The organism is Clostridium sp. E02, assembly GCF_003833015.1.
Lineage (GTDB): Bacteria > Bacillota > Clostridia > Lachnospirales > Lachnospiraceae > Lacrimispora.
The window spans coordinates 57,672-155,677 of record NZ_RJLQ01000010.1 but is presented as its reverse complement, the minus strand read 5'-3'; the positions used below and the strand labels follow the sequence as shown (position 1 = coordinate 155,677).

Genomic DNA, 98,006 nt, shown 5'->3' with positions numbered 1-98,006 from the left:
GTTAGTAATACCTTTCTGATTGTGTCCACCTCATTTCTAAGTCATGAGGTTCTATTATAATATATGAACTACTAATTGGGACATAATCATTTGTGATACACTAGGACATTATCATAAATGAATCATACAATTGGTTTAAATTAGAGATTGATTGTTGACATTTTCAGTTACTTATGATATGATTTCGTAAATAGTGAAAAGGCGATGAAGAGAAGTAGTACTTATACAGATAATTTCAGAGAGAAGATGGTTGGTGTGAATCTTTATTTATGTATAGGGAAGCAGTCTCGGAGCTTTGAACCGAACGGATGTCCTAGTAGGCTTCAACGTAAATCCCTCGTTAACGGGAGACGGTATGTTTGTATCGTATGAGTGCAGAGGATTCTCTGAATTTAGGTGGTAACACGGATTGTATATCCGCCCTAAGCGTTTTAACGCTTAGGGCTTTTTTATATGAAAAAAAGGAGAAAGAATATGATGAGAAAATTTGAAAAGTCAAAGAAACTGGATTATGTATGTTACGATATCAGAGGACCAGTCATGGATGAAGCCAATCAGATGATTAAACAGGGGACTGATATTTTAAAACTTAATATTGGCAATCCTGCTCCGTTTGGATTTAGAGCTCCTCAGGCACTACTTGATCAGATAAATGAAAATTTATACCATACCGAGGGCTATTCTGACTCCAAAGGGCTTTTATCTGCAAGAGAAGCGATCGTGACCTATTGTAGAAAAAAAGGGATAGAAAAAGTAACCGCAGATGACGTGTATACTGGAAATGGAGTGAGTGAGCTGATCACATTGTCCATGCAGGGGTTACTAGATTATGGAGATGAGATTTTAGTGCCATCTCCTGATTATCCTTTATGGACCGCTTCTGTGACGTTGGCGGGAGGAACTGCCGTTCATTACAGATGTGATGAGAAGTCTGATTGGTATCCGGATTTAAACGATATAAAAAGTAAAATAACAGAACGAACCAAAGGAATTGTTATCATTAATCCCAACAATCCCACAGGTGCCTTATACTCACAAGAGTTGCTAGAGGAGATTGTAACCATTTGCCGAGAGAACAAACTAATTATCTTTGCAGATGAAATTTACGACAGGCTGGTCTTAGATGGACTGAAACATGTTTCCATAGCCGCTCTTGCCCCCGATCTTTTTACTATCACTTTTAATGGATTGTCAAAATCCCATTTAATTGCAGGTTACCGATGTGGGTGGATGGCACTTTGTGGTGACAAGTCTTTTGCAAAGGGATATGTGGAAGGGATTAATCTCTTGTCATCCATGAGACTTTGTTCCAATGTTCCAGCTCAGTCAGTGATAGGAAGTGCACTCCAGATGGAAGAGGAGACAGAAAAACTAATCTGTAAAGGGGGAAGAATCTACGAACAGCGGGAATATATCTATGAGGCGCTGTGTCAGATTCCTGGAATTTCTGTGGTGAAACCAAAAGCTGCATTCTACATGTTCCCGAAGTTGGACATCAAACGGTTCGGCATTGAGAATGACGAAAAATTTGTTTTGGATTTTTTAAGAGATAAAAAAATATTGCTGACCCATGGCGGCGGATTTCACTGGGAAGAGCCAGATCATTTCCGCTTGGTATACTTACCGGAAAAGAATCAGTTAAAGATGGCATGTGAAAAACTGGAAGATTTTTTGTCCTATTATAAACAAAAATAAACATTGTTTACTTTTTTGTAATTGACCTATAGTGGTCTAATTCTACATTCCAGTTATGATATTGTGCATCCTCACGCCGGTCGGGTAACGTTGTGTGTTCTTTTAGATAGCTGCCTAAGAAATTCGTTACTTTTTTAGCTCCATAAAAGTTTAAATGGTCGCCTTCGTCTCTGGAATCCGTTGTCCAGTCAATGCCGATTTCTTTCAAGGATAAATTATCATCGATATAGGGCAGATGATTGGATTCGGCATATTCTTTAATTGAATTGTGTTTGGCATAAGCCCAGCATTTGGGAGAGGGTGCACTGTATAAGATCAATGTAATACCCTTATTCTTGCATAAGCTTGTGATTTTATTTAGATAATACATGGGCTGATCCGGGATAGGTACGACTTGGTCGGTTTTTACTACATAAGAACCATTCCGATAGGGTTTGCTGGTCGTGTTGTAGGTGAAGCCCTTAAATGTACCAGTGGTTACGTGGCTTTTTTTCTGGCTTCGTTTTTCCAATAGATACGTGTGGAAATATTTCCAGTTGTTATGATACTTGTAGAGAGGAAATAATTTTTTTGCTTTTTCGTCAATGGCATGATCCAATGTTTGAATGGGTGCAAAGTCACGAAAGAATGCATTGGTTTCTAAAACCACAACGGTGGGTGATTGTTTTGTTAAAACCTGTGTCAGCAAATAATAAGTATCCTGTAGCTTTTGAGCAGGAACCCCACAGTTATAACTGGCAATGCCGTATGTCTGATAAAGCTCCATAGGGGAGATACTGGTGCTGCTTAAGCTGTCGCCAAGAAACACGCAGTCTATGGTGCGGTCTGGCTCTGTTCGTATACTATTGGCTTTCTTATAGAGTCCATCTGCCATACTGTTAACTGGAATAAAGAGTAAAGATAGGATATATAAAAGCAAAAAAAATCCTCCCAGAAACAGCACAGCTTTCCATTTGTTTGTAATTTTCATACCATTTCCTCTCAAAATCCGGCATAGATAAGTTTTGCCGGTAAATAACCATTCCCATAAGCTCCCAAAATAATAACAAGAAAGAGGGAGGCGTATAGAAGACTCCATCGAATCGGGAGGTTTAACTTGGAGATGGAATCTCGTATGGAACCACCTCGCTCGTGAATCAAATCAACCACAAGGACTGCAAGTAAACCAAGTAATACGGCTCCATAGTCCTGTATGGAGAGCCCCAGTTTCATAAGGGAGCCATCCGTAAAAGCACTTAATTGAAACCGGTTAAAGATAGAAAGAAACATGTGAAATCCATCTGTTAACGTATTGGCACGGAAAAACAGCTCCCCGGTAAATACAATGAGAAGAAGTTTGACTGATTGGAATCCCAGATAGACAGGATGGTTTTTTTGAATCTTCCATTTGTTTCTTAATTTCTCTGCGGTTGGCTCCATAAAATTATCTATAAGGATAAGAACAAAATAATACATACCGTAAAATAAGTAGTTCCATCCGCTCCCGTGCCAGAACCCATTGCAGATCCAAACTCCGAATAATGCAGGGGTAGAAGCAAGCACCTGTCCTGTATGCTTTTTAAACTTTGCTCGGGTGTATTTTCCCAGTTTTTTTCCCATTTTCGTTAATGAGATGGGATAGAAGATATAATCTTTCAGCCAAGTCCCTAAAGTTATATGCCATCGGCGCCAGAATTCGGAAGGTGTTTTAGAGAAAAATGGCTGGCGAAAATTTTCTGGGATAGCAATCCCAAAGATTTCACCAGTACCAATGGTGATGTCGATACAGCCAGAAAAATCAGCATAAAGCTGAAAGGTATAAAGGACAGCGCCAGCAATGACAACAATTCCTCCATATTGGTTTGGGGAGCCAAAGATGGTCTCAACCAACAAGTTTAGACGGTCAGCGATCACTAGCTTTTTAAATAATCCCCAAATGATCCGCTGGGCTCCATACGTGGTCTGTCTATAGGTTAATGGTTTCCCTTCTGTAAGTGCATAAGCTGTCTGCGAATACCGGCAGATGGGACCTTCCATAATGGTTGGGAAAAAAGTTAGATAAAGTGCAAGCCTGCCCAAATGCCCATCCGCTTTGATCTTTCCATAATAGACATCAATCAGATAGGAAATCGCTTGTAAGGTATAAAAAGAGATTCCAATGGGCAATGCAAATTTTAAGGTAGGCAAAAGGTATGGGAAGGAAACTGCCTTTAATAGGACATTTAGGTTATCGCTAAAAAATCCAGAATATTTTAATGCAATCAGCATAGTAAGCTGAATGGCGATTCCAAACCATAAGATTCTACGACGGATACTCTGGAGGGCCTTTTGTGTCTCTTTCTTCGTTTGATGATCAATTCCATCCGGCATTTGTTTCAGGGAGTCCATCCATAATCCTGTATGATGGTTGGATAAAGTAGAAACAAGAAGAAACAAAACCAGCTTCCCACTAACAGAGAGAAAAAATAAGTAACTCGCAGTTAATAGGATCTTGTACCGGTGCCGCTCAGGGGTCACCTGATAAATTAACATAACGGCAGGAAGAAAGAGAAAAAGATACAGGATAGATTGGTACGTCATAATTAATCCTCTTTCAGACTTACGATCATATTCCAGATGGCGGTGGCAGAATTAAAGTTGGCAGGAATCATTTCCGCTGGGGTGATTTCTACCTGAAATGCATCTTCTAGTTCTGGGATCAGAGAGAGAAGAGAAAAAGAATCAAGAAGACTCTCATCAATCAAACCTGTCTCCGTTTCATAATCAATTCCTGGGTTAATCTCATTTAAAATTTCTAATAATTGTTTCATCTTGTTTTTCTCCTTTATGGGTTAAAATAATTGATTGGATCGGTATCTGTAATGGGTCTGGCAATGGTAAAACCAGATGCAGAAGAATAGAGGGTTATCTGAGGAAGCTGACGACTTAAAAATAAAGAAATTCCTTCCGTGACAGAATAGGCACCTGTTTTTTCGAATATCAAGTGATCCCCTGATTTCAAACCGTAAAATGGGTACTGACGGATTAAAACATCACTTGCAGTACAGAGAGACCCGCATACCGTCCATTCTTTTTTATTGCCTATTTCCTCTTCCGGGTGGACAATTGGCGGCTTTTTCATAGCAAGCATCTGACCATAATAATTCAAATGGTGGATTCCGCCATCTACAATGCAGTAATTCTGGTTTTTATTCATCTTTGTATCCACCACAGTGGTTACATAATAACCGCAGCAAGCCACCAGAAAACGGCCCATTTCCAATGTGACTCTGCCACCGAAGGTAAGATGTTTTAGTGCCAGAGAAAGAGCTTTAAGCATGTCGTTTTCTTCTATGGAATCTTCTTTAAAATAATTTACAAAAAGCCCTGGTCCATATTCTAATCTCTGGACAGTAAACCCATAATCTTGTTTTAAATCTTCACAGAACTGATTGAGCATGATTAGCTCTTGTTCCAGTTTTTTCGCAGATTTTTTTTGAGTACCAGAGAAATATTGAATGCCTTCTATGGTGATATAATCGTAAGGATTTTCGAATATAAGCTTCCGGATGAGACTCTCATCCATGCCAAACTGGTTCCCGGATGTCAAACGCAAAAGAACCCGTATTGAGATTTTGTGTTTCTTTGTATAAGCAGAAAGAGACTGCCAGTGAGCGAGAGATTCAACGGTATAGATGATTCTGTTTTCATACGTAGTTATGGCGTATTCCAAATCTTCCGGTTTTTTATATACACCAGAGAGGACGACTTGATTCATGTTAATTCCAGATCGTTCACAGATGTTAAACTCACCTGGGGAGCAGACTTCAAAATAATTCACGCTGTCTTCCAGACTTTTAATTAGAAATGGATTGGCTTTCATTGCGTAGCAGATCTCAGGTTCTGGTCCCAGGATTGATTTTATGGTTTGGATCTTTTTTGTTAGACGATCCGTATCAAAAAGATAAAAAGGGGTTTCATACTTGCGTATTGATTCCTCAAGGATTGATTTGTTGTTTGTTTCATTCATGAGAACATCTCCAATAATTTTTTTCGATCCATTTTCCCATTGGGGGTAACTGGTAATTGAGCAAGCGGAAAGCATACGTTAGGAATCATATAGGAAGGAAGATGGTTACGCATTCGCTTTAAAATTTCTTTTCCCTCTAAGCTTCCGCTATAAAAAGCAGCAATCCGTTTATTCACTGGATGAAAGACACAGCAGGCGCGTTCCACCTCAGGATAGCTGTTTAAAATCCGTTCAATTTCCTCTAGTTCGATCCGGTGTCCCATGTGTTTGATCTGAAAATCTTTGCGTCCTGAAAAACATAGATCCCCATCGTGATTATAATAAGCAAGATCGCCCGTCCGGTATATAAGTTCTATATAATTGGGATTGAGAGGATTTTGTACAAAGGAACGGCTGGTTTGTTCGGGGGCATGATAATATCCCAGTGCAAGAGCTGTCCCAGATACGCAGATTTCCCCAATTTCCTCTTCTTTTGTCACTTCTTTGTTTTCTTTGTTCAGAAGAAATACATGTTCGTTCGGAAATGCCTTGCCGATAGGAATCATTTCATCCGGTTCAAATTTTCTTAAGATGGCATAGTAAGTACAGTTACATGTAATCTCGGTGGGACCGTATAGATTTACGAAGGAAGCCTCCGGAAGATGGTCCTGCCAGATACGCAGTTGGGAGGTAGGCATCGCTTCTCCACTAAATAACACTTTATTTACACTATTTGGTACTTTGTAGGTAAACCCTTTTAACTGGCTGACCATACAAAGGGCAGAAACGGCCCAAATTAAGGTAGTCACCTGAAAATCGCACAAACAGTCCAAAAGACGGGCGGGTATAGAGAAAAATTTCTTCGGTAGAATAATCATGGAAGCCCCTGTTTTAAGGGTGGAATAAATGTCTTTTACCGAAACATCAAAGTCAAAGGGGGCCTGGTTTCCAATCCGGTCTTTTTCTGTGATCTGGAACATATCTGGAAAATATTCCATGAAATCAATGACAGACCGGTGACTGACCAATACGCCCTTTGGAACTCCAGTTGAACCAGAAGTAAAGTTGCAGTATAAGGGGTGGATATCCTGGGATAAATCTCGAATTTTTTGCAACGGTTCATCGAGTCGATCAAACTGTACCGTTGTTTCATAGTCAAAGAGTTTCCCGTTGTAAGATAGTTCAGCAAATGTGGTTTCTAACCCCTTTCGGGTTATGATACATTCCGGATTTAGTACATCTAAAATCTGCTGGATTCGAAAAATAGGCTGTTCGATTGAGATCAAGGTATAAAAACATCCAGCAGATACGATTCCCAAAAAAGCAGTTAAGGCTTCTACACTTTTATCCATATAGACGGCAACTGGTCGGCATGGGTGTGTATATTGAGAAAGAAAACTGCCTATTCTTTTGGAATTATCGTAAAGTTCTTCATACGTGCAACGATTCGTAAGATCATCAAACGCTATTTTATGTGGATATCGGTTCTTTGATTGTTCTAAATATTCCAATACATTGTTCATTGCGTTTACTCCTTTGTTGATTCAATGGGAACGGTTGTACATACATGAAACTTGTTTTTGATTTTAGAGATTTCAAACGTTCCCATCATTTGCTCTACGATTTTTTTACAGGTTTTTAAACCAATATTTGTACTTTCTTTAAACATACCGTCCGTTCGGATGGAATTAGTAATAAAGATCTTTAAATTATCCTTTTCTCTTCTTACGAGAATCTCAACTGGATCATCGGGATCTGCATACTTTTGGACATTGGAAAACAGATTATCAAATAACCGCTTTAAATAGGACACATCCACCCGAATGATACAGGGTACATCTGAAAACTCCGTTCTCAATTCATATTTCTGCGTGTTGCTGTCATATATTTGTTCGCTTAGGAGCTGTGGGAGCAGGATTTTAGCATCGAACAGCTCCAGCTCCATTAAAATTGTATCCTTTCCAAAGACAAGAAAATATTGAAACAGTTGATCGGAAAGGTTTTTTAGCTGGAGTGCTTTATTCCAGCAGCTACGAATATATTTATGAAATTGTGCATCCGAGTGATAGCCTTTGGTATCAAGGATTTCCAGATAACCGATTAAAGATGTCAGGGGAGTTCGGATGTCATGGGACATAGAGGTAATGAGTTCACGATTGGAATCCCATGCTTCTTTTTCGCTGACATATCGGGTTAGTATGGAATGCCGCATATTATCTGCATTTTTTGCAAGCAGGGAAATTTCATCGTTCCCTTTATGATGAATTGGTTGCTCTAAATCCCCTTGCTCAATGAGTGAGACTTCTCTTGATAAGGAAACAATCCGATCAATGATTCTTCGATTATATAGGATCTGAATCATAAACAGGAAAAAAAAGAAAAATCCCCATGAAATATAAAACACAACATTGTACCATTTGATTTCTGATGAATCAAGGATAGATACAGAGTAGGTACCATCTGTAAAATCAATATTTCTCTCCGTTTGGGGAGTACTTTCCATAATGGATCCGGTTGTTTCATAGGAAGAATAGGAATCGTTCCAGAAACCGGATTCATAGATGATTTCTTCACCGCTATAGATGGTCACGTACACATATTTGTGAGATTTCACCCACTTGGAGATGGCACGTATATTTTTCACTGACAGATGATTGTCATGAATGTATTGTTCAAAGGAGTCTTGGTATTTCGTTAAGCGGTTGACTGCAGAATCCTGACTCTTATGCCTCTTGGAAATCACATAATCACCAAGAGATTGTGAAATAAAGAACATGAAAAGGCTGATAACAGCCCCCAAAATAAGAACCACAATCTGTTTATAATGCAGGGAAGAAAGTCGTTTATATTTCATCAATTTGATATCCCTTTCCCCAAACAGTACGGATAATGGTGGGATCATTGGAATCTAGTTCCAGTTTTTTTCTCAGCTTTAAAATATGCACCATAATGGTATTGGTGGAGGATGGAAGGTATTGATCTTCCCAGACCCCTTCGTATATGGACTGAGCATCTTTTGGAGTGCCTTTGTGATTCACAAGATACATAAGAATCATAAATTCAGTATCCGTAAGTTCAATTTTCTGGTTTTCCCGGTAGGCACAATGACCAGTTGTGTCAATGACAAGATCTTGAATGTGAACTTCTGATACGTTGATTGCAGATTCTGACTTTCCTTTGTATATAACATATCTTCTTAACAGAGAATGAACCTTCATCAATAGTTCCGCTTGGGAAAAAGGTTTGACCAGATAATCATCCCCTCCGTTTTCATAAGCCGACTTTTTATCACTTTCCTTGGATTTTGCTGTTAAAAATAGTACGGGAGCAGAAGAGAGCGATCTGATTTTTTTGCAGGCATCAATACCTGAGAGACCAGGCATCATAATATCCAGAATAATAAGATCAATCTCCGGATTGTTTGCAACAGCAGATATGGCTTCCTCGCCATTTGTGGATTCTGTAACTAGATATCCTTTATTCTCCAAGTGAATGCGAAGCACTTCACGAATGTCGGCATCGTCGTCGACAACTAAAATCTGCTGGGTAAAATTCATGAATCAAATCCCTCCTTGCACGATACTGGAAACATGAAAAATTATAGCACTTATTGACAGAATAACAATAAAAATAAGTTGATTTAAGAATTGTTAAGAAATCATGAGGATTAATTTCGTGGAGATATAAGAAAAAATTCAGAAATAAACCCCGTCTGCCACAAACGGACAGACGGGGCGTAAAGTTAGAGATTTTTAACCGACTGGTGCCATTAACACTTTTCCGGAGCCTCTATATACATTCACAAGCCCCTCTCCCGATACGGCAGAACCAATCAGGGACTTAGAAGATCGTTCCACCGTAAATTTCAGTGAGTTTGACCATGCAATTGCCATGTTGCCGTCAATTTTTATCTCATCATCTCTTAAATCAAATTCAATTAGTTCTTCTCTGGGGACAGGACTTTCTAAAACAGCGATACCATCTCCAGTTAGACAAAGATTAAAAAGCCCTTCTCTTCCGGCTGCAGCAGAAGAAAATGTGGTTCTTGCTACTATGTTCTGTTTGATGGAGGAATCACAGGCGAGAAATAGTCCGTCTTCTAGGACCATACTTCCCCACTGGGAGATATCTTCTAACAGGATATGTTTATAGGTAGGTTCTAGCATAACAAGACCATTTCCTTTGTATTCTGGTTTCGCTGTTGCTTCTTTTGTAACTTTAGATGCCAGGGCCTTACCAAGAAAATCCCCGACGCCCTTAATTCCAGAAGTCATGGAAACATGTCCGGAAATCCATTGCATGGCACCTGCCTGAATGGTAAACGCGTTACCATCTAGTTCAATCAAAACCTGTCTTTTTCGAACGTTCATCTCGGAAGCATAATACGCCCCAATGGCAGAGGAAGCGTTTACACTTAAATCCTTTTGATGTTCAAAAACCTTTATGCAGCCTTTTTCTGCTATTTTCTGCATATTGTTGTTATCATATAAATTACTGTATGTGATCATATGTAGTCTCCTTTTTTAGGTTCTATCTTAAGTATCGTCAAACGAAAGCGAATTATTAATACTGAAAGCTTGCAATGAAAAAAAAGACTGTGGTATGATACCTTAAAAAAAGTGGAAGGTGATATAGATGGAGATTGCAAAAAAAGGCATAGACTTAATCAATGAGATCGATGGGGCGGACTTAAAAAAGGCAGAAGCAGCCTTTTGGTGGATGGGCCAGATGGGATTTATTATTAAACTGGGAACCAAGGTCCTGTATCTTGATGTGTTTTTATCAGAACACCCAGAACGAAGAATTCCCCCTTTGCTCAAACCGGAAGAGGTGGTAAATGCGGACTATATACTGGGAACACACGATCATCTGGATCATATCGACAGGAAAGCCTGGCATCAGATGTCAAAAAGTTCACCAAATGCTACCTTTCTAGTACCGGCAAAACTAATTTCCTCCCTAAGTGAAGAGCTGAAGATAGAGAAGTGTCGTTTTCAGGGGGTAAATGAGAATCTGACCGTAAGTCTGAATGAGGGGATAAAAGTCACGGGGATTGCCTCCGCTCATGAATTTTTGGACCAGGATCCGGTTACCGGAGAATTTCCTTACCTGGGATTTATAATAGAGGGGAATGGCTGCCGGATGTACCATTCCGGGGATACCTGCATTTACGATGGACTTTATGAAAAACTAAAAAGATTCGTCCCGATACATGTAATGTTTCTTCCCATCAATGGAAGAGATGCCACTCGGTATCAATCCAATATAATTGGAAATATGACCTATCAGGAAGCAGTGGATCTGGCAGGAACGATAAAACCTTTGCTAGTGGTACCAGCACATTATGAGATGTTTTTAAATAACAAGGAGAACCCAGAGAATTTTACAGATTATCTAAAGGCAAAATACAAAGAACAGAACTACTGGATTGGGAACCATGGAGAAATGGTTCATTTTATTAAAAATTGATACAAAATAGCCATTTCATGGTAGCATAAGCCAGAATACGGAATATATTTATTATAGTGAAGTAGGAAAGGAAATGCGGAAATGGCGATTAAAATATATATTGATCAGGGGCATAACCCCAGTGGTAACCATAACACAGGTGCTGTATTCAATGATTTATATGAGTCGGAAATTAATTTTCAAGTTGGAATTTATCTGGAAAATCTTCTAAATGGCGATCCAAGGTTTGATGCCAGATTGTCACGTCCGGATCCGGATACCGTACTTGGAACCAATAATACCACCAGTCTTGCGGCAAGAGTTGCTATGGCAAATAGTTGGCCAGCTGATTATTTCATTAGCATTCATTGTAATGTTAATCCCAACCCTGCCATTAATGGCACAGAAGTATATATTTATCAGTACTATACACAGGCGCAGTGGTTGGCAGAACAAATTATGAGTGGTATCACCGATATGATGGGGACGAAAAATAACGGAATCAGGGAAAATCCCTCCCTATATGTACTTCGAAATGCGGATATGCCAGCAAATCTTGTGGAACTGGGTTATTTAAGTAATCCATTGGATGCAGAGAAACTTCGCACCAACCCTTATGGTTTTTCTTATGGAATTTATTTGGGGATTTTAAGGTATTTTGGATTTGCATAGGGAGACTTGACGGATAAAAAAAACAGTGTTATACTCAAGTTTACAGACAGTTTATTGGTACCATCCTGTCTATAAAAAAAACTAGGGCTGATTTTAATATTGTTTGAGCAGGTAGAGAAGAGCAGATGAACGTTCTCTCTCCCTTTCGTGCATAAAAAAACAGGCATAGTGATATGCCTGTTTTTATTTTGCATATTATGGTATGAGATTGGCTCCTTGAAACGAAAGGAACAGAGAGAGATGTATTATTTACAAACCGAGCAAAGCTTTGATTCTGCTCATTTTTTAGCGGGTTACGATGGCCAGTGCAAGAATATTCATGGCCATAGGTGGCGGATTGTCCTAATGATCGGGAGTGAGAGACTGCGTGAGGATCAACAGATGGAAGGTATGGTTGTTGATTTTAGTAAATTAAAAAAGGACTTAAAAGAAGAAACAGATTGCTTTGATCATGGACTGATTATGAAAACAGATTCTTTAAAGCCAGCAACGCAACAAGCATTAGTAGAGGAAGGATTTCGCTTAATCACAGTGGATTTTCGTCCGACGGCAGAACATTTTGCAAAATATTTTTATGAGAAAATGGAAGAAAAAGGCTACAACGTGAAGTCTTCAAAGGTCTATGAAACGCCAGGAAACTGTGCCTGTTATGAGGCGGAGAATCATGGCAGAATATAAGATTGCAGAAACGTTTGTCAGTTTAAACGGGGAGGGGAAATTAGCAGGTCAGCTTGCAGTTTTTATCCGTTTTGCAGGGTGTAATTTATCTTGTAGCTATTGTGATACGGCTTGGGCCAATCAGGAGCGATTTGAGAGTAGAACCATGTCAGATCATGAAATTTATCATTACATAAAAGAAACCGGAATCAAAAATGTGACATTGACCGGAGGGGAACCTATGATACAGCCGGAGATTGGAACATTATTGTCGTTGCTAACAAAGGACGTAGAATTAAAAGTAGAAGTGGAAACCAATGGGAGTGTGGATTTGTCAGAATTTCTATATTTAAGGAATCCCCCTTCATTTACCATGGATTATAAACTTCCTGGTAGTTGTATGGAATCCGCCATGCAGGTAACTAATTTTAGTTGTCTGACTTCTAAGGATATGGTGAAATTTGTGGTTGGAAGTCTAAAAGATTTAGACCGGACAAATGAAATGATAATTTATTATAATTTAACACAACGTTGTTCCGTTTCAATCAGTGCGGTATTTGGTCAGATCGGATTCCCTATGGTGGTGGAGTATATGAAGCGGCACCGGATGAATGGGGTGAACTTCCAACTGCAACTGCATAAGTTTATCTGGGAACCCGATACCAGAGGTGTTTGAAATAGGACAAGAAAGCAGGTGATTAAAATGAAAATTGATACAAGGGCGATTGAAGAACATGTGAGCGGAATCCTAGCAGCCCTTTTGGATAACCCGGACCGGGAGGGATTAAAAGACACGCCAAAGCGGGTTGCTAAAATGTATGAAGAATTATTTGAAGGTATGAAATATACCAATCATGAGATCGCTCTTATGTTTGATAAAACGTTTGAGGAAGATCTGTTTCCGAAAGACAGCAATAAGGATATGGTGATTGTAAAAGATATAGAAGTATTTAGTTTCTGTGAGCATCATATGGCTTTGATGTATGATATGAAAGTTACGGTGGCTTACTTACCCAGGAAAAAGTGGATCGGTTTGAGTAAGATCGCAAGAATTGCTGACATGGTATGCAAAAGACTTCAACTTCAGGAACGAATCGGTTCTGATATCGCAGAAATCCTTATGGAGGTCACGGAAACTGAGGATGTGGCAGTGATAATTGAAGGCACCCATAGTTGTGTAAGCAGCAGGGGAGTGAAAAACACTTCTTCGAGAACCAGGACGTTGACGTTACGAGGACGTTTTCAATCGGAACCAAGTCTCATGTTGCAGATCGGATAAGAAAGAATTAGGAGGAACAGAATGAAAGCACTTGTATTATTAAGCGGTGGCGTTGACAGTACCACCTGCTTGGGAATGGCTGTGGATGAATTTGGACGTAAAAATGTCTGTACACTGTCTGTTTCATACGGTCAAAAGCACACGAAAGAATTAAAGGCAGCCAAGCAGGTTGCTGCTTATTATGAGGTGGAACACATAAATTTGGATCTGGAACCGATATTTTCTTACAGCAATTGTTCCTTGCTGACCCATTCTTCTTTGGACATACCAAAAGAAGCCTATGCGAAGCAGCTGGATCAATGCGGAGGCAAGCCGGTGTCAACCTATGTTCCGTTTCGCAATGGACTTTTTCTTTCTTCCGCAGCCAGCATTGCCTTATCAAAAGGCTGCAGTTTGATTTATTATGGGGCACACAGCGACGATGCAGCTGGAAACGCCTATCCAGATTGCAGCAGTGGGTTTCATGAGGCAATGAGTCAGGCAATTAGGATAGGAAGTGGAGATCAGCTTACATTAAAAGCACCGTTTGTTTCCTGGACCAAGGCAGAAGTCGTGAAAAAGGGGTTGGAACTTTCGGTTCCTTATGACTTGACTTGGAGCTGTTATGAAGGAAAAGAAACACCGTGCGGAATGTGTGGAACGTGTTTGGACCGTGCGGCGGCCTTTGAAAAAAATAACACCCCAGATCCAGCTTTAAAAAAAGGAGAGAAACAATGAGTGAGAGAGTAAAAAGAGAAACAGATACACTAACATTACTGGGGAATCAGGGGACGGATTATCCAACGGATTATAATAGAGGGGTACTGGAAACGTTTGAAAACAAACATCCAGATCATGACTATTTTGTTAAATTCAACTGTCCAGAGTTTACCAGTCTTTGCCCTATAACGGGACAACCAGATTTTGCAACGATCACCATTTCCTATGTACCAAAAGTAAAAATGGTGGAAAGCAAATCTTTAAAGCTATATTTGTTCGGATTTCGAAATCATGGAGATTTCCATGAGGACTGTATTAATATTATAATGGAAGACCTAATTCACCTGATGGATCCGAAATACATCGAAGTATGGGGAAAATTCACTCCTAGGGGAGGGGTATCCATAGATCCATACTGCAATTACGGAGAGCCGGCGACCAGGTGGGAAGGGGTAGCAAGGACCCGGCTGGAATCCCATGATCTGTATCCGGAAAAAGTAGATAACCGGTAGGATTATTTTTTGTTGCTCAACATAAACTCACGTTTGATCATAAGCAGTCGTTTTAGTTGCTTCAAAATATAAAAAAGAATGGCTCTTGCTTCAAATTCTTCCCGGTTAGCAGGGAGTTCGTGTTGCTTTAAATCCATAAGCAGTCGGTCTAGTTCTTTTAAAAGATCTTCTACTGTGTTATTTCTGTGATAGTCCATCTGGATTCGTTCTAAAAGAGCGGCTACTTCTTTTGCCTGACTGGGAAGACAGGAGATACTTTTAATATTGTCATATAATTCAAAAAGCACTTCACTTTGTTGTTGCCGCATCTGAATATAATCCACCTCATACGGGTCTTTTTTAAACAGAGCATTGTTATAATTGGTCAGAGCACAAGCTTGTGCTTTTTTTAAGCTGGTTTGCAGCAAATCAAAACAGTCGGGTTCGTACCCGGCCTTGTCTTGAAACAAAAGCCAGTGGGACATTCGGTTTAGGATGCGTTTAATCTGCTGATCCACATGGTCAGAAAGCTTTTTGAACGCATTCGTTCTTCGCCTAAGATGCATATTGATGAGCACACCTACCGTGGTTCCAATGAAAAACAGAGCAATCTCATTGCCGACTAAGGATAGGGAGAACGATTGTTCTGTTAAAAAATGAGTAATCAAAACGGAATCCATGGCAATCGCTTCCCCCCAGTCAGCGTAGAGACAAAGGAGGGAAAATAAAAGCAGGTAACAAGCAAATGAAAAAAGTGTATAGCCAAGAAGATGAAACAGAGTTGCCGATAGAATGAGTGCGCATAAAAAAGCCAGTGTCCGGTTGCGGGCACTGTTTAACGTTTCTTTTTTCGTATTCTGAATGCTTAAGACAGTGATAATTCCGGCAGTTGCGGAATACTTTAATCCCAGTTCCCCGGCAATTGCGATGGAGAGTACGGCGGCAATTGCTATCTTTATGCTTTTTATTACCGTATCTTTGTTCATATCTCTTCCTTTCTTTCCAAACGGAATATCAATTTATTTAGTAGTAGTATACTATGAATCATAAATAAAATCTATCGAAAGCGAGTGATACAAATGGAGCGGTTGCACTAATTTCTTAGAACAACCGCTCCAGACTTAATCTGTTTGCTTTATTATTTACTTGTTTTTGCCTCTGGGTGAAGCACGGACTTTTTAAGGGCTACTGTTTTGTCTCTTCCAAGGTACATTTTATAATAGGGAGGATAAGAATTTAGCATACTCACCGCCATATGTTTCATCTGTTTCTCGTTTAGCGATTTAATCGCCGGGATATCATCTTCAGTAAGTTCTTCTTCAGTGGTTTTTCCGGCAAATTTTTTCAGACGCTCAACCGTATATCGGATGTCGTATTTAGATGGATATACTTCCAATATATCTTTTTCTATTCCGGTTAGTTTATAAATGGCTTCTAAAGCGGTACGAACGGACATCTCTACGGTAAACACCACATCCTCTGGGATCTCAACATACTGTCCAAGGAAGCCAATGTTCGTGCAGCCGTCAGGGACATTCTTTGGACGATCCGTCTCTTTACGGGGCATAAACTGACTGGTTATATAAGGCATCATACAAGTCGAAATATAGGAATGAGCAAGTACTTCATCTTTGATATCAAGCATATTCAAATGATACAAAAGTTCTGTCATAATCTCATCTCCAGTGCATTCATGCATTGGTTTTTTGATATAATTACCAATATTCTCGCCGTAACAACCGTATCCCCACATCACTTGTTCATCCTCTTTTTGGTCAAGGAAGAACGGATTGTGATGGAGTTCAAAGGACATATCCCAGTTCGAGTCTAAGATGGTAACAGCGCCACCGGTTCCAGCCTTGCTTCCACTCATCTTTTCAATTCGGCTTACCAGTTCTGGATAACCTTTAATGGTCGGCATGAAAGAGACCCATTTTGTTTTGTCAATATGACCGATAAATTTTTCGGGATGACCAAACTTTTCATGTTTCTTTGCTAGATTCTGCCAAAGAGTAAAGGCTCCAAGATCTTTCGTATCACGGTTTAAGGGAGCAACTGTCTTATTATCACCGAATGCACTGTTGGTCGTCATAGAACCGTTTGTAACTAAAATAAGGTCTTTTTGATCCATGGAAATCACAGAATCTTTGCCGCCTTGTTTTAGATGAATGGATTTTGCTGTATTGCAGGCATCGTCCATCTCTAGATCATGCACCCAACAGCCATAACTTGTTTTTACACCCTTATCGGTAAGCCATTTCATAAGAGGGTGGATCATGGAATCATACTCACAATATTTTGTATGTATGATACCCTCAAGATACTCATGACGAACTTCAAGAGCGAAACGTTGGAAATAACGCTGGCACTCCAATGCACTGTGATAAGTTTTAAATGCAAGACAACTGTGGAAGTTTATCCAGCAGCTGCTCATAAAGAAAGATTCATCAAAAAAATCTGAGATTGTTTTATCTTCTAATGCAGATTCTGGAAGACTTAAAAAACGTTGCATGTCAGCCATATCTTTTGGAGAAAAACGATAATCATGTACCCTGTTGTATATCTCACCTTGATTTACAATTACCCGATACTCGGAATGGATGGGTTCTTCCCGATTGAAATCTACAATGTCATCAAGTACCGTCCGTCCTTCATTCTCGAGTGACGGGATCTTACTGTACAGATACCAAAGACATTCCATGTACGGCTCCATCTCTCGTTCCCCACGGCACAGGTATCCGAATTCATTTCGCATACCATCCATACTGCCACCGACATCATTATGTTTTTCTAGTATCGTAATGTTTTCACCAGGCATACCAGCGTCATCCACTAGAAAAGCTGCTGCTGCCAAACCAGCAAGTCCACCACCTACGATATATGCGTTTCTACTTGCCATTCCCTCAGGTTTATGAGGGTGATACATTGTTGAATAAATATTCATAATGTTATCTCCTTATAAGATTAATTTATAGTTACATGTCTTATTAATAGTTCAATTATAAGACTGATTATTTTTATTTGAAATAGACAGAAACGGTAACCTGTCAAAATAATTCACAATTTATTAGAACTGTATAGTAAAAATCCCTAAGTTAGAGACTAATTGCTACCACTAATTTGCAATTACGAACCGCTTGTGCTTATGTAATTGCAAAATTCTTTCTGTAGCAATTGGACCTTTACTCGAAGAAGTATTCGCTTTACGACCAGGAAAAAATAGAATGGGAACGAAAGTAAGTGGCCCCGTTTGTGGGATAAATGATTGACAAGCCAACAAAAGCAGTGTATCTTATCCGTAATACAGTGATTCCAAAAAGGACAAAGGAGAATGAAACGATGGAAATGAGAATTTCAGGAAAGACAGGTTTAATGGGACTGATCGGATCTCCAGTTGGACATTCGGGATCTCCGGCTATGTATAATTACAGTTTCAAGAAGCTGGGATTGGATTATGCATACCTTGCTTTTGATATAGGGGTAGATGAGGTGAAACAGGCCATAGATGCCATGAAAACATTGCGCATGAGAGGGTGCAATGTAACGATGCCATGTAAAAATGAAGTGGCAAACTATATGGACGAATTGTCTCCGGCTGCCCGTATCATTGGTGCTGTTAATACCATTGTAAATGAAGATGGAAAGCTTGTTGGTCACATTACAGATGGACAAGGATTTGTAGATAATCTCTGGGATTATGGAGTCGAGATCGCTGGTAAAAAAATCACAATTTGTGGCGGAGGTGGTGCTGCAACAGCCATACAGGTCCAATGTGCATTGGAAGGGGTCGGTGAAATCTCTATCTTTAATATAAAGGATGCATTTTTTGAACGAACACAATTGACGGCTGAAAAGATCAGACAGGAACGACCTGACTGTATTGTTCATGTCTTTGACATTGCTGATATGGAAAAGATGAAAGAAGAGATGGCTTCGAGTGATATATTTGCAAACGCCACTATCGTAGGGATGAAGCCTATGGATCAGGAAAGCGTTGTAAAAGATCCTTCCATGTTCCGTAAAGATCTCGTGGTGGTGGATGCGGTATATAATCCCAAGGAGACGAAGCTGTTAAAGGAAGCAAAGGAAGCGGGATGCACCTGTATCAGTGGTCAGGGAATGTTAGTTTGGCAGGGGGCAGCAGCATTTCAATTGTATACGGGACAAAAAATGCCAGTGGAAGATGTAAAGAAATTATTCTTTCAATAATCCACTCCTTTTGGCTGATCGTTTCAATTCTAAAGGGTATAACTTGGGCATAGAATCATAAAGTACCATATGAATTTTAACGAAATAGGCGGAAGGAGAGTAATATGAAAAACACTTTGGTTTTATATGAAACAAAGTATGGATTTACTGAGATGGTATCCAAGGATGCTGCGATGGTATTGGGGCCTGCAACTTGTATGAAAATGACAAATCTGCCCCGATTTGATCAGTATTTTAACTTTGTTTTGCTCTGTTTTCCCATCTATACGGAACAACCGGACCCTAGTGTAATCCAATGGGTAAATAATCATAGGGAATGGCTGAAACAAAGTAAGGTGGCACTTTTGTGCACTTGCTTAGAGACTAAATTATTTAAAACTTACTTAAATTCGGTTAGTCATATACTTGGAGATTGTGTGGTTTATCAAAATGGAATCGCTTCTAAAGATTGCTATAAAAAAGAAGAAGCAATAAACACACTCTTTCAAATAAAAAGGATAAAGGATCAGCCGGATCAGAACTTAGAACGAAAGAAATTACTTCCATTATGTGAAGATTTTCTAATGAATCATAACACTTGTGTACTATCAACGGGAATCGGCATGAGAGTTCGTTCCACACCAGTGGAATATCGGTATCAAAATGGATTTATCTATATTTATAGTGAAGGCGGAGAAAAATTTGCCAATTTACTCCTGAATTCAAGTAGTTCCATTGGGATCTTTAATGAATTCCAGGGAATGAACCAACTCCGAGGGATGCAAATAACAGGAAATGCAAAGATTATGGAATACGGTAGTGCTGCATACCGATCTTCTTTAAAACTTAGGGATCTTGATTTTGATAAGGTGGAGAAAATGCCCTTTCCCCTTCATATCATACAAATCAAAATCATTCAAATAGAGTTTTTATGGTCTGGTTTTTCACAAATGGGCGTAGATATCAAACAGATACTTCGTTTTGACTCATTGCCAGTTTAATATTTGATCAAAAGCGCATACTAAAGGAAAATGGTTTAAGGAGGCTGAAAATGAAATCAATGATTGAGTGTGCGGATCAGTATATTAGGCAATGCAGAGGAAAGGATTTTGTGCTGTTAAAAATATGTCTGTGTGCAATTGGAATTATAATTGGACTTATGATTCCTGAAAAAAAGAGGAAGTGGCCTCTTGCGGCGGCAGGATGCGTCTTTGTTTTTAGCTACATCCTACTTATGACGGAATTTGTTAAGATCTATATGGAAGGAAAATACAGTAAATTGATTTAGTTCAAAAAGAGAACGCTTTCTGGCGTTTTCTTTTTTTGAAGAATAAAAAGTTGGAAAAATGGTAGAAAACAAACAGGACAATAAGTATATTTGAACTGATTACACACTTCGTTAAAATCTTGACATTTGCGATGAAAAAGAGTATATTTGACAGTATTGGAAAAAAATCTACATCAAAGAGGAGATTATTATGCTTAAATTAATGAGATCACCATCAAAATATGTTCAAGGACAAGGTGCACTTTTTCAGGTCTATGAGGAAACGAAAAGTCTTGGGAAATCGTTTTTATTTATCTGTAGTAACAGTGGATATAAAAACTGCCATGAAAAAATAGAGAAAAGCTTTGAGGGAAAAGATGCAAAACTGAAATTTGAAGTGTTCGGAGGAATTAGTTCGGTTGGTGAAGTGGAAAAGATGCAGAAGATTGTACATGAAAACGACATTGAATGTGTAGTTGCCGTAGGAGGGGGATCTGCCATTGATACAGCAAAAGCCACCGCTTATTATGAAAATCTGCCTGTAGTCATCATTCCTTCTGTTGTGGCTACCGATGCTCCTTGTACTGGGTTATCGGTAATCTATAATAACGATGGAAGTTTTTCAAACTATATTTTCTATCCTAAGAATCCAGATGCAGTTATCGTAGATTCGGACGTGATCGCTCACGCACCAGTCAAGTTCTTGATTGCCGGAATGGGGGACGCACTTGGAACTTACTTTGAAGCAAGGGCCTGTGAAAAAGCAAAGGCTCCAAGCCTTGAGAATGGTGGAATTACTAAAAGTGCCATGGCGCTGTGCAAACTTTGTTATGATACGCTTTTAAAAGACGGTTATCAGGCATTAAAAGCCTGCGAGAATAAGGTTGTTACTCCAGCTTTGGAAGCGATTATAGAAGCCAATACCTATCTAAGCGGTGTTGGAGCAGATAATGGAGGATTGGCTGTTTCTCATTCCGTCTATAATGGATTTACAGCATTGGAGGAATGTGAAAAAACCATGCATGGTTCCATTGTCGCATTTGGTACCATCGCACAGCTAATCCTAGAGGATGCGAAAGAAGAGGAACTGAATGCAGTTCTTGATTTTTGTATCCGTGTAGGACTTCCAGTAACCTTAAAGGAAATTGGTGTAACGGAAAAAGAAAGAGTTCATATTGCAGCAGAACAGGCTTGTGCAGACGGAGAAAGCATACACAATATGATTGGAGATGTCACCAAAGATCAATTATATGATGCGTTGATCGTTGCCGATGTACTTGGGCAGGAATTATTAAGCAGAAGATAAAAATACATAAGAAAGTAATAGCCGGAATTCCGATACGATGAAAAGGGATTCCGGCTTTTTTTCGTCTTGTTATTGGAAAATCAATATTAAACCTGTAGGATTAAAAGAATTTTTATAAAATGGATAAAATGGAAGAATATTACCAATACTAAACATGCCGATTGGGTCAAAAAATGGGTTGAAAACAGAAAGGAGTTATAAAATGAAAGCAACAGTTGACAAAGATGGTTGTATTGAGTGTGGATTATGTGCTTCTACATGTCCAGAGGTATTTAAAATGGGAGAAGACGGTCCTGCAGAAGTGATTGTAGATAAAGTACCAGAATCTGCCGAAGAATCTGCAGTGGAAAGCCAAGAAGGCTGCCCCGTATCTGTTATTACAGTAGAATAATTATATAACGCACCTCTTTCTGATCAAAACAATCAGTGAGAGGTGCATTTTTTCGAAAATATAAACATGCAAAAATAGAATTATAATGCTGTTATCTGATTATGTAGTCGATGAATTGAAGTTGAAAAATAAAAAAGAGTAAATTTTACATATGGTGTTACATGCAATTGAATGGTTGAAAAGTGAGTGAATAAGTCGCGGTATATTTAATACTGCGGTTACAATTTTCTTTATATTTCGACAATATTAATTATACATCCCCCATCTATTAATTGTCAATTATGAAGTAAATGAAATAATATCTATATTAAATAGAAGATTTAAATAAATTGATTAGTATATTTGTGGATCAAAATCTTGTATACTCTAAAATCGCCGTCTAAATTATGGTCATATAATAAAGGAAAGCTTAGATTTTTTGCCCGTAAATTCAAAATTATATTGAATAAAAGCAAAATAGATAATAATATTTTAGCCGTCAATATTTTCGTCAAACACATATTTTGTCTCTAAAATATAAGGATTTAAACAAAAACCGCAGTATTAAATATACTGCGTAATAACGGAATTATAATTGCCGGGAAGATTAGGAGGTATGAACGAAATTATTGTTTCATTTTAAGAGTACAAAAGATTAAAGGGAGGAAATAATGAAGAATTTTAAGGATTTCAGTATTGAAAAGAAATTAATGGCCGCATTTTTAAGTCTGACTCTAGTCATGATTCTGATTGGAGGGGCTGGGATTGGAGGATTAATAAGAATCGATCGTCTGGACACCTATCTATTTGAAAAGCAGACAAAACCGTTTGAAGATATGATCGAGGCCATCGAAAGTCTTTACCAATTCCGTGTTGATTCGCGAGGTATGGTTATCTATTCAGGAGATAAAGAAAAATTAGATAATTTGGAAAAAAGCTTCGAATTACAGAAAGAAAAATTTTTAACGAGTACGACAAAATACCGCGAGTCCATGAATAACGACCAATCTAAGGCATTACTTGATGAAACGATAGATTTGTTTAATCAGTCCTTTGTACCGGCGATAGAAAGATGTCTAGATGAAGCCAAGAAAGGAAATCAAGATAAAGCATTTGCAGAGCTGATCGTGGAAACAGATAATATTCAGAAAATGTTTGATAATTTTGATGTTTTAATCGATAATCGTATCATTTCTGCAAATAGTACAATACATATCAATACCGTCACTTCCATAGTTTTAATTAGTCTATTGGTTTTTTTACTGGTACTTGGTACTGGGGCAAGTATTTATATGGGAATTAAGATTTCACGTCAGATCAGTGCTCCCATTAAAGTGGTGGTAGATGCTGCAGATCGAATCGCAGCAGGCGACATGGACGTGGAGCTAGGGGAGATTGATTCCAAAGATGAAACGGGACAACTTGCACAAGCTTTTACCCGAATGGTATCTAGCATTGAAGAATTGATTCATGCAGCGGATCGAATTAGCAGTGGGGACTTTACCCAGGAAATCCCTTTGCGTTCGGAACATGATCTGCTGGGATTAGCTTTACAAAAAATAGAACTGGATTTGAACAATTCCCTTACTACCATCCAAATTGCTGCTGAACAGGTCAATGCGGGATCTTCTCAGGTTTCTGCAGCCGCACAAGCACTGGCATCTGGTACCACAGAACAAGCAGCAACCATAGAAGAGCTGAACGCTTCGGTAACCAGTGTGGCTAAAAAAGCGGAGCTGAATGCGGAGAATGTAAAGAATGCGGCACTGCATGTGGAAGCTGCAGGTAAGGGAGTGACGGAAGGCAATTTACATATGCAAAAGTTGAACGAAGCGATGAAAGAAATCGGAATTTCCTCGGAAAAGATATCAAACATTACCAGGGTGATTGAAGACATTGCATTCCAGACAAACATTCTGGCATTAAATGCTGCGGTTGAGTCAGCCCGTGCCGGAGAAGCGGGAAAGGGATTTGCTGTGGTAGCGGATGAAGTTAGAAACCTTGCAGGGAAGTCAGCCGAAGCCGCCAAACAGACAGCAGATTTAATTAAAAGCTCGGTAAGTCGTGTTGCAGAAGGAGAACAACTGGCAGAAGAAACCACCAAAGTTTTATTGGAGGTTGAGAAAAAAGCAGAACTGGTTGGCAAATCCATTGAGTCCATTAATCTTGCGTCTACCGAGCAGGCAGGTGTGATTCAACAGATCAGTGATGGTCTGGAGCAAATCTCTGCCGTTGTACAAACCAATGCAGCCACAGCAGAAGAATGTTCTTCTTCCAGCGAAGAACTTGCGGCTCAGGCACTTACGTTAAATCGGGAAGTGAGTCAGTTTCAATTAGGAACCAAATAAGAAAGAATAAAAGTACGGCTGTCATTTGGCAGCCGTTATTTGGTGTTTTAGAAATGAATAACTTTTGGTTCTTCTGTGAAGGAGAAAATAGTTGCAGTTGCGTTCTTTAAATACAAAACTTCGAATTTTCCATCATCCAATGCGTATAAATTTGTCAATGATTGGTTGTCATCTAACATCGCTTTCTTAGCTTCTCTGCGCGTATCGGAAATTGCTTCTCCTTCCAGTCGGATCCAGGTGTCCTTGTTCATGGCAGAGATTTCAATCTTTGCATTCTTTTTCATCTGGTCAAATACTTTTTTTTGATTGCTGGTTGTGATATAAAGTTTTCCTTCAAATTCACAGACCGCACCAAAGGGACGTACACGGGGCTGATCCCCTTCTGTTGTTGCAAGATAAAACGTACCGCACTCTTTTAGATATGTAAGGATTTCATTCATTCTAGTTGCTCCTTTTCTTGAAACATGTTATAATTTGCTGACGAGACTATTATATATCATAGAATACATTTGTAAACTACGATATTTTATGATACCTAGTGTCAAGGAGGATACTACTATGGAGAAGAAAGATTTGTTTGGTTTATGTCCTTATGTTACCTCTCAGAAAGTACTTTCAGGAAAATGGTCCCTATTTATCCTATATCTATTAAGCGAAGGTCCCATCCGTTTTAACGAATTACGTCGTAAGATGCCAGAAGAAATTACCCATACAACCCTCTCAAGACAATTGAAAATGCTAGAAGAGGAAGGGTTGGTTATTCGAAAAGAATTTTCTCAAATCCCACCGAAAGTGGAATATTCCTTAAGCGAAATTGGACTCAAGTTTGAAAAAGTACTGATCGTTTTAGGAGAATGGGGCAATGAATACATTGATTTTTTAAAAGGAAAGCATTTAGAAGCGGATAACAGGATGGAGGGAATCGATGAGAGAGCATAACCAAGTATTTGATTATAATATTGCACTAATTGGCTTTATGGGAACAGGAAAGAGTACCATATCCAGATATTTAAAAGAAATGTTAGCAATGGATGAAGTGGATGTAGATGCAATGATTGTCAGGGATCAGAACATGCAAATCAAAGATATTTTTTCCACGTATGGGGAGGAGTATTTTCGTAACTGTGAAAGCAGTGCCATTATAAGCCTTCAAACCCATCGACAGTTCATCATATCCTGCGGGGGTGGTGCAGTGATACGGGAAGAGAATGTGAAAAACTTAAAAAAAAGCAGTCGAATTGTTTTACTATCAGCAAGCCCCGAGACCATACTAGAACGAGTAAGAGACTGTGAGGATCGTCCTATTTTGAACGGAAACATGAATGTGGAATTTATCAAGGAACTCATGGCTAAGCGGTTGAAGTACTATCATAATGCGGCGGATGTGATCATTGATACGGATCAAAAAGACGTGAAACAGGTATGCGAAGAGCTTATAAAATCGTTAATTAAATTTGACCGAGAACATAGTTAAACCAATAGAATCAAAATATAGTGAAAAGAGTCTGACTTGTCAGGCTTTTTTTCGTGTCAGGAAAATTTAACGTTTACACAACTTCTACATATTGTCCTGTTATTCTAATGATCAGAAAAGGAAAAGGAGGCTTGAAATGGGGTCTGCAATCAGAACCAAACGGTTAGATATCGGGAAAATGACATGTATTAGCTGCCAAAATAAAATTGAAAAGAAGCTTCGCAATACAGCAGGCATTGAAGGGGCTGATGTTAGTTATAGTACAGGAACGGCCTTTGTTACATTTGATACGGATATCATCTCTTATAAAAGCATTGTTGGATTAATAGAGGCCATGGATTATGAGGTACTTACGAACCAGGATCGTAAACTTAGAAATCTTAGACAGGTCATTGGAATGTTAATTATGATTCTCTCCCTTTTTCTATTAGTGGAACAGTCTGGTCTTCTCAATCTGCTGGTACCTGGAAAGCTTGCAGATGCAACTATGGGTTATGGTATGCTGTTTTTCATCGGGCTGATCACATCCGTTCACTGCGTAGCCATGTGCGGAGGAATTAATCTTTCCCAGTGTATCCCTAAAAGTGAAGATGAGGGGATTCCAAAAGGATGGTTTTCAACCATAAGACCCACGTTCCTTTATAACATGGGACGGGTGATTTCCTATACAGCAGTTGGTTTTTTGGTAGGAGCGCTGGGATCTGTTGTAACATTTTCTAACACGCTTCAGGGAGTTTTAAAACTTGCGGCAGGACTATTTATGGTTATCATGGGGATTAACATGCTGGGAATGTTTCCCTGGCTGCGCAAACTCAATCCCAGAGTGCCAGCGATCGTTGCAAAAAGAATTGATCTGGAAAAGTCAAAGAGCAGCTCTCCATTTTTAGTGGGTCTGCTAAATGGGCTCATGCCTTGCGGACCACTTCAGGCAATGCAACTCTATGCACTGTCCACAGGTAACCCATTTTCGGGAGCATTCTCTATGTTTTTATTCAGTCTGGGTACGGTTCCCCTTATGTTCGGTCTGGGAGCACTCTCTACCGTTCTAGGGAAAAGGTTCTCTCAAAAAGTCATGATGGCAGGTGCAGTATTAGTGGTTGTTCTGGGTATGTCTATGTTTTCACAAGGATTAAGTTTATCTGGGATTCAACCGTCTAGTTTTCTTCCAAATATCATAAATAACGGAGCAGAAAACCAGGAGAATAAAGAACAGGTTACCATAAAAGATGGAGTTCAGATTGTAAAAAGCACCCTCTCTTCAGGCAGATATCCAAACATAAATGTACAGGCAAACATACCAGTCAAATGGATCATCGATGCACCGCAGGGCAGTATCAATGGCTGCAACAACCGAATGTTAATTCGGGATCTTGGGATTGAATATTCGTTTCAGACAGGAGAAAACATCATAGAATTTAATCCCGGATCGCCTGGAAAGATATCTTATAGTTGCTGGATGGGAATGATACGTGGTTCCATCTATGTTTCCGAAGAAGGAGTTACAAACACGGCAAAGGACTAACTCTAGAAAGGAGAGAAGCAAAATGGAATTATTATTAAGTCACTGGCACTGTATTTTACCCATTTTAGGGATCGGTTTTGCCATGTTTTTTATGAGAGGGAAAGAAAAAGAATAACAAAAATCAGGAGGATTATAGTTATGATAGATCGTAATACAAAAAAGACAAGTAAGTGGTTCATTCTTAGGACTGGAGTTCTAATACTTCTTACTGTTTCCTTAGTAAGCGCTTGTGGTTTTGGAAAGAAAACACAGGAAGCCGAAGGAAAGCAAGCAGTTTCTTCAGAAGAGGATCTCGTACTATCTGTAAATGATATTTCGAATACTGTTTCATTTTATCCAGTTGACGTAGACGGTACGCAGATGGAGGTATTAGCGGTAAAAGCTCCCGATGGGACCATCCGAACGGCATTTAATACTTGTCAGGTATGTTATGATTCTGGCAGGGGATATTATAAGCAAGAAGGAGATGTTTTGGTTTGCCAAAACTGTGGAAATCGTTTTGCTATGGATCGGGTGGAAGTAGAAGCAGGAGGATGCAATCCATGGCCAATTTTTGATAAAAGCAAGACCGTGACAGAAGAATCCATCACGATCTCATCCGAATTTTTAAAAGAATCCAAACAAATATTTGAAAACTGGAAAACTTCATATTAAATGATTAATTTGGAAATGTCATGGAACAGCTTACCGCCATACCATTTTGGGCTAAGTAATCTGCACCCCATTGATACATGGTTTCTAAAATTGGGCGTATGCTATAACCTAGTTCTGAAAGCTGATATTCCACTTTTGGGGGAACAACTGGATAGACAGTACGGATAAGTAACTGGTCTTTCTCCAGTTCTCGAAGCTGTTGAGTCAGCATCTTTGGGGTTGCCTGGGGAATCAGTGTACGAAGTTCTCCAAACCGAAGAGTTTTATGAATCAAATGCCATAAAATCAACGCTTTGTACTTCCCACCGATCATACTTAATGTGGTATCCACTGGACAGTGATAAGAACCGCTGCAATCGCATTTCATAAGAAAAACCTCCTTTGGTATCTTTTTGGGTACTATGTAACAAAAAAGTGCATACTTGCAAATTTCGTAATAACTGCCATAATAATATCATGAGTAATAAAAAACTTCAAGAGAGGTCAGAAGAAAAGAGAGAGGTGAAAAAATGGAAAATAAAACATTAAGTATTCGCGGTATGACCTGTGCCGCTTGTGCTCAAAGGATAGAGAAGAAAGTGAAGAAGCTTTCAGGAATGGATCAGGCAAGTGTAAACCTGGCAACGGAAAAACTGTTTGTGGAATATGATGAGGATTCACTGGCTCTCTCAGACATCAAAGAAGCCGTTGCAAAAATCGGATACGAAGTGGTGGAAAAATCAGAAAACACTAATGTTAACATACCAATCGCAGGGATGACCTGTGCCGCTTGTGCAAAACGGATTGAAAAAACCGTAGGAAAGCTCCCTGGAGTAGAACGTGCTTCTGTTAATTTTGCCACAGAAAAAGCAACGGTGATCTATGATCCTGGTCAAGTCCGTATGTCTGCGATTCGGGCAGCGATTGAAAAGATCGGGTATCAGGCATTGGAGATAAATAGGTCCGATGCAGCAGATGAGGACAGAGAACGCAAACAGAAAGAGATACGGACACTTTGGACTAAATTTATTGTATCTGCCATATTTTCTCTTCCATTGCTTTACTTTGCCATGGCACCCATGATCACTTTTATCCATCTTCCGTTTCCTGCTTTTCTGGAGCCAATGAAATATCCCATGCGGTTTGCACTGACACAATTGGGGTTGGTAATTCCTGTAATTGCAGTGGGATATAAATTTTATACCATAGGCTTTAAGTCTCTGTTTCAGGGAAGTCCAAACATGGATTCTTTGATTGCGATTGGAACAACAGCTGCTGTGGCTTTTAGTATCTATAATACATTCCAGATCGCAGCAGGACACCATATGGCAGTAGATTCTTTGTATTTTGAATCCGCTGGTGTTATTATCACCCTGATTCTTCTTGGAAAGTCTTTGGAAGCTGTTTCCAAGGGGAAAACAAGTGAAGCGATTAAGAAACTCATGGGACTTGCGCCAAAGACGGCCATTATTTTAATGGACGGAGTGGAAAAGGAGATTTCCATTGATGAAGTGGAGATCGGAGATATCATTCTTGTAAAACCAGGGGATAAAATTCCCGTGGATGGAGTGGTACTTGGTGGTCATACTTCCATTGACGAGTCCATGCTGACAGGTGAAAGCATGCCCGTGGATAAAACGGAGGGAGATCCAGTTTACGCTGCTTCTATTAATACAACAGGAACCATACAGTTTAAAGCGGAAAAAATAGGAAGTGATACGGCACTTGCACAGATCATCAAACTTGTAGAAGATGCTCAGGGATCTAAGGCACCCATTGCTCAGTTGGCAGATGTTGTATCCGGATACTTTGTCCCAGTGGTCTGCGTGATTGCTCTGGTTTCCGGTATTGCCTGGTACATCGGAACGGCAGGTGATCTAAAGTTTGCATTAACGATTTTTATCTCTGTATTGGTTATCGCTTGTCCTTGTGCACTAGGGCTTGCGACTCCTACTGCCATCATGGTGGGAACAGGAAAAGGCGCGGAATATGGAATCTTGATAAAAGGTGGAGAAGCACTTGAAACTGCCCATAAGATACAAACCATTGTATTTGACAAAACAGGTACGATTACCGAAGGAAAACCAACCGTAACCGATGTCTTATCGGTTACCATGGATCGTGATACACTTTTAAATCTCACGGCTTCGGCAGAAAAGGGATCTGAGCATCCTTTAGGTCAGGCAATTGTTCGCGGAGCAAAAGAGAAAGGGCTGTCTCTTATGGAGGCAGAACATTTTATGTCCCTTACGGGGCGTGGCATTGAGGCTAGAATTGATGGAAAAGACATATTGGCAGGAAACCGGAAATTAATGGAAGAAAAAAACATTTTGATGACGGGTATGGAAGAGAGATCAGATCGTCTGGCAGAAGAAGGAAAAACCCCTATGTTTGTGGCTGTTGACGGGAAACTGGCAGGGATTGTAGCAGTTGCAGATGTGGTGAAAGAGTCTAGCCGGGAAGCCATTGAACGTCTTCATAAGATGGGAATCCAGGTAGCAATGATCACTGGTGATAATAAAAAGACTGCCAATGCCATCGCAAAGCAAGTAGGAATTGACCGGGTTCTTTCAGAAGTTCTTCCCAAAGATAAATCCAATGAGGTAAAAAAACTGCAGACAGGCGGGCAAAAAGTTGCTATGGTAGGAGATGGAATCAACGATGCACCTGCTCTTGCACAGGCAGATATCGGAATCGCCATTGGCTCAGGCACAGATGTTGCTATGGAATCTGCGGACATTGTCCTTATGCGGTCTGATTTGATGGATGTACCAACCGCCATTAATCTTAGTAAGCACACCATCCGCAACATTAAGGAAAATCTTTTCTGGGCATTTGGTTATAATGTGATTGGAATTCCCATTGCGGCGGGAATTTTACATCTGCTGTTTCATGGACCTCTTCTTAATCCCATGTTTGCAGCAGCGGCCATGAGTTTAAGCTCAGTTTCCGTTTTGACCAATGCATTACGATTAAAACGATTGAAACCATCAAAAATGTAAAAAATATTATATGGAGGAATTAAAATGACTAAAACAACAATAAATGTAGACGGAATGGCATGTGAACACTGTGTAAACGCGATTACCAAAGCCGTGGGAGCGTTAACCGGTGTATCGGATGTTAAAGTAGACTTAGAGGCAAAAACAGTAACGGTTGATCATGAGCTTTCAGAGGCTTCCGTAGAAAAAATTAAAGAAGAAATCGAAGATCAGGGATATGATGTAATTTAATAATAACAGACGGGAATCGCTTTTTTTGCGGTTCCCGCTTTTGCTAACTTCATAAGCAATATGGAGGTGACAGGATGGGAAGAAACAATCGGAACGTATTGGTTGTAGATGATGAACCGAAAATACTGGAAGTTGTATGTATGTTATTAGAAAGCCGTGGATTTCGTACATTTCCGGCGGATCATGGAGAACGTGCACTGAAGATATTTGATACGGAAAATATCTCTCTGGTTATTTTAGACCGGATGCTTCCAGACATTTCAGGAGAAGAGATCTGTACGAATATCAGAAAGAAATCTCGTGTTCCTATTATTATGCTGACTGCGAAAGTGGAAGAGGAAGATGTGGTAGAGGGACTTTTTATGGGAGCGGATGATTATATTATTAAGCCGTTTGGTTTAAAAGAACTATATGCCAGAATCGAAGCGGTTCTTCGCCGGGCAGAAAATGATCTTATTCCACTGGTTAAGCGCAATTCTTGGAGAGATGGGGATTTCATGGTAGATTTTGATAAAAACGAAGTGCGAAAGCAAGGGATTAGTATATCCCTAACGCCGAGTGAACGAAAGATCTTAGCGGTGCTTATTAAGTATCCAGGAAAAGTTTTTACCAGGGACGAATTGATTGAATCTGCTATGGGTACCGGGTTTACCGGATACGATAGAGCCATTGACAGCCACATCAAAAACTTACGGAAAAAAGTAGAGGATGATCCCAAAAATCCGGTGTATATTCGAACAATTCCTGGACTTGGTTATAAGTTTGGAGGGTGATTTTATGAAAAGCCTGCGTAAACAGTTATCTTTTTCCATTTTTTTCACGCTTCTTCTTACCATTTTATTAATCGGGGTATTGTCTAACTGGTTTATCACCCGTGAATTTGAATCATACATCTCTGAAATTGGGGAAAAGCGGCGAGAGAATATCGTAGAGGAATTAAGCAGACAGTATGATGGATTACAAGGAAAATTTAATCATGATCTGGTTCATGCCATTGGAATGAATGCGTTGTATGATGGATATATCCTAAAACTTTCAGATGAAAACGGAGGTGTAGTTTGGGATGCCCAAGACCATGATATGAGTCTGTGCGGAAGGATTATGGATGATATCACAGCGCGTATGCGCAAACGGGGAGCAGAAGGCGGATTTGTGAATCATATGTATGAAGTCAATCAAAATGGTCAGAAAATAGGGACTCTTTCCATTCAATACTATGGTCCTTTTTTTATGAGTGAAGCAGATTTTAATTTCATCAAAGTTATGAATACCATCCTTCTTTCCATTGGGATTTTATCCAGTTTTTGCTCGGTGGTGGTTGGTTGCTATTTAGCAAAAAGGATCGCAAGACCGGTTGCAAAAACAGCATATATTGCAAAGCAGATATCACAAGGCAACTATAACATACATTTTGAGCCAGGAACTGGGATTTGTGAACTAGATGATATGGGATCTGCCATTAACGAATTATCTGGTGCACTCAATGATCAGGAGGCGTTAAGAAAACAGATGACAGCTGATGTAGCCCACGAGTTAAGGACTCCATTGACTGCCCTTGGGTCTCATCTAGAAGCCATGATCGAAGGATTCTGGGAGCCTACACCAAAACGACTGAGTAGTTGTCATGAAGAGGTAAAACGACTGGGAACATTGGTTGCAGATTTAGAACAGCTTGCAAAAATAGAAGGAGAAAATCTGCACCTGAAAAAGGATTTCGTTGATTTGGTTTCCGTTGTCAGTACTGTTTCGGATGCAATGACAGGAGAAATTAGAAAAAAAGATCAAGATTTCTCACTGATCGGAGATTCTGTAATTGTGAAAGGGGATCGGGATCGGATTAGCCAGGTGGTCGCCAATCTATTATCCAATGCGGTTAAATACACCAAAGAGGGTGGGAGAATTACGATTACGGTAGAGGAGGAAAAATACCATGGAGTGATAAAAGTGACGGACACAGGGATGGGGATTGGAAAAAAAGAACTTCCGCTTGTTTTTCAACGTTTCTACCGGACAGATCAATCCAGAAATCGAAAATCAGGGGGGGCAGGGATTGGACTAGCTATAGTAAAGTCCATCGTATCTGCCCATGGTGGGACGGTGACGGTTGACAGTGAAACGGACAAGGGAAGTTGTTTTACAGTAAAACTGCCGAGATAGGACGGTTAGATTTCCTCCATTAAAGTGAAGCTGTTCTTTTTATAGGTGAGTATCCCTTCTGCCTGTAGTTTGCTTAATTCATTAGACAGCGCACTTCGATCAATGGAAAGATAGTCTGCAAGCTGCTGTCTGTTAAACGGAATATCAAACGTAGAAGAACTGCTTTTTAACGATTCGGTAGAAAGATAGGAAAGCAGTTTTTCGCGTATAGTCTTTTTTGACATGTGCTGCATTTTTTTTGTGAGAGCTAAATTTCTGCCTGCAATGGCAGATAAAAAATTCTGGATCAGACGAGTGTGAAAAGAACATGCTGAGGTGCAGGTGGTTAATATCCGATTAAAATCAAGAAATAACACATCACATTCAGAATCTGAAATCACACTCATTTCTATGGGAATCGATGAAATACAGGCATAGGTTTCCGCAAAAACCGTGCCTGGCATTACTTCAGAGATAATGGTACGCTTTCCCCAAAAATCTTCTTGTATAATAAGAGCAGCTCCAGATAACATCATACCTACGGAATGCACGTAGTCTCCACTTCTTATAATAAACTCCTCCTTTTTATAGTGTTTCACTCTGGCAGATAAGCATTTTAACATGACTGTGATTTCTTCTGACCTGACCCCTGAAAACAAACTTGATTTTTTTAATATAGGTAAATATTTATCCATAGTCACCAACCTTTTTAAAATTCTTTGATAATGTTGTTATTACAACCGAAATGTTGAAAGTATTATATTATAATTTCAGTGTAAAGGCAAGAACAAAAATAAGGAGGTTACAAATGTCAGAAAAAATCTTAAAAAACATCCAAAAAGAAGAAATCGTTCGTCTAGCAGAATTGGTAAGCATTCAGGAAGGCCAAATCGTAAGTAAGACGTTGGTACAAAATAAAGCAGTTAGTGTTACACTTTTTGCCTTTGATAAGGGCGAAGAAATCAGCTCCCATGAATCAGACGGAGATGCAATGGTCACTGTGTTAGAGGGAACAGGAACATTCATTGTTGATGGAAAAGAATACCGGCTTAGCACAGGGGAGACCTTGGTCATGCCAGCGAAAAAACCTCATGCAGTCTACGGGGAAGAGTGTTTTAAGATGTCTCTGGTTGTAATTTTCTAATTTGTTAATAATATAAGAAGAATATAGGAAGAATATAGGATGAAGAAGATTGAAAGAAAATTCGAAGCAAGTAAAAAACAGGAGGACGTAAAATGATAAACAAAGAAATGAAAATTGGTGAAATAGTAAATAACAATCCAAAGTCAGCGGAGATTTTAATGAGCTGTGGGATGCACTGCCTGGGCTGTCCATCCTCACAGATGGAAACCTTAGAGGAAGCATGTATGGTGCATGGAATTGATGTAGAAGGTGTATTAGAAAAATTAAACCAGTAAGAGAACAGTCAAACCAGTAGAGAAAAGAGGAGTAGAATGAGTGCTTTTTTAGGTCCAATCCACATATGGCTATACAATAAAATAAAGTTTCAGGAAGAAATGACCGACGCAATCTTACAAGCAGCAGAAGAAAAAGGGTATGCGGATGGGATTAGAGAAAAGGCAAAAAACAGGTATGGAATGCTGCCCAGTGGTAATTTGGAGGATAGCATTGAAACTTCGAATATTCACGGTTGGCTGCAAGAGAGAGTCAGTCAAGTGGAGAACCGCCTTGCGTATGTAGTAACCATTCTTTTGAAGGATAATCCGGATCATCTCAATGAGTTTTTAGAGGCAGTATATGCCTTGGGAGAAAAACATTCAGCTGGTCGAAATCTTACGGTAAGAGAAGCATATGACTATCTTGAGAATACCTTGCTGAATGGGATGCCTTGTGACAGAGTTAATGCGTTGACGGAAGAATCGGAGAAAAAGCTGATTTTTAGACAAACCACTGAAATTCACGCAGATTACTGGAATTTAATTCAGGGAGACGTTAATCATTATTATCTTCTGCGACATTCCCTCATGAAAGGTATGCTCAGCGAATCCGGTGTGGAATTTACAGTCAATGAAAATCAAGTCTATGAATTGAGGAGCTGCTCATGAATGGAATCGATATATTAGTAAAGGAACATGAAAATATACTGGCATTTAACGGTTTTTTAAGAAGTATCTGTGCTGGAATCTTGGAGGGAGAACCTGTGGATGGGGATCTCTTACGGGAATGTATTGATTTTGGAAGAACGTATGCGGACAAGCATCATCATGGAAAAGAAGAAAAGATTTTATTCCGAATCATGATGGAAAATATGGGGCCGGTTGCAGAAAAGCTGATTCGGAATGGAATGTTGGTGGAACACGATCTGGGCAGACTTCATCTCACTCAGTTGGAAACCGCTGTTTCGGAATATGAGAAAACCCCAATTATTGATCACAAATTGGATATTATATCCAATGCGGTTGGTTATGGGGACTTATTAAAACGACATATCGAGAAAGAAGACCAAGTTGCATATGGGTTTGCAGTTCGTGCATTGCAAAGCGATAAGATGAAGGATGTGGACGAGGAGACAGCTGTCTTTGAAAAAGTGGCAAAGGAATCCGGGGTCCAGACCAAATACGAAACCTGGCTTTCCAATCAGTTGAAAAAGCAATAAAAAGTTAGAAAAAAAGGTGTCTGGAGAATAATCCGGATGCCTTTTTGGTGTCTTAATCCATAGCAGCCAACAAGGTTAAAGCTTGTGAAATTCTGATTTTTAAGTTAGAATGGTGGAGATGGAAGCGAGGTGGAAACATGAGGGAAAACAGTCAACATCACACCCATACGGCAGAAGATGGTACCGAATATTCCCATAGCCATGAAAAGGGACAACCCCACAAACACACAAATACAAAAATGGTGGTCAATCGTCTTTCCAGAGCCATTGGTCATCTGGAATCGGTTAAGCGCATGGTAAGTGAAGACCGAGATTGCAGCGAAGTGTTGATTCAGCTTTCCGCCGTTATTTCAGCGTTAAATAACACCGGAAAGGTCATCATAAAAGACCATATCGAGCATTGTATCGTCGATGCGGTGGAATCAGGAGACAGACAGGCGATTGATGATTTAAACAATGCCATCGACCGTTTTATCAAATAAATATCCCCTAGGGAGGCTTGTCGCTACCTTGGTTTTTTACTATACTCTATTCAAAGAATGAGAGGTGGGTAACGGAGGATGAGAATGAAGTGGGGTATATTACTGGTGGCAGGGGCAGTAGTGGCTTTATCCGGCTGCAACGTAACTTCCCGTGATAACGGGACACAAACACAGACACAGATACAGATACAGGAGAGAACGGAGAAAGAAGATAAGATTTTAAAGACAGCGGAGTCCTTTGCGATTCAGACTCTAGATCCTCATATGGACTATCAAGGGTGGTATACTTCTATTTATGGGGTTACAGAATCCCTGTTTGCACTGGATGATCAGTCTAAGATCATCCCCCTTCTTGCAGAAAGCTTTACCCAACAAGAGAATGTATGGACCATTAAGCTGAAGGATCATGCGGCATTTTCCAATGGGAAGTCTTTGAATGCTGAGATGGTGATAAAGAATTTACGGCGAGCCGGTCAAATCAATCCTCGTTATGGGGATTTTGATCAGTATACCTATGAAGTGTTGAATGAGAAAACCTTTACCATTACAACAGACCAGATAGTGCCCACACTGATCAATGATCTTGCAAGTCCGGAACTTGCTATGGTGGATTTATCAGCGGATGAGAATATGAGTCAATCCCTTGTTGCTACTGGCCCGTTCGTCATATCCGAATTTAACCCAAGGGGAACGGTAAAGGTAAAAAGAAATGAGAAGTACTGGAATGGACAAGCAAAACTTGATGGAGCTGTTTTTTACTATATGCCTGAGGCAGATACGGCATCTATGGCAATGCAGAATGGGGAACTCAACTGTTATACAGGTGTTACTTCTGATGCTGCGGAACTTTTTTCACAAGATAAGGATTCGTATCAGTTGGTTACGGTTCCAGCAGCCAGACTACAGTTTTACATCTTGAATGAGAACCGGCTTGGTGATTCGGTGAGAAAAGCGATTGACTTGCTTGTTGATCCCAATGAAATCGAAACCTATCTGAATGGAACGGTTACGAAAACTTCAGGGCCGTTTGGCTCCACGGCTCCTTATGGACAAGTAAAGAAACCAGAACCCAATCCAGAACAGGCAAAGGCTTTGCTTTTAAAGGAAGGGTATTCACTAAATGGAGAAGGATATTATGAAAAAGATGGGGAGCAATTGACGGTAACCATTGCGTATTATGCCTCTAGAAGCCTCGATCGTGTAGCAGAACTGATGCAGGAACAGCTTCGTAGATATGGGATCAAAGGCTTTTTGGTTTGCGAGGAAGATCCAGATGGAACTTACATAGCAACAGGAGATTTTGATATTGGACTGTTCTGCATGATTGCAGATAAAACAGGGGATCCTTATTACTTTATCAGCAGTACCATTGCAGAAGATTCTCCTTATAATTGTGGAGGCTTTCAGAATCCTCAGGTAGAGGAAAAGATAAAACGACTTAAGACAGAAACCGATCAGGGAAAAAGAGCTGAATTATCCAACCAAATCATCCAGACAGTCATTGACGAAGATGCGTATGGATATGTAGCTTTACTTAACAAGATTTCGGTAATGAGAAACGGTGTGACCCATATATCGGAAATGTCACCTTTTGATTATTATTTTCTGAATGTGGATTCGGATATAACCAAATAAAGTAAAATAGAGCACAGCCTTTGAAAGGCTGCTCTTTTTTCTGTTTCAGGCAGGAGGAAAGAATGAGATACGATGTGATGAAACATTTTTTGCGGTTGCTTCTTGTTTTATTTGGAATTACTTTCTTAACGTTCGCACTCCTGGCTCTTTCCCCGGGGGATCCAGCACAGAAAAAGTTAAGTGCTCAGGGAGTGGCTGTTACGAAACAGATTCTTTTAGAGACAAGGGAAGAGATGGGACTCAATAAACCTTTCATTCGACAGTATGGAGACTGGCTGTTCCATTTGATCCATGGGGATATGGGGAATTCATATAAAGATGGAACTCCTGTTCTGAATCAATTAAGGAAAGCAATGAATCATACCTTGATTTTGGCGGCATCAGCTTTTTGTCTTTCTATTTTCTTATCGGTTCCTTTGGGTCTGCTTGCGGCAGTTAAAAAGGATGGATTCATGGATCAAATTCTTAAGGTGTTTTGTTTTGCAGGAAATGCAATCCCCAGTTTCTTTCTTTCTGTACTGCTTATTTATTATTTTTGCATTCGGCTGAATGTTTTTCCAGTGATTGCGAAAAACAGCGTACAAGGACTATTTCTTCCTACCGTATCTCTTGCCATTCCGTTAAGCAGCCGCCTGATCCGTCAGGTCCGGGCCGCAGTCCTAAATCAGTTGGAAATGGATTATGTAAAAGGAGCAAGGCAGCGAGGTGTCCGGGAACGTTATATTCTGGTTTATAATGTACTGCGCAATTCCATGATATCAGTAATTACAATCTCCGGTTTGACCATAGGGACTTTAATGGGAGGAAGTGTGGTTGTGGAAAGTATCTTTCTTTGGCCAGGAGTGGGTAAGCTCGTGATGGATTCGATTACGGCAAGAGATTATCCGATGATTCAGGGGTATGTGATTCTGATGTCTGTGATCTATGTGATGATCAATCTTTTGACAGATGTAATGTATCACGTTTTGGATCCCAGACAAACGGAAAAAGGATGAGACAAGAGGAGTAAGAACGATGAGGATAACAAGAGTTTCCAAAGGTCTGGTAGGTAAAAAGGTAGTATTTCTTTCTGTGCTTGCTCTTCTGTTTATGGGGATTGGAGTTTTGGCTCCTCACTTAATTCCCCATGATCCGTATGAGATTCAGGCATCTTACCGGAAGGGGGCTCCGAGTTTAGAGTATCTTTTTGGTACCGATAAATTGGGACGGTGTATTTTTTCCAGAGTGTTGATGGGAGCAAGAACTTCTATATTTTCTGCATTCTTAGTGGTAGCAGCAACAACTGTAACAGGAACTATAATTGGAGCGGTAGCCGGATATTATGGAGGAATTCTGGAGGGAATGATACAGCTTTTCACCGATATATTTCTGGCATTTCCCCAGATGGTATTTGCGATTGCAGTTGCGGGAATCCTGGGTGGAAGTATGACGAATGCAATGTTGGCACTGGGATTTAGCGGTTGGACGTTATATGCCAGGCTAGTAAGGGCACAGGTAAAGAGCTTGAAAGAGGAAGAGTATATAACGGCTGCCCGGCTAAGTGGATGCAGCAGCGTTACGATTTTAGTGGTTCACATGCTGCCGGCTATGGCAGGAGAAATTCTTGTGAATGCCTCCATACAGATGGGCACTACCATTTTGGGCTTTGCCGGATTATCTTTTTTAGGGCTTGGAGTTACACCTCCTCAGGCAGAGTGGGGCTCTATGATCAATGAAGCAAAGGGATATATGCAGCAGGCACCGTGGGCAGTGATGGCACCTGGAGCGGCACTTTTTGTTACGGTCTCGATTTTTCATCTGCTGGGTGATGCTTTCCGGGATTATTTTGACATAAGGAGGGATACGGATGAATGAGAATCTCCTTACTGTTGAGAAGTTAAAGGTAAATTATGGAAAAACTCCTATTTTACGGGAAATCGGATTTGAATTAAAAAAAGGAGAGATCCTTGGTATTGTGGGAGAAAGCGGAAGTGGAAAAAGCACACTTTTAAATGCCATAATTCCATGGGGAGAATTTAGAAGTGTTGAGGTTCAGGGAGAAATTTTATTCCTAGGTCAGAAAATTCATGGATTGCCCAAAAGCGAACGGATGAAATTCTGTGGAGAAAGGATTGGAATGATCAACCAGAATCCAAAGGCAGCCTTTAATCCCTTGCGAACCTATGAAAAGCAGTTAACCGAGACATTGAAAAGCCATGGGCGGTACCAGAAGGAAACATTTCTAAATCAAATTCTAAAGGTGTTTGAACAATTCAACTTACCAGATGGCAAGCGGGTATTAGAAAGCTGCCCGTATGAAATGAGCGGAGGAATGAATCAGCGAATTTCCATTGCTCTTTCGGTATTATTAAAGCCGGATTTGTTGCTGGCGGATGAGCCCACCAGTGCTCTTGACAGATCCAGTCAGGGACATGTGGTGGATGAACTGTTGAAAATTCGCAATCAGTATCAGACTTCCATTATACTGGTGACCCATAATATAGAACTGGCATCAAAAGTTGCGGACTCTATCGCTGTGATGCACCAGGGAAGATTGGTGGAGGTCGGAACCGTGAATCAGGTCCTTGATTCCCCTAGCCATGCATATACCAAACGTCTTTTAGAAGCAGTCCCCAGATTATCATATCAAATGGATGGGAAGATACATAAGGAAATACAAAAAAAATCGGTTCTTTTGGAACTGAATCAGATCAGTAAGACGTTTTTTCAGAAAAAGAAACCACATCTTGCACTGTCTAACGTTTCCTTGAAGGTAAGGCGTGGAGAGTTAATGGGGATCGTAGGAGAGAGCGGAAGTGGAAAAAGCACCCTCTTAAAACTAATAGTGGGAATAAAGAAACCGACAAAAGGAGCGATGCTGTTTCAGGGAAAAGAGCGTTCCAATCACCCTAGCAAAGAAGAGCTATGTCGAATACAGATGATATACCAGAATGCGGAAGATTCTTTTGATCCAAGGCGGAAGATAAGACATTCTTTGGAAGAGATTATGAGAAATCTCTGTGGGATTAAGAATAAGAAAGAAAGGGAAGTTCAGATGGAAGTTCTATTAAAACGGGTTGGATTGAATCCTTTACTTGCCAACCGGTACCCTTGGCAGTTAAGTGGGGGACAATGCCAGCGGGCAGCCATTGCCAGAGCACTATGTGTAAATCCGGATCTGCTTTTATGCGATGAGATTACAAGTGCGCTTGATGTTGTGGTTCAGGCTGAGATCGTGGAGTTATTGGTAACACTTGCAAAGGAATCTGACATGGCTGTTTTATTTGTGTCTCATGACATTGCGCTTGTAAGCAGTTTTTGTGAAACTATGATGGTAATGAAAGAGGGGGAATGTGTAGAATCTGGAACGGTGATGAAGATTGTGGAGAAACCGGAGATGGATTTTACCAGAGAACTATTTGATGCAGTCAATTTTGGCAGGAGGAATGAAGATGGGAGATATGGAAGAACGGGTAAAATCATACTGGACTAGACGGGCGCATGATTTTGGTACCGTACGTCGGATGGAATTAGAGGATGGGATTAGCCGGCGGTGGCTTTTTGAAATCGAAAAACATGTTCCAGACAGGAATGATTTAACCATTCTCGATGTTGGTACCGGTGCCGGGTATTTTGCGGTCTTACTTGCCAATCAGGGATATCAAGTAAGTGGGGTGGATTTGACACCTGCTATGATCAAAGAGGCAGAGGAAATTGCGAAAGGCTGCTGTGGACAGGTTACATTTCAGGTAATGGATGCACAGAATCTGGATTATTCAGATGAAAGCTTTGATGTGGTCATAGCCAGGAATTTAACCTGGACGTTACCGAGACCGGATTTGGCCTATAAAGAATGGATGCGGGTTTTGAAAAAAGGCGGAATTCTTTTGAATTTTGATGCCGACTATGGACAGGAAGTACGAAATAAAGAAGAAAAAAGTATTGATAAAAAAGCAGATGTTTCTGAATTTCATATCGGACTGACAGAAGAATTACGTCAGGAATCAGATCAAATTACGCTGTCAATGGATATTAGCCAAGAGAGAAGACCGGAATGGGATTTAATGCAGCTAAAGGAAATGGGATTTGTAAATTGTACCTGTGATCGAGAAGCAGGCGCCCGTATCTTAAAGGAACGAAATGCTGTGGATGCACCGGTATTTTTGCTCACCGTGGAAAAATAAAGGAAACGAATAAAACAATTGATCAAATTCATTTTTCGAAGTATAATAATGGACAGTATGTTTAATTCCTACTAAACAGATAGAAAAATAAAGAAAGAGGTAGAATCGATTGTTGAATCAGTTTTCAAGAAGTCAGTTGCTGTTGGGGGAAGACGCGATGAAGCGACTGGCAGAAGCAACCGTTGCAGTATTTGGCATTGGAGGAGTAGGCGGATACGTGGTAGAAGCTTTGGTTCGAAGCGGAGTTCGATCCTTTGTGCTTGTGGATGATGATAAAGTATGTCTGACCAATTTAAACAGGCAGATTATAGCTACCAGGAAAACGGTAGGCAAATATAAAGTAGATGTAATGAAAGAACGGATTTTGGAGATTAATCCAGAGGCAGAAGTAGAAACACACAAGTGTTTCTATCTTCCGGAGAATGCGGTTGATTTTGATTTCAGTCAATATGATTATGTTGTGGATGCGGTTGATACGGTGACGGCGAAGCTTCAACTGATCATGCAGGCAAAAGCAGTAGAGGTTCCGGTTATTAGCTGCATGGGAGCAGGGAATAAACTAGATCCCACTCTGTTTGAAGTGACCGATATTTATAAGACTTCCATGTGTCCCTTGGCAAAGGTTATGAGAAGGGAATTGAAAAAAAGAGGAGTAAAAAAGTTAAAAGTTGTCTACTCCAAGGAAAAGCCTACAAGGCCCATCGAAGATATGTCAATTAGCTGCAGGACAAATTGTATCTGTCCTCCTGGAGCCAAACACAAGTGTACGGAGAGAAGAGATATTCCTGGAAGCTTGTCTTTTGTTCCGTCCGTGGCAGGGCTGATCCTAGCAGGTGAAGTTGTGAAGGACATTGCTGGTATCTAGATCAGATCCCAATACAAAAAGGAGGAAAATATATGAGTTTCGAACACGTGGATAGCTTTGAAAAGACAATTTCACTGGAGCAGTTAAACAACCTGGATAAGAGTGAATATATCTTAATTGATATCCGAGATCAGAGGGCTTATCAACATGGATTTATTCCAGGTGCCATCCATATAGAAAAGGAGGCACTGAGTGATGAAAGTACCCTTACAAAGGATAAAAAGATCGTGCTTTACTGTCTCAAGGGTGTATTTAGCGAGGAGGCAGCAAATGATCTGTGTGAAAGAGGGTACCAGGCGTACAGTCTTTTGGGTGGCTATGGAGAATGGTTAATTAAAACTATGGAGAAAGAGTCAAAGGGCGGCGATCGTCTCCCTGACATTGAAAAGAGTATCCAAAAAAAATTTCATAAAGAACTGTTTAGCAAATTTGCAAAAGCCATCAACCAATATGAACTGGTAAAAGAACATGACAAGATCGCCGTTTGCATTTCCGGTGGGAAGGATTCCATGTTAATGGCAAAACTTTTTCAGGAATTAAGAAAACATAATAAATTTCCGTTTGAATTGGTATTTTTGGTGATGGATCCTGGGTATAATGAGACCAACCGCCAAGTGATTTTAAACAATGCAAAACTTCTTAATATACCGGTCACTGTATTTGAGACTCAGATATTTGATGCGGTTTATGATATCGAAAAATCTCCCTGCTATTTGTGTGCCAGAATGAGGCGGGGATACTTATATAGTAAGGCAAAAGAACTAGGCTGCAATAAGATTGCTTTGGGACATCATTATGACGACGTTATCGAAACCATTCTTATGGGAATGATGTACGGAGGACAGATACAGACTATGATGCCTAAGCTGCACAGCACCAATTTTGAGGGAATGGAACTGATCCGTCCTCTATACCTCATCCGGGAAGATGATATTAAAAGATGGAGAGATTATAACGACCTGCATTTTATTCAATGTGCATGTCGCTTTACCGATACCTGTACCACTTGTAGAACCGATGGGAACACTGGATCCAAACGAGTAGAAATTAAGGAGTTGATTCGTCAACTGAAAAAAACAAATCCTTATATAGAGGGAAATCTGTTTAAAAGTGTGGAAAATGTAAACTTGAATACAATCATTGCATATAAGCAAAACGGTTCTGTGCACCATTTTCTTGATAACTATGATCAATAATGGGGCGGGAGCCTAAAAAGCAGTGGTTTTTTCATGTTAGGGTTGAAAAACATATTAACCATGTGGTAAAGTATGATATGGAGGTTATGTCTTATGAAAATTTCAACAAAAGGCCGTTATGCAATTCGGCTTATGATCGACCTGGCGGAGCATAACAACGGAGAATTTATCACACTGATGGATATTGCGCAGAGGCAGGAGATATCAGAAAAATATTTGGAATCGATTGTTTCCATACTGAGTAAGAACAATCTGCTTATTTCCTTAAGAGGGAAAGGCGGAGGATATAAGCTGGCAAAAGCCCCTGAAAATTATACGGTAGGCAATATATTAAGATTGACGGAAGGTTCCCTTGCGCCGGTCTCCTGCTTGGAGGGGGATACAAATAGCTGTACAAGATCTCCCCAGTGTAAGACACTGGAGATGTGGGAAGGGCTCAATAAGCTAATTAATCAGTATTTTGATGGGATTAGCATTGCGGATCTTGTGAATCAAAGTGATTATGTAAACAACTATATTATATAATAGGGAGACCTAAAACAGGCGGGATTAAAAAATCCCGCTTGTTTTATACGAATAATAAACAATTTTACCAGGATTATGTGAGAAAGGGAAAAAAATCAACTCCTGCCTTTTCTGGAAAAATGGTAATTTTATTGCCATCCATTTCCACTGGTAAATTGGAAATAAGAGTGCTATGATTGTCTTGTAACACAAATGTAACAAATTTGTAATAAAATTCAAGGAGGCAATTCAATTGAAAAAATTAAAAGCACTCGCAATGATAACACTTACTATGACAAGTATGATCCCATTAACAGCAAACGCTGCAGTGATCAGACCATACAGCCAATGTTTTGGCAATAACAATGCCAGAGCCACTTATGAAGCATTCTGTTCCGGAGATGTAAAATCAAGATTAGAGCAACTTGGATTTAACTGCAATACGACTGACTGGTCTAGCTTGCAAAAGAGTTTTAATAACGGAAATTGTTATTATGATTTTATCGGCAATGACAATAACAATTGCGATACCGATACCGATAACAATAACAATGGGGATACTGATACGGATAATGGAAATACGGATAACGGAAATACGGATAACGGAAATACCAATAACGGAAATACAGACGATGGAAACACAGGAAATGACTCTACTTCCAATGATTCTTACACCAAACAGGTAGTGGATCTGGTGAATACGGAGAGAGCAAAAGAAGGACTTTCCCCTCTTACCATTGATGACAATGCTGCAAAAGCTGCGGATATCAGAGCCAAAGAGATTCAGACTAAGTTTGATCATACTCGTCCTAACGGCAGTTCCTTTTCCTCTGTTTTGAGAGAAAATGGAGTAAGCTTTAGCGGTGCAGGTGAAAATATCGCTTGGGGACAAAGATCACCACAAGAAGTTATGACAGCATGGATGAATAGTGCAGGACATCGTGCCAACATTATGAATCCTAATTTCAAACATATTGGGGTAGGGAATCAAGAGAACAGTGGGACTCAGTACTGGGTACAATTATTTACATATTAATGAGAAGAGGACTGTGTGCTAAGGAATTAGCACACAGTCTTTTACGTTTCTATGAGATGGCTTTAACCATTTTCCCAATAAAACTTTATCATAGACGGAGATTTATCTTCTTGCATATCGTGCAGGGTACCATTTTTGAAACCATGCCGTAAAAACACCTATTAGTGCAGGTAAAACAGAGTTAAGTAATCCAATATAGGGAGAAAATGTTGTTCCCATCAGGATATACGTCCAAATGGGAGTGACAAGGTACAGGACTCCCCAAATGGCTGTCAAAATCCGGTTTGTACGGATAAACAGTGCGTTAGAATAAGCATCTTCTCCGCCATAGTTATTTGCACTGTAATAGGCCGTGAGGGGGATCTTGTGAAACGATCCCAAAAGCCACATTAATCCAAATAGGAAATAACTGACAGGAATGATAAGCCTTGCATCCCCACCGAGCAAAATCGCCAGGGAAAGGCCTATGACAATCGGGATGCTGAATTGTTCATAAATAACAGGACGAAATGCAATCCATAGTATCGGAATGAGCGCCGCCGTCCCAATGCCAAGCGCACTGCCGACAAAGGGATTGATTGCAATCGCCACCCAAATAACAATCCACGGTAAAAGTAGCAACAGCATATTGGTCTTGTGCGCAGGCCTTTGTTCCGTTGGTTTTTGTGACGTTTGCTCTCCAAACAAGTCATCCCACTTTAGCATAAGACTAAAATCACCAGTGACTTTATAAAGCCGCTGAAATAATGCTTCTTGTCCGGAGATTTCTCCACGAGCAATGGAGCGCCAAACCTGGAACGGTGTTTCAATCCGCGTTGTATACGATTTGAAATCGTCAGTTATAAGCTTTGAACCTTGCTTTGTTAGCAGGATTTGATAGGTTTTGTCGATATCGGTATAATAAATCTCTATGATACGCTCTACACCGTCCGGCTTATATAGAGCCGCCATCTGTTTTGTATAGCTGAAACTGTTATCATTTGTTGCTCCTTTATCGACCTGTGTTTCAATTCCCCAAGAAGCATCTGCCATTTTTTCAAATACTTCACGTGGATAGAGTGGTTCCTCTAACTGGGATTTTGTTTTAGATTGAATTCCTCCGACCGCATATTCCGCTCCCGCATGGCAGATGATCTCCAAATATTTATTTGTACGGGTCTTCAACTCGGGAACATGAAATAATTCCCCCTGACCGCAATAAATTGTTGTATATCCGTATTTGTGAAGAAAATGGTCAAACATAAAGTTGACGGCATCATAATTCCCCTTTGCCGTCCAAAAACCACAGGTAGAAATGATGACATGCTTTTGATGGCCTAAATCATACCGCGAAGGATGACCGCCACTTTCAGATCCTTTCTCCATAAGCGGTAACGCAAGCGGCAGCTGACGGTCAATTAGATTTTTTAGTCCACCAGGGACACTAAAATAATACAGAGGGAAAGACCAAACAATCACATCAGCAACAATCATTTTGTCTAAAATTTTGCCCATTTCATCCTTTATGACACATTTTCCCGGAGTTTTATTCCAGCAGGCAAAGCACCCGAAGCATGCCTTGATATCTGTTTTTGCTACAGGAATAACTTCCGCATTCAACCACCCTGCTCCCTCTAAAAAAGACCGAGTTAGGTGCATTGTATTGCTTTGTTCTCCTTTTGGAGATCCGTTTAATACCAAAACCTTCACTTTTTCTCCTCCTCTAGGATCGCAATCGCTTTCTCCGCCCAATCGATGCTGGAATTGTAGTATGACTCACCGTAAAGGATGGTAAGATCCCAAAATTTCGATCTTTTATCATCGTCTATCGTCGTACCATACTTTGAACTCGCAGCATGAGCAGCACTGAGGGAGTCTCTGCTTTCATGGCACTTGTCACGGTAGGTTCGAAGCATTTTTAAAGATTGCTCGATGTTTGTTTCTCCCCCAAAGAAAATACGCATAAGGAACGAGCTTTTTACACGCATTGCATCCGCAATATCAGGCTCTGGCTGCGATAGCCAATTCATCAGTTCGTTTTTTCCACTGTCTGTTATTGTATATACACGTTTGTTTGGTTTTTCCGTTTGCATAATGCGTTCACTGGTTAGCAACCCTTTTTTTTCCATGGTATCGAGCTCACGGTAAATCTGACTGGTTTTTACCTGCCAGAAAAATGCAAGGGAAGCCTTAAAAGACTTATCCAATTCATAACCCGTCATTGTGCCATAATTTAAAAGACCTAATATGCCGTGTTTGAGTGCCATTCCTGTACCTCCATTTGTTATATATTCAACAAGTTTAATATATAACAAGTTCAATCTGTTGTCAAGATATAGTTTTGGGAAGACACAAATTCCATAAAGTTGAGCATCTGAGGAGTGAGATATTTGTTCTGATGGTAAATGAGATGATAGCTTAGTTCTAGCTTTTCCCTAAGAGGCAGTTCACATAGATCCCCGTGGTTTAAATACTTGGTCAGCATTGATTTTGGAAGAAAGGAGATTCCCAAATTAGCGAGAACCCCATGAATAATGGCAGTGAGACTGGAACTCTCAAAAAAAGGTCTTAGGGGTAATTCATGGAGCCGGAATGTAGATTCGATCAGTTCTCTGATTTTGGATCCTTTATCGGGCAGAAGAAATTGTTCTTCTTTTAAGTCTTCTAGGGTGATCTGTTTTTTGTGAGTTAGAGGATGACATGGAGTACAGATAAGGATGAGTTGTTCTTTGGCAAATGGTTCCGAAAGAATTTTTTCCGAATGAGTAGATCCTTCAATTAAGGCCAGATCTAAGTCATTTTCCAGAACCATGATTTCGATTTGATGGGAATGATCTATGGAGATATAAGGCTTACTCCCCCCAGAGTGACGAAGGAAAGAGGCAATCAAATCAGGGAGCAGAGTGGAGGCAATGGGGATGCCAGAACCGATTCGCAAAGGCAGGGTTCGATCCTGAAATTTAAAATCCAGTTCCATTTCCTGATAAAGAGAAGTGATATGAGAAGCAAATTCATACAGATGTCTGGCTTCTTTGGTTTTTTGTATGCCACGCCCATGCCGTTTGAATAGCTGGATGGAATAATGCTGTTCCAATTCCCGAAGCGCGGCACTAACGGCGGGTTGACTGATGTTTAATTTTCTTGCGGCTGAGGTCACACTTTTTTCTTTATAGACGGTAACGAAGATAATTAGGGTTTTAATCGACATATTGTCCTCCTCTAAATACATATAAACATATTGGGTATGTATGATATATAAGCAAAAAAATATAAATCCTTTTAATTCATAAGGGAATTCTAACATAGGAGAAAGAAAAACACAATAACATACTTTACAAATATGTAAATAGGGATTAGAATTCCAGATAACATAGGAACGGAAGGGGGATCCGAATGAGTAATGGAAGAAAAACCATATGGATTATGGCTGCTATGGTCACAGGAGTCAGCGCGGCAGTCATCGCTTGTGGCATTTCAGGTGACAAAAAGAAGGAAGATACAATTAAGATTACCAATGTTTCTTACGATCCAACACGGGAATTTTATGAAGCGTATGATGAAATATTCCAGTCACATTACAAAAGAAACCATAAAATGGGGATAACGGTGATCCAGTCTCATGGAGGTTCGGGAAGTCAGGCCCGTTCTGTTATGGAAGGAGCTCCGGGAGATGTGGTCACACTGGCACTGGCGCAGGATGTGAAATTATTGGAACGAGCAGGCATGATTGATTCCGGCTGGATCAATGAGTTTGAAGGGAATTCCTCTCCCTATACCTCTATTATTGTATTTCTTGTGAGAAAGGGAAATGAAAAGAACATTAGAGACTGGGAGGATTTAAGAAAAGCTGGAGTGGAGGTGATTACACCAGATCCAAAAAGCAGTGGGGGTGCCTGTTGGAATTTTCTTGCGGCATGGCAGTATGCAAAGGTTACATATCCGGATAACGAAAAACAGAGAAAGGAATTTATGAAAGATCTCTACGATCATGTTACGGTTATGGATTCTGGTTCAAGAGGGTCCACAACCACCTATGTGGAGAACGGCCAGGGGGATGTATTAATTGCCTGGGAAAATGAAGCGCTTAATACAACAAAAGAGTATCCTGGTGATTATGAAATTGTAACGCCAAAAATCAGCATAAAAGCAGAACCAAGTGTTGCAGTGGTGGATGAGAATGTGAAAAACACAAGAAAAGAACAAGCTGCGAAAGAATACCTCCAAGCCCTATATTCCGAGGAAGCACAAAAATTGATTGCTGCGTATGGCTACCGGCCTTATAACAAGGAGATATTAAAACAGAATTCAAATAAGTTTGATTTAAGTGTATCACTTGGCACCATCTATGAGTATGGAGGTTGGGATAAGGCTTATGAAACATTTTTTACGGACGGGGGGATTTTTGATGAGATATATGGACCGTAAGAAAGGAAGGAGAGACAAACGGGTCATACCGGGATTTGGGCTTTGCATGGGAGGAACGTTACTCCTTCTCTCTCTCTTCATTCTCATTCCCCTTGCCTCCGTCATGGTCTACGCGCTTAAGCTGACACCAAAAGAATTCTTATCCGTGTTGTCCGCGCCCAATGTGATTTATGCAGCGAGAACCAGTCTTTTGTGCTCCCTTCTTGCAGCTGTAATAAACACAATCTTCGGATTAATCCTATCCTGGGTTTTGGTTCGGTATGAGTTTCCGGGGAAAAGAATTATGGATGGGATCATTGAACTTCCCTTTGCTTTGCCCACAGCGGTGGCAGGAATTACGCTTTCAAAGCTTTACTCAGACACTGGGATACTGGGACGTTTTCTGGCATTGCTTGGAATTCATGTGGCGTATACAAAATCAGGAATCATGATTGCCTTAATATTTATTGGGATCCCATTTGCAGTAAGAGCGATTCAACCAGTGTTAGAACAGCTAGATCCACAGTATGAAGAAGCAGCCTGTATCTTAGGAGCAGGTTCATTTTATACATTTCGGAAGGTGATTTTGCCAGAATTATTTCCAGCGATGCTCACGGGGTTCGGTCTAGCCTTTGCAAGGGGGATCGGGGAATATGGAAGTGTAATTTACATATCGGGCAATCATGCAAGAGAGCACACACAGGTGATTTCCTATGTGATTATGCAAAAACTTAACTATGCGGATTATAAAGGGGCAGCGGCCATTGCACTCATGATGCTTTTATTGTCTTTTGTTCTTTTATTCTTGGTGAATTTGATTCAGATGTTTCAGACAAAACGCACCAGTCCTTAAGACGGAGGGAGTATGAAAAAGAAAAGAGAGTTGTTTTTGATTGGAATCAGTGTCCTGTTTTTATTTCTAATGTTGGTACTTCCTTTGATTAGCGTTGTGGTATATTCCTTAAAAGGAGGGCTTCGTTTTTATTTTCAATCGCTGAGTACGAGTACCGTACGATCTGCCTTTCAGATTACCATATTGGCTACGGTTCTATCCGTTTTGATCAATACATTTTTTGGTATCATGGCAGCTTGGGTGATCACCAGATTTTCGTTTCGGGGAAAGCAGATTTTGTCTACGCTTATTGATCTTCCATTTTCAATCTCTCCAGTGATTGCCGGATTATCTTTTTTGATGACATTTGGAAGACTTGGGTGGGCAGGGAAATGGATAAGAACTTTCAACCATGCGCTTGGAACCAATATTCGGATTGTCTATGCAGTCCCAGGGGTAGTGCTTGCCACCATTTTTGTCACGTTTCCTTTTGTAGCGAGAGAGATCATACCAGTTCTTACAGGGAGAGGAAAGGAGGAAGAAGAGGCGGCAGCTTTAATGGGGGCAGGTGGAATTCCAATCTTCTTAAAGATTACGTTTCCTCATATCCGTTTTGCGTTGCTTTATGGAATCATTCTATGCAGTGCAAGGGCTTTGGGAGAGTTTGGCGCCGTCTATGCCTTGTCAAAAACAAGAGGAGAGACATTTACCCTTCCTTTGGAAATCGATGCTTTATATCTTTCAAATTCTTCGAATTCCATTACAGCGGCTTTTGCCGTATCCTCTATTCTTGTTTTATTAGCGGTCATTGTCCTTTTCTTAAAAAACTGGGTGGAGTATAGAAAGAAGAAAGAAAATCCAACGAATGGATTCAATTAGGAGGTCATATGTACATAGAACTAAAAAACATTGAGAAATCTTTCGGAAATTATAAAGCATGTGACTGCATTAATCTTAGCATTTCAAAAGGAACCCTGGCAGCTTTACTAGGACCTAGTGGAAGCGGAAAAACCACCCTTCTTCGAATGATTGCAGGATTTATCACACCCGATGCTGGGGACATTAACATAAACGAAAAACGAGTGAATGATACGAAAGTCTATGATCGGGGAATTGGATTTGTATTTCAAAATTATGCCTTATTTCGCTATATGACGGTATATGAAAATATTGCCTTTGGTTTGAAAGTGAAAAAGATTCCAAAGAGACAGATTCGGGATCGAGTTATGGATTTAATGGAACTTACGGGATTAAAAGGGATGGAAAAACGCTACCCCAGTCAGATGTCTGGAGGTCAGAGACAGCGGGTAGCATTTGCCAGAGCACTTGCGCCAAATCCTTCATTACTGTTGCTTGATGAACCCTTTGCTGCCATTGATGCGAAGGTGCGGCAGGAACTTCGTTTTTGGTTAAAAGATATGATTCACAAAGTGGGAATTACCAGTATCTTTGTGACCCACGATCAGGATGAAGCGGTGGAGGTAGCAGATGAGATCATCGTTACAAGTAATGGTAGAATCGAGCAGACAGGAAACCCACTGGAGATTTATAAGAATCCTAAAACCAAATTTGTGGCAGAATTCATCGGCCAGTCAGAACGTATACCTGACTTTCACAGGCTGAAAGGATTTGAGAAACGAGGATTTGATGGGGCAGTTATCCGTCCGGAATTTGTAGAAACCTTTAAAAGTGACAACGAAAAATTTCAGGATGTACTTCCTTACTCGGAAGAAGGAATTGTGGAAGAAGTTTCCTTTCTTGGAACTTGCTTAAAAGTCCGTCTAAGAGTCAATGGAATCCATCTTACCACACATCGTTCTTTGGAGCGCAGACCTGTTTCGGTTGGAGAAACCATGCATGTGATTGTCTATCGGATCTACGCATACAAAGGAGAAAAAGCTTATTATATGGAAAATTCTCTTCTAGAAGGGAAAGAAATTGTTACTTTTTAGTTCTTTGATTTCTATAGGAGGGTTGGTATGAAGGTAAAACTAAAGCAGGAAAGAATCCGGACAGATGTACTGATTATAGGAGGTGGCACCGCAGGCTGTTATGCAGCCAGGACTATTGCATTCCATTCGGATCGAAACGTTGTGATTGCAGAAAAAGCAAACTTGAAAAGAAGCGGCTGCCTTGCCGCTGGAGTCAATGCCATCAATGCTTATATTGGAAAGGGAAGAACCCCAGAGGATTATGTGGATTATGCGGTAAAGGATGCCAATGGGATTGCCAGAGAAGATCTTTTATTGTCAGCAGCCAAAAGATTTAATGCGGTAACAGAAGAGATGGAAAAACTGGGGCTAGTTATTCTTAAAGATGAGGAAGGCAATTATGTAGCGAGAGGGAACCGCAACATCAAAATCAATGGGGAGAATTTTAAACCAATTCTGGCAAGTGCGGTGGAAAACCAATCAAACATCACCATATTAAACCATTTGAATATAACCGATTTGCTGGTTCATGACAATGAGGTGAGGGGAGCAGTGGGATTTAGCCTGGAACATCGTACGGCATACGAAATCATAGCGGATCAGGTACTTGTCTCCACAGGGGGAGCGGCAGGTCTTTATAAACCAAACAATCCTGGCTTTTCCCGCCATAAGATGTGGTATCCCCCTTTTAATACAGGCGCCGGATATGCCATGGGGATTTTATCTGGAGCTGAGATGACTTCTTTTGAGATGCGATTCATTGCCTTACGTTTAAAAGATACCATTGCCCCTACGGGTACCATTGCTCAGGGAGTGCTTGCAAAACAAGTGAATGCAAAGGGAGAGATTTACGAAGAAAAATATGGAGTCACGACCAGTGAAAGGGTCTACGGTACGGTAAAGGAAAATCAAAACGGCAATGGACCTTGTTATTTAAAGACCAGAGGGATTGGAATCGAAAAGGAGGAGGAATTAATCAAAGCCTATTTAAATATGGCACCCAGTCAGACCTTAAAGTGGATTCAAAACGGGGATACCCCAAACCTTAAGAACGTGGAGATTACAGGGACAGAACCTTATATAGTGGGCGGACATACCGCCAGTGGTTATTGGGTGAATACAAAACGGGAGACCACAGTAAAGGGACTATATGCAGCAGGAGATGTGGCAGGTGGCTGCCCTCAAAAATACGTGACAGGTGCGTTGGCAGAGGGGGAGATCGCGGCTCTTGACATGATTAAAAAAACAAGGAAGTCTGGTGTTCCAAAATGGGTTAGTAAAGCGGCAGCGGAGAACGTAGCGGAATACGAGCGGATTTTAAACCAGCCTGAGGGGGTATTTACTTATGAAGAATTGGAAGAGGGAATGCAGAAAATCATGGATGAATATGCAGGTGGAATTTCGACTGGATACCAGTTTAACGAAATTCAGTTAAAGGTTGCGCTGGATGAGATTCAGCGGCTCCTTGCTCTGTCGAAACAGTTAAATGCCAGGGATATGCATGAGTTGATGTTTGTCTATGAACTAAAAGAACGTTTGATTGTCTGTCGCTCTGTCATATTTCATCTGCTCTGTAGAAAAGAGACCAGATGGCACTCCTTTAATGAAAACTTGGATCACCCAAAGACCGATCCGGCCTATGAGAAGTTTATCAATTCCATATGGGAAAATGGGATTCTTAAGATGAAAGTTCGGGAGACTAAGAAGGAGGCAGAGTATGAGCATTCGAATTGAGAGAGAAAAATGTGTGGGCTGTATGGCCTGCAAAGATGTTTGCCCGGGAAGTCTGATTCAGGAAAAAGACGGTAAGGCATATATCAAATATCCCAAAGACTGCTGGGGGTGTGCTTCTTGCGTGAAAGAATGTCAGTTTCTTGCCATTCACTTTTATCTGGGAGCAGACATTGGTGGAGATGGGAGTTCTCTAACGATTACGCAAGAGGGAGAGATCATTCATTGGAATTTTGTAAAAAGTGATGGAAGTAGAAACACGATTGATGTAAACCGAAAAAATTCAAATCAATATTAGGGGAGGTCATTATGAGAAAATTGTCCCATCTAGATGAACTAGAAGCAGAATCAATCTATATTATACGAGAGGTTGCGGCTCTATGTGAGAAACCAGTAATGCTTTACTCGATTGGAAAAGACAGCTCAGTTATGCTTCATTTGGCAAGAAAGGCATTTTACCCGGAAAAGCCGCCATTTCCATTTCTTCATGTTAATACTACATGGAAATTTAGAGAGATGATTGAGTTCCGGGACAAAACAGCCAGAGAACTTGGAATCGAAATGATCGAATACATAAATGAAGACGGCGTGAGGCGGGGAATCAATCCCTTTGATCACGGTTCTTCCTACACCGATATTATGAAAACGCAGGCACTTAAACAGGCATTAAACCAATATGGATTTACAGCAGCATTTGGGGGAGGAAGAAGAGATGAGGAAAAGAGCCGTGCTAAGGAGCGTGTTTTTTCGTTTCGGAATGCTTCCCATGCCTGGGACCCTAAAAATCAGAGACCGGAGATGTGGAACCTTTATAATACTGAGATATACAAAGGGGAAAGCATTCGGGTATTCCCCATATCCAACTGGACAGAGACGGATATCTGGCAATATATCAAACGAGAGAATATTCCCATTGTTCCACTGTATTTTGCAGCCGAACGTCCAGTGGTTTACCGGGATCAGGATATTATTATGGTAGACGATGAACGGATGCGCTTAGAACCAGGAGAAGTACCGGTGATAAAAAAAGTCCGTTTTCGTACGCTTGGCTGTTACCCCCTTTCTGGTGGAGTATTATCAAATGCAGAAACCTTAGACGAGATCATTGAGGAGACATTAAGCTCCGTGGAATCAGAAAGAACCAGCCGTGTTATTGACAAAGATGGAGGAGCGGCAAGTATGGAAAAAAGAAAAAGAGAGGGGTACTTTTAATGAATGGATTGCTGAAATTTATTACATGTGGCAGCGTGGATGACGGAAAGTCCACACTGATCGGTCATATCCTATATGATTCCAAACTTCTCTATGCGGATCAGGAAAAGGCATTGGTTTTAGATAGTAAAGTAGGTTCACGAGGGGGGGAGATTGATTATTCTCTGTTGCTCGATGGTCTAATGGCAGAACGGGAACAGGGAATCACCATTGATGTAGCATACCGCTATTTTACCACAGATCGGAGAAGCTTTATCGTTGCGGACACTCCTGGGCACGAAGAATACACAAGAAATATGGCGGTAGGAGCTTCCTTTGCACAGCTTGCAATTATTCTAGTAGATGCCACACAGGGAGTTTTGGTTCAGACCAGACGTCATTCCAGAATCTGTTCTCTTATGGGAATCCGTCATTTTGTATTTGCTGTGAACAAAATGGATCTGGCGGATTACAAGGAGGAGCACTTTTTAACAATTAAAAAAGTAATTTCAGATCTAACCAAAGAGTTGTCCTTGGAAAATGTGGCAGTCATACCAGTTAGTGCTACGAAAGGAGATCATGTAACGAAAAAATCCCCCAATATGCCATGGTATCAGGGGGAACCTTTGCTCTCTTATTTAGAAGAAGTAGATGTGACAGAAAAAGAAGAAAATTCAGAATTCTATATGCCCATACAAAGGGTCTGCAGACCAAATCATGACTTTCGAGGATTTCAGGGGCAGGTAGAATCCGGAGAGGTCTGGGTGGGGAAGAAGTTAATGGCGCTTCCTGGAAAAGAAACGGCTTGCGTAAAGAGTCTGTTAATGGGGAATCAGTCAGTTGATCGGGCAAGAGCGGGTCAGGCAATTACCATAAGACTTGATCGGGAAGTAGATGTTAGCCGGGGATGCATTCTGGCTGACAAAGAATTACCTATAAGTAAGGAGGTAAAAGCATCTCTACTTTGGATGGATGAAGAACCACTGCAGTGTGGGAACGAATATTTATTAAAACTGGGAACTAAAATGGTGCCAGCTGTTATAAAAGAAGTGGAATATCAGATTGATGTGAATACAGGTTCTCATATGAGAGAATATACTGTTATGAAAAATGAGATTGCATCTTGTTCTCTTATTCTGTCTCAATCCATAGTTGTGGATGAATTTAAGAAAAATAAAACACTGGGAGAATTGATATTAATAGATCGGGTAAGTCATATGACTTCCGCCTGTGGGGTAATAGAGAAGGTGGAGGGGACTTCGGAAAAACCATACTTTCAAAAAGAAGGTTTAAAAACAGGAGGATCTCTTTTTGAGGAATTGTATGTTAACCTTGATCAGGATTTTATGTTTCGAAAAAAATCACCGAAAAAAACCTATCGGCAGGGAGATTTAATTCCTTTGGAGGGGGACAGCTTCCATTACCCAGATTATTTTGACGTAATATCATCCACCGACCATGCTGTAGTCTTGATCCGAAACCGTACGGTATACGATATCATTCCTCTCAATGCTTATGAGTTTGGGGGATTACCGGTCCTTGATAAGAGGGGATTTACTTTGAACATACATACAAGGGAGGACTTAAAAGCATACCTTCATGATACCTTGCAAGAAAATCAAGAGAAAACATTGGAGGTTCAGAATAAATGGGCAAAATTTGAACCGTATCGAAAAATCGTATTTAGTTCATGAAAAAAAGTTTTTTCATGAAAATGCAATAGAGAAATTTTATCAAATATTAATTAGAAACTCTTTTGACACCTGGTAAAGAATGGATTATAATGTAGAAAAAGGAAGAATTATGTCCTTTTGTCTGCAAAGTATTCGTTTGATTGGTATGGTTTGCAGAACACAGGTGGAGGAGGCAATTGTTATTATGAAATATTTAAAGAGTAAGCTTTTACTTTTTAATTCTATAATTTTAGCGTTTACAATCATTCTATTGACTGCAGTTACATCGATTCTATACTATCAAAGTTCGATAGAAGAGGCTAAGAAAAATTCTTCTTATCTTGCGGAATCTTATCAGCAAGGAATTGATTCTGTGCTGAATATATATCGCAATACGATGAAGAATACGGCTTCGAAACGTTTTTTGACAGATGGAACCAGTGAGTCGGAGAGAAAACGTCTTTTAAAAGAAGAAGCAGATGCATCGGGGTTTGATTATATAACCATTGCAGACACCAGTGGTGTCAATGACAAAAAGGATGCGATTAAGGATCAGGACTTTTTTTTACAGGCAAAACAAGGAACCCCTTATATTTCTGATCCAATTCTTGATGAAGACAATCAGCTGATTCTTTACATAGGAGCTCCCATTGGAAAGACAGGTAAGGTTCTTTATGGAGTTTTGCCTTACAAAGTGATCAGTGACGAGCTGACTAAAATCAAGATTGGGGAAAGCGGATATGCATTCGTGATTAACAGCAGGGGACTTACTGTGATTCATCCAACGGAAGAGAACGTTTCCCATCCAAAGGATTATATGGAATTAGCGAAAAAGGATTCTTCCTATGCGCCTACTGCTGCCATTTTTAAGCAGATGATGGCAGGAAAGAAAGGGACTGGCTTTAGTTTTTATAAAGGAGTACGACGTTTGGTTGGATATACTCCCTTAGGAGGCCCGGAAGGTTGGTCGGTAGCAGTGACCACCCCTCTTTCTCAGATTGAAGATAATATTCGTTTGACACTCATATTTTGTGTGGCGGCAGGTTTGGTACTTTTGATTGTTTCTATCTTGGTTACTGGAGTTTTTGCAAGAAGAATCACAAGCCCCATACTTTTAGCAACACAGCGGATTGAACGGTTGGCAAAAGGAGATCTCAAAGAGGATGTTGAACTGACGAAAGGCAAAGATGAAATCGCCCGTTTGATTCTGGCGTTACAAAAGACAATACATGGACTTCGTTCGTATATTGTAGATATATCGCAGGTGTTAAGCGCAGTGGCAAAGAAAGATCTAACGGTCAAAAGTTCCGTGCGGTATATGGGTGATTTTATTCCCATGCAGACTGCTTTAGAAGAAATTCTTACCTCTTTAAATACGACTTTGAAACATATATCCAATGCATCGGAACAGGTTGGTGAAGGTTCGGAGCAGGTTGCCATAAGTGGTCAAAATCTAGCGGATAATTCTTCCGAACAGGCAGCGACGACGGAAAGCCTTTCAAGAGCACTTGAGATGGTTTCTGGTCATATAAAGGACAGTGCAGAATATTCCCTTACCATCAAGAGTGCAACAGAGTCCGCACTCCTAGAGACCACTCAGGGAAATGAAGAGATGAATCGTTTGTTAACATCCATGGGCAGTATTGATGACTCTGCGAAGCAAATTCAAAGCATTATCCGCATTATAGATGATATTGCATTTCAGACCAATATTCTTGCGTTAAATGCAGCGATTGAAGCAGCACGGGCTGGAGAAGCGGGGAAAGGTTTTTCCGTAGTTGCCGATGAAGTACGAGAACTGGCAGGGAAGAGCGCAGAGGCTGCAAAACAGACAACTCAATTAATCAACCGTACCATAGCTTCCGTGGAAGAGGGAAAACATAACACTGAGAAATCAGCAGAAGTGTTCCAAAAAATCGTAGAGCAGACCAACACCATTGACAGTCTGGTATCTAAGGTATCAGAATCCTTAAAAAGACAATCAGACAGTGTTTGGGAACTAGAAGAAGGAATGCAGCGGATTTCTACAGTAACACAATCCAATTCAGCAACTGCGGAAGAGAGTGCGGCTACAAGCGAAGAACTTTTAAGTCAGATGGAACAACTAAAAAAGATGATTCAAGAATTCCGTTTAACGGACGCAGATGCGTAGAATCATTCAAATTGATTTTAATATTATAGAATCCGGGAAATAGTAAAATCTATTTTCCTGGATTTTTTATTGTATGGGGAATTGCTTCAGCAGGAGATGCGTTGAAAAAAATTGAAAATAATGTATTGACAAAAAAAACGGTTCATAGTATATTAACATACATGTATAGTATGTATATAGGGAAGAGGAAAGCTTTTCCTTTATCCAGATTAGCGTAAGGGAGATAAAATATGGATTTTGAATTTATACGCACCAATGCACCACTTTATGTTCATGCGGCTTTACTGACTCTTCGAATCTCCTTTTTCGGAATTGCATGGTCAATGGTGGTTGGTCTTATTTGCAGTATGGTCAAACAGTTTCATATCCCCTTATTAAAAGGGGTGGTGAACGGATACATCGAGATTTCCAGAAATACACCTTTGCTCATTCAGCTTTTTTTCTTGTATTTTGGCCTTCCTAAATTAGGAATCGTATTAAGTTCTGAAATTTGTGCGATAACAGGGCTTGGCTTTTTAGGAGGTAGTTACATGGCTGAGGCGTTTCGAAGCGGACTAGAACAAGTGCCAAAGATCCAGTCAGATTCTGGATTCAGTCTTGGTCTTACGAAAGGGCAGATTTTTCAATTTATTATATTGCCCCAGGCAGTTGCCACATCCATACCGGTATTTTGTGCAAACATCATATTTCTCGTAAAAGAAACATCGGTGTTTAGTGCAGTGGCTTTGGCAGATCTTATGTTTGTAGCCAAGGATCTGATTGGGATTTACTACAAGACAGATGAGGCACTATTTCTATTGGTGGTTGCATATTTGATTATTCTACTACCCATATCGTTGCTTTGTACTTGGATAGAAAGGAGGGTTCGATATGGAACATTTGGGGATTCGAATCTTATTTCAGGGAAATAATTTTTTAAGGCTTCTGGGAGGACTATGGATTTCACTTAGAATTGCAGGGATATCCATGATTTTATCCATTGTCCTTGGGATATTCATGGGATTAATTATGACCAGTAAGAAAAAGACCATACGATTTTTAAGTCGTCTCTACCTGGAAGTAGTACGGATTATGCCTCCACTTGTGTTGTTGTTTTTGGTTTACTTTGGAGCCGCCAAACACTGGAAAGTAAATCTTTCCGGAGATATGGCAGCCGTGATTGTATTTACATTTTGGGGAGCAGCGGAGATGGGGGACCTGGTTCGAAGTGCGTTAGAATCAATTCCCATACATCAGTTACATAGTGGGGTGGCGCTTGGAATGACCAGGAACCAAGTGTACCAATTTATTCTGATTCCTCAAATTTTCAAAAGACTTCTGCCGTCTGTGATGAATTTGCTGACTCGCATGATTAAAACCACCTCTCTTGTGGTGCTGATCGGTGTTGTTGAAGTGGTTAAGGTTGGGAAACAGATGATTGATGCATCCAGATTCGCCATTCCGGATGCGGCTTTATGGGTATATGGAGCAATCTTTATTTTGTATTTTGCAGCCTGCTATCCATTTTCCAGAGCGTCAGCTCTATTTGAGAAAAAGTTGAGGGATTCATGATGGAACAAAGAGAGATTTTAAAGACAGAAAAATTAAAAAAATCCTATGAAAATGGGCAGCCAGTCTTAAATGGGATATCTTTTTCTTTGAAAAAAGGAGAGGTTGCTGTGGTCATTGGTCCTTCTGGGTGTGGAAAGAGTACTTTTTTGCGTTGCCTGAATCTGTTGGAGCCGATTGATTCTGGAATCATTCAGTTTGAAGATAAGATGATTGAGCAGAATCAACAAGATGGTTATGAAATCAGGCAGAAGATTGGAATGGTTTTTCAAAGCTATGATTTATTTCCTCATATGACAGTTCTCGGGAACCTAACACTGGCACCTTTAAAAGTTCAAAAAAGAGAGAAAAAGGAAGTGGTTCGGGAAGCAGAGAAACTACTTGACCGGGTGGGACTTCTTGCAAAAAAAGATGCTTATCCCAGGCAGTTGTCAGGAGGTCAAAAACAGAGAGTAGCCATTGTAAGAGCACTTTTGATGCATCCAGAAGTCTTGCTTCTTGATGAGATTACAGCAGCACTCGATCCGGAGATGGTCCGCGAGGTATTACAAGTGGTATTAAAGCTGGCAAAAGAAGGGATGACAATGGTGATTGTCACCCATGAGATGGATTTTGCAAAGGCAGTTGCTGACCGGATTCTGTTTCTGGATCAGGGACTTGTAGTGGAAGAAAGCGATCCTATAACATTTTTTAATGCTCCACAAACAGAACGCGCAAAACAATTTTTAAATACATTTCATTATGAATCATAAGAAAAGGAGAAAATGAGGATGAAAAAAAGAATATTTGGGGCCATTGTTTTAATTACCATGACAGTAAGTTTGATAGCGGGCTGCAGTCAGGCAAAGGAATCAACCACATCAGGGGCCAGTGCGAATGCAAGAACACTTGAGGAGATTAAAGAGTCAGGAACCATTAAGATCGGGGTTTTTAGCGATAAAAATCCATTTGGGTATGTTGATTCTTCTGGAGAGATAAAAGGCTATGACGTATACTTCGGAAAAAGATTGGCAAAAGATCTTTTGGGAAGTGAAGATAAGGTGGAATTTGTTTATGTAGAAGCCGCCAGCCGGGTAGAGTATTTAAAATCAGCAAAAGTAGATGTGATTCTTGCTAATTTCACAGTGACGGACGACAGAAAAGAACAAGTGGATTTTGCACTTCCTTATATGAAAGTGGCTTTGGGAGTGGTGTCACCTAATTCGGCTATGGTTTCAGAACCCTCCCAGTTGAAGGATAAGACGTTGATTGTGGTGAAAGGAACCACGGCTGAAACCTATTTTTCAAAAAATCATCCAGAAATAAAGCTTTTAAAGTTCGATGAATATCAGGAAGCCTATGACGCTCTGGCAGATGGCAGAGGAGATGGATTCTCCACAGACAATACAGAAGTTCTTGCCTGGGCATTGCAAAATCAGGGATTTACAGTGGGGATTCCATCCATAGGAAATCTAGACACCATTGCACCGGCTGTACAAAAAGGGAACACACAGCTTTTGGAATGGATTAATTCAGAAATCGAGTCTTTGGCAGAAGAACAGTTTTTCCATAAAGATTTTGAAGAAACATTAAAACCAGTCTATGGAGATGAAATTAATCCTGAGAATCTGGTCGTAGAAGGAGGGAAAATCTAAGGAGGATTTAGTTGTAAGCCTATGGAAAATATGGTATAATAACCAAGAAATTTCTAGACAGGAAAGCTCACTGACCGGTTGGTCTGTGGGCTTTCCCGTTCTGTCCATGATACTATAACTTGATAGAATAGGAGAACATAAAAGTATGAATAAGAAAGAAGCGAATGAAATTAAAAAGCTTTACACACCGGCAAACTGCGCCATCAGCCGTATTTGCGGCTGTTATGTGGATGCGGAAAAAAACAAAAGAACAGAACTTAAGGAGGCATTTCTATCCCTTCCAGAAGATGAAGCTTTTAAATACTTTACCATTTTCAAGGGGACACTCTCCGGGACCATTGGGAAAAATCTGATCAATATGGAGTTTCCTCTTCATACAGAGGCAGAAGGTGGAACGCAACATCTACTTTTAAAATTGCGGGATAGTCAGTTGAAGGACGATACATTGATTGAAGAATTCTATGACAATGTAATTGCAAGTTACGATTATGGGGAAAATTACTATATTATATTAATTCATAGCGCGTATGATATCCCTTCAAAATCTACCGATGGCATAGAGATGTTTGACGCATCAGATTTTGTGTATGAGTTTATACAGTGTGCCATCTGCCCGGTGAAACTTTCAAAGGCTGGTCTATGTTATAATACGGAAGCAAATGTCATCCAAAATAGAAACAGAGACTGGATCGTGGAAGCCCCAGATACTGGTTTTTTATTTCCTGCCTTTACGGATCGGAATACTGACATTCATGGAATTATGTATTATTCTAAAAATCCAGAGCAAATTCCAGAGCGTTTGGTGGATGAATTGCTAGGCTGTGTTATGCCCATGACAGCCAAAAGCCAAAAAGAGACCTTTCAGGCAATGATAGAAGAGACTCTGGGAGAACAATGTGACTTTGAAACGATAAAAAATCTTCATGAGAATTTAAATGAAATAATAGAAGAAACAAAAGACGAGGCAGATCCATTTACGCTAGATACTTATCAGTTGAAAAAACTACTAGAAAGCAATGGAGCCAGCCCAGAGAGACTAGAAGCCTTAGAACAACGGTTTGCAGATCAAGAAGAGACAGTGGCTCCCAGTTTTATAGCGTCTAATGTAGTAAATACCAGAAGTTTCGAGATTAAAACACCAGATGTAAGCATTAAGGTAGCTCCGGATAAAACCCATTTGGTGGAAAATCGTTTTATAGACGGACGTCCCTGTATTGTGATCGGCATCAGTGAGCATATTGAAATCAATGGGATCAACGTTCGTCCCTTGCCGGCAGCAAATCTTACTGAGAATGATGAGTCGTAAAAACACCTTGAACCCATTTGGTTAAAAGTTCTATGAGGCGGTTTACGCAGTAAACAACAGTCTGATCGAATAGGATGGCAGACAAGGCGGAGAGAACCAGTACCAGAAAGAAGGACAAGATCGTGCTTCCCACAAGGGAGGGAAGCTTAATGATCATTTCTAAGTGCGTTTTTACATAATAAAGAATGGCCCAATGTACCATTAGGATGGAATAACTGTAGCGGATGAGAAAATTAAGAAGAAAGCCTGGTTTTGGCAGCCTGTATTCGAGCGTGCGTAATAGAAGAAACAACCCACCTCCAATGAAAATCATAGTGGGAGCACCGTCTGCTAGAAGGATCGCCTTGTAATCTGCCCGGAATAGGACGCATAAGATGACAAACAGACAGGAGGCACCACCCAGAAACCAATACAGATTTCTCCGTTTCAAGGCAGTCGGATGAGAAAAATAATATCCAAGAAGGAAAACCACTTCCCATGGCTGGATCATCAAATCAAGGTTTAAGGAGAGGTTAAAAAGAGGCAGGTAAAGAGCCGTACAGCGGAATAACAAAATGACAAATACCATAGTATTTAACATGGATTCCGATAACTGGCGGAGCAAAAGAGCGAAAAAGGGGGCAAGGATGGAAAGGGACAGTATGACATAGATCACCCACAAGTGGGGAGCCCAGTCAATCGGACCCTTTAAAATGTCTTTGAATGCAGCCAAAGCACCCTTTATTATGCCTTGGTCCGTGTAGCGGCAGGAAAGACGAAGATAGATTCCATAATAACAAAAGAAAGGGATCGCAACGGAGGTTACTCTCTTATAATAGAAATTCTTGATATCACTTGTTTTCCCTCTTAGAAGGAGTGCACCGCTATTCATAATAAAAAGGTAGTTGCACACCATTAAGATGGCTGACAATGATTGAATAAAAACCCAAGTCAAACTTCCGCCAGGTACGGAGACCGTAGTCACATCAAGACAGTGAACCAGGATAACAAAAAGAGTGGCAATCAGCCGTAAGTAGTCCAGATAAACAATCCGGTTTTCCCGATGTCTGCTCTGAGTAAACAGATGCAGAAAATGATCTCTGTTTTTGATCTGCTCTCTGATATGGAGACAACAAGAGACGATGACGACAGCGAAAAGAATAAGCTGCAATTTACCCATAGAAACGATTCCTTTCCTTTGTTCTTTTCAATTTTCATTATTATAGCACAGCAGTCATGAGAAAACAAACCAAAACATTTTGCCTAACCATCCCTGCTATGCTATACTGAAAGAAAAACACAGAGAGGAAGTAAACGTGGCAGATAGAACATTTGGCTGGGTACAGGAGGCTTATACACTTGGTAATTTAAAGAATGTGGTATCTGCTTTTGTTCCGAATTCAGAGAGTAACCGCATCCTGCGTACCGATAAGATCCCAAGGCTCATTTCAGAAACGGATGGAAGGGATGCATTTATTCGCGAACTGGGGGAGCCTCGTATTATAATACCCTATACACATTTAAAAGGGAAAGGGACACCAAAGGGGTTTACTAGAAGTAGTGCGCCCTGTTCTGGGATCATTCAGGCAGTTCTTCCTGGACAGAGAAAGGAATATCAAAGTGACTGGCCTGCAGATTCCTTTTTGAGATGGGCGGTCAGCATTGGATTCCTTCATTATGATCGAAAGGAAGATGTTTGTAGCATCTCTTCATTGGGGATGAGGTATGCCAACGCACCTTTAGAAAGTGAAGAAGAGGGAGAAGTACTGACAGAGGCTTTTTTATCCTATCCCCCTGTCTGCAGGGTCCTGACTCTGCTTGCAAAAGAGGGACATCTAACGAAATTTGAAATTGGTGCCAGACTTGGCTTTATTGGAGAGGCAGGGTTTACTTCCATTCCCCAGTATATGATCATAGAGGGACTTCTTAAGGCAGAGCAGAAAGAGGATAAGACAAAGCTTTTAAAAGATACAGAAGGAACCAGTGACAAGTATGTGCGGACAATCTGCAGTTGGCTGATTCAAACAGGCTGGGTGAAGAAAACGGCAAAAGGAATTGAATCCACAAAGGAAGAACAGCCGGTGGTCATTCCTCAATCGTATCAACTGACGCTAAAGGGAAGAACGGTGATTAAGCACATCAACGGAGTCTCGAAGTTTAAAAAGACCCCCAAACGAATATTGTGGGATATGCTGGCAACCAAAGCGACAGACCGGGACTACCTACGGAACCGAAGGACCTATCTAATAAAATATTTAGAAGGAGCATACCGAACACCAATCCAAATCAAGGAATATCTAAAGGGAAAGAATCTTTTGGAAGAGACTGAAACGATACTAGATGATCTAAAAAGCCTTGTTAATATTGGGCTTAATTTAAACAAGTCTGGAGACAGCTACCGGATTACGGATGAAATTACCGGGTTGGAATTACCGCAAGTTTTTGAATGCTCGGTTCTAGTTAAGTCAGAAGTGTCGATTCTAAAAGATTACTTAAGAACCCATATGATTCATGTGGATCATAAATATTTAATACTTTTGGATCTTGGATTTGATGGAACTTCTGACCGGGATTATGAGATGCAGACAGCGGAACTATTAACCAAAGAACTTGCATTTCAGGGAGCAAGGCTTGGTGATACCAGAAAGCCAGATGTATGTGTGTACTATGGTGAGAATGGGCTGATCATAGATAATAAGGCTTATGGAAAAGGGTATTCTCTGCCAATGAAACAGGCAGATGAGATGTACCGTTATATCGAGGAAAACAAAGAGCGGAGTGAACGTTTCAATAAAAATAAGTGGTGGCAAATCTTTGATGACCAAGTAAAACAGTTCCGTTTTGTTTTTCTATCCGGTTCGTTTACGGGTGGATTTAAAGATAGACTCAATCACATATCCATGCGATCCGGTTTAAATGGAGCAGCGATCAGTTCTGTGAATCTGCTTTTGCTTGCCGAGGAATTAAAGTCAGGAAGAATGCGCTATGAAGATTGTTTTAAACTATTTGATGGGAACGACGAGGTCCGGTTACCTGGTTCGTTTAAGAGAGGGGGATTGATGAAATGATACTTGGAGATTATCTTCCGTTCTGGAATAAACTAACAGAAAAACAGAAGGAGAAGCTTCTACAAAAGACCAGAGAGGTTACGTTTGAGAAAGGAACGCTGGTTCACAGTGGAGATGACTGCATTGGGTTTCTTTTAGTAACAGGGGGACAGCTAAGAGCTTTTATGATATCAGATGAGGGAAGAGAACTTACATTGTATCGGTTGTTGGATCGGGATATATGTTTGTTTTCTGGTCCTTGTATGATTAAAAATATTCAATTTGATGTTACGGTTGAGGCGGAAGAAGATTCCCACGTCTTAATGATTCCTTCCCAAGTTTATAAGGAACTGATGGAAGAGTCTGCCGCAGCTTCTAATTTCACCAATGAATTAATGGCTTCTAGATTTTCGGAAGTAATGTGGCTGATGGATCAGGTGATGAATAAAAAGATGGATGGCAGGATAGCCGCCTTTTTGTTGGAAGAGGGAGAACTTCATGATACCAATGAACTATCCATTACCCATGAACAGATTGCTCATCATCTGGGCACAGCAAGAGAAGTCGTAACTAGAATGCTTCGTATGTTTCAGGCAGAACATCTAGTCAAAATCACAAGAGGAAGCGTGGAGCTTCTAGATGAAAAAGGGTTAAAACTACTGGCAGCAGATAGTTTGAGATAAAAAAAGGGGCTTAAGTTCATCCTACTTAAGTCCTTTTTCAAAGCCTAAAATTTCTTTCTTCTTTATTCTTCTTTTTGCATGTGGTCAACCAATTGATCCAGTGTGCCAAATTGATATCCCATCTCTTCCCACTTGGTTAAGAGCTCATCAAGAATTTCTGCATTGGTTTTTGAAGTACTGTGCAAAAGAACGATGGCACCGGGATGAATTCTTCCCAACAGTTTTTTGAAGGCTTCTTCCTTGGTCGGTTGTTTATCCTGATACCAGTCCACATAAGCAAGACTCCAGAAAAATGTACAGTATCCCATATCTTTGGCTAACTTAAGGTTAGTTTCACTGTATTTTCCCTGGGGCGGACGGTAGTATTTTTTCATGGACTGTCCAGTTGTCTTTTCAAATAGAGTTTCCAGGTTCCCAATTTCTTTTTCGAATCCTTCTTTGGAGGAAATCTTTGACATATCCGGATGATGATAGGTATGGTTTCCCACGATATGTCCTTCATCAACCATTCGTTTTACCAGATCAGGAGCTGTTTCTATGTAGTTGCCAACCACGAAAAATGTAGCATGAGCATGATGCTTTTTTAAGGCATCCAGTATTGCAGGGGTATTGCCATTTTCATAACCAGCATCAAAGGTAAGGTAGAGCACTTTCTCTGGAGTTTTATCCGCATAGTAGGATTGATATTGTTTTAAGTAATCCATGGTCGCATTAGCAACTGGGGGCTGACCTTCTTGTTGGAAACTCAGTCCCCAATTTCCATCTGCAGCTGTTTCGATGACCTTGTGATGATCCGTAAATTTGGCACCAAGATGTCCAGCCAAAAAAGCGCAGAGAAAGAGGAGGAATACCTTTAATACGTATTTTCCTTTTTCTGGATCGATCTGTTTTTTGCGAATGAAGTTCATCATTTAAAACTCCGTTACCTGTCGTTTGGTCTAATATATGAAAGTAAGGTTTGTCCTTATTCAAATAGGTTACGGATTATTCTTTTATTTGGGTTCCAGCTTTTCCCTCTAAGCTTGCCTTTGCCTTTTCCAGTGACGTGATGATCGCCGTCCGGTTTCTCCCATGTAAAATAAAGTCCAAGGATGCTTCGATCTTTGGCAGCATAGAACCAGCTTCAAATTCTCCGGCTTCCATATAAGCGGTTGCTTCTTTTGTGTTCATAAAGTTGAGGGCAGATTCATCTGATTTACCATAATGATGCGTCACATTGTCTACACTTGTTAAAATCATCAGTACATCGGCATCGATTTCTTTCGCAAGAAGACCAGCGGCTCTGTCTTTCTCAATCACTGCACTGGCGCCTTTTAAGTAGCATCCTTGTTCCATCACTGGGATTCCGCCTCCGCCACAGGCAATGGCGATTTGATCTGCATCTAAGATCGCCTTAATGCTGTCAATTTCAACAATGGAGACTGGCTTTGGAGAGGCTACGACTCTGCGAAATCCCTGGTTGGAAATTTCCTCGACATAGTTCCCTTTCTCTTCCTCTTCTTTTGCTTCTTTTGCTGTCATCAATCTCCCGATGGATTTCATGGGAGTATAGAATGCTTCGTCATAAGGATTCACCATCATCTGGGTCAAAATGGTGACAACTGGCTTGTAAATCCCCCGTTTGATAAGCTCTGCCCGAATGCCGTTTTGCAAATCGTATCCGATATAGCCCTGACTCATGGCAGAGCAGACGGACATTGGTGCAGAGGTATACCCATCATGTAGTTTTCCGAATTCATTCATAGCAGTATGGATCATACCTACTTGAGGAGCATTGCTGTGTGTCACAGCCACTTGCCAGCCAGCCTGGATAAAGTCAGCGATGACTACGGCTGTCTTTGCAACGGCAGTTTTCTGTTCTGGCAAATTAGTTCCTAAAGCGTTGTGCCCTAAAGCGATTACAATACGTTTTTTTGGCATAATATTTCCCTCTCCGTGTGATGTTATATTGGCAGAAATCATAAAAATATTATAGTATCAAGAGTAGAAAAAAGCAACCCATTAAAAGGTTTGTGTCAGCACGTTGTTTAATTTTGGTTTTCTTTAGAAAAAATTTAAGAAAAATTGGTGGATATATTAAACACAGGTGGTATAATGTTTAGGAAGATACAGAAAAAGAAAGGACCCTTAGTTTATGATAGTGATGATTCTGCATCTGATTCTTCCGATTTTCTTTTATACGATGATAACGACTCTGCTCTTTATGGGATTGGAATTAGGGGCTCTGGAAGCCACTGCGATCTCAGCAGTGATTACCATTCCGATCCTTATTTATATTTATGGTAGAGATCAAAAGCGAAGAGGGGAGTTGGGGAGGGACGGGGTTAACCTTGAAGATAGTTTTATTTATATTGTTTTGTTTGGTTTGTCTCTCTGCATACTGGGTAACTTTATTGTGGAGTCCCTAGGAATCAGTGGGCTGTCAAAAGCATATGAAGAAGCAGCCAAATCGCTGTATTCTCCGTCCTTTGCCGTTCAGATTATGGCCTCAGGACTTGTGATTCCAATTGCGGAAGAGCTGATATTTAGAGGGATGATTTTTGCTTCCTTGAAAGAACGTCTGCCCTTTTTCGTTTCGGCTTTTCTATCAGCAGGTATATTTGCCCTATTTCATGGGAATCTTCCCCAGGGGATGTATGCGTTTTTACTTGGATTCGCCGCAGCGTGGCTGTATCAGACTGCAAAAGGTATTCTAGCCCCCTGTGTTTTCCACATATCAGCCAATTTGTTTTCGCTTTTTGTAACGAATGCTGGTGTGGCAAATTTATTGTTTCAAACAGAGAATTTGGCAGCAACAACGTTTGTTGTAGGGGGATCTGCCGCCCTGTCTGTATTTTGTATGATCCGGATTTACTGGAAAAACAATTCAAAGGAGGATATTGTGTGAAACTTTTATCTGTAGCGATTCCATGCTATCATTCAGAAGCTTATATGAAAAAATGTATTGATTCTCTTCTTCCCGGAGGAGATGAAGTGGAGATCTTAATCGTTGATGACGGCTCGAAGAATGACCGTACGGGGGAAATTGCAGACGAATATGAAAAAAAATATCCTGATATATGCAAGGCAATCCATCAGGAGAATGGAGGGCATGGAGCCGCAGTGAATGCGGGCTTAAAGAATGCTGTGGGGATCTATTTTAAAGTTGTTGATAGCGATGACTGGGTGGATCCATCTGCATACACAGAGATTCTTAATACACTAAGACAATTTGTTTACGGGGAAAAAACACTGGATATGCTAGTAAGTAATTTTGTCTATGAAAAACAGGGTGCACGTAGGAAGAAGGTTATGAATTATCGGCTGGCACTTCCTCAGAATCAGCTAATTGACTGGTCTGATGTGAAGCTTTTTATGCTTGGACAGTACATCTTAATGCATTCCGTAATCTATCGTACAGAACTTTTAAAAGAATGCCAATTAGAACTTCCAAAGCATACCTTTTATGTGGATAATATATTTGTTTACCAGCCACTGCCTTACGTGAAAACCATGTATTATCTGAATGTGAATTTTTATCGATACTTCATTGGAAGAGAGGATCAGTCTGTCAATGAATCTGTGATGATAGGACGAATTGACCAACAGATCCGTGTGACGAAGCTTATGCTAGGTTATCATGATGTAACAAAGATGAAGCAAAGAAAACTTCGGCGCTATATGGTGCGATACTTAGAAATCATGATGGTTATATCTTCAATTCTGGCGATTAAATCAGGATCGGAAGAAAATATGGAGAAGAAAAAAGAATTATGGCAGCATCTTCGTAAACAGAATTTTAAATTATACTTAAGACTTCGATGGGGATTCTTGGGCCAGGGAGTGAACCTACCTGGAAAAGGTGGTATGAAGTTTCCAATAACCATCTACAAGATGACACAAAAGTTCTTTGGTTTTAACTAAAAAATCCCCCCTATCCTTAATGGATCAGGGGGGACTTTTTATTCTGTTAACTGATGGCTTTTTCTGAAACCTTTTTTCGGTTCGGTACCAAAGAATTGGTATAGATAAACTGATACATAACATATGCCATAACGATAGAACCAAGTCCATCAAAGGCAGAATGTTGTTTTAGGAAGACTGTTGCCAGACAGATGGATATCATCAATAAAAAAGATCCAGTCTGAATCAGTGGATAATTCTTCATACGCCTGCTTTTGATAACCGCAATGTGAACACAAATGGAGTTGTAAACATGAATGCTTGGAAATACATTGGTGCAGGTATCTGCCGAATATAACCGTGCAACAATGGCAGAGTAAAAATTCTTATCTGGATTGATGAATGGCCTGAAATCCGTACCGTTTGGAAAGACTGTACAGATCACCAGACTGATGGTCATGCCGGTAAAGAGCATAGCACAGAGCCGGTAGTAACCTTTCACGTCAGTTAAAAAAAAGTAACAGACAGCTACTGCCACATAAGCAAACCACAAAAGATACGGAATGATGAAGTATTCATTAAATGGGATAAAGTCATCTATGGCAAGGTGCATGATATGATAATGGCTTGTCACTGTCTTTTCCAAGTATAGAAACCATGGAATATAAATAAAGGCGAAGCTGAGTATCCAGACGTGCCGATACTTTTTAAACAGATTTTTCATTGTAATCACCCTTCTTAGCTGGAATAAAATTGACCAACTTTTGTGGATTATAACACAATAGATTTAACAGTACAATAGTCTTTCTTAAATGTTAATATATTATTCAGAAACAGTTCCATTTCATGCCATTAAATTATAATATTTATATAAAACAGTTGATAGACAGTTCATCTTTGTGTATAGTATAGGGGCAGACTTTAATACGAAAGGAATAGAAAATGTTACAAAAATATATGACAGTGTTTCTGATTTCAATGGTTCCACTCGTTGAACTTCGTGGTGCGATTCCATATTCCAGAATCATAGGGCTGCCTTTATTCCAGTCTTATATCATTGCGATTATTGGAAACATGCTGCCTGTACCGATTATCTATCTGTTTGCCAGAAGGGTATTAGAATGGGGCGCGGACAAACCAATAATTGGCAGCTTTTTTACCTGGTGTCTGAATAAAGGAGAACACGGAGGGAAAAAACTACAGGCAAAAGCTGGACGAGGGTTATTTATAGCCCTACTGCTATTTGTAGGGATCCCTTTACCGGGAACCGGTGCCTGGACCGGCACTTTGGCAGCCAGCCTGCTTGATGTTGATTTTAAATCCAGTATATTAGCGGTGATGGGAGGCGTTCTTTTGGCGGGTGTGATTATGGCCCTTGCCAGTGCAGGGGTTTTAGGAGCGCTAAAATCCATCGTTTTCTGAAACTGGTAGGAAGAAGGGCAGAATGGAACGAAAGAATGAAGAAGGGCTGACGGAGAAAGAATTTTTAGCACAGTATCGTCCGGGAGACTACGAACGACCCTCCTTAACGGTTGATGTTTTGATTTTTGCATTAGACGAGGAAGAGGAGAATGCTGAAATTCTACTTATTAAGCGAAAAAACCACCCATGTATGGATCAATGGGCAATTCCCGGCGGATTTGTCAATTTAGATGAATCGTTAGAAGAAGCAGCTGCAAGAGAACTTTTCGAGGAAACAGGGTTACATGGAATCTGTTTGGAACAGCTCTATACTTGGGGGAATGTGAAACGAGATCCTAGGTCAAGGGTGATTTCCGTGTCGTTTGTAGCTTTGATCTCGAAGGATCAACTGATTTTAGAGGCTGGCGATGATGCTTCTAAGGCATGTTGGTTTGAAGTAAATAAAAAGAAAATTTCAGATTTGGAACATGGATCAACTTATGCGCTTACAATCGAGAATGAAGACGAACATATCTTTATGAGCTATCGGGTTACCGAAACTTATGAACGCCAGGGCTATATGTGGAAAAAAGATACCGATATAGAACTACTTCCAGTGATTGACATGCAAGATCAAGAAAAACTTGCTTTTGATCATGAAGAGATTTTAAATGCGGCTATGGATCGTTTGGAAGATCTGGAAAAAGAATATAGAGAACAGACATATTAAGAAAAACACATCCCTGATTAGGGGATGTGTTTTTTGTTACAGATGTAAGAAAAAATTAATGGAAAATGGGAAATATTATGTTATACTAATGGAAGAAAAAAGAACGAAAACCAGATTTATACAGGAGAATATAGACAATGATGAAAAACACAAAAAGAATTTTTAGTTTTGTAATTGGCTTTGCACTTCTTGTTTCCGTACCTTCCTACGGATCCGCTGTGCCATTGGTGCAGCCATTCCCTCATTCCTATGATCAGACGCAGAACCAAAATGGCCCTTCAGGAACGGGAGTCGACAACAGTCAAAAGTCCGATACACAGGAGAATAACAAAACAGAAGGGACGGGGAGCCAGTCAGTAACAAAACCTGAGATTGCTTCAGAAGGCGCCTTTCTCCTTGATGCCTCCTCAGGTGAGGTTTTATATTCCAAAAACGGGGAAACCAGGTATTATCCTGCAAGTATCACAAAACTTATGACAGCATTGATTGTTGCAGAACGGTCTAAGCTATCGGATACGGTTGTATTTTCAAAAACAGCCACCACAAATTTAGAATCAGGCGCAGTCACACTTTCCTTAACGGAGGGTGACAAACTGACCGTAGAACAGTGCCTTTACGGTCTGATGCTCCGGTCTGCCAATGAAGTAGCCAATGGTCTGGCGGAGCATACAGCAGGGAGCATTGGTTCCTTTGCTGGGATGATGAATGCGAAGGCAAAGGCTCTAGGTTGTACCAACACAAATTTTGTCAATCCCAACGGCTTAAATAATACCAATCATTACACAACTCCTCATGATATGGCCCTGATAGCGAAGGCCGCATTTGAGAATGATATCGTTCGGAAGGTGTGTGCAACAAAGAGCTACCAGATACCGGCGACAAAAAAGGCTTCTGCCAGAACCATTACTATGGGACATAAGATGATCAAATCTTCTGACTCCAGATATTATCCTGGTGTGATTGGAGGAAAAACCGGATATACCTCTCTGGCGGGCAACACATTAGTTACCTGTGCGGAGAAAGATGGAGTACGTCTGCTTGCTGTTGTTCTGAAAAGCAAGTCAACCCATTATGCCGATACAAAAGCGTTGCTTGATTATGGATTTGCTTTAAAAGGTGGACAGGCATTGTCAAAGCAGGAACAAACTTCTGGTTGGATAAAGATAGTTTCCAGATGGTATTACAAGAAATCAGATGGAAACAGAGCGTGCAATGAGTGGTTGAAGATTGATGGCAGCTATTATTGGTTTGATTCTGATTCTGCGATGGCAACTGGATTTCGCCAATTCTCCAACAATGCCTGGTATTATTTTCATTCTAATGGGGCGATGGCTGAAAACTACTGGGTTAAATCCAAAGAAAAGTGGTATTATATGGGAGAAGATGGTGCGATGTTGAAAGATACGGTAACACCGGATGGATACCGTCTGAATGCAGATGGAGCCTGGAATTTATAAAATAAGATTTAAGGTGAATCTTAAGATGCAAAAAAGAGCCTTATGGCTCTTTTTTACTTGGATTTTCTTGCTCATCAGTTTTTGTATCTTCTATTTTATCGGGCTGATATTCCAGTATATCCTCAACACTACAATTAAGAATTCGGCAGAGCATATCAATGGTATGTGTTGACACAAAATTATTCTTTTTAAGGCGACCGATCTGTCCGGCGCTCACTTTGCAGTATTTGATTAGATGATACTGACTGATATTTTTCCTTTTCATCGTTTCCCATAGTCTGTCATAAACAATCATGTTTTTATCACCTCTTATTTAATTAAACCGTGATTATCCAGTATTGTATATTATCCATAATTGGATCGCCCTCTAAAGAAGGAAGTCTTAGACTTGACTTTAGCAGGTTTTTGAGTGTATGATGAATGGACAGCATAAGAAGGAATGAGAATGGATGAGGAAAGAAAAGATGTGGATTGCTGCCGGAGTTTTTTGTGCCACATTGGGTGCAGGATGTCTGTTACGCTCGAAACATGAAAAAGAACAAATTACTGTAGAAAATACGAACATTACCAGTGACAAGATCAAGAAAGATTGCACCATCGTATTTCTTTCTGATCTACACAGTCACTGTTTTGGAAAAGAGAATCATAAATTACTGTCAGCCATAGATCAAATAAACCCGGATGTGATACTGGTTGGGGGAGATATGATGGTTGCGAAAGGAAAAGGGGATACCAATGTCAGTCTAATGTTGATGAAGAGGCTGGCATCTCGGTATCCTGTTTTCTATGGGAACGGAAATCATGAAATTCGTATGGATCAAGAACGGCATATTTACGGAGATGGCTGGGATGTTTTTCGGAAAAAATTAAAAAAATTTGGGGTGATTGTCTTGGCAGACCGGACAGAGGTGTACCGAAGAGATATCTCCATCACTGGGATTGATTTGGATTCCGGATGTTACCGAAAATTTCATCCAGAGAAGATGACGAAGAAAGAGATGGAAGATAAAATAGGCAAAGCAGATTCCAAGCGCTTTCAAATTCTGCTTTGCCACTCGCCGCTCTATTTCCACGCATGTGAAACGTGGGGATCAGATTTAACACTATCCGGACATTTTCATGGAGGAACCATACGCCTTCCCCTTGTAGGAGGCATTATGACGCCTCAGTTTCAATTTTTCAATCCTTATTGCGCAGGGACATTCACAAAAAACAGCCGGCATATGATTGTTAGCAGAGGATTAGGTACACACTCGATTAATATCCGCATTAACAACAAGCCCCAGATCGTGGTGGTTAAGTTAAAGGCGAAAAGCTGACTTTTGAACCTGCCATATATTTACAGATGAACTAGGATTTGATATACTTATCGGTGGTATGTTTGATCTGCTTTGGAGGAAAGTATGGGAATCTCTTATAAACTGGATAATTTTGAAGGTCCGTTGGATCTTTTGCTACACTTGATTGAAAAGAATAAAGTGAATATCTACGATATTCCCATTGTAACAATTACAGAGCAGTACCTTGATTATGTAAGTCATATGGAGACGGAAGACTTAAATGTAGTGAGTGAGTTTTTGGTCATGGCTGCAACGCTGATTGATATCAAGGCTCGAATGCTTCTTCCCAAAGAGGTGAATGAAGAAGGGGAGGAAGAAGACCCCAGGGCGGAACTTGTGGCACGCCTTTTGGAATACAAATATTATAAATACATGTCTCTGGAACTAAAAGACCGGGAGGTGGGGGCGGACCGCCTGTTTTATAAAGAAGCAACCGTTCCACCAGAAGTGGCTAAATATGAGCCACCGGTGGATTTGGACAAGTTGCTTCGTGGTCTTAGCCTGGCAAAACTTCAGGAGATCTTCCGTGGGGTAACAAAACGAACGCAAGACCGGATTGATCCGATTAGAAGTCGGTTTGGGACCATTCGAAAAGAAACGGTTAGTCTAGAGAGTAAGATAAAGTCCGTTTTAGAGTATGCCCGGGAATTCCGGAAGTTTTTCTTTCGGAAGATGTTGAATCATAAGCCTGATCGGGTCGAAGTGGTAGTGACGTTTTTAGCACTATTAGAGCTGATGAAAATTGGCAAAATTTCATTGACCCAAGAGCATTTATTTGATGATATGCTGATTGAAACCCTGGAACCAGAAGGGGAAGAAGGGGAACTGAATTTATCGGAACTGGGGGAGGAAGAATAGAACGATGGATAAGGATACTCTTTTCGTTGATACATCCAAAAAGAGCACAAAAGAAGAGAAAAAATGGGAAGCAGTGATCGAAGCCGTTTTGTTTACCATGGGGAGTTCTGTTTCACTTAGCCAGCTGGCGGCTGCCATTGATCAAAAAGAAGAGATCGCGAAAGAAGCAGTCAAACGCTTGATGAGACGATTTGACGCTGGTAAAAGAGGGATTCAAATCATAGAGTTGGAGAACAGTTACCAGATGTGCACCCGGCTGGAATATTATGATTATCTGATTCGAGTGGCGGCTGTACCCAAAAAGCATGCATTAACGGATGTGGTGTTAGAAACTCTTTCTATTATTGCATACAAACAGCCCATAACAAAGATTGAGATTGAAAAAATCAGAGGTGTAAAATCGGACCATGCCGTGAATAAACTGGTGGAATACAACCTAGTCTATGAAGTGGGACGTTTGGATGCGCCGGGAAGACCGGCTCTATTTGCAACCACAGAGGAATTTTTAAGAAGATTTGGAATCGGCTCTACAAAGAACCTTCCTGTAGCGGATCCGGAGGTAGCTGCCGAAATCCGTATGGAAGTAGAGGAAGAGTTATCCGAAAGCGGAGAGTTGATTTCACAGAAGAATAACCAAGAGAATACAGAGTTGGAGGACATAAATTGAAAGATCACATAAGAATTAAATATTTTACAGATAAGATAGACAGACTTACTTACATTGAAGATAAATCAGACTGGATCGACCTTCGTGCAGCAGAACAAGTAGAGATAAAAGCAGGAGAATTCAAATTGATTCCCCTGGGAGTTGCGATGGAGCTTCCAACGGGATATGAAGCCCATATAGTTCCAAGAAGCAGTACATTTAAAAATTTTGGAATCATTCAAACCAATAGTATGGGTGTAATTGATGAGACTTATTGCGGAGATAATGACCAATGGTTTTTCCCAGCCTATGCACTTAGGGATACTGTGATTCAAATCAATGACCGGATTTGTCAGTTTCGGATTATGGAACATCAGCCAGCCCTTGAGTTCCAGGAAGTGGAAGTGTTAGACAATAAAGACAGAGGCGGCATCGGAAGCACAGGGAAAAATTAAGATTGATCGCCTTAAAAAAGATGGAGATAATAAGATGAAGCGAAAGACTGGATATGCATCTTTGGTTCTTGCATTATTCCTGATTGTGTTTTTATTGGCAGGCTGTGGGAAACAGCCCCAGAGAAATACTTTTCGAGAAGATGGAATCCTCTTACTGAATCAAGGGGAGTATAAGAAGGCTGTGGATTCATTTGATCATGCCTTGGACGCTTCGAAAGGCCTGGTAAATAAATTTGATTTAGATGTTTTAAAATACCGAGCAGAAGCGGAGTATTTATCAAAGGATTATAAAGCAGCAGTGGCCTCTTATGATGTCCTGATACAAGTAGATGGAGATAAACCGGAATATTTTAATATGCGATCTGCTTCCAAAGCAGAGACAGGTGATATAAAAGGCTCAATAAAGGATTATAAACGAGGAATAGAACTTGATAAAGCATCCCCCCAAAGACTTCCTGCACTATTGGCAACAGGTACGGCATTGGAACAGGCTGGATCATTCTCTGAGGCCATGGAACTTTATCAGGCAGCAGAAGCAGATGGAGTAACAAGTGCTTTACTCTATAACCGTATGGGACTTTGTCAGATGGCGAAAAAAGACTGGGAAAGTGCCGCTTCTTTCTTTCAAAAGGGGATACAGGCACCAGAGGGTGATAAGGTAACAGAACTTTTGTTTAATCAAGCCGTTTGTGAAGAGTACAAAGGTAACTTTAAGGCGGCTCTTTTATTAATGAACCAGTATGTGAATGCTCACGGCACGGATGAAGAGGCGGAACGTGAGATCAAATTTTTAAAAACAAGATAGGTTGGGAAATGAATGGCAGATCTGATTGATTTAAAAGAAGTAGAAGAAAGAGTCATACTTGTTGGTGTCAGTACGGGAGATGGAGAAGATATGAAAGCATCTCTTGATGAACTAGAAGAGCTGGCAAAGACGGCTGGAGCGATGACAGCGGATAAGATCATACAGAACCGGGAACGTGTGCATCCGGGGACTTATCTGGGAAAAGGAAAGATCCAGGAGATTAAGGAACGTATCTGGGAACTGAATGCGACGGGGGTGGTTTGTGATGATGAACTTTCGCCAGCTCAGATGCGAAACTTAGAGGAAGCACTTGATATTAAGGTTATGGACCGAACCATGGTGATTCTGGATATCTTTGCATCCAGAGCGACCACAAGCGAGGGGAAAATTCAGGTTGAACTGGCACAATTAAAATATCGGGCGGCAAGACTGGTAGGTCTACGCAGATCTTTGTCCCGTCTAGGAGGCGGAATAGGAACCAGGGGACCCGGAGAGAAAAAACTAGAGATGGATCGAAGACTGATCCATGACCGAATTGGATTTTTAAAGGGAGAATTGGAATCAGTAAAGCGGCATAGGGAGATCGCCAGGCAGCAAAGAGATAAGAATTATATTCCGGTTGCTGCTATCGTAGGTTATACCAATGCAGGCAAGTCCACATTGCTGAACAAACTTACCAATGCAGGTATTCTTGCAGAGGATAAATTATTCGCAACCCTTGATCCGACCACGCGCAATTTAAGTTTGCCGGCAGGACAACAGATTCTTCTGACCGACACGGTCGGATTTATCCGAAAGCTTCCACATCACCTGATTGAAGCGTTTAAGAGTACCCTGGAGGAAGCAAAATACAGTACGATTATTCTTCATGTGGTGGATTGTTCCAACCCACAGATGGATCTACAGATGCATACGGTGTATGAGACATTAAGGGATCTAAACGTTACGGACAAGATCATGGTGACTGTTTTTAATAAAACAGATTCCGTAGAGTCAGAGATTACGTTACGTGATCCCTCCACCGATTATCAGGTTCGTATATCCGCAAAAACAGGAGAAGGTCTTGATGAACTGTTAAATCTTTTGGAGGGAATCTTAAGAAGTCAAAAAGTATTTCTGGAAAAAGTCTACTCCTATCAGGATGCCGGTAAGATCCAGTTTATTCGCAAATATGGGCAGCTTTTAAAAGAAGAATACCAGGAAGATGGGATTTTAATTCAAGCCTATGTACCGTCGGAATTGTTTGCTTCTATTGCAGACAGTACCGATACTATTTAAGTCCGAATAAGCACAATATGTAGGAAAAGGTTAAAAACCAAAACTACATATTGTGCTTTTTGTTTTATTCTGTTATAATACCTATGGTACAGAAGAGTTGAAAAAGGGTTTTGAAAAGGAAAGGAGTTAGGTTTGATGATCCAGGTTGTAAAAAGAGATGGGGAAGAGGCTTTATTTAGTCTTTCAAAGATTACGGAAGCGATAAAAAAGGCGTTTCTAGCCACTGACATGGAGTTTAACCACGAGATTCTGGAACTTTTATCTTTACGGGTGACAGCTGATTTTCAGAGTAGTATGTCAAACGGAATGATTATGGTTGAGCAGATTCAGGACAGTGTAGAGCATGTGCTGGAACAAGCAGGATACACCAGTGTGGCAAAAGCGTACATATTGTATAGAAAACAGAGAGAAAAAATTCGCAACATGAAGAACACGATCCTAGATTATAAGGAGGTGGTCAACAGTTATGTGAAAGTAGAGGATTGGCGTGTAAAAGAAAACTCCACTGTCACGTATTCGGTTGGGGGATTGATCTTAAGCAATTCCGGTGCGGTTACGGCTAATTACTGGCTCTCAGAAATCTATGATCAGGAGATCGCAGATGCCCATAGAAACGCAGATATCCATATCCATGACTTATCTATGCTCACAGGGTATTGTGCAGGCTGGTCATTAAGACAGCTTCTTTTAGAAGGACTTGGAGGGATAACTGGAAAAATCACCTCCTCACCTGCCAAACATTTATCCGTTCTCTGCAATCAGATGGTCAACTATCTTGGAATTATGCAGAACGAGTGGGCAGGGGCACAGGCATTTTCCTCTTTTGATACCTATCTGGCTCCTTTTGTAAAGACGGATCACATGTCATACAAAGAAGTAAAAAAAAGCATAGAATCGTTTATATATGGAGTTAATACACCAAGCCGTTGGGGAACCCAGGCTCCCTTTTCCAATATTACTCTAGACTGGACCGTTCCAGCAGATATGGCGGAGTTAAATGCCATTGTTGGCGGCAAAGAGATGGACTTTAAATATAAAGATTGTAAAAAAGAGATGGATATGGTCAATAAGGCATTTATTGAAACGATGATTGAAGGGGATGCCAATGGAAGAGGGTTTCAGTACCCCATACCTACCTATTCCATTACAAAGGATTTTGACTGGTCAGATACAGAGAACAATCAACTGTTGTTTGAGATGACCTCTAAATATGGAACTCCTTATTTTTCTAATTATATCAATAGCGATATGGAGCCAAGTGATGTGCGGAGCATGTGCTGCCGGCTAAGGCTGGATCTTAGAGAATTAAGGAGAAAGACCGGAGGGTTCTTTGGTTCCGGGGAAAGTACGGGTTCAGTAGGTGTGGTTACCATTAACATGCCAAGAATTTCCTATCTTTCCAAAGACGAGACGGATTTTTATAGACGGTTGGATCATATGATGGATATTTCCGCTCGGTCTCTAAAAATCAAACGAGATATAATCACCAAATTATTAAATCAAGGTCTATATCCATACACCAAACGGTATCTCGGCAGCTTTGAGAATCATTTTTCCACGATTGGTCTGATTGGTATGAATGAAGCTGGTTTAAATGCATGCTGGCTGGGAACAGACTTGACCGATAAAAGAACTCAAACCTTTACAAAAGAAGTTTTAAACCATATGAGAAAGAAGCTCTCTGATTATCAGGAACAGTATGGAGATCTTTATAATCTAGAGGCAACGCCGGCGGAGTCTACTACATACCGTTTGGCAAAGCATGATAAGGAACAATATCCCCATATCAAAACCGCAGGTCATGAAGGGGATACGCCTTATTACACCAACAGTTCCCACCTTCCAGTTGATTATTCCACAGATGTTTTTGACGCACTGGATATACAGGATGAATTACAGACTTTATATACATCTGGAACCGTATTCCACGCATTTTTGGGAGAAAAACTTCCAGACTGGGTGGCTGCAGCAAAACTAGTGAAAACCATAGCAGATCATTACAAACTGCCTTATTATACATTATCCCCCACGTATTCGATCTGTTCGGAGCATGGATATCTGGCAGGGGAACATAAGCTATGCCCTGTTTGCAAGAAACCAGCTGAAGTTTACAGCCGGATTACAGGTTATTACCGGCCAGTTTTAAACTGGAATGAGGGAAAGACTCAGGAATACAAAAACAGGACTACTTACTGCGTCAACGGTTCGGTTTTAAAGACAGAGGAAGGGGAAGTAAGACAGGAAAAGCAAGGCGAGAAAAAAACAGAAATTCCAACAGGAGCGTATCTGTTTATCTCAAAAACCTGCCCCAACTGCCGGACAGTTAAGAAGTTTCTGGAACATGTAGAATATGAAACCATAGATGCAGAAGAGAATGCAGAACTAGCAGTAAGTCTTGGGATCATGCAAGCCCCAACTTTAGTTGTAGTAGAAAATGGACTGATTCAGAAAATCAATAATGTATCAGATATCAAAAAATATGCGGAAAGTATCTCTGTGAAAGGTTAGAAAAGCGGTTGCAGAATCTTTTATCTGATTAAACGGAAAGGGGTATGGTATATGGAATATGAGAACACATGGGCAATGTATGGAGAGACAGGTGCAATTGCCAGAAAAAGCATAGAGGCGGAGCATCATCACATCAGCATGCAGATACAATCCCATGGAAAAGAAACCTACATTCTGGTCATTGAGGCAGGGATCGAAGCCGTGTCTGTGGAACTCAAATCAAAGATACAGAAAGAGGCATTTCTAGAAGCAGATGGTTTTGCCAGAGATTATTTCAGGAATAAAGCCCGGTTATTTGAGGAGATAGCAGATCGAATTTGATCGATTTATCATGGGGGTTTTCATTCAAGGATATTTTTCTATAAAAAATTCTCCCAGTAAGGACTTTTCTGTCCCCATGGGAGAATTTTTTAATTCTTTGAGTCCATCAGACCCTTTCTTGTAAGGCAGCTTCTTCCAGACGGATCTGTTCATTTACCAAGTCTGCAAGTGTGATGCTATCGACTACCTCAGAGATCGCCGTATCTAGCTTTTTCCACACGATCATACTTGCACAAATATCTGCACGGCTGCAGGAATTTATGTCTTCTTCCATGCAGGAAACGGGTACCAAACTTCCCTCTGCAAGGCGAAGGATCATGCCTACGGTATATTCCTCAGGGTCTTTTGTGAGATAATAGCCACCCTGGGCACCTCTTCTGCTTTTTACATATCCGGCACGACTTAAGATTGTTACGATCTGTTCTAAATATTTGTCGGATATGCCCTGGCGTTCGGCCACTTGATTGATCTTTGTGCACTTTCCTGGATTTAGAGCAAATTCAATCATCATACGAAGGGCGTAGCGTCCCTTGGTCGAAAATTTCATCAAGACGAATCTCCTCCCTGATTATTCTTATCTGTTTAGTAGGATATAAATATATTACACGAAATTGATAAAAAAGTAAACCTTAATTCTGTGGCTTCCCAATTAGTGAAATTGGATGTATACTATTACTCATTGGGAATTGGAAGAATCGGGAGGAATCTTTGTGAAGAGACATAAGAAAGCCAGTCAGGTCATCATGACAGAAGGTGTAATATGGAAGCAGCTTATCGCTTTTTCTCTGCCGTTGCTGGTTGGAAATTTATTTCAGCAGCTTTATAATACAGTCGATTCTGTGGTGGTAGGAAATTTTCTTGGTAGTGATGCACTGGCAGCCGTTGGATCAAGCAATTCCCTAATCAATCTGATTATTGGTATGTTTATGGGGATTGGAACCGGAGCGGGAGTTATTATCTCTCAATATTATGGGGCAAAAGACAAAGAAAAGGTGCAATGGGCCGTCCATACGACTATGGCTCTTAGCTTGGTTGGAGGAATCATTTTGATTTTCCTTGGAGTATTTCTTACTCCTATGATTCTAAAGTGGATGGGAACTCCAGAATCGGTATTTCCTGATTCAGTCGCTTATTTAAGGATCTTTTTCTGTGGATCCCTCTTTAATCTGGTTTATAATATGGGATCTGGAGTGTTAAGGGCGGTGGGGGACTCGAAAAGACCTTTATACTATCTATGCATCTCGTCCATCGTAAATATGATTCTAGATTTGGTCTTTGTGGTGGTCTTTAACATGGGGACAGAGGGGGTGGGGTATGCCACCGTAGCAGCTCAGGCTGTTTCTTCGGTTCTGATAGTTCTGGCATTGATGAGAACCGATGAGATCTACCGTTTGGATCTTAAAAATTTAAGAATTGATAAAAGGATGGCAAATCGGATTTTAAAACTAGGGATACCAAGTGGCATTCAGCAGTCCATTATTTCTCTTTCTAATGTAATTGTTCAGTCTAATATAAATGGTTTTGGTTCTGCTGCAATGGCAGGATTTGGCTCTTATAGTAAAATTGATGGATTTGCTATGCTTCCCTTGCAAAGCTTTTGTATGGCGGCCACTACATTTACGGGTCAGAATATCGGGGCAGGAGAAAAGAAGAGGGTAAGACGGGGAATTATTCAAGGGATTGTGATAAGCCTTATCTATACGGTTATCATCTCAATCCTTCTTTATCTGAATGCAGAGCATATTTTAAGAATCTTTTCCCCTGAGGAACAAGTGATTCTCTACGGGAAAAGTACGATGCAGATACTAATTCCATTTTACTGGGTCGTAGCCATTCACCAGATCTTGATGGGAAGCATACGAGGAAGTGGACGTACCATGGTTTCTATGTTAATTGGAGTGGGGAATATGTGCATACTGCGTATGCTCTATATTAATCTACTGGTTCCGTTTTTCCCTAGTTATGCGGCGGTGCTGTGGTGTTATCCCATCACTTGGCTGACAACGACAGTGATGGATTGTATCTATAGTTTGAAAACGAAATGGATATCATAAGGAATAAACAACAGATAGGAGAAAGATACGATGAAAAATGGTTATATCCGGGTTGCGGCGGCAACTCCAGACGCAAAAGTAGCAGATCCCAGATTTAATCGGGAGCGGATCTGTGAGTTGATAAAAGAGGGAATTCGATTACAGACAAAAATTATGGTATTTCCGGAACTCTGTATGACGGCCTATACCTGTGGTGATTTATTTTTACAGTCTGCCCTATTAACAGCAGCAATCAAAGAACTGAAGGAAGTTTTAAAGGCAACAAAGGGAAGTGATCTGCTTGCTTTTATCGGAATGCCGTGGGAAAAAGATGGGAAGCTTTACAATACGGCAGTGGCAATACAAAATGGAAAGATCCTTGGAATCGTGCCAAAAACAAATCTTCCCAATTATTCTGAATTTTATGAATTGCGTTATTTTACGAAAGGAAACAAAGAAACGGCCATGGTGAAATGGGGAAATGAGTGGGTACCCATGGGCACGGATCTTCTTTTTGCCTGTGATTCCATTCCAGGTCTAATCGTAGCTGCTGAAATATGTGAAGATGCCTGGGTTCCTTTTCCACCATCTACGCGGCATGCCTGCGCTGGTGCCACGGTGATTGTTAACTGTTCTGCAAGTGATGAAACAATTGGAAAAGATGTTTACAGAAGAAATCTAATAACAGGGCAATCAGCAAGCCTGGTCTGTGGGTATGTCTATGCCAATGCAGGGGAAGGCGAGTCCACACAGGATCTAGTGTTTGGAGGGCAGAATCTGATTACAGAAAATGGGACATTGTTGGCGGAATCCAGCCGATTTGAGAATGAAGTTATATATGCAGATATGGATTTGGAACGTCTGAATCATGAAAGACGCAGGTTAAGCACGTTCCCTGGAGCGGAGAGAGAGGGGTACACGGTAGTTACGTTTTCCGTGAAAGAGGAAGATTTAAAATTAAAACGCTTCATCGATTCCAGTCCATTTGTACCAGATAACGAAAGGGAAAGAAACAAACGGTGTGAAGAGATTTTGTCCATACAGGCAATGGGACTAAAAAAGCGATTGGCACATACCGGTATCAAACATGCGGTACTTGGTATTTCCGGAGGGTTGGATTCCACACTTGCTTTATTGATAACGGTTCGTGCATTTGATTTATTAAAAATCCCGAGAAGTCAGATTCATGCAATCACAATGCCATGCTTTGGAACCACAGACCGGACTTACAAAAATGCATGTTTATTAACAGAAAAGTTAGGAGCAGCACTTCTAGAAATCAACATAAAGGAAGCGGTGAATGTTCATTTTCGGGATATTGGTCACGAAGCTGACAATCATGATGTCACGTATGAAAATTCACAGGCAAGAGAACGAACACAGATATTAATGGATCTTGCCAACCGATTTGGCGGTCTTGTCATAGGAACGGGTGACATGTCGGAACTGGCGCTTGGATGGGCCACTTATAATGGGGATCATATGTCCATGTATGGGGTCAATGCTTCGGTTCCTAAAACACTGGTTCGCCATTTGGTGCGTTATTATGCTGATACTTGTGAGGAAGAAGAATTAAATGGTGTATTGCTTGATGTTCTTGATACACCGGTAAGTCCAGAACTTCTACCTCCCAAGGATGGGCAAATTGCCCAGAAAACTGAGGATTTGGTGGGACCTTATGAACTTCATGATTTTTATTTGTATCAGGTATTGCGATGGGGGTACCGTCCCGAAAAAGTTTATCGGATGGCGCGTTTGGCGTTTGAAGGACGTTATGAGAATTCGGTTCTCTTAAAATGGCTAAACGTATTTTACCGCCGCTTTTTTAGTCAGCAGTTTAAGCGTTCCTGCATGCCAGATGGACCGAAAGTAGGATCCGTTGCCGTGTCTCCCAGGGGAGATTTACGGATGCCAAGTGATGCGGTTAGCAGGCTATGGCTGGAAGAATTGGAAACTTTATAAAGAGAGGTATAGTATGATAACGAGCAGTGCCAATGGTAAGATCAAACAGGTGATGAACTTGATAAAAAAAGCGAAGGAAAGAACCAATCGTGGACTTTTTGTAGTAGAAGGAATCCGTATGTTTGTAGAGATTCCTCCTGAAAAAATTGATTCTATCTTTGTGTCGGATGGATTTTCTAAGGATGAACACAAAAAAAAGCTGATAGAAGGAAAGGAGTTTGAAATTGTGTCAGACGAAGTGTTTAAAACCATGTCGGACACACAGACTCCACAGGGAATTCTGGCTCTGGTAAAACAATTTAATTACACACCAAACGATCTGTTTCCTTCTTCTGGTCCGGCACTTTTGATGATACTGGAAAATATACAGGATCCTGGTAATCTTGGTACCATTTTAAGAACAGGAGAAGGAGCCGGTGTAACAGGCGTGCTTATGAATGAGACAACGGCTGACATCTATAATCCGAAAGTGATTCGTTCCACCATGGGATCAATTTTTCGTATGCCTTTTGTTTCTGCCAGTGATTTTCCAGGTGCAATGTTGGAACTAAAGAATAAGGGAGTAAAACTTTATGCGGCGCATCTAGATGGTAGGAATAATTATGATAAAGAAGATTATACTGTTGATACAGGGTTTTTAATTGGGAATGAAGGGAATGGGTTGACTGAAGAAACGACAAAAGAGGCAGATGCTTACGTAAAGATTCCGATGAAGGGAAAGGTAGAGTCTCTCAATGCAGCAGTGGCTTCTTCTGTCCTAATGTATGAAGCAGCTAGACAACGGAGAGGATAATTGACAGAAAAATATTGAGAAATACTGGAATGTATAGTATGATAGTATCAATAAAGGAATTTGCCGGACAGTATTGTCTATATAGGCTGGGAAGGGGAATAAAAAGATGGCAGCGATTTATTGGCTCATTGCTTTTGTTGTACTTCTTGGAATAGAAGCGGCTACTATGGCCCTGACGACTATTTGGTTTGCGGGAGGAGCTTTGGTGGCATTTGTAATGGCGTTGTTTGGGGTTAATACGGAGTTACAACTGGCGTTATTTGTAATTGTGTCTTTTGTTTTACTGTTTTTCACCAGACCTTTTGCGTTAAAGTATGTAAACAAAAATACGATTAAAACCAATTCAGAAGGCCTGATCGGGAAGTTTGCCGTAGTAACATCTGAAATTAATAATTCAGATGGAAAAGGTGCTGCGGTATTAAATGGTCAGGAATGGACTGCTAGGGCATCTAAGGATGACCGGATCTATTCAGTTGGAACCAGAGTAGAAGTAAAAGAAATTCAAGGTGTGAAACTAATTGTAAGCAAGAAACAGGAGGAAGATTAATATGGTAGGATTTACTTTAGTAATAATTATTTTACTTTTTGTATTGGTATTACTGGCTTCATGTATCAAAATCGTTCCCCAGGCACAGGCTCTGGTAATTGAGCGGCTTGGAGCGTTTATGGCTACATGGTCCGTGGGTGTTCACATTAAGCTGCCGATTTTAGATCGTGTGGCAAAAAGAGTAAATATAAAAGAGCAGGTCGCTGATTTTCCTCCACAGCCCGTAATCACGAAGGATAACGTAACCATGAGGATTGATACCGTTATATTTTTCCAGATTACCGATCCAAAACTCTTTGCCTATGGAGTGGATAATCCTCTTATGGCTATTGAGAATCTGACAGCGACAACGCTTCGTAACATCATTGGAGATATGGAACTAGATCAGACCTTAACTTCTAGAGAAATTATTAACTCAAAGATGAGAGAAACGCTTGATATTGCAACCGATCCCTGGGGAATCAAAGTAAACCGCGTGGAACTGAAAAACATCATGCCACCTGCAGCCATTCAGGATGCCATGGAGAAACAGATGAAAGCAGAACGGGAACGCCGGGAATCAATTTTGAGAGCAGAAGGGGAGAAAAGATCTACGGTTCTGGTTGCAGAAGGAAAAAAAGAATCTGTTATTCTTGATGCAGAAGCTGAGAAACAGTCTGCAATCCTTCATGCAGAAGCAGAAAAAGAAAAGAGGATCCGGGAAGCGGAAGGTCAGGCAGAGGCGATTTGTAAGGTTCAGCAGGCCACTGCAGATGGAATCCGTATGATCAAAGATGCAGGTGCGGATCAGGCAGTTTTAGTTATGAAGAGTCTAGAAGCCCTTCAGGTAGTCGCAGATGGTAAGGCCACAAAAATTATTATCCCTTCCGATATTCAGGGATTGGCAGGACTTGTAACCTCCATTACGGAAATTCCCAAGAATCCAGAAGTATAAAAGGAAGGAAGTTTTGGGAGCCAGGATAGTCTTTTGATTTACTGAGATAAGACATACCGCAGCAGAAGGATGAAACCCTTTTGCTGCGGTTTTCCTAATCGGTGAGGTTTCAGGAGGAAGGTATGGAATTTAAGCTGGATCAAAACAGGGAATACGGACTTGTGCTAGAAGGTGGGGGTGCAAAAGGTGCTTATCAGATTGGCGCGTGGAAAGCACTCCGAGAAGCTGGGGTTAAAATAAAAGGTGTGGTAGGATCTTCTGTTGGCTCTCTAAATGGAGCGCTTATCTGCATGGATGATTTGGACCGGGCAGAGGATATATGGAAAAACATTGATTATTCAAAGGTTATGAATGTTGATAGTGAAACGATAAAAGCGTTAAAAAACAAGGATTTTAAATCTTTGAATCTACAAGAATTAATTAGCAGTGGACTAAAGCTTGTAAAGGACGGTGGGTTTGATATTACACCGTTAAAAGATTTGATTGAGGAAGTAGTTGGAGATGAAGAAAAGATAAAAAACTCTGACTGTGAACTCTTTACCGTTACTTATTCTGTTTCCGATAAAAAGGAATTAGCGGTAGATATAAAGAATGATAAAACAGGATCTGTGAAAGATATGCTTCTTGCCAGTGCTTATTTTATGGCATTTAAGAATGAAAAGCTGGGGGGAAAGCGTTATATGGATGGGGGCGGAGTCAATAACGTTCCCATCAATGTACTTCTGGAACATGGATACAAAGACATTATTGTCATTCGGATTTATGGTCTGGGTCTTGATAAAGAGCGAGAGGCAGAGATACCAGAAGACGTTCGTGTTTATCACATTGCTCCAAGACAGGATCTGGGAGGGATTTTAGAATTTGATAAGAAAAAGACCCGAAAAAACTTGGCTCTTGGTTATTATGATGCAAAACGTTTCTTATATGGACTGGATGGGAAGATTTATTATATAGATGCTCCGAATACGGAGCCATACTATTTTGATAAGATGATGTCTGAACTGGAATTGTTAAATGGATACAAAGAGGAGATTGCGGATCCTTCCCTTTTTGATGGATCAACCGGCTATCGGAATTATACAGAAAAAATATTTCCCAAGCTGGCAGAAGATCTTAAATTAAAGGAAGACTGGGATTATAAAGATCTCTATCTGGGTATTTTAGAAGATGCGGCAAAATGTTTGAAAATAAAAAGGTTTCAGATCTATACAGTGGATCAATTGATACGGGAAATTCGTAAAAAATCTTTCTTATAAAATGTATTGCATAAATATACGAGACATACTATAATGATGTATAAAAATACATTTAAATACGGAGGAAGCCATATGAATCTGAAAGGAAGAAGTTTTATCACGCTAAAGGATTTTACCCCGGAGGAGATTGCATACTTACTGGAACTGTCAGAAGAATTAAAAGGGAAGAAAAAACTAGGAACAACAGGAAGTTCTTTAAAAGGGAAAAACATTGCCCTGATTTTTGAAAAACCGTCAACTAGAACCAGATGTGCATTTGTAGTTGGTGTGGTGGATGAAGGGGGGCACCCAGAATATCTTGGAAAAGATGATATTCAACTGGGACATAAGGAAAGTGTAAAAGATACGGCCAGAGTTCTCGGGCGTATGTTTGATGGAATTGAGTTTCGTGGGTTTAAACACAAAACAGTAGAAGATCTTGCAAAGTATGCAGGGGTTCCTGTGTGGAATGGGTTGACAGAGGATTATCACCCTACACAGATTTTGGCGGATCTACTTACCATAAAAGAACAATTTGGATATTTAAAGGGACTTCGATTTGTTTATGCAGGGGATGGACGAAATAACATGGCAAACAGTCTGTTAATCGGAATGAGTAAGATTGGGATTCATGTTACCATTTTGGCTCCCAAGAGTCTTTGGCCCAAAATGGAACTAGTAGAAGAATGCCAGGAATATGCAAAAATCAGCGGAAGTACCATTACTCTAACAGAAGATTTAGATGGAGTAAAGGGAGCGGATATAATTTATACAGACGTATGGTGCTCCATGGGAGAAGAAGAGAAAGCCGCAGAGCGTGTATCTCTTTTAAAACCCTATCAAGTGAATCAGGAACTGATGAATAAAACAGGAAAAGATACAACCATATTTATGCACTGCCTGCCTGCAGTCAAGGGCAATGAGGTGACAGAAGATGTCTTTGAATCGGGCATATCTGTGGTGTTTGATGAAGCAGAAAACAGAATGCATACCATAAAGGCAGTGATGGTTGCAACATTAGGAGAGTAATATGTATATACAAGAACGAGGAAGAAACTTAAGGAACGCTTCTATGATTGTGGATCTGGCTCATATTGTTGTGGGGATTTTAATTGTGGTGCTGGGGGTTATTTCATTCTTAAATCCAGAAGATCATATGCTTTTATTTCCTGCCATATTTTTTCTTGCAGGAATGCTGAATCTGATCAATGGGATTTATAAAATCAAGCTCGGTGGAAGAGAAAAACGGAAAAAAGCAGCTGGGATGATTGCTTTATTATTTGGGGTGTTGCTATTATTTCTCACCTTAATCAGTGCAGTTAGTATCTGGTGGGGGTGATGAAGTTGAAAAAGGAAGTGCTTAAGTTGTTAAAAGAAAGCAATACCTATTTGTCCGGACAAGATATATGTGAGAGATTCGGGGTATCTAGAACGGCTGTATGGAAGGTGATCCGTCAGCTGGAAGAAGAAGGATATCAGATAGAAGCGGTTCGAAACAAGGGGTATCATTTCATCGATTCTTGTGATATAATGACGAAAACAGAGATAGAAAGTTGCATTCGGGGGAATTTCGGCAAAAGAATTGAATTTTACACCTCTATTGATTCTACAAATATAGCAGCAAAGCATCTGGCAGAGGACGGGGCAGAAGACGGAACTCTTGTAATCTCTGATGGTCAGAATGCAGGACGTGGAAGAAGAGGGAGAAACTGGATTTCTCCAGCGGGTAAGAACATATTTATGAGTCTGATCCTTAGACCAGATCTTCCTCCAGCAAAGGCCGCTATGCTGACGCTTGTAGCGGCACTCGCTGTTCAGGATGGGATTGAGAAGGAGACGGGTTTGTCTTGCATGATTAAATGGCCCAACGATCTTGTATCTGGCGGAAAAAAGGTATGCGGAATTCTCACAGAGATGAGTACGGAACTTATGGCGATCCATTATGTAGTTGTTGGTATCGGAATCAATGCCAATCAGGAAGAATTTCCAGAAGTACTGGAAAAGACTGCAGCATCCCTATTTATGGAAAAAGGAAAGCCAGTAAGAAGAAGTCATCTTGTTGCGTCTATTATGGAGTCGTTTGAACAGTACTATTTAGAATTTATCAGCCAGGGTGATCTATCCGGGCTGATAAGTGTCTATAATGAGCATATGGTAAATTTAGGGAATGAAGTCTTGATTTTAGATCCGTCAGGAGAGTATAAGGGCACTGCTTTGGGGATTAATGAAAAAGGAGAACTCTTGGTAGAATTGCTTGATGGGGAGGTAAGGCAGGTCAATTCCGGAGAAGTATCGGTCCGGGGGATATATGGATATGTATAAATCATTCTTTTATGACAAATTACAGGTTTTAGAACCAGAAGACCGTGAGGTGGAAGAATGGGAGCGGCTTAAACTTATGGAGCGCCCGTTGCTTTCCTGGTATCAGGATCAAAAACGTATCCTGCCATGGAGAGATAACCCCACTCCTTATGGTGTCTGGATATCTGAGATTATGTTACAACAGACTAGAGTTGAGGCAGTAAAGCCCTACTATCATCGTTTTATGGAAGCCTTGCCTGGAATTACCGATCTGGCGGCTGTATCGGAAGACAGACTGTTAAAACTATGGGAGGGACTTGGTTATTACAGTCGAGCGAAGAATCTACAAAAAGCGGCCAGTCTTGTGATGGAACGGTACAATGGAGAACTTCCAGCCTCCTTTGAAGAATTGTTATCTTTACCAGGGATAGGATCTTATACGGCGGGTGCCATAGCTTCCATTGCGTTTCATATTCCAGTTCCCGCTGTGGATGGCAATGTCTTACGAGTGTTTTCCAGAGTGACTGGTAGTGAGGAAGATGTTTTAAAACAGTCTGTAAAACGTAGAATAGAAGATAAATTAAGAGAAGCCATGCCAAAGGAAGATCCAGGTTCTTATAACCAGGCGCTGATCGAACTTGGTGCTATGGTTTGCATTCCCAATGGGAATCCTTTGTGTGAACGGTGTCCCCTGGAATCCTTATGCATTGCCAAAAAGAAAGAGCTCACGTCTGTTATCCCTGTAAAAACGCCCAAAAAATCAAGAAAGGCAGAAGACAGGACTGTATTGCTTCTTTTAAAAGACGGTAAGGTTGCAATTCAAAAGAGGAAGGATACTGGGCTTTTGGCTTCTTTGTTTGAATTCCCCAATCTGAATGGCCATGTATCGAAAGAAGATCTTCCGTCAATACTTGGGGTAACAGAAGCCAAGATCACTTCTCTTTCTGCATCAAAACATATCTTCAGCCATGTAGAATGGCATATGATCGGATATTGGATTGAATTAAAAAATATACCAGTATCGGATTACCTCTGGATTTTGCCAGAAGACTTAAAGAAAACTTATTCTTTGCCAAGCGCATTCAAAGCGTATACAAAGTTGATTAGGTGATAATAATGAAAAAGATGCTTTTTATATTTAATCCACGTTCTGGAAAATCGCAGATCAGAAATAAGTTAATGGATATATTGGATATTTTTGCGAAGGCAGGTTATGAACTGTCCGTTCATGTAACGCAAGGGGTAGAGGATGCCAAATCAGCAGCATCTTCCTTTGGAAAGGGTATGGATCTGGTGATTTGCAGTGGTGGAGATGGTACCTTAAATGAAACCATAAGCGGGTTGATGGAATTAGAGGAGTATCCAGATCTTGGATATATTCCAGCAGGCTCTACGAATGATTTCGCCTCTAGTTTAAAGATACCAAAGGATATGATAACAGCTGCCAAAGCTGCGGTAACTGGCGATCCGTACCCCATTGATATTGGCTGTTTTTGCGAAGACAGATACTTTGTATATATTGCGGCGTTTGGTGCATTTACAGAAGTTTCCTATCTGACTTCTCAGGACAAGAAGAATGTTCTGGGACATCAGGCTTATATGTTAGAGGGAATGAAAAGTTTAGCTTCCTTAAAATCTTATTCCATTCATGTCGAGTGTGATGAACTAAAAATGACAGGAGAATTTATTTTTGGAATGGTGACCAATACCATAAGTGTGGGCGGTTTTAAAGGTCTTGTTACACAGGATGTCGCGTTAGACGACGGGGAATTCGAAGTTCTCTTAATTCGGACACCTAAGACAGCTCTGGATCTGACGAACCTTATTAATTACATGTTCTTGAAAGAAGAACCCAATGAATACGTCCACAAATTTAGGACAAGATCTTTAAAGATAATCTCTGACGAACCAATTGATTGGGTATTGGATGGGGAATTTGGAGGTACGAAGCGTGAAGTTTCGATCATTAATTTAAAGAAAAAGATCCGAATTATGAGAAATCAGCCGAAAAAGCAATAAAACTGTTATTTTTAAAAGAAATATGTTGAAATAAAGATTGCGGTAGTATATAATGAAAAGTTGTGTGGGCTTTATGTATACTTCTTAGCGAAAGGACGTTATTAAGTGGAAAAAGATAATTTTTTAGATAAGCTAGGGAAACTTGTCGAGATTGCAAAAACAAAGCATAACGCTTTGGATGTAACAGAGATTAATAACTTCTTTGTAGGGGAAGAACTGACTACCGAGCAGATGGATCAGATTTATACGTACCTGGAGAATCGCGGCGTTGACGTGATCCCGGTCATGGATGACTCCACTTTAACTGAAGATGTGCTCCTACCAGGCAACCTTATAATTGACGATGATGTCGAAAGCTTTAAAGAAACAGAAGAAGAAGATATTGATTTGGATGCGATTGATTTGCTTGATGGGATTGGTACGGAAGACCCCGTCCGTATGTATTTAAAAGAGATTGGTACAGTGCCACTTTTAAATGCAGAAGAAGAACTGCGTCTTGCTAAGAGAAAAGCAGATGGCGATGAAATTGCAAAGGATCGTTTGATTGAAGCAAATTTACGTCTGGTTGTCAGCATAGCCAAGAGATATACAGGCCGTGGTATGAACTTCCTTGATCTTGTACAGGAAGGGAACTTAGGGCTCATTAAAGGTGTTGAAAAATTTGATTACACAAAAGGTTATAAATTAAGTACATATGCTACTTGGTGGATACGCCAGTCTGTAACCCGTGCCCTTGCAGATCAGGCAAGGACAATCCGTGTGCCTGTGCATATGGTTGAAACGATCAATAAGATGTCTAAAATGCAGAGAAAACTAACACTTGAACTGGGATATGAACCTTCCATCGGAGAACTGGCGGAGGCTCTTGATATGACAGAGGACAAAGTGATGGAAATTATGCAGATTGCAAGAGAACCGGCATCTTTAGAGACACCGATTGGAGAAGAAGATGACTCTAACTTAGGTGATTTTGTGGCGGATAATAACGTACTTACCCCAGAAGGTAATGTTGAATCTGTTATGCTAAGAGAACATATTGATGCGCTCCTTGGTGATTTGAAGGAGAGAGAGCGGCAAGTGATAGTTCTTAGATTTGGATTGGAAGATGGACACCCGCGTACATTAGAAGAAGTGGGGAAAGAATTTAACGTTACCCGCGAACGAATCAGACAGATTGAAGCGAAAGCACTTAGAAAGCTTAGAAATCCAGTTCGGAGCAAACGAATCAGAGATTTCTTATAAGACACAAAGAGGCGCAGCTGCAATTTGACTGCGCTTTTTTGTCATTCTTATAGACGGCAGGGAAGGAGACGCGATGAACCGGAGAAATTATCAGAAGGAACTGGAGCAGATCATAGAAAGCTTGGGGGAACAAGAGAAGGTTCCCAGGCTGCTTTTACATAGTTGCTGTGCTCCATGCAGCAGTTATGTTTTGGAATACTTATCCCAATATTTTAAAATCACCGTTTATTTTTACAACCCCAACATTTACCCGAGAGAGGAATACGCCAGACGTGTAAAAGAACAGGAGAAACTAATTCGTGATATGAAGTTTCAAAATCCGGTTACCATGCAGGCTGGTGCCTATGAACCGGATGAATTCTTTCGGATGGTGAAGGGACTTGAGGAGGTGCCGGAAGGTGGTGAAAGGTGTTTTAGATGCTATGAGCTTCGGTTGCAGGAAGCGGCCAAAGTGGCCCAGGCAGGCAAGTATGATTATTTCACCACAACGTTATCCATAAGCCCGTTAAAGAATGCTGAGCAGCTTAACAAGATCGGGAAGAAGCTAGAGAAAGAGTATCGAGTTCCCTACCTGACTTCTGATTTCAAAAAGAACAATGGTTTCAAACGTTCTATTGAATTATCCAAAGAGTATGATCTTTATAGACAGGATTATTGTGGCTGTATCTATTCAAAGAGAGAATAGAAAAAATTGGAGAACCAATAAGGACAAGAGTCAATCCATAGGAACTATATGAAAGAGATAATGGGTTTGTCTTGACACAAATTCGATATTGTAATAAAATTAGTTGCGTGGAGTATAAAAATAGAGGATAAAGGAGTGTACATTATGGTTTCGAAAACACTGACTGTAGTAAATCCATCCGGACTTCATTTAAGACCGGCAGGTGTTCTGTCCCAGACAGCGATGAAATTTAAATCTGATATTATTGTTGAATACGGAGAAAAGAGAATCGTAGCAAAGAGCGTATTAAATGTCATGGCAGCAGGAATTAAATCTGGCGCACAGATTGTAGTAATTTGTGATGGTGAAGATGAGGAAGAGGCAATTAAAACCATGGCCGAAGCGATTGAGAGCGGTCTCGGGGAGATGTAATCCGTAACAGATTTGAATAAAAGATATGATTAAAAGTTCTGGAAAGATATTTTCCAGGGCTTTTTTGTGTTGTAAATAAAAGATATGATTAGCAAAAATCATTCATCACTTAATAATCGAAAGCACATACTTAAAAATATTAGTAATTTATGCCAATGAAGAAAGTGATAGACTAAATTGCACGAAAAC

Annotated in this window: 101 protein-coding genes and 1 other annotated feature; of the genes, 79 read left to right on the top strand and 22 right to left on the bottom strand. The window is 40.5% G+C overall.

Annotation, left to right across the window (positions count from 1 at the left end; genetic code table 11):
• The first annotated feature begins 195 nt into the window (after positions 1-195).
• Positions 196-428, top strand: a binding site (T-box leader).
• A 49-nt stretch (positions 429-477) separates the two neighbouring features.
• Complete coding sequence (locus EFT72_RS09535) at positions 478-1,695, top strand: pyridoxal phosphate-dependent aminotransferase (RefSeq protein WP_124066695.1); 1,218 nt, start codon at positions 478-480, stop codon at positions 1,693-1,695.
• Positions 1,696-1,702: 7 nt separating this feature from the next.
• Here the strand turns inward: EFT72_RS09535 and EFT72_RS09530 are convergent, their stop codons facing one another.
• The 8 genes from EFT72_RS09530 to EFT72_RS09495 all read right to left on the bottom strand — a co-directional run bounded on the left by EFT72_RS09530 (position 1,703) and on the right by EFT72_RS09495 (position 10,170).
• Positions 1,703-2,665 (bottom strand): hypothetical protein, encoded by a 963-nt coding sequence (locus tag EFT72_RS09530; protein ID WP_124066687.1) that lies wholly within the window; start codon positions 2,663-2,665, stop codon positions 1,703-1,705.
• Positions 2,666-2,676: 11 nt separating this feature from the next.
• Positions 2,677-4,254: an MBOAT family O-acyltransferase gene (locus EFT72_RS09525; RefSeq protein ID WP_124066686.1), complete on the bottom strand. Its 1,578-nt coding sequence runs from the start codon at positions 4,252-4,254 to the stop codon at positions 2,677-2,679.
• Between the two features lie 2 nt (positions 4,255-4,256).
• Complete coding sequence (locus EFT72_RS09520; protein ID WP_124066685.1) at positions 4,257-4,484, bottom strand: acyl carrier protein; 228 nt, start codon at positions 4,482-4,484, stop codon at positions 4,257-4,259.
• A gap of 14 nt (positions 4,485-4,498) precedes the next feature.
• Positions 4,499-5,683 carry an alanine racemase gene (locus tag EFT72_RS09515; protein WP_124066684.1) on the bottom strand — a complete coding sequence of 395 codons (1,185 nt, stop codon included), beginning with the start codon at positions 5,681-5,683 and terminating at the stop codon, positions 4,499-4,501.
• On the bottom strand, positions 5,680-7,185 hold the full coding sequence (locus EFT72_RS09510) for an amino acid adenylation domain-containing protein (protein ID WP_124066683.1): 1,506 nt from the start codon (positions 7,183-7,185) through the stop codon (positions 5,680-5,682). The genes EFT72_RS09515 and EFT72_RS09510 overlap by 4 nt, the downstream gene beginning before the upstream one ends.
• 5 nt (positions 7,186-7,190) lie before the next feature.
• The gene (locus tag EFT72_RS09505; protein WP_164473125.1) at positions 7,191-8,516 is read right to left on the bottom strand and encodes a HAMP domain-containing sensor histidine kinase; all 1,326 of its coding nucleotides are present in this window, start codon (positions 8,514-8,516) and stop codon (positions 7,191-7,193) included.
• Positions 8,506-9,219 carry a response regulator transcription factor gene (locus EFT72_RS09500; RefSeq protein ID WP_124066681.1) on the bottom strand — a complete coding sequence of 238 codons (714 nt, stop codon included), beginning with the start codon at positions 9,217-9,219 and terminating at the stop codon, positions 8,506-8,508. The genes EFT72_RS09505 and EFT72_RS09500 overlap by 11 nt, the downstream gene beginning before the upstream one ends.
• Positions 9,220-9,414: 195 nt before the next feature.
• Positions 9,415-10,170, bottom strand: coding sequence for an AIM24 family protein (locus EFT72_RS09495; protein ID WP_124066680.1), 756 nt, complete (start codon positions 10,168-10,170; stop codon positions 9,415-9,417).
• A gap of 127 nt (positions 10,171-10,297) precedes the next feature.
• On the opposite strand from EFT72_RS09495, the gene EFT72_RS09490 reads away from it, so the two are divergent.
• The 7 genes from EFT72_RS09490 (at position 10,298) to queF (ending at position 14,929) form a co-directional block, all read left to right on the top strand.
• Complete coding sequence (locus EFT72_RS09490) at positions 10,298-11,131, top strand: MBL fold metallo-hydrolase (protein ID WP_124066679.1); 834 nt, start codon at positions 10,298-10,300, stop codon at positions 11,129-11,131.
• Between the two features lie 81 nt (positions 11,132-11,212).
• A complete protein-coding gene (locus EFT72_RS09485; RefSeq protein ID WP_124066678.1) occupies positions 11,213-11,782 on the top strand; it encodes an N-acetylmuramoyl-L-alanine amidase in 570 nt (189 codons plus the stop codon).
• A gap of 240 nt (positions 11,783-12,022) precedes the next feature.
• Positions 12,023-12,460 (top strand): 6-carboxytetrahydropterin synthase, encoded by a 438-nt coding sequence (locus EFT72_RS09480; protein WP_124066694.1) that lies wholly within the window; start codon positions 12,023-12,025, stop codon positions 12,458-12,460.
• Positions 12,447-13,115, top strand: coding sequence for a putative 7-carboxy-7-deazaguanine synthase QueE (queE, locus tag EFT72_RS09475; RefSeq protein WP_124066677.1), 669 nt, complete (start codon positions 12,447-12,449; stop codon positions 13,113-13,115). The genes EFT72_RS09480 and queE overlap by 14 nt, the downstream gene beginning before the upstream one ends.
• Before the next feature lie 27 nt (positions 13,116-13,142).
• Complete coding sequence (gene folE, locus EFT72_RS09470) at positions 13,143-13,718, top strand: GTP cyclohydrolase I FolE (RefSeq protein WP_124066676.1); 576 nt, start codon at positions 13,143-13,145, stop codon at positions 13,716-13,718.
• A gap of 21 nt (positions 13,719-13,739) precedes the next feature.
• Positions 13,740-14,435 carry a 7-cyano-7-deazaguanine synthase QueC gene (gene queC, locus EFT72_RS09465; RefSeq protein WP_124066675.1) on the top strand — a complete coding sequence of 232 codons (696 nt, stop codon included), beginning with the start codon at positions 13,740-13,742 and terminating at the stop codon, positions 14,433-14,435.
• Entirely contained in the window at positions 14,432-14,929 is a 498-nt protein-coding gene (gene queF, locus EFT72_RS09460) for a preQ(1) synthase (RefSeq protein ID WP_124066674.1), read from the top strand. Before queC ends, queF begins: the two co-directional genes overlap by 4 nt.
• Positions 14,930-14,931: 2 nt before the next feature.
• Here queF and EFT72_RS09455 read toward each other — a convergent pair whose 3' ends face one another.
• Positions 14,932-15,894, bottom strand: a complete 963-nt coding sequence (locus tag EFT72_RS09455; protein WP_124066673.1) for an aromatic acid exporter family protein — start codon at positions 15,892-15,894, stop codon at positions 14,932-14,934.
• 152 nt (positions 15,895-16,046) lie between these two features.
• On the bottom strand, positions 16,047-17,852 hold the full coding sequence (locus EFT72_RS09450) for an oleate hydratase (protein ID WP_124066672.1): 1,806 nt from the start codon (positions 17,850-17,852) through the stop codon (positions 16,047-16,049).
• A 395-nt stretch (positions 17,853-18,247) separates the two neighbouring features.
• Between EFT72_RS09450 and aroE the strand changes: the two genes are divergently transcribed.
• The 6 genes from aroE (at position 18,248) to EFT72_RS09420 (ending at position 24,387) form a co-directional block, all read left to right on the top strand.
• Positions 18,248-19,117: a shikimate dehydrogenase gene (gene aroE, locus EFT72_RS09445; RefSeq protein ID WP_124066671.1), complete on the top strand. Its 870-nt coding sequence runs from the start codon at positions 18,248-18,250 to the stop codon at positions 19,115-19,117.
• 104 nt (positions 19,118-19,221) lie between these two features.
• Entirely contained in the window at positions 19,222-20,097 is an 876-nt protein-coding gene (locus EFT72_RS09440) for a pyridoxamine 5'-phosphate oxidase family protein (protein WP_124066670.1), read from the top strand.
• A 50-nt stretch (positions 20,098-20,147) separates the two neighbouring features.
• Positions 20,148-20,384 (top strand): permease of phosphate ABC transporter, encoded by a 237-nt coding sequence (locus EFT72_RS09435; protein WP_124066669.1) that lies wholly within the window; start codon positions 20,148-20,150, stop codon positions 20,382-20,384.
• A 190-nt stretch (positions 20,385-20,574) separates the two neighbouring features.
• Positions 20,575-21,669 (top strand): glycerol dehydrogenase, encoded by a 1,095-nt coding sequence (locus tag EFT72_RS09430; protein ID WP_347561864.1) that lies wholly within the window; start codon positions 20,575-20,577, stop codon positions 21,667-21,669.
• Between the two features lie 202 nt (positions 21,670-21,871).
• Entirely contained in the window at positions 21,872-22,060 is a 189-nt protein-coding gene (locus EFT72_RS09425; RefSeq protein WP_124066667.1) for a ferredoxin, read from the top strand.
• Positions 22,061-22,710: 650 nt separating this feature from the next.
• The gene (locus tag EFT72_RS09420) at positions 22,711-24,387 is read left to right on the top strand and encodes a methyl-accepting chemotaxis protein (protein ID WP_124066666.1); all 1,677 of its coding nucleotides are present in this window, start codon (positions 22,711-22,713) and stop codon (positions 24,385-24,387) included.
• 47 nt (positions 24,388-24,434) lie between these two features.
• Here EFT72_RS09420 and EFT72_RS09415 read toward each other — a convergent pair whose 3' ends face one another.
• Positions 24,435-24,827: a pyridoxamine 5'-phosphate oxidase family protein gene (locus EFT72_RS09415; RefSeq protein WP_124066665.1), complete on the bottom strand. Its 393-nt coding sequence runs from the start codon at positions 24,825-24,827 to the stop codon at positions 24,435-24,437.
• 118 nt (positions 24,828-24,945) lie between these two features.
• Here EFT72_RS09415 and EFT72_RS09410 point away from each other — a divergent pair, with 118 nt between their 5' ends.
• The 4 genes from EFT72_RS09410 (at position 24,946) to EFT72_RS09395 (ending at position 28,037) form a co-directional block, all read left to right on the top strand.
• On the top strand, positions 24,946-25,326 hold the full coding sequence (locus EFT72_RS09410) for a helix-turn-helix domain-containing protein (protein ID WP_124066664.1): 381 nt from the start codon (positions 24,946-24,948) through the stop codon (positions 25,324-25,326).
• The gene (locus EFT72_RS09405) at positions 25,313-25,861 is read left to right on the top strand and encodes a shikimate kinase (protein WP_124066663.1); all 549 of its coding nucleotides are present in this window, start codon (positions 25,313-25,315) and stop codon (positions 25,859-25,861) included. The genes EFT72_RS09410 and EFT72_RS09405 overlap by 14 nt, the downstream gene beginning before the upstream one ends.
• A gap of 136 nt (positions 25,862-25,997) precedes the next feature.
• Positions 25,998-27,383 (top strand): sulfite exporter TauE/SafE family protein, encoded by a 1,386-nt coding sequence (locus EFT72_RS09400; protein ID WP_124066662.1) that lies wholly within the window; start codon positions 25,998-26,000, stop codon positions 27,381-27,383.
• Between the two features lie 138 nt (positions 27,384-27,521).
• Complete coding sequence (locus tag EFT72_RS09395; RefSeq protein ID WP_124066661.1) at positions 27,522-28,037, top strand: DUF2318 domain-containing protein; 516 nt, start codon at positions 27,522-27,524, stop codon at positions 28,035-28,037.
• Positions 28,038-28,041: 4 nt separating this feature from the next.
• On the opposite strand, the gene EFT72_RS09390 is transcribed toward EFT72_RS09395, so the two are convergent.
• A complete protein-coding gene (locus EFT72_RS09390) occupies positions 28,042-28,404 on the bottom strand; it encodes a helix-turn-helix domain-containing protein (RefSeq protein ID WP_124066660.1) in 363 nt (120 codons plus the stop codon).
• 142 nt (positions 28,405-28,546) lie between these two features.
• On the opposite strand from EFT72_RS09390, the gene EFT72_RS09385 reads away from it, so the two are divergent.
• The 4 genes from EFT72_RS09385 to EFT72_RS09370 all read left to right on the top strand — a co-directional run bounded on the left by EFT72_RS09385 (position 28,547) and on the right by EFT72_RS09370 (position 33,406).
• Positions 28,547-31,018 carry a heavy metal translocating P-type ATPase gene (locus EFT72_RS09385; protein WP_124066659.1) on the top strand — a complete coding sequence of 824 codons (2,472 nt, stop codon included), beginning with the start codon at positions 28,547-28,549 and terminating at the stop codon, positions 31,016-31,018.
• A gap of 24 nt (positions 31,019-31,042) precedes the next feature.
• Entirely contained in the window at positions 31,043-31,249 is a 207-nt protein-coding gene (copZ, locus tag EFT72_RS09380; protein ID WP_124066658.1) for a copper chaperone CopZ, read from the top strand.
• A 74-nt stretch (positions 31,250-31,323) separates the two neighbouring features.
• Positions 31,324-32,022 carry a response regulator transcription factor gene (locus EFT72_RS09375; RefSeq protein WP_124066657.1) on the top strand — a complete coding sequence of 233 codons (699 nt, stop codon included), beginning with the start codon at positions 31,324-31,326 and terminating at the stop codon, positions 32,020-32,022.
• 4 nt (positions 32,023-32,026) lie between these two features.
• Complete coding sequence (locus EFT72_RS09370) at positions 32,027-33,406, top strand: HAMP domain-containing sensor histidine kinase (RefSeq protein ID WP_124066656.1); 1,380 nt, start codon at positions 32,027-32,029, stop codon at positions 33,404-33,406.
• A gap of 5 nt (positions 33,407-33,411) precedes the next feature.
• Here the strand turns inward: EFT72_RS09370 and EFT72_RS09365 are convergent, their stop codons facing one another.
• Positions 33,412-34,080 carry a Crp/Fnr family transcriptional regulator gene (locus EFT72_RS09365; protein ID WP_124066655.1) on the bottom strand — a complete coding sequence of 223 codons (669 nt, stop codon included), beginning with the start codon at positions 34,078-34,080 and terminating at the stop codon, positions 33,412-33,414.
• 113 nt (positions 34,081-34,193) lie between these two features.
• Between EFT72_RS09365 and EFT72_RS09360 the strand changes: the two genes are divergently transcribed.
• The 14 genes from EFT72_RS09360 to EFT72_RS09295 all read left to right on the top strand — a co-directional run bounded on the left by EFT72_RS09360 (position 34,194) and on the right by EFT72_RS09295 (position 45,884).
• A complete protein-coding gene (locus EFT72_RS09360) occupies positions 34,194-34,529 on the top strand; it encodes a cupin domain-containing protein (RefSeq protein WP_124066654.1) in 336 nt (111 codons plus the stop codon).
• 92 nt (positions 34,530-34,621) lie between these two features.
• Positions 34,622-34,804 carry a DUF1858 domain-containing protein gene (locus tag EFT72_RS09355; protein WP_124066653.1) on the top strand — a complete coding sequence of 61 codons (183 nt, stop codon included), beginning with the start codon at positions 34,622-34,624 and terminating at the stop codon, positions 34,802-34,804.
• Between the two features lie 36 nt (positions 34,805-34,840).
• Positions 34,841-35,452: a hypothetical protein gene (locus tag EFT72_RS09350; RefSeq protein ID WP_124066652.1), complete on the top strand. Its 612-nt coding sequence runs from the start codon at positions 34,841-34,843 to the stop codon at positions 35,450-35,452.
• Positions 35,449-36,003, top strand: coding sequence for a hemerythrin domain-containing protein (locus EFT72_RS09345; RefSeq protein WP_124066651.1), 555 nt, complete (start codon positions 35,449-35,451; stop codon positions 36,001-36,003). The genes EFT72_RS09350 and EFT72_RS09345 overlap by 4 nt, the downstream gene beginning before the upstream one ends.
• Before the next feature lie 137 nt (positions 36,004-36,140).
• On the top strand, positions 36,141-36,485 hold the full coding sequence (locus EFT72_RS09340) for a metal-sensing transcriptional repressor (RefSeq protein ID WP_124066650.1): 345 nt from the start codon (positions 36,141-36,143) through the stop codon (positions 36,483-36,485).
• Positions 36,486-36,569: 84 nt separating this feature from the next.
• Positions 36,570-38,120 (top strand): ABC transporter substrate-binding protein, encoded by a 1,551-nt coding sequence (locus tag EFT72_RS09335; protein WP_164473124.1) that lies wholly within the window; start codon positions 36,570-36,572, stop codon positions 38,118-38,120.
• A 62-nt stretch (positions 38,121-38,182) separates the two neighbouring features.
• Positions 38,183-39,115 (top strand): nickel ABC transporter permease, encoded by a 933-nt coding sequence (gene nikB, locus EFT72_RS09330; protein ID WP_124066648.1) that lies wholly within the window; start codon positions 38,183-38,185, stop codon positions 39,113-39,115.
• Between the two features lie 19 nt (positions 39,116-39,134).
• Complete coding sequence (locus EFT72_RS09325; protein ID WP_124066647.1) at positions 39,135-39,974, top strand: ABC transporter permease; 840 nt, start codon at positions 39,135-39,137, stop codon at positions 39,972-39,974.
• Entirely contained in the window at positions 39,967-41,592 is a 1,626-nt protein-coding gene (locus EFT72_RS09320; protein WP_124066646.1) for an ABC transporter ATP-binding protein, read from the top strand. Before EFT72_RS09325 ends, EFT72_RS09320 begins: the two co-directional genes overlap by 8 nt.
• On the top strand, positions 41,552-42,283 hold the full coding sequence (locus EFT72_RS09315; protein ID WP_164473123.1) for a class I SAM-dependent methyltransferase: 732 nt from the start codon (positions 41,552-41,554) through the stop codon (positions 42,281-42,283). Before EFT72_RS09320 ends, EFT72_RS09315 begins: the two co-directional genes overlap by 41 nt.
• A 109-nt stretch (positions 42,284-42,392) precedes the next feature.
• On the top strand, positions 42,393-43,148 hold the full coding sequence (locus EFT72_RS09310; protein ID WP_124066644.1) for a tRNA threonylcarbamoyladenosine dehydratase: 756 nt from the start codon (positions 42,393-42,395) through the stop codon (positions 43,146-43,148).
• A 32-nt stretch (positions 43,149-43,180) separates the two neighbouring features.
• Positions 43,181-44,344, top strand: coding sequence for an ATP-binding protein (locus EFT72_RS09305; protein WP_124066643.1), 1,164 nt, complete (start codon positions 43,181-43,183; stop codon positions 44,342-44,344).
• A gap of 93 nt (positions 44,345-44,437) precedes the next feature.
• Positions 44,438-44,869: an Rrf2 family transcriptional regulator gene (locus tag EFT72_RS09300; protein ID WP_124066642.1), complete on the top strand. Its 432-nt coding sequence runs from the start codon at positions 44,438-44,440 to the stop codon at positions 44,867-44,869.
• A 232-nt stretch (positions 44,870-45,101) separates the two neighbouring features.
• The gene (locus EFT72_RS09295; RefSeq protein WP_243109982.1) at positions 45,102-45,884 is read left to right on the top strand and encodes a CAP domain-containing protein; all 783 of its coding nucleotides are present in this window, start codon (positions 45,102-45,104) and stop codon (positions 45,882-45,884) included.
• 102 nt (positions 45,885-45,986) lie between these two features.
• Here the strand turns inward: EFT72_RS09295 and EFT72_RS09290 are convergent, their stop codons facing one another.
• From EFT72_RS09290 to EFT72_RS09280, 3 genes are read right to left on the bottom strand one after another with little or no spacing between them, the layout of a single operon-like run.
• On the bottom strand, positions 45,987-47,573 hold the full coding sequence (locus EFT72_RS09290; RefSeq protein ID WP_124066641.1) for an NAD(P)H-dependent oxidoreductase: 1,587 nt from the start codon (positions 47,571-47,573) through the stop codon (positions 45,987-45,989).
• Positions 47,570-48,130: a PadR family transcriptional regulator gene (locus EFT72_RS09285; RefSeq protein WP_124066640.1), complete on the bottom strand. Its 561-nt coding sequence runs from the start codon at positions 48,128-48,130 to the stop codon at positions 47,570-47,572. Before EFT72_RS09285 ends, EFT72_RS09290 begins: the two co-directional genes overlap by 4 nt.
• A gap of 50 nt (positions 48,131-48,180) precedes the next feature.
• Positions 48,181-49,071 carry a LysR family transcriptional regulator gene (locus EFT72_RS09280; protein WP_164473122.1) on the bottom strand — a complete coding sequence of 297 codons (891 nt, stop codon included), beginning with the start codon at positions 49,069-49,071 and terminating at the stop codon, positions 48,181-48,183.
• Positions 49,072-49,256: 185 nt separating this feature from the next.
• Between EFT72_RS09280 and EFT72_RS09275 the strand changes: the two genes are divergently transcribed.
• The 14 genes from EFT72_RS09275 to EFT72_RS09210 all read left to right on the top strand — a co-directional run bounded on the left by EFT72_RS09275 (position 49,257) and on the right by EFT72_RS09210 (position 64,265).
• Positions 49,257-50,288: a sulfate ABC transporter substrate-binding protein gene (locus tag EFT72_RS09275; protein ID WP_347561863.1), complete on the top strand. Its 1,032-nt coding sequence runs from the start codon at positions 49,257-49,259 to the stop codon at positions 50,286-50,288.
• A complete protein-coding gene (gene cysT, locus EFT72_RS09270) occupies positions 50,278-51,120 on the top strand; it encodes a sulfate ABC transporter permease subunit CysT (RefSeq protein WP_206426634.1) in 843 nt (280 codons plus the stop codon). Before EFT72_RS09275 ends, cysT begins: the two co-directional genes overlap by 11 nt.
• Before the next feature lie 12 nt (positions 51,121-51,132).
• The gene (locus EFT72_RS09265) at positions 51,133-51,978 is read left to right on the top strand and encodes a sulfate ABC transporter permease subunit (RefSeq protein ID WP_124066637.1); all 846 of its coding nucleotides are present in this window, start codon (positions 51,133-51,135) and stop codon (positions 51,976-51,978) included.
• An 8-nt stretch (positions 51,979-51,986) separates the two neighbouring features.
• A complete protein-coding gene (locus EFT72_RS09260; RefSeq protein WP_124066636.1) occupies positions 51,987-53,051 on the top strand; it encodes an ABC transporter ATP-binding protein in 1,065 nt (354 codons plus the stop codon).
• Positions 53,052-53,078: 27 nt separating this feature from the next.
• Positions 53,079-54,764: an adenylyl-sulfate reductase subunit alpha gene (locus EFT72_RS09255; protein WP_124066635.1), complete on the top strand. Its 1,686-nt coding sequence runs from the start codon at positions 53,079-53,081 to the stop codon at positions 54,762-54,764.
• Entirely contained in the window at positions 54,748-55,059 is a 312-nt protein-coding gene (locus EFT72_RS09250) for a ferredoxin family protein (protein ID WP_124066634.1), read from the top strand. Before EFT72_RS09255 ends, EFT72_RS09250 begins: the two co-directional genes overlap by 17 nt.
• An 11-nt stretch (positions 55,060-55,070) precedes the next feature.
• Positions 55,071-55,973, top strand: a complete 903-nt coding sequence (cysD, locus tag EFT72_RS09245) for a sulfate adenylyltransferase subunit CysD (protein WP_124066633.1) — start codon at positions 55,071-55,073, stop codon at positions 55,971-55,973.
• Positions 55,973-57,646 (top strand): GTP-binding protein, encoded by a 1,674-nt coding sequence (locus tag EFT72_RS09240; protein ID WP_124066632.1) that lies wholly within the window; start codon positions 55,973-55,975, stop codon positions 57,644-57,646. Before cysD ends, EFT72_RS09240 begins: the two co-directional genes overlap by 1 nt.
• Before the next feature lie 184 nt (positions 57,647-57,830).
• A complete protein-coding gene (locus EFT72_RS09235; protein WP_164473121.1) occupies positions 57,831-59,777 on the top strand; it encodes a methyl-accepting chemotaxis protein in 1,947 nt (648 codons plus the stop codon).
• Between the two features lie 230 nt (positions 59,778-60,007).
• Positions 60,008-60,688: an amino acid ABC transporter permease gene (locus EFT72_RS09230; protein WP_124066630.1), complete on the top strand. Its 681-nt coding sequence runs from the start codon at positions 60,008-60,010 to the stop codon at positions 60,686-60,688.
• Positions 60,648-61,328 (top strand): amino acid ABC transporter permease, encoded by a 681-nt coding sequence (locus EFT72_RS09225; RefSeq protein ID WP_124066629.1) that lies wholly within the window; start codon positions 60,648-60,650, stop codon positions 61,326-61,328. The genes EFT72_RS09230 and EFT72_RS09225 overlap by 41 nt, the downstream gene beginning before the upstream one ends.
• Positions 61,328-62,077, top strand: a complete 750-nt coding sequence (locus EFT72_RS09220) for an amino acid ABC transporter ATP-binding protein (RefSeq protein WP_347561866.1) — start codon at positions 61,328-61,330, stop codon at positions 62,075-62,077. The genes EFT72_RS09225 and EFT72_RS09220 overlap by 1 nt, the downstream gene beginning before the upstream one ends.
• An 18-nt stretch (positions 62,078-62,095) precedes the next feature.
• The gene (locus EFT72_RS09215) at positions 62,096-62,959 is read left to right on the top strand and encodes a cysteine ABC transporter substrate-binding protein (RefSeq protein ID WP_206426631.1); all 864 of its coding nucleotides are present in this window, start codon (positions 62,096-62,098) and stop codon (positions 62,957-62,959) included.
• A 145-nt stretch (positions 62,960-63,104) separates the two neighbouring features.
• Positions 63,105-64,265 (top strand): DUF4317 domain-containing protein, encoded by a 1,161-nt coding sequence (locus tag EFT72_RS09210; protein ID WP_124066626.1) that lies wholly within the window; start codon positions 63,105-63,107, stop codon positions 64,263-64,265.
• Here the strand turns inward: EFT72_RS09210 and EFT72_RS09205 are convergent.
• Complete coding sequence (locus tag EFT72_RS09205) at positions 64,243-65,424, bottom strand: acyltransferase (protein ID WP_124066625.1); 1,182 nt, start codon at positions 65,422-65,424, stop codon at positions 64,243-64,245. The genes EFT72_RS09210 and EFT72_RS09205 overlap by 23 nt on opposite strands.
• Positions 65,425-65,560: 136 nt before the next feature.
• On the opposite strand from EFT72_RS09205, the gene EFT72_RS09200 reads away from it, so the two are divergent.
• Both EFT72_RS09200 and EFT72_RS09195 read left to right on the top strand, forming a co-directional pair.
• Entirely contained in the window at positions 65,561-67,312 is a 1,752-nt protein-coding gene (locus EFT72_RS09200; RefSeq protein ID WP_124066624.1) for a restriction endonuclease FokI C-terminal domain-containing protein, read from the top strand.
• Positions 67,309-67,974 (top strand): Crp/Fnr family transcriptional regulator, encoded by a 666-nt coding sequence (locus EFT72_RS09195; protein ID WP_124066623.1) that lies wholly within the window; start codon positions 67,309-67,311, stop codon positions 67,972-67,974. The genes EFT72_RS09200 and EFT72_RS09195 overlap by 4 nt, the downstream gene beginning before the upstream one ends.
• Positions 67,975-68,036: 62 nt before the next feature.
• On the opposite strand, the gene pdaA is transcribed toward EFT72_RS09195, so the two are convergent.
• Together pdaA and arcC are read right to left on the bottom strand one after the other, a co-directional pair.
• Entirely contained in the window at positions 68,037-68,885 is an 849-nt protein-coding gene (pdaA, locus tag EFT72_RS09190; protein ID WP_124066622.1) for a delta-lactam-biosynthetic de-N-acetylase, read from the bottom strand.
• Positions 68,886-68,958: 73 nt separating this feature from the next.
• Positions 68,959-69,894: a carbamate kinase gene (gene arcC / locus EFT72_RS09185; RefSeq protein WP_124066621.1), complete on the bottom strand. Its 936-nt coding sequence runs from the start codon at positions 69,892-69,894 to the stop codon at positions 68,959-68,961.
• Positions 69,895-70,108: 214 nt separating this feature from the next.
• On the opposite strand from arcC, the gene EFT72_RS09180 reads away from it, so the two are divergent.
• A complete protein-coding gene (locus EFT72_RS09180; protein ID WP_124066620.1) occupies positions 70,109-70,861 on the top strand; it encodes a type II CAAX endopeptidase family protein in 753 nt (250 codons plus the stop codon).
• Positions 70,858-71,877, top strand: coding sequence for a glycosyltransferase family 2 protein (locus EFT72_RS09175; protein WP_124066619.1), 1,020 nt, complete (start codon positions 70,858-70,860; stop codon positions 71,875-71,877). The genes EFT72_RS09180 and EFT72_RS09175 overlap by 4 nt, the downstream gene beginning before the upstream one ends.
• 46 nt (positions 71,878-71,923) lie before the next feature.
• On the opposite strand, the gene EFT72_RS09170 is transcribed toward EFT72_RS09175, so the two are convergent.
• Complete coding sequence (locus tag EFT72_RS09170) at positions 71,924-72,580, bottom strand: phosphatase PAP2 family protein (protein WP_124066618.1); 657 nt, start codon at positions 72,578-72,580, stop codon at positions 71,924-71,926.
• A gap of 218 nt (positions 72,581-72,798) precedes the next feature.
• On the opposite strand from EFT72_RS09170, the gene EFT72_RS09165 reads away from it, so the two are divergent.
• The 3 genes from EFT72_RS09165 (at position 72,799) to EFT72_RS09155 (ending at position 75,444) form a co-directional block, all read left to right on the top strand.
• Positions 72,799-73,278: a small multi-drug export protein gene (locus EFT72_RS09165; RefSeq protein WP_124066617.1), complete on the top strand. Its 480-nt coding sequence runs from the start codon at positions 72,799-72,801 to the stop codon at positions 73,276-73,278.
• Positions 73,279-73,300: 22 nt separating this feature from the next.
• Entirely contained in the window at positions 73,301-73,987 is a 687-nt protein-coding gene (locus EFT72_RS09160; RefSeq protein ID WP_124066616.1) for an NUDIX hydrolase, read from the top strand.
• 137 nt (positions 73,988-74,124) lie between these two features.
• Positions 74,125-75,444: a D-alanyl-D-alanine carboxypeptidase family protein gene (locus tag EFT72_RS09155; protein ID WP_124066615.1), complete on the top strand. Its 1,320-nt coding sequence runs from the start codon at positions 74,125-74,127 to the stop codon at positions 75,442-75,444.
• A 40-nt stretch (positions 75,445-75,484) separates the two neighbouring features.
• Here EFT72_RS09155 and EFT72_RS09150 read toward each other — a convergent pair whose 3' ends face one another.
• Complete coding sequence (locus EFT72_RS09150) at positions 75,485-75,739, bottom strand: helix-turn-helix transcriptional regulator (RefSeq protein ID WP_124066614.1); 255 nt, start codon at positions 75,737-75,739, stop codon at positions 75,485-75,487.
• A gap of 154 nt (positions 75,740-75,893) precedes the next feature.
• On the opposite strand from EFT72_RS09150, the gene EFT72_RS09145 reads away from it, so the two are divergent.
• The 8 genes from EFT72_RS09145 (at position 75,894) to EFT72_RS09110 (ending at position 83,655) form a co-directional block, all read left to right on the top strand.
• The gene (locus EFT72_RS09145; RefSeq protein ID WP_243109981.1) at positions 75,894-76,763 is read left to right on the top strand and encodes a metallophosphoesterase; all 870 of its coding nucleotides are present in this window, start codon (positions 75,894-75,896) and stop codon (positions 76,761-76,763) included.
• An 84-nt stretch (positions 76,764-76,847) separates the two neighbouring features.
• Positions 76,848-77,642 (top strand): segregation/condensation protein A, encoded by a 795-nt coding sequence (locus tag EFT72_RS09140; protein WP_124066613.1) that lies wholly within the window; start codon positions 76,848-76,850, stop codon positions 77,640-77,642.
• Positions 77,643-77,646: 4 nt separating this feature from the next.
• Entirely contained in the window at positions 77,647-78,309 is a 663-nt protein-coding gene (gene scpB / locus EFT72_RS09135) for an SMC-Scp complex subunit ScpB (protein ID WP_124066612.1), read from the top strand.
• Positions 78,306-78,743 carry a dUTP diphosphatase gene (locus EFT72_RS09130; protein ID WP_124066611.1) on the top strand — a complete coding sequence of 146 codons (438 nt, stop codon included), beginning with the start codon at positions 78,306-78,308 and terminating at the stop codon, positions 78,741-78,743. The genes scpB and EFT72_RS09130 overlap by 4 nt, the downstream gene beginning before the upstream one ends.
• Before the next feature lie 34 nt (positions 78,744-78,777).
• Positions 78,778-79,548 (top strand): tetratricopeptide repeat protein, encoded by a 771-nt coding sequence (locus EFT72_RS09125; RefSeq protein ID WP_124066610.1) that lies wholly within the window; start codon positions 78,778-78,780, stop codon positions 79,546-79,548.
• 12 nt (positions 79,549-79,560) lie between these two features.
• Entirely contained in the window at positions 79,561-80,826 is a 1,266-nt protein-coding gene (gene hflX, locus EFT72_RS09120) for a GTPase HflX (protein ID WP_124066609.1), read from the top strand.
• Positions 80,827-80,961: 135 nt separating this feature from the next.
• Positions 80,962-83,334: a ribonucleoside triphosphate reductase gene (locus EFT72_RS09115; RefSeq protein WP_124066608.1), complete on the top strand. Its 2,373-nt coding sequence runs from the start codon at positions 80,962-80,964 to the stop codon at positions 83,332-83,334.
• Positions 83,335-83,385: 51 nt separating this feature from the next.
• Positions 83,386-83,655 (top strand): hypothetical protein, encoded by a 270-nt coding sequence (locus EFT72_RS09110; RefSeq protein WP_124066607.1) that lies wholly within the window; start codon positions 83,386-83,388, stop codon positions 83,653-83,655.
• A gap of 106 nt (positions 83,656-83,761) precedes the next feature.
• Here EFT72_RS09110 and EFT72_RS09105 read toward each other — a convergent pair whose 3' ends face one another.
• Positions 83,762-84,202: an Rrf2 family transcriptional regulator gene (locus EFT72_RS09105; RefSeq protein ID WP_124066606.1), complete on the bottom strand. Its 441-nt coding sequence runs from the start codon at positions 84,200-84,202 to the stop codon at positions 83,762-83,764.
• Between the two features lie 163 nt (positions 84,203-84,365).
• Here EFT72_RS09105 and EFT72_RS09100 point away from each other — a divergent pair, with 163 nt between their 5' ends.
• The 14 genes from EFT72_RS09100 (at position 84,366) to EFT72_RS09035 (ending at position 97,817) form a co-directional block, all read left to right on the top strand.
• Entirely contained in the window at positions 84,366-85,709 is a 1,344-nt protein-coding gene (locus EFT72_RS09100) for an MATE family efflux transporter (RefSeq protein WP_124066605.1), read from the top strand.
• Positions 85,710-85,739: 30 nt separating this feature from the next.
• Positions 85,740-87,650, top strand: coding sequence for an NAD(+) synthase (locus EFT72_RS09095; protein ID WP_124066604.1), 1,911 nt, complete (start codon positions 85,740-85,742; stop codon positions 87,648-87,650).
• A gap of 13 nt (positions 87,651-87,663) precedes the next feature.
• Positions 87,664-88,443: an RNA methyltransferase gene (locus EFT72_RS09090; RefSeq protein WP_124066603.1), complete on the top strand. Its 780-nt coding sequence runs from the start codon at positions 87,664-87,666 to the stop codon at positions 88,441-88,443.
• A gap of 106 nt (positions 88,444-88,549) precedes the next feature.
• A complete protein-coding gene (locus tag EFT72_RS09085) occupies positions 88,550-88,990 on the top strand; it encodes an NfeD family protein (RefSeq protein ID WP_124066602.1) in 441 nt (146 codons plus the stop codon).
• Position 88,991: 1 nt separating this feature from the next.
• The gene (locus EFT72_RS09080) at positions 88,992-89,924 is read left to right on the top strand and encodes a stomatin-like protein (protein ID WP_124066601.1); all 933 of its coding nucleotides are present in this window, start codon (positions 88,992-88,994) and stop codon (positions 89,922-89,924) included.
• 122 nt (positions 89,925-90,046) lie between these two features.
• Entirely contained in the window at positions 90,047-91,180 is a 1,134-nt protein-coding gene (locus EFT72_RS09075; protein ID WP_124066600.1) for a patatin-like phospholipase family protein, read from the top strand.
• A gap of 72 nt (positions 91,181-91,252) precedes the next feature.
• Positions 91,253-92,188 carry an ornithine carbamoyltransferase gene (gene argF / locus EFT72_RS09070; RefSeq protein ID WP_124066599.1) on the top strand — a complete coding sequence of 312 codons (936 nt, stop codon included), beginning with the start codon at positions 91,253-91,255 and terminating at the stop codon, positions 92,186-92,188.
• A 1-nt stretch (position 92,189) separates the two neighbouring features.
• On the top strand, positions 92,190-92,498 hold the full coding sequence (locus EFT72_RS09065; protein ID WP_124066598.1) for a DUF6637 family protein: 309 nt from the start codon (positions 92,190-92,192) through the stop codon (positions 92,496-92,498).
• A complete protein-coding gene (locus EFT72_RS09060; protein WP_243109980.1) occupies positions 92,498-93,481 on the top strand; it encodes a biotin--[acetyl-CoA-carboxylase] ligase in 984 nt (327 codons plus the stop codon). Before EFT72_RS09065 ends, EFT72_RS09060 begins: the two co-directional genes overlap by 1 nt.
• On the top strand, positions 93,468-94,571 hold the full coding sequence (mutY, locus tag EFT72_RS09055) for an A/G-specific adenine glycosylase (protein ID WP_124066597.1): 1,104 nt from the start codon (positions 93,468-93,470) through the stop codon (positions 94,569-94,571). The genes EFT72_RS09060 and mutY overlap by 14 nt, the downstream gene beginning before the upstream one ends.
• A 5-nt stretch (positions 94,572-94,576) precedes the next feature.
• Entirely contained in the window at positions 94,577-95,479 is a 903-nt protein-coding gene (locus EFT72_RS09050) for a YegS/Rv2252/BmrU family lipid kinase (RefSeq protein ID WP_124066596.1), read from the top strand.
• A 105-nt stretch (positions 95,480-95,584) separates the two neighbouring features.
• Positions 95,585-96,721: an RNA polymerase sigma factor RpoD gene (gene rpoD, locus EFT72_RS09045; RefSeq protein ID WP_124066595.1), complete on the top strand. Its 1,137-nt coding sequence runs from the start codon at positions 95,585-95,587 to the stop codon at positions 96,719-96,721.
• A gap of 73 nt (positions 96,722-96,794) precedes the next feature.
• Positions 96,795-97,406, top strand: coding sequence for an epoxyqueuosine reductase QueH (locus tag EFT72_RS09040; RefSeq protein ID WP_124066594.1), 612 nt, complete (start codon positions 96,795-96,797; stop codon positions 97,404-97,406).
• A 144-nt stretch (positions 97,407-97,550) separates the two neighbouring features.
• Complete coding sequence (locus EFT72_RS09035) at positions 97,551-97,817, top strand: HPr family phosphocarrier protein (protein ID WP_124066593.1); 267 nt, start codon at positions 97,551-97,553, stop codon at positions 97,815-97,817.
• Positions 97,818-98,006 lie beyond the last annotated feature (189 nt).

Excerpts from the sequence above, each read along its gene's own strand:
- EFT72_RS09535 (WP_124066695.1), top strand. The coding sequence starts at position 478 with ATGAGAAAATTTGAAAAGTCAAAGAAACTGGATTATGTATGTTACGAT.
- EFT72_RS09530 (WP_124066687.1), bottom strand. The coding sequence starts at position 2,665 with ATGAAAATTACAAACAAATGGAAAGCTGTGCTGTTTCTGGGAGGATTT.
- EFT72_RS09525 (WP_124066686.1), bottom strand. The coding sequence starts at position 4,254 with ATGACGTACCAATCTATCCTGTATCTTTTTCTCTTTCTTCCTGCCGTT.
- EFT72_RS09520 (WP_124066685.1), bottom strand. The coding sequence starts at position 4,484 with ATGAAACAATTATTAGAAATTTTAAATGAGATTAACCCAGGAATTGAT.
- EFT72_RS09515 (WP_124066684.1), bottom strand. The coding sequence starts at position 5,683 with ATGAATGAAACAAACAACAAATCAATCCTTGAGGAATCAATACGCAAG.
- EFT72_RS09510 (WP_124066683.1), bottom strand. The coding sequence starts at position 7,185 with ATGAACAATGTATTGGAATATTTAGAACAATCAAAGAACCGATATCCA.
- EFT72_RS09505 (WP_164473125.1), bottom strand. The coding sequence starts at position 8,516 with ATGAAATATAAACGACTTTCTTCCCTGCATTATAAACAGATTGTGGTT.
- EFT72_RS09500 (WP_124066681.1), bottom strand. The coding sequence starts at position 9,219 with ATGAATTTTACCCAGCAGATTTTAGTTGTCGACGACGATGCCGACATT.
- EFT72_RS09495 (WP_124066680.1), bottom strand. The coding sequence starts at position 10,170 with ATGATCACATACAGTAATTTATATGATAACAACAATATGCAGAAAATA.
- EFT72_RS09490 (WP_124066679.1), top strand. The coding sequence starts at position 10,298 with ATGGAGATTGCAAAAAAAGGCATAGACTTAATCAATGAGATCGATGGG.
- EFT72_RS09485 (WP_124066678.1), top strand. The coding sequence starts at position 11,213 with ATGGCGATTAAAATATATATTGATCAGGGGCATAACCCCAGTGGTAAC.
- EFT72_RS09480 (WP_124066694.1), top strand. The coding sequence starts at position 12,023 with ATGTATTATTTACAAACCGAGCAAAGCTTTGATTCTGCTCATTTTTTA.
- queE (WP_124066677.1), top strand. The coding sequence starts at position 12,447 with ATGGCAGAATATAAGATTGCAGAAACGTTTGTCAGTTTAAACGGGGAG.
- folE (WP_124066676.1), top strand. The coding sequence starts at position 13,143 with ATGAAAATTGATACAAGGGCGATTGAAGAACATGTGAGCGGAATCCTA.
- queC (WP_124066675.1), top strand. The coding sequence starts at position 13,740 with ATGAAAGCACTTGTATTATTAAGCGGTGGCGTTGACAGTACCACCTGC.
- queF (WP_124066674.1), top strand. The coding sequence starts at position 14,432 with ATGAGTGAGAGAGTAAAAAGAGAAACAGATACACTAACATTACTGGGG.
- EFT72_RS09455 (WP_124066673.1), bottom strand. The coding sequence starts at position 15,894 with ATGAACAAAGATACGGTAATAAAAAGCATAAAGATAGCAATTGCCGCC.
- EFT72_RS09450 (WP_124066672.1), bottom strand. The coding sequence starts at position 17,852 with ATGAATATTTATTCAACAATGTATCACCCTCATAAACCTGAGGGAATG.
- aroE (WP_124066671.1), top strand. The coding sequence starts at position 18,248 with ATGGAAATGAGAATTTCAGGAAAGACAGGTTTAATGGGACTGATCGGA.
- EFT72_RS09440 (WP_124066670.1), top strand. The coding sequence starts at position 19,222 with ATGAAAAACACTTTGGTTTTATATGAAACAAAGTATGGATTTACTGAG.
- EFT72_RS09435 (WP_124066669.1), top strand. The coding sequence starts at position 20,148 with ATGAAATCAATGATTGAGTGTGCGGATCAGTATATTAGGCAATGCAGA.
- EFT72_RS09430 (WP_347561864.1), top strand. The coding sequence starts at position 20,575 with ATGCTTAAATTAATGAGATCACCATCAAAATATGTTCAAGGACAAGGT.
- EFT72_RS09425 (WP_124066667.1), top strand. The coding sequence starts at position 21,872 with ATGAAAGCAACAGTTGACAAAGATGGTTGTATTGAGTGTGGATTATGT.
- EFT72_RS09420 (WP_124066666.1), top strand. The coding sequence starts at position 22,711 with ATGAAGAATTTTAAGGATTTCAGTATTGAAAAGAAATTAATGGCCGCA.
- EFT72_RS09415 (WP_124066665.1), bottom strand. The coding sequence starts at position 24,827 with ATGAATGAAATCCTTACATATCTAAAAGAGTGCGGTACGTTTTATCTT.
- EFT72_RS09410 (WP_124066664.1), top strand. The coding sequence starts at position 24,946 with ATGGAGAAGAAAGATTTGTTTGGTTTATGTCCTTATGTTACCTCTCAG.
- EFT72_RS09405 (WP_124066663.1), top strand. The coding sequence starts at position 25,313 with ATGAGAGAGCATAACCAAGTATTTGATTATAATATTGCACTAATTGGC.
- EFT72_RS09400 (WP_124066662.1), top strand. The coding sequence starts at position 25,998 with ATGGGGTCTGCAATCAGAACCAAACGGTTAGATATCGGGAAAATGACA.
- EFT72_RS09395 (WP_124066661.1), top strand. The coding sequence starts at position 27,522 with ATGATAGATCGTAATACAAAAAAGACAAGTAAGTGGTTCATTCTTAGG.
- EFT72_RS09390 (WP_124066660.1), bottom strand. The coding sequence starts at position 28,404 with ATGAAATGCGATTGCAGCGGTTCTTATCACTGTCCAGTGGATACCACA.
- EFT72_RS09385 (WP_124066659.1), top strand. The coding sequence starts at position 28,547 with ATGGAAAATAAAACATTAAGTATTCGCGGTATGACCTGTGCCGCTTGT.
- copZ (WP_124066658.1), top strand. The coding sequence starts at position 31,043 with ATGACTAAAACAACAATAAATGTAGACGGAATGGCATGTGAACACTGT.
- EFT72_RS09375 (WP_124066657.1), top strand. The coding sequence starts at position 31,324 with ATGGGAAGAAACAATCGGAACGTATTGGTTGTAGATGATGAACCGAAA.
- EFT72_RS09370 (WP_124066656.1), top strand. The coding sequence starts at position 32,027 with ATGAAAAGCCTGCGTAAACAGTTATCTTTTTCCATTTTTTTCACGCTT.
- EFT72_RS09365 (WP_124066655.1), bottom strand. The coding sequence starts at position 34,080 with ATGGATAAATATTTACCTATATTAAAAAAATCAAGTTTGTTTTCAGGG.
- EFT72_RS09360 (WP_124066654.1), top strand. The coding sequence starts at position 34,194 with ATGTCAGAAAAAATCTTAAAAAACATCCAAAAAGAAGAAATCGTTCGT.
- EFT72_RS09355 (WP_124066653.1), top strand. The coding sequence starts at position 34,622 with ATGATAAACAAAGAAATGAAAATTGGTGAAATAGTAAATAACAATCCA.
- EFT72_RS09350 (WP_124066652.1), top strand. The coding sequence starts at position 34,841 with ATGAGTGCTTTTTTAGGTCCAATCCACATATGGCTATACAATAAAATA.
- EFT72_RS09345 (WP_124066651.1), top strand. The coding sequence starts at position 35,449 with ATGAATGGAATCGATATATTAGTAAAGGAACATGAAAATATACTGGCA.
- EFT72_RS09340 (WP_124066650.1), top strand. The coding sequence starts at position 36,141 with ATGAGGGAAAACAGTCAACATCACACCCATACGGCAGAAGATGGTACC.
- EFT72_RS09335 (WP_164473124.1), top strand. The coding sequence starts at position 36,570 with ATGAAGTGGGGTATATTACTGGTGGCAGGGGCAGTAGTGGCTTTATCC.
- nikB (WP_124066648.1), top strand. The coding sequence starts at position 38,183 with ATGAGATACGATGTGATGAAACATTTTTTGCGGTTGCTTCTTGTTTTA.
- EFT72_RS09325 (WP_124066647.1), top strand. The coding sequence starts at position 39,135 with ATGAGGATAACAAGAGTTTCCAAAGGTCTGGTAGGTAAAAAGGTAGTA.
- EFT72_RS09320 (WP_124066646.1), top strand. The coding sequence starts at position 39,967 with ATGAATGAGAATCTCCTTACTGTTGAGAAGTTAAAGGTAAATTATGGA.
- EFT72_RS09315 (WP_164473123.1), top strand. The coding sequence starts at position 41,552 with ATGGGAGATATGGAAGAACGGGTAAAATCATACTGGACTAGACGGGCG.
- EFT72_RS09305 (WP_124066643.1), top strand. The coding sequence starts at position 43,181 with ATGAGTTTCGAACACGTGGATAGCTTTGAAAAGACAATTTCACTGGAG.
- EFT72_RS09300 (WP_124066642.1), top strand. The coding sequence starts at position 44,438 with ATGAAAATTTCAACAAAAGGCCGTTATGCAATTCGGCTTATGATCGAC.
- EFT72_RS09285 (WP_124066640.1), bottom strand. The coding sequence starts at position 48,130 with ATGGCACTCAAACACGGCATATTAGGTCTTTTAAATTATGGCACAATG.
- EFT72_RS09280 (WP_164473122.1), bottom strand. The coding sequence starts at position 49,071 with ATGTCGATTAAAACCCTAATTATCTTCGTTACCGTCTATAAAGAAAAA.
- EFT72_RS09275 (WP_347561863.1), top strand. The coding sequence starts at position 49,257 with ATGAGTAATGGAAGAAAAACCATATGGATTATGGCTGCTATGGTCACA.
- cysT (WP_206426634.1), top strand. The coding sequence starts at position 50,278 with ATGGACCGTAAGAAAGGAAGGAGAGACAAACGGGTCATACCGGGATTT.
- EFT72_RS09265 (WP_124066637.1), top strand. The coding sequence starts at position 51,133 with ATGAAAAAGAAAAGAGAGTTGTTTTTGATTGGAATCAGTGTCCTGTTT.
- EFT72_RS09260 (WP_124066636.1), top strand. The coding sequence starts at position 51,987 with ATGTACATAGAACTAAAAAACATTGAGAAATCTTTCGGAAATTATAAA.
- EFT72_RS09255 (WP_124066635.1), top strand. The coding sequence starts at position 53,079 with ATGAAGGTAAAACTAAAGCAGGAAAGAATCCGGACAGATGTACTGATT.
- EFT72_RS09250 (WP_124066634.1), top strand. The coding sequence starts at position 54,748 with ATGAGCATTCGAATTGAGAGAGAAAAATGTGTGGGCTGTATGGCCTGC.
- cysD (WP_124066633.1), top strand. The coding sequence starts at position 55,071 with ATGAGAAAATTGTCCCATCTAGATGAACTAGAAGCAGAATCAATCTAT.
- EFT72_RS09240 (WP_124066632.1), top strand. The coding sequence starts at position 55,973 with ATGAATGGATTGCTGAAATTTATTACATGTGGCAGCGTGGATGACGGA.
- EFT72_RS09235 (WP_164473121.1), top strand. The coding sequence starts at position 57,831 with ATGAAATATTTAAAGAGTAAGCTTTTACTTTTTAATTCTATAATTTTA.
- EFT72_RS09230 (WP_124066630.1), top strand. The coding sequence starts at position 60,008 with ATGGATTTTGAATTTATACGCACCAATGCACCACTTTATGTTCATGCG.
- EFT72_RS09225 (WP_124066629.1), top strand. The coding sequence starts at position 60,648 with ATGGAACATTTGGGGATTCGAATCTTATTTCAGGGAAATAATTTTTTA.
- EFT72_RS09220 (WP_347561866.1), top strand. The coding sequence starts at position 61,328 with ATGGAACAAAGAGAGATTTTAAAGACAGAAAAATTAAAAAAATCCTAT.
- EFT72_RS09215 (WP_206426631.1), top strand. The coding sequence starts at position 62,096 with ATGAAAAAAAGAATATTTGGGGCCATTGTTTTAATTACCATGACAGTA.
- EFT72_RS09210 (WP_124066626.1), top strand. The coding sequence starts at position 63,105 with ATGAATAAGAAAGAAGCGAATGAAATTAAAAAGCTTTACACACCGGCA.
- EFT72_RS09205 (WP_124066625.1), bottom strand. The coding sequence starts at position 65,424 with ATGGGTAAATTGCAGCTTATTCTTTTCGCTGTCGTCATCGTCTCTTGT.
- EFT72_RS09195 (WP_124066623.1), top strand. The coding sequence starts at position 67,309 with ATGATACTTGGAGATTATCTTCCGTTCTGGAATAAACTAACAGAAAAA.
- pdaA (WP_124066622.1), bottom strand. The coding sequence starts at position 68,885 with ATGATGAACTTCATTCGCAAAAAACAGATCGATCCAGAAAAAGGAAAA.
- arcC (WP_124066621.1), bottom strand. The coding sequence starts at position 69,894 with ATGCCAAAAAAACGTATTGTAATCGCTTTAGGGCACAACGCTTTAGGA.
- EFT72_RS09180 (WP_124066620.1), top strand. The coding sequence starts at position 70,109 with ATGATAGTGATGATTCTGCATCTGATTCTTCCGATTTTCTTTTATACG.
- EFT72_RS09170 (WP_124066618.1), bottom strand. The coding sequence starts at position 72,580 with ATGAAAAATCTGTTTAAAAAGTATCGGCACGTCTGGATACTCAGCTTC.
- EFT72_RS09165 (WP_124066617.1), top strand. The coding sequence starts at position 72,799 with ATGTTACAAAAATATATGACAGTGTTTCTGATTTCAATGGTTCCACTC.
- EFT72_RS09160 (WP_124066616.1), top strand. The coding sequence starts at position 73,301 with ATGGAACGAAAGAATGAAGAAGGGCTGACGGAGAAAGAATTTTTAGCA.
- EFT72_RS09155 (WP_124066615.1), top strand. The coding sequence starts at position 74,125 with ATGATGAAAAACACAAAAAGAATTTTTAGTTTTGTAATTGGCTTTGCA.
- EFT72_RS09150 (WP_124066614.1), bottom strand. The coding sequence starts at position 75,739 with ATGATTGTTTATGACAGACTATGGGAAACGATGAAAAGGAAAAATATC.
- EFT72_RS09145 (WP_243109981.1), top strand. The coding sequence starts at position 75,894 with ATGAGGAAAGAAAAGATGTGGATTGCTGCCGGAGTTTTTTGTGCCACA.
- EFT72_RS09140 (WP_124066613.1), top strand. The coding sequence starts at position 76,848 with ATGGGAATCTCTTATAAACTGGATAATTTTGAAGGTCCGTTGGATCTT.
- scpB (WP_124066612.1), top strand. The coding sequence starts at position 77,647 with ATGGATAAGGATACTCTTTTCGTTGATACATCCAAAAAGAGCACAAAA.
- EFT72_RS09125 (WP_124066610.1), top strand. The coding sequence starts at position 78,778 with ATGAAGCGAAAGACTGGATATGCATCTTTGGTTCTTGCATTATTCCTG.
- hflX (WP_124066609.1), top strand. The coding sequence starts at position 79,561 with ATGGCAGATCTGATTGATTTAAAAGAAGTAGAAGAAAGAGTCATACTT.
- EFT72_RS09115 (WP_124066608.1), top strand. The coding sequence starts at position 80,962 with ATGATCCAGGTTGTAAAAAGAGATGGGGAAGAGGCTTTATTTAGTCTT.
- EFT72_RS09110 (WP_124066607.1), top strand. The coding sequence starts at position 83,386 with ATGGAATATGAGAACACATGGGCAATGTATGGAGAGACAGGTGCAATT.
- EFT72_RS09105 (WP_124066606.1), bottom strand. The coding sequence starts at position 84,202 with ATGAAATTTTCGACCAAGGGACGCTACGCCCTTCGTATGATGATTGAA.
- EFT72_RS09095 (WP_124066604.1), top strand. The coding sequence starts at position 85,740 with ATGAAAAATGGTTATATCCGGGTTGCGGCGGCAACTCCAGACGCAAAA.
- EFT72_RS09090 (WP_124066603.1), top strand. The coding sequence starts at position 87,664 with ATGATAACGAGCAGTGCCAATGGTAAGATCAAACAGGTGATGAACTTG.
- EFT72_RS09085 (WP_124066602.1), top strand. The coding sequence starts at position 88,550 with ATGGCAGCGATTTATTGGCTCATTGCTTTTGTTGTACTTCTTGGAATA.
- EFT72_RS09080 (WP_124066601.1), top strand. The coding sequence starts at position 88,992 with ATGGTAGGATTTACTTTAGTAATAATTATTTTACTTTTTGTATTGGTA.
- EFT72_RS09075 (WP_124066600.1), top strand. The coding sequence starts at position 90,047 with ATGGAATTTAAGCTGGATCAAAACAGGGAATACGGACTTGTGCTAGAA.
- argF (WP_124066599.1), top strand. The coding sequence starts at position 91,253 with ATGAATCTGAAAGGAAGAAGTTTTATCACGCTAAAGGATTTTACCCCG.
- EFT72_RS09065 (WP_124066598.1), top strand. The coding sequence starts at position 92,190 with ATGTATATACAAGAACGAGGAAGAAACTTAAGGAACGCTTCTATGATT.
- EFT72_RS09060 (WP_243109980.1), top strand. The coding sequence starts at position 92,498 with ATGAAGTTGAAAAAGGAAGTGCTTAAGTTGTTAAAAGAAAGCAATACC.
- mutY (WP_124066597.1), top strand. The coding sequence starts at position 93,468 with ATGGATATGTATAAATCATTCTTTTATGACAAATTACAGGTTTTAGAA.
- EFT72_RS09050 (WP_124066596.1), top strand. The coding sequence starts at position 94,577 with ATGAAAAAGATGCTTTTTATATTTAATCCACGTTCTGGAAAATCGCAG.
- EFT72_RS09040 (WP_124066594.1), top strand. The coding sequence starts at position 96,795 with ATGAACCGGAGAAATTATCAGAAGGAACTGGAGCAGATCATAGAAAGC.
- EFT72_RS09035 (WP_124066593.1), top strand. The coding sequence starts at position 97,551 with ATGGTTTCGAAAACACTGACTGTAGTAAATCCATCCGGACTTCATTTA.